80 protein-coding genes, 1 pseudogene and 1 riboswitch (1 of these 82 running past the window's edge) are annotated in these 115,343 nt (G+C 70.5%); of the genes and pseudogenes, 44 read left to right on the forward strand and 37 right to left on the reverse strand.

All coding sequences use genetic code 11. From position 1 onward, the window contains the following. Nucleotides 1-14 precede the first annotated feature (14 nt). Nucleotides 15-761: pseudogene (locus HV824_RS00875) on the reverse strand (polysaccharide lyase); the annotation flags it as partial. Between the two features lie 452 nt (nt 762-1,213). Here HV824_RS00875 and HV824_RS00880 point away from each other — a divergent pair. Continuing rightward, the gene (locus HV824_RS00880) at nt 1,214-3,958 is read left to right on the forward strand and encodes a CHAT domain-containing protein (RefSeq protein ID WP_176422452.1); all 2,745 of its coding nucleotides are present in this window, start codon (nt 1,214-1,216) and stop codon (nt 3,956-3,958) included. A 27-nt stretch (nt 3,959-3,985) separates the two neighbouring features. On the opposite strand, the gene HV824_RS00885 is transcribed toward HV824_RS00880, so the two are convergent. Then, nucleotides 3,986-4,993, reverse strand: coding sequence for a cupin-like domain-containing protein (locus HV824_RS00885; protein WP_176416827.1), 1,008 nt, complete (start codon nt 4,991-4,993; stop codon nt 3,986-3,988). A 459-nt stretch (nt 4,994-5,452) separates the two neighbouring features. Here HV824_RS00885 and HV824_RS00890 point away from each other — a divergent pair, with 459 nt between their 5' ends. The 3 genes from HV824_RS00890 to HV824_RS00900 all read left to right on the forward strand — a co-directional run bounded on the left by HV824_RS00890 (nt 5,453) and on the right by HV824_RS00900 (nt 9,226). Next, nucleotides 5,453-6,013 (forward strand): RNA polymerase sigma factor, encoded by a 561-nt coding sequence (locus tag HV824_RS00890; protein ID WP_176416828.1) that lies wholly within the window; start codon nt 5,453-5,455, stop codon nt 6,011-6,013. Then, on the forward strand, nt 6,010-7,413 hold the full coding sequence (locus tag HV824_RS00895) for a zf-HC2 domain-containing protein (RefSeq protein ID WP_176416829.1): 1,404 nt from the start codon (nt 6,010-6,012) through the stop codon (nt 7,411-7,413). Before HV824_RS00890 ends, HV824_RS00895 begins: the two co-directional genes overlap by 4 nt. Nucleotides 7,414-7,594: 181 nt before the next feature. Continuing rightward, nucleotides 7,595-9,226 (forward strand): acyl-CoA synthetase, encoded by a 1,632-nt coding sequence (locus HV824_RS00900; protein ID WP_176422453.1) that lies wholly within the window; start codon nt 7,595-7,597, stop codon nt 9,224-9,226. An 11-nt stretch (nt 9,227-9,237) separates the two neighbouring features. Here HV824_RS00900 and HV824_RS00905 read toward each other — a convergent pair whose 3' ends face one another. The 4 genes from HV824_RS00905 to HV824_RS00920 form a co-directional block, all read right to left on the reverse strand. Next, nucleotides 9,238-10,407 (reverse strand): acyl-CoA dehydrogenase family protein, encoded by a 1,170-nt coding sequence (locus HV824_RS00905; RefSeq protein WP_176416831.1) that lies wholly within the window; start codon nt 10,405-10,407, stop codon nt 9,238-9,240. 356 nt (nt 10,408-10,763) lie between these two features. Beyond that, nucleotides 10,764-11,105 (reverse strand): DUF1629 domain-containing protein, encoded by a 342-nt coding sequence (locus HV824_RS37070; RefSeq protein ID WP_255207651.1) that lies wholly within the window; start codon nt 11,103-11,105, stop codon nt 10,764-10,766. Nucleotides 11,106-11,205: 100 nt separating this feature from the next. Then, nucleotides 11,206-11,814 carry a DUF1629 domain-containing protein gene (locus HV824_RS00915; protein ID WP_176422454.1) on the reverse strand — a complete coding sequence of 203 codons (609 nt, stop codon included), beginning with the start codon at nt 11,812-11,814 and terminating at the stop codon, nt 11,206-11,208. Nucleotides 11,815-11,836: 22 nt separating this feature from the next. Next, the gene (locus tag HV824_RS00920; RefSeq protein WP_176422455.1) at nt 11,837-12,757 is read right to left on the reverse strand and encodes an AHH domain-containing protein; all 921 of its coding nucleotides are present in this window, start codon (nt 12,755-12,757) and stop codon (nt 11,837-11,839) included. Between the two features lie 144 nt (nt 12,758-12,901). Between HV824_RS00920 and HV824_RS00925 the strand changes: the two genes are divergently transcribed. Further along, complete coding sequence (locus HV824_RS00925) at nt 12,902-13,714, forward strand: Imm49 family immunity protein (RefSeq protein ID WP_176416834.1); 813 nt, start codon at nt 12,902-12,904, stop codon at nt 13,712-13,714. Further along, entirely contained in the window at nt 13,714-14,832 is a 1,119-nt protein-coding gene (locus HV824_RS00930) for a hypothetical protein (RefSeq protein ID WP_176422456.1), read from the forward strand. Before HV824_RS00925 ends, HV824_RS00930 begins: the two co-directional genes overlap by 1 nt. Nucleotides 14,833-14,900: 68 nt before the next feature. On the opposite strand, the gene gndA is transcribed toward HV824_RS00930, so the two are convergent. From gndA to HV824_RS00950, 4 genes are all read right to left on the reverse strand, one after another. Next, nucleotides 14,901-16,325 (reverse strand): NADP-dependent phosphogluconate dehydrogenase, encoded by a 1,425-nt coding sequence (gene gndA / locus HV824_RS00935; RefSeq protein ID WP_176422457.1) that lies wholly within the window; start codon nt 16,323-16,325, stop codon nt 14,901-14,903. A 37-nt stretch (nt 16,326-16,362) separates the two neighbouring features. Continuing rightward, nucleotides 16,363-17,037: a 6-phosphogluconolactonase gene (gene pgl / locus HV824_RS00940; protein WP_368738001.1), complete on the reverse strand. Its 675-nt coding sequence runs from the start codon at nt 17,035-17,037 to the stop codon at nt 16,363-16,365. Next, a complete protein-coding gene (zwf, locus tag HV824_RS00945; RefSeq protein ID WP_176416838.1) occupies nt 17,034-18,578 on the reverse strand; it encodes a glucose-6-phosphate dehydrogenase in 1,545 nt (514 codons plus the stop codon). The genes pgl and zwf overlap by 4 nt, the downstream gene beginning before the upstream one ends. Before the next feature lie 123 nt (nt 18,579-18,701). Then, nucleotides 18,702-19,601, reverse strand: coding sequence for an FkbM family methyltransferase (locus HV824_RS00950; protein WP_176416839.1), 900 nt, complete (start codon nt 19,599-19,601; stop codon nt 18,702-18,704). 186 nt (nt 19,602-19,787) lie between these two features. Between HV824_RS00950 and HV824_RS00955 the strand changes: the two genes are divergently transcribed. Both HV824_RS00955 and HV824_RS00960 read left to right on the forward strand, forming a co-directional pair. Next, nucleotides 19,788-20,513 carry a 1-acyl-sn-glycerol-3-phosphate acyltransferase gene (locus tag HV824_RS00955; protein ID WP_176416931.1) on the forward strand — a complete coding sequence of 242 codons (726 nt, stop codon included), beginning with the start codon at nt 19,788-19,790 and terminating at the stop codon, nt 20,511-20,513. A gap of 97 nt (nt 20,514-20,610) precedes the next feature. Beyond that, nucleotides 20,611-23,346, forward strand: a complete 2,736-nt coding sequence (locus HV824_RS00960) for a PQQ-dependent sugar dehydrogenase (RefSeq protein ID WP_255207652.1) — start codon at nt 20,611-20,613, stop codon at nt 23,344-23,346. A 7-nt stretch (nt 23,347-23,353) separates the two neighbouring features. Here HV824_RS00960 and HV824_RS00965 read toward each other — a convergent pair whose 3' ends face one another. After that, nucleotides 23,354-23,980 carry a hypothetical protein gene (locus HV824_RS00965; protein WP_176416932.1) on the reverse strand — a complete coding sequence of 209 codons (627 nt, stop codon included), beginning with the start codon at nt 23,978-23,980 and terminating at the stop codon, nt 23,354-23,356. Continuing rightward, nucleotides 23,977-24,648, reverse strand: coding sequence for a hypothetical protein (locus tag HV824_RS00970; RefSeq protein WP_255207653.1), 672 nt, complete (start codon nt 24,646-24,648; stop codon nt 23,977-23,979). Before HV824_RS00970 ends, HV824_RS00965 begins: the two co-directional genes overlap by 4 nt. A 235-nt stretch (nt 24,649-24,883) precedes the next feature. Between HV824_RS00970 and HV824_RS00975 the strand changes: the two genes are divergently transcribed. Both HV824_RS00975 and HV824_RS00980 read left to right on the forward strand, forming a co-directional pair. Beyond that, complete coding sequence (locus HV824_RS00975) at nt 24,884-26,128, forward strand: exonuclease SbcCD subunit D C-terminal domain-containing protein (RefSeq protein ID WP_176416934.1); 1,245 nt, start codon at nt 24,884-24,886, stop codon at nt 26,126-26,128. Further along, on the forward strand, nt 26,125-30,033 hold the full coding sequence (locus HV824_RS00980) for an AAA family ATPase (protein WP_176422460.1): 3,909 nt from the start codon (nt 26,125-26,127) through the stop codon (nt 30,031-30,033). Before HV824_RS00975 ends, HV824_RS00980 begins: the two co-directional genes overlap by 4 nt. A 15-nt stretch (nt 30,034-30,048) precedes the next feature. On the opposite strand, the gene HV824_RS00985 is transcribed toward HV824_RS00980, so the two are convergent. Beyond that, nucleotides 30,049-30,975 carry a serine/threonine-protein kinase gene (locus HV824_RS00985; RefSeq protein ID WP_176416936.1) on the reverse strand — a complete coding sequence of 309 codons (927 nt, stop codon included), beginning with the start codon at nt 30,973-30,975 and terminating at the stop codon, nt 30,049-30,051. 2 nt (nt 30,976-30,977) lie between these two features. Further along, nucleotides 30,978-31,805 (reverse strand): TIGR02266 family protein, encoded by an 828-nt coding sequence (locus HV824_RS00990; RefSeq protein WP_176416937.1) that lies wholly within the window; start codon nt 31,803-31,805, stop codon nt 30,978-30,980. A 217-nt stretch (nt 31,806-32,022) separates the two neighbouring features. Here HV824_RS00990 and cglD point away from each other — a divergent pair, with 217 nt between their 5' ends. Then, nucleotides 32,023-35,412 (forward strand): adventurous gliding motility lipoprotein CglD, encoded by a 3,390-nt coding sequence (gene cglD, locus HV824_RS00995; protein WP_176416938.1) that lies wholly within the window; start codon nt 32,023-32,025, stop codon nt 35,410-35,412. A gap of 116 nt (nt 35,413-35,528) precedes the next feature. Here cglD and HV824_RS01000 read toward each other — a convergent pair whose 3' ends face one another. From HV824_RS01000 to thrA, 5 genes are all read right to left on the reverse strand, one after another. Then, nucleotides 35,529-37,304 (reverse strand): M14 family metallopeptidase, encoded by a 1,776-nt coding sequence (locus HV824_RS01000; protein WP_176422461.1) that lies wholly within the window; start codon nt 37,302-37,304, stop codon nt 35,529-35,531. 31 nt (nt 37,305-37,335) lie between these two features. Then, nucleotides 37,336-38,271 (reverse strand): MBL fold metallo-hydrolase, encoded by a 936-nt coding sequence (locus HV824_RS01005; RefSeq protein WP_176416940.1) that lies wholly within the window; start codon nt 38,269-38,271, stop codon nt 37,336-37,338. 108 nt (nt 38,272-38,379) lie between these two features. Continuing rightward, nucleotides 38,380-39,510 (reverse strand): PLP-dependent aspartate aminotransferase family protein, encoded by a 1,131-nt coding sequence (locus HV824_RS01010; RefSeq protein ID WP_176416941.1) that lies wholly within the window; start codon nt 39,508-39,510, stop codon nt 38,380-38,382. Next, nucleotides 39,449-40,549 carry a PLP-dependent transferase gene (locus HV824_RS01015; RefSeq protein WP_176416942.1) on the reverse strand — a complete coding sequence of 367 codons (1,101 nt, stop codon included), beginning with the start codon at nt 40,547-40,549 and terminating at the stop codon, nt 39,449-39,451. Before HV824_RS01015 ends, HV824_RS01010 begins: the two co-directional genes overlap by 62 nt. Nucleotides 40,550-40,562: 13 nt before the next feature. Beyond that, nucleotides 40,563-43,049 (reverse strand): bifunctional aspartate kinase/homoserine dehydrogenase I, encoded by a 2,487-nt coding sequence (gene thrA / locus HV824_RS01020; RefSeq protein ID WP_176416943.1) that lies wholly within the window; start codon nt 43,047-43,049, stop codon nt 40,563-40,565. 310 nt (nt 43,050-43,359) lie between these two features. Further along, a riboswitch (SAM-I-IV-variant riboswitch) is annotated at nt 43,360-43,467 on the reverse strand. 181 nt (nt 43,468-43,648) lie between these two features. Between thrA and HV824_RS01025 the strand changes: the two genes are divergently transcribed. The 4 genes from HV824_RS01025 (at nt 43,649) to HV824_RS01040 (ending at nt 47,463) form a co-directional block, all read left to right on the forward strand. Then, the gene (locus HV824_RS01025) at nt 43,649-44,245 is read left to right on the forward strand and encodes an RNA polymerase sigma factor (protein WP_368670890.1); all 597 of its coding nucleotides are present in this window, start codon (nt 43,649-43,651) and stop codon (nt 44,243-44,245) included. A gap of 167 nt (nt 44,246-44,412) precedes the next feature. Then, nucleotides 44,413-45,336: a GIY-YIG nuclease family protein gene (locus HV824_RS01030; RefSeq protein ID WP_176416945.1), complete on the forward strand. Its 924-nt coding sequence runs from the start codon at nt 44,413-44,415 to the stop codon at nt 45,334-45,336. A gap of 145 nt (nt 45,337-45,481) precedes the next feature. Further along, entirely contained in the window at nt 45,482-46,312 is an 831-nt protein-coding gene (locus tag HV824_RS01035) for an MbnP family copper-binding protein (protein WP_255207654.1), read from the forward strand. Nucleotides 46,313-46,323: 11 nt separating this feature from the next. Beyond that, nucleotides 46,324-47,463, forward strand: a complete 1,140-nt coding sequence (locus HV824_RS01040; protein WP_176416947.1) for a methanobactin export MATE transporter MbnM — start codon at nt 46,324-46,326, stop codon at nt 47,461-47,463. Nucleotides 47,464-47,475: 12 nt separating this feature from the next. Here HV824_RS01040 and HV824_RS01045 read toward each other — a convergent pair whose 3' ends face one another. The 3 genes from HV824_RS01045 to HV824_RS01055 all read right to left on the reverse strand — a co-directional run bounded on the left by HV824_RS01045 (nt 47,476) and on the right by HV824_RS01055 (nt 51,134). Next, nucleotides 47,476-48,552 (reverse strand): cytochrome-c peroxidase, encoded by a 1,077-nt coding sequence (locus HV824_RS01045; protein WP_176416948.1) that lies wholly within the window; start codon nt 48,550-48,552, stop codon nt 47,476-47,478. Continuing rightward, nucleotides 48,549-49,640, reverse strand: a complete 1,092-nt coding sequence (locus tag HV824_RS01050; RefSeq protein WP_255207655.1) for an MbnP family protein — start codon at nt 49,638-49,640, stop codon at nt 48,549-48,551. Before HV824_RS01050 ends, HV824_RS01045 begins: the two co-directional genes overlap by 4 nt. A 99-nt stretch (nt 49,641-49,739) precedes the next feature. Next, complete coding sequence (locus HV824_RS01055) at nt 49,740-51,134, reverse strand: chloride channel protein (RefSeq protein WP_176416949.1); 1,395 nt, start codon at nt 51,132-51,134, stop codon at nt 49,740-49,742. A 130-nt stretch (nt 51,135-51,264) separates the two neighbouring features. On the opposite strand from HV824_RS01055, the gene HV824_RS01060 reads away from it, so the two are divergent. From HV824_RS01060 to HV824_RS01095, 8 genes are all read left to right on the forward strand, one after another. Further along, complete coding sequence (locus HV824_RS01060; RefSeq protein WP_255207656.1) at nt 51,265-53,721, forward strand: heavy metal translocating P-type ATPase; 2,457 nt, start codon at nt 51,265-51,267, stop codon at nt 53,719-53,721. 120 nt (nt 53,722-53,841) lie between these two features. Next, complete coding sequence (locus tag HV824_RS01065) at nt 53,842-54,255, forward strand: four-helix bundle copper-binding protein (RefSeq protein WP_176416951.1); 414 nt, start codon at nt 53,842-53,844, stop codon at nt 54,253-54,255. 88 nt (nt 54,256-54,343) lie between these two features. Continuing rightward, nucleotides 54,344-55,435: an aromatic ring-hydroxylating dioxygenase subunit alpha gene (locus HV824_RS01070; protein ID WP_176416952.1), complete on the forward strand. Its 1,092-nt coding sequence runs from the start codon at nt 54,344-54,346 to the stop codon at nt 55,433-55,435. Nucleotides 55,436-55,587: 152 nt separating this feature from the next. Next, on the forward strand, nt 55,588-56,469 hold the full coding sequence (locus HV824_RS01075; protein ID WP_176416953.1) for a hypothetical protein: 882 nt from the start codon (nt 55,588-55,590) through the stop codon (nt 56,467-56,469). Between the two features lie 358 nt (nt 56,470-56,827). After that, on the forward strand, nt 56,828-57,361 hold the full coding sequence (locus tag HV824_RS01080; RefSeq protein WP_176416954.1) for a hypothetical protein: 534 nt from the start codon (nt 56,828-56,830) through the stop codon (nt 57,359-57,361). 9 nt (nt 57,362-57,370) lie between these two features. After that, on the forward strand, nt 57,371-58,387 hold the full coding sequence (locus tag HV824_RS01085; protein WP_176416955.1) for a hypothetical protein: 1,017 nt from the start codon (nt 57,371-57,373) through the stop codon (nt 58,385-58,387). Between the two features lies 1 nt (nt 58,388). Then, on the forward strand, nt 58,389-59,702 hold the full coding sequence (locus HV824_RS01090; RefSeq protein ID WP_176416956.1) for a Dyp-type peroxidase: 1,314 nt from the start codon (nt 58,389-58,391) through the stop codon (nt 59,700-59,702). Continuing rightward, a complete protein-coding gene (locus HV824_RS01095; RefSeq protein WP_176416957.1) occupies nt 59,699-60,946 on the forward strand; it encodes an NAD(P)/FAD-dependent oxidoreductase in 1,248 nt (415 codons plus the stop codon). The genes HV824_RS01090 and HV824_RS01095 overlap by 4 nt, the downstream gene beginning before the upstream one ends. 34 nt (nt 60,947-60,980) lie before the next feature. On the opposite strand, the gene HV824_RS01100 is transcribed toward HV824_RS01095, so the two are convergent. From HV824_RS01100 to HV824_RS01145, 10 genes are all read right to left on the reverse strand, one after another. Beyond that, nucleotides 60,981-64,130, reverse strand: a complete 3,150-nt coding sequence (locus HV824_RS01100; protein WP_255207657.1) for an efflux RND transporter permease subunit — start codon at nt 64,128-64,130, stop codon at nt 60,981-60,983. Continuing rightward, nucleotides 64,120-65,319 carry an efflux RND transporter periplasmic adaptor subunit gene (locus HV824_RS01105; RefSeq protein ID WP_176416958.1) on the reverse strand — a complete coding sequence of 400 codons (1,200 nt, stop codon included), beginning with the start codon at nt 65,317-65,319 and terminating at the stop codon, nt 64,120-64,122. Before HV824_RS01105 ends, HV824_RS01100 begins: the two co-directional genes overlap by 11 nt. After that, nucleotides 65,316-66,578, reverse strand: coding sequence for a TolC family protein (locus tag HV824_RS01110; protein ID WP_176416959.1), 1,263 nt, complete (start codon nt 66,576-66,578; stop codon nt 65,316-65,318). The genes HV824_RS01105 and HV824_RS01110 overlap by 4 nt, the downstream gene beginning before the upstream one ends. Nucleotides 66,579-66,687: 109 nt before the next feature. After that, the gene (locus tag HV824_RS01115; RefSeq protein WP_176416960.1) at nt 66,688-67,002 is read right to left on the reverse strand and encodes a hypothetical protein; all 315 of its coding nucleotides are present in this window, start codon (nt 67,000-67,002) and stop codon (nt 66,688-66,690) included. Nucleotides 67,003-67,091: 89 nt separating this feature from the next. Next, a complete protein-coding gene (locus tag HV824_RS01120; RefSeq protein WP_176416961.1) occupies nt 67,092-67,931 on the reverse strand; it encodes an N-acetylmuramoyl-L-alanine amidase in 840 nt (279 codons plus the stop codon). Nucleotides 67,932-68,050: 119 nt separating this feature from the next. Then, nucleotides 68,051-71,251: an efflux RND transporter permease subunit gene (locus HV824_RS01125; protein WP_176416962.1), complete on the reverse strand. Its 3,201-nt coding sequence runs from the start codon at nt 71,249-71,251 to the stop codon at nt 68,051-68,053. Further along, nucleotides 71,238-72,971, reverse strand: coding sequence for an efflux RND transporter periplasmic adaptor subunit (locus HV824_RS01130; protein ID WP_176416963.1), 1,734 nt, complete (start codon nt 72,969-72,971; stop codon nt 71,238-71,240). Before HV824_RS01130 ends, HV824_RS01125 begins: the two co-directional genes overlap by 14 nt. After that, a complete protein-coding gene (locus HV824_RS01135) occupies nt 72,968-74,338 on the reverse strand; it encodes a TolC family protein (protein WP_176416964.1) in 1,371 nt (456 codons plus the stop codon). Before HV824_RS01135 ends, HV824_RS01130 begins: the two co-directional genes overlap by 4 nt. A 127-nt stretch (nt 74,339-74,465) precedes the next feature. Then, nucleotides 74,466-74,873, reverse strand: coding sequence for a hypothetical protein (locus tag HV824_RS01140; protein ID WP_176416965.1), 408 nt, complete (start codon nt 74,871-74,873; stop codon nt 74,466-74,468). A 78-nt stretch (nt 74,874-74,951) separates the two neighbouring features. Next, nucleotides 74,952-75,917, reverse strand: a complete 966-nt coding sequence (locus HV824_RS01145; RefSeq protein WP_176416966.1) for a PLP-dependent cysteine synthase family protein — start codon at nt 75,915-75,917, stop codon at nt 74,952-74,954. 175 nt (nt 75,918-76,092) lie between these two features. On the opposite strand from HV824_RS01145, the gene HV824_RS01150 reads away from it, so the two are divergent. From HV824_RS01150 to HV824_RS01160, 3 genes are all read left to right on the forward strand, one after another. Continuing rightward, entirely contained in the window at nt 76,093-77,553 is a 1,461-nt protein-coding gene (locus HV824_RS01150; RefSeq protein ID WP_176416967.1) for an ATP-binding protein, read from the forward strand. Nucleotides 77,554-77,619: 66 nt separating this feature from the next. Further along, nucleotides 77,620-78,219 (forward strand): DUF2378 family protein, encoded by a 600-nt coding sequence (locus tag HV824_RS01155; protein WP_176416968.1) that lies wholly within the window; start codon nt 77,620-77,622, stop codon nt 78,217-78,219. 87 nt (nt 78,220-78,306) lie between these two features. Next, complete coding sequence (locus tag HV824_RS01160) at nt 78,307-79,362, forward strand: ABC transporter ATP-binding protein (protein WP_176416969.1); 1,056 nt, start codon at nt 78,307-78,309, stop codon at nt 79,360-79,362. Between the two features lie 12 nt (nt 79,363-79,374). On the opposite strand, the gene HV824_RS01165 is transcribed toward HV824_RS01160, so the two are convergent. Beyond that, entirely contained in the window at nt 79,375-80,547 is a 1,173-nt protein-coding gene (locus HV824_RS01165; protein WP_176416970.1) for an FAD-dependent monooxygenase, read from the reverse strand. A gap of 389 nt (nt 80,548-80,936) precedes the next feature. Here HV824_RS01165 and HV824_RS01170 point away from each other — a divergent pair, with 389 nt between their 5' ends. Together HV824_RS01170 and HV824_RS01175 are read left to right on the forward strand one after the other, a co-directional pair. Then, nucleotides 80,937-85,277, forward strand: coding sequence for a DEAD/DEAH box helicase (locus HV824_RS01170; RefSeq protein ID WP_176422463.1), 4,341 nt, complete (start codon nt 80,937-80,939; stop codon nt 85,275-85,277). A 71-nt stretch (nt 85,278-85,348) separates the two neighbouring features. Further along, the gene (locus tag HV824_RS01175; protein WP_176422464.1) at nt 85,349-87,913 is read left to right on the forward strand and encodes a S8 family peptidase; all 2,565 of its coding nucleotides are present in this window, start codon (nt 85,349-85,351) and stop codon (nt 87,911-87,913) included. 12 nt (nt 87,914-87,925) lie between these two features. Here the strand turns inward: HV824_RS01175 and HV824_RS37075 are convergent, their stop codons facing one another. Together HV824_RS37075 and HV824_RS01180 are read right to left on the reverse strand one after the other, a co-directional pair. Beyond that, nucleotides 87,926-88,144 carry a double-CXXCG motif protein gene (locus HV824_RS37075; protein WP_368738002.1) on the reverse strand — a complete coding sequence of 73 codons (219 nt, stop codon included), beginning with the start codon at nt 88,142-88,144 and terminating at the stop codon, nt 87,926-87,928. Next, nucleotides 88,104-88,319 (reverse strand): double-CXXCG motif protein, encoded by a 216-nt coding sequence (locus HV824_RS01180; protein WP_306465539.1) that lies wholly within the window; start codon nt 88,317-88,319, stop codon nt 88,104-88,106. The genes HV824_RS37075 and HV824_RS01180 overlap by 41 nt, the downstream gene beginning before the upstream one ends. 143 nt (nt 88,320-88,462) lie before the next feature. On the opposite strand from HV824_RS01180, the gene HV824_RS01185 reads away from it, so the two are divergent. From HV824_RS01185 to HV824_RS01195, 3 genes are all read left to right on the forward strand, one after another. Then, nucleotides 88,463-89,065 (forward strand): biliverdin-producing heme oxygenase, encoded by a 603-nt coding sequence (locus tag HV824_RS01185; protein ID WP_176416975.1) that lies wholly within the window; start codon nt 88,463-88,465, stop codon nt 89,063-89,065. Continuing rightward, the gene (locus HV824_RS01190; RefSeq protein ID WP_176416976.1) at nt 89,046-91,319 is read left to right on the forward strand and encodes an ATP-binding protein; all 2,274 of its coding nucleotides are present in this window, start codon (nt 89,046-89,048) and stop codon (nt 91,317-91,319) included. The genes HV824_RS01185 and HV824_RS01190 overlap by 20 nt, the downstream gene beginning before the upstream one ends. A gap of 118 nt (nt 91,320-91,437) precedes the next feature. Then, the gene (locus tag HV824_RS01195; protein WP_176416977.1) at nt 91,438-92,622 is read left to right on the forward strand and encodes an ATP-binding protein; all 1,185 of its coding nucleotides are present in this window, start codon (nt 91,438-91,440) and stop codon (nt 92,620-92,622) included. 9 nt (nt 92,623-92,631) lie between these two features. On the opposite strand, the gene HV824_RS01200 is transcribed toward HV824_RS01195, so the two are convergent. Further along, nucleotides 92,632-93,195, reverse strand: coding sequence for a DUF420 domain-containing protein (locus HV824_RS01200; protein ID WP_163783281.1), 564 nt, complete (start codon nt 93,193-93,195; stop codon nt 92,632-92,634). Between the two features lie 170 nt (nt 93,196-93,365). Here HV824_RS01200 and HV824_RS01205 point away from each other — a divergent pair, with 170 nt between their 5' ends. The 12 genes from HV824_RS01205 (at nt 93,366) to argE (ending at nt 110,136) form a co-directional block, all read left to right on the forward strand. Further along, nucleotides 93,366-95,390, forward strand: a complete 2,025-nt coding sequence (locus HV824_RS01205; protein WP_176422465.1) for a DUF1585 domain-containing protein — start codon at nt 93,366-93,368, stop codon at nt 95,388-95,390. Further along, nucleotides 95,390-96,049: a hypothetical protein gene (locus HV824_RS01210; protein ID WP_176416980.1), complete on the forward strand. Its 660-nt coding sequence runs from the start codon at nt 95,390-95,392 to the stop codon at nt 96,047-96,049. The genes HV824_RS01205 and HV824_RS01210 overlap by 1 nt, the downstream gene beginning before the upstream one ends. A 17-nt stretch (nt 96,050-96,066) precedes the next feature. After that, nucleotides 96,067-97,497, forward strand: coding sequence for a DUF1501 domain-containing protein (locus HV824_RS01215; protein ID WP_176416981.1), 1,431 nt, complete (start codon nt 96,067-96,069; stop codon nt 97,495-97,497). Nucleotides 97,498-97,511: 14 nt separating this feature from the next. Continuing rightward, nucleotides 97,512-99,041 (forward strand): hypothetical protein, encoded by a 1,530-nt coding sequence (locus HV824_RS01220; protein ID WP_176416982.1) that lies wholly within the window; start codon nt 97,512-97,514, stop codon nt 99,039-99,041. A gap of 32 nt (nt 99,042-99,073) precedes the next feature. After that, complete coding sequence (locus HV824_RS01225; RefSeq protein ID WP_176416983.1) at nt 99,074-102,811, forward strand: FG-GAP-like repeat-containing protein; 3,738 nt, start codon at nt 99,074-99,076, stop codon at nt 102,809-102,811. 76 nt (nt 102,812-102,887) lie between these two features. After that, complete coding sequence (locus HV824_RS01230) at nt 102,888-103,298, forward strand: hypothetical protein (RefSeq protein ID WP_176416984.1); 411 nt, start codon at nt 102,888-102,890, stop codon at nt 103,296-103,298. A gap of 81 nt (nt 103,299-103,379) precedes the next feature. Then, complete coding sequence (locus HV824_RS01235; RefSeq protein WP_176422466.1) at nt 103,380-103,691, forward strand: hypothetical protein; 312 nt, start codon at nt 103,380-103,382, stop codon at nt 103,689-103,691. 121 nt (nt 103,692-103,812) lie between these two features. Continuing rightward, nucleotides 103,813-104,298, forward strand: coding sequence for a ferritin-like domain-containing protein (locus HV824_RS01240; protein ID WP_176416986.1), 486 nt, complete (start codon nt 103,813-103,815; stop codon nt 104,296-104,298). Between the two features lie 78 nt (nt 104,299-104,376). Beyond that, nucleotides 104,377-105,861, forward strand: a complete 1,485-nt coding sequence (locus HV824_RS01245) for a hypothetical protein (protein WP_176416987.1) — start codon at nt 104,377-104,379, stop codon at nt 105,859-105,861. Between the two features lie 67 nt (nt 105,862-105,928). After that, nucleotides 105,929-107,317: a formimidoylglutamate deiminase gene (hutF, locus tag HV824_RS01250; RefSeq protein WP_176422467.1), complete on the forward strand. Its 1,389-nt coding sequence runs from the start codon at nt 105,929-105,931 to the stop codon at nt 107,315-107,317. A gap of 74 nt (nt 107,318-107,391) precedes the next feature. After that, on the forward strand, nt 107,392-108,924 hold the full coding sequence (locus HV824_RS01255; RefSeq protein WP_176422468.1) for a hypothetical protein: 1,533 nt from the start codon (nt 107,392-107,394) through the stop codon (nt 108,922-108,924). Between the two features lie 75 nt (nt 108,925-108,999). Continuing rightward, nucleotides 109,000-110,136, forward strand: a complete 1,137-nt coding sequence (argE, locus tag HV824_RS01260; protein WP_176416990.1) for an acetylornithine deacetylase — start codon at nt 109,000-109,002, stop codon at nt 110,134-110,136. Between the two features lie 105 nt (nt 110,137-110,241). On the opposite strand, the gene mfd is transcribed toward argE, so the two are convergent. Further along, nucleotides 110,242-113,808, reverse strand: coding sequence for a transcription-repair coupling factor (gene mfd / locus HV824_RS01265; RefSeq protein WP_176422469.1), 3,567 nt, complete (start codon nt 113,806-113,808; stop codon nt 110,242-110,244). A gap of 271 nt (nt 113,809-114,079) precedes the next feature. Here mfd and HV824_RS01270 point away from each other — a divergent pair, with 271 nt between their 5' ends. After that, nucleotides 114,080-115,343 carry the 5' portion of a PAS domain-containing sensor histidine kinase gene (locus tag HV824_RS01270; protein WP_176416992.1) on the forward strand. Its footprint extends 176 nt past the window's final position, so the window shows 1,264 of its 1,440 coding nt (coding positions 1-1,264); the start codon lies at nt 114,080-114,082; the stop codon falls past the right edge of the window.

Below are 115,343 nucleotides of genomic sequence, written 5' to 3' on the forward strand. Positions count from 1 at the left end.
GGTCATGCCGCCGCCGGCCCCGGCTCCGGCGCGGGGGCCGGCGCCGGGGCCGGCGGCGGCATGACCTCCTCCAGCGTCGAGGCCATGGTGAAGCCGTCGTGGTACACGCTGGCCTCGGGACGGATGGCGTCGTCGCGGTACAGGCCCAGCTTCAGGTAGTTCATTTCCTTGCCGAACTGCGTCGCGATGGAGGTCTTCGGCACGACGACCTCGTTGTTGTGCCAGAGCTGGACGAAGCCCTTCTTCGCGTCGGACGACCACTTCACCTGCAACACGAAGTCGCTCCAGTCACCGCGCTTGAGCGGGGCCGTCCACAGCACCTTGCCATTCACTCCGCCCACGCGCATGTGCATCTCTTCGCCGCGCACGTAGAACTCCAGCGGCGGTGAGCCGCAGCAGCCCTCCTGGTGCCACTGCGCGAAGACCTGCCACCTGTCATCGAGCGGGTAGTCGGCGGGAAAGAGGGTGCTCCACTTGTAGTACCAGGTGGAGTCCGCCTTCTCCTGGCTGATGTAGAGCAACTCGTTGCGGTTGCCGCTGGCGTTGATGGGGTCATCGCCCTGGCGCACCGTGGCCTTCAGCGCATAGCGGCCCTCACGCACCACATCCGTCACCACCTGGAGACGGTTGTTGGAGACGCTCTGACTGCGCGTCCACTGCGAGGTGTTGCCCGTCTCGAAGTCGCCTTTCCACACCACGTCCGCGGAGGCGAACGAGGGAATCAGAGACACCAGGGCGGCAAGTCGAAGCAGCTGCGTCAAGCGAGGTCCTTTCGTTCCAGGTTGGCGCGGTAGGACACTCAGGCGGACGTGCTGCTTCCCGCTCGTGCCCTCTCGTCAAACCCTCGGGGGGACGTGGGCCCGCCGTCTCATGTGGAGGGTGGCCTGACGGGCGGGCCGCTGGCGTCATCCTGGCTTTTTCCACCTGGGAGGCAGTGATTCCGGAGGGATGCGCGGACGACCTGCACTCAAGGTTTTCAGCGCAAGCCGTCTCCAGGTCAGGCCGCCTGGTTCACGGCCTGACCACCCAGCGGAGCGTGGGCGGGCGGTAGGGGAGGTGGGCTGGAAAAAGCGGGCGAAATGCCGCGGGTGGCGATGCGCCAGGCGGCTGTTTCGGGTTGCCCAGCCTCCGCCGGAAGTCGGTGGGGAACGGTGGATGGTGTACAACGCGGTAGTTGGGCGGCTGCTTGGGGGTTGGCGCCCGAGGGGGCAGTATGTTGAAGCCGGCGTACGACAAAGTCCTGGTCCTGGCGCTGGCCACGCCCGTCTTGGTGTTGACCGTCTTGCTTGCCCGCACGCCCTCCAAGGGGAGCGGGGCACCTGTATCCGCGCAGTTCTGGGCGGAGCGGCGCTCCGCGTCACGCATCGAGGCCCGGCTCACGCACCCCGAAGCGGACCGCTACCGGCCACGCACGTCGGCGGGCGGCTGCCCCGTTGCTCCCGAACCCATTCCGCTGCGCGACCTCGCCCGGTTGGAGGAGGCGGGCGACCTGTCCGGCATCGCCTCCGCGTATGCCCTTCAGGGTGAGTGGAACCAGGCGGCCTCGTTCCTGGAGCGCATGCCCGCCTCTCCGGACCGCGACAGTGATTTGGCCGCGGTGTACCTCGCCCGCGGCTCGCATGAGCAGGCGTTGCGGTTGCTGGACGGCGTGCTGAAGGCGCAGCCGAGGCATGCGCAGGCCATGTGGAACCGCGCGCTGGTGCTCCAGTCGATGGGGCTCACGATGAAGGCGGCGGACACCTTCGAGCAGGTGGCGCTGATGGGGGAGTCGGGCTGGAGCCGCGAGGCGAAGGCCAACGCCCGCGAGCAACGCGACGCCACGATGGAGCGCGCCCGCCGGTGGAAGGAAGCGCGCGAGGCCACGCTGGCGCTGGTGGATGACCCTCAGGCACCTCTTCCGCTGGAGGCGGCCCGAAAGGACCCGGGCATCGTCCGGCAGGCATTCTATGAGGTGGTCCGCGCGGCGCCGTCGAAGGAGCGTGTCCTGGCCCTGCTGCCCCTGGCGCGGGAGCTGGACCGCGGCCACGGCGGCTCCACGCTGACGGACTACGTCCAGCGGGTGAGCCGCCGGAACTTCACGCGCCGCGGCGCACTGTCGCGCGAGTACGCGTCGCTGGTGCGCGGCAAGCTGAGCCAGCCGGACAAGCTGCTGGAGCGGGTGCTGGCCTCGGGAGAGGACGACCTCTTCCTGGGCACGGCCCAGCACACGCGCGCCACGCGCCGCATGTTGACCCAGGTCGTGGAGCGCGCGAAGCGCCAGAACGACCCCTGGTTCAACCTCTACATCGAGCGTGAGGAGGCCATCCGCGAGACGGCCGAGGGCCAGTGGTGGAAGGCCGAGCAGCGCATCTTCAACGCGCTCCAGCGCTGCCGCGAGGACGGCCTGTCCGCGCGCTGCGTGGACCTGGAGCTGCGGCTGGGCATCCTCTACGCCGACCTCCAGCGTCTCACCGAGGGCGAGCAGCACGCCCGCACCGCCTGGGCCTGGGCGCGCCAGCTCCGCGAGTGGGACATGGAGTTCACCGCCCTGGAGGCGCTGGCCGCCATCACCCGCTCGCGCGGGGACTTCGCCAGCTCGCGCGCCTATGTGGAGGAGTGGTCCGCCCGCGGGCGCGGCAACTGCGTCTGGCCCCGGGAGAACCTGGCCCACACGTACTACCTGGACAACAGCATGGACGACGCGCGCCGCGAGGTGGACGCGAACGCCGCCTGCGAGAACGAGCCGCTGAGCCTGCTGTTCGCCGTCAACCTGGCGGAGCTGTCGCGCACCCGGCCGAAGCCCGGGGACGAGGCGCTGCTGCGGCGGGCCCTCACGTGGGCCAACCACAGCAACCCCATGCCCAGCGACGCGGTGTATGCCCGCTACGTGGAGGGCCGCTTCCTGCTGGACTCCGACAGGGCGCGGGGGCAGGCGCTGCTGCGGCAGACCCTCACCGAGGCGGAGGCGCTGCCTCGGGGAGATTCGCTGGCGCGCGAGGCCTGGGCGCTGAGCTATTCGTCGCTCGTCACGGACGCGGGCAAGGCGGGCGAGTACACCCAGGCGCTGGAGCTGATGGCCGCGCAGCTCGGCACGCCCGTGCCTCGGCGCTGCGCCCTGGCGGCGGCGGTGCACGGCGAGCGCACGGTGCTGGTGGCGCGTGGCACGCAAGGCCAGGTGCTGGGCCACTATGAGCCGGACCGACAGGGGCCCTTCAGCCGGGCGGACACCTCGCGGCTGGTGCCGGAGCGGCTGCGCGCGGTGCTGCGTGGCTGCGAGCGCGTGGACGTGCTCGCCTGGCCGCCTGTCTTCGGTCGCACGGACCTGTTGCCGCCGGAGGTGCCCTGGAGCTTCCGGCTCGGCCGCACGGCCCAGCCGCGCACCACGCCCACGGCCCGGCGGCTCGTCGTCTCCAGCGTGGATGCGCCCGCGCTGCTCCAACTGCCGCGGCTGCCGCAGTGGCTGCCCTCGCAGGAGCCGGAGGCGGTGCCGCTGCAGGTGCTGTCCGGTTCGGACGCCACGCCCGCGCGCGTGCTGGCGGACATGCGGGACGCCACCGAAATCGAAATCCACGCCCACGGCATCATGGACCCGGCGCTCTCGGACGCGTCGCTGGTGGTGCTGTCCCCGGAGACGAGCGGCCGCTACGCGCTCACCGCGGACGTGGTGCGCCAGCAGAAGCTCACGGGGGCGCCCATGGTGTTCCTGGCGGCGTGCAGCGCCGGACGCGCGGCGAGCACCACCACCAGCCACGAGCCCTTCAGCCTGCCCGCGGCCTTCATCGACGCGGGCGCGCGGGCGGTGCTGGCCTCCACGGTGGATATCCCGGATGCCGCCGGGCGTTTCTTCGATGGCGTCCGGCGCCGCATCCGTGAAGGCGCCGCGCCGGCGGTGGCCCTGCGGGACGAGCGTCAGCGCTGGTTGGAGCGGGACAGCCGTGCCGGGTGGACCCGGCACGTCATCCTCGTGGAGTCCTATTGAGTGCGGGCGTCCGCGCGGTGCGGCCGTCTACTGCGGAGTCCTCAGGTGCGTGTTGCCTCCCGGGAGCTGGAAATGATGGAACGTGACAGTGGCGCTCACGTCCAGTGCGCGCACCCAGTGCCACCACCCCACGGGCAGGAAGAGCAGCTCGCCCGGCTCCACCACGGCCTCCAGGACGGTGGCCTCGCCGTAGAGCGGGAAGCGCGCCGCGTCCGGGCTCGCCGCGTCCACGGCGCTGAAGGTGCCATGGCGCGGGTAGACGAGGTGACGCTGGAAGGACGGCACCAGCCGCACGTGCTTGCGGCCCATCACCTGGCCCAGCAGCACGTTCATGTTGTCGTGGTGGAGCGGGGTGACGGTGCCCGGTGGGCCCAGCAGCAGCGTCGTCATGTCCGGGCGCAGCTCCGGGTCGATGATGCCGGCGGGCGCGCGGATGTCCTCGCGCAGCCGGGCCAGCCCGTCGCGCTTCCAGTTCTCGTTGCGCGGCACCATGTAGAAGTCGTTCGTCTCTCCGTCCGTCTCCACCCGCTGGACGTAGTCGCGCAGCTTCACCACCTGGCGGTGTTTGTCGGGCTGCGAGGCATGGTCCGGATTGGCGTCGCGCCCGGACATGATTTCGACCTCCACGTCCCCGAAGCGCTCCCGGAAGTCCGCGAGCGACCAGCGGCGCATCGCCGGCCAGTCCTCCATGAAGCCTTGCAGCACCACCGGCCGGTGACCGAAGTAGTAGCGGGTGAAGAACTCCTCCGGGCTCACCCCGCGGCGCTTCTCCAGCGTCACCGCGCCGGACTGGCGGTGCAGCTCCGCGTAGAGGTCCGCCAGCGCCTCCAGCCACTCGTAGCGCCGGCCAATCCGCCGCGCCGCCACCACGTAGGGGTGCGCCTGCGCCGCGGCAATCTCCCGCTGCGCCAGCGAAGCCTCCACGCCCGCATCCACCAGCACCCGCTGCGCGTCCTCCGTGCTCACGCCCAGGGCGAGGTTCTCCGCCAGCCAGGTGTGCCACTCCAATGCCAGGCGCGAATCTTCCCTGCTCATTCAGAACTCCGTGAATTCCATGTCGCGAGTCATCCCGTCAGATGCGCGGGGTTGGCGCGTGTCGTGATAAGGACTGTACGTGTTGCCGTATCACCCCTGTCTAGCTTTCAGACCATCCCCATCGCGAGGTGCGAGCGCTCATGACGCCCGTCGAATCCCTTATGGCCGGTAGCTTGGATTCCGAGTCCGGCGAAGCCCACGTGAAGAACACCTACGTCAACTGCGACACGGCCAGCGTCGCCCCGCGAAAGCGGCTCCCGCTGCCGCCGCCCGCGGTTTCTCCCCTGGCCGGGCCGGAGCATCCGAGCCCCAGTCAGGCCCGCTAAGCGCCAGGCCCGGGCGGGGGTTTTCACCCTCCCGGGCATTTTTCTGCCCGGGTCTTTCTTTTTCTTCTCAAGGATTGGAACGCCGCGCGTTTCTGACTGGGTAACGCGCAGGCGCGCATGTGAGTGGGGCTGAATGTCCAACCTCTTCAACCGGGAGCGGAGGCGCTTTGAAGCGTTCATCCGTCAGCATCGGCCCAGCCTCCTAGGGCTGGCCCGCCGGTTGTGTGCCCGCTCCAGCCTGGAGCCGGAGGACCTCGTCCAGGAGACCTTCGAACGGGCGATGCCGGAGTTCGAGCATCTGAAGGACCGGACGGACTCCGCGGCGGCTGCGTGGCTGTGTACGACGATGACGAACCGCTTCCTGGACTATTGCCGCCGCCAGCGGACGGAGTTCCGGGGGATGCCGCACCTGGCGCTGGTACAGGATTTGGCGATGTCACCAGACGAGACCCAGGAGAACTGGGAGCTGGTGAGCACGGACGCCTTCCAGAAGGCCATCGAGCGGCTGAAGCCTCATCTGCGTGACGCCTACCGCCTTCACGCGGCGGGCAAGCGCTACAACGCCATCGCCGAGCATTTCAATGTTCCCGTGGGCACCGTGGGCAGTTGGCTCACCCTGGCCCGTAGGGATTTGAAGGAACTGCTGCTGCCCCAGGTGGTGGTAGCCCGGGAGCAGGGGGCCACGAGCTCATGATGACGCCATGCACCAATCTGCACCTCTTCGTGGACGGAGAGCTGTCCGCTCCCGACGCGGAGGCCTTCCGCCAGCACCTGGGACGTTGTCCCGAATGCGAGGCGGGGCTGAGGGACTTGCTCCAGTTGGAGCTGCTGGCCTCCCGCGCCCTGGGGGGGAGCGCCAGCGTCGCCGAGCCGCCTCCCGCGAAGGTGACGCCGCTGCGGCCGTGGATGCAGCGGGTGTCCCGCACGGTGGTGCCGGTGGCGCTGGCGGCGGGGCTGGCGGCGGTGGGTGTGTTCCGTCTCCAGGCGCAGCCGGAGGCCCCCGCCGACGTGTGGCTGGCGGGCGCGGACGTGCGGACCTTGGAGGCGCGGCTCAGCCACCCGATGGCGGACCGCTTCCTGCCCTACGAGCCGATGCGCGGCACGTCCGGCGCCGCGAACCCGCTGCCGCTGCGTCCCCTGGCGGAGCTGGAGGAGCAGCGAGACTTCCGGGGCATCGCCGCGGCCTATGCGCTGCGCGGGGACTGGCAGCAGGCGGAGTCCTTCCTGTCGCGGGCACCGGCCTCGGCGGACCGGGACAATGACCGCGCGGTGGTGGCCCTCAGCGGGCAGCGGTGGGAGGAGGCGCTGAACCTGCTCGGCGGCGCGCTGCGCCAGGAGCCGCGGCACGCGCAGGCGCTTTGGAACCGGGGCCTGGCGCTGCGGGGCCTGGGCCTGCTGAAGCAGGCGGAGGCGTCGTTCCGCGACGTCGCGTCGCTGCCGGGCCAGGAGGCGGGCTGGAAGGTGGCCGCGGAGAAGCGCGCGGAGGAGATGCGCGCGCTGCGTGACGCGGAGGCCGCCCGGTGGCGGCGCCAGGTGCGGGAGACGTGGACGCAGCTCACCGAGAAGACGGCGGATGCGTCGTACCTGGTGCACCAGCAGCCCGCGGTGACGCGCGCGGCGCTCTATGAAGTGGTGCGCTCGGCCACCTCGGCGGGCGCGGTGGCTTCGCTGCTGCCGCTCGCCGCGGCGTTGGACCGGCTGGGGGAAGGCACGGTGCTCCAGGACTACGTCCGGGATGTGGCGGCTCATGACTTCCAGGCGCGTGCGCCGCTGGCGGAGGACTATGCGCGGCTGGTGAAAGGGGAGTCCGTCCCCGGTCTGCTGGAGCGGCTGCGCGTCTCCCAGGAGACGGACCTGTACGTCGGCGCGCTGCTCCACACGGGCGAGGCCGCCCGGGACGCGGAGTCGCTCAAGGCCCTGCAGCGCTACGCCCATGGCTCCAGGGACCCGTGGCTCAACCTGCTGGCCGAGCGTGAGCGGGCCCGGAGCGAGGAGGCGTCCGGCCGCGCGGCCAACGCCGAGCACCTGCTGCTGGCCACGCTGCGCACGTGTGGCGCGTACAACACGCTCTTCCCGTGCGCTGAAATCAACTGAGCGCGCGCTTCGGATGAAGTCGCGCGCGAGGCCGGCCTGTGACAGGGCCGGCCGCTTGCGTTTGTGGGCTTCGCGCGGGCGCGTGTCCGGCACCGGGCGAACGCGGGACTCGCGGAGGACGCACCTGGCGCGGCGTGGCAGGCTCTCGCGGTTGGTTTCTTCCGCCCAGGAGTCGGCCGCCATGCCCCTGTCACCCCCTCGGAACATGAAGGACTACGAGGCCACCCGCCGGGACTTTCGGTGGGAGCGGCCCGAGCACTTCAACTTCGCGGCCGACGTCATCGATAGGCACGCCGCCGAGCGCCCGGAGGCGCTGGCCCTGTTGTGGTCCGACGCAGCGGGGCAGGAGCGGCGCTTCACGTGGGAGGACTTGCGGCGGCGCTCGTTGCACGCGGCCCGCTTCCTGGCGGAGCAGGGGCTGCGCCGGGGTGACCGGGTCTTCATCATGATGCCGCGTGTGCCGGAGTGGTGGTTCCTGGTGCTGGGCTGCATTCGCGTGGGCATCGTCTTCATGCCGGGCACGCCCATGCTCACGCCGAAGGACATCCGCTACCGGCTGGAGGTGGCGGAGGCCCAGGCGGTGATTGCGGACATGAGCTGCCTGGAGCGCTTTGACGGCCTGGTGGGGACGGCGGGCAAGGTCCGCACCTGGGTGTCGGTGGGCGAGGGCGCGCCGTCGCCGTGGGCGCGCTACGCGTCCGATGTGGCGGACGCGGGCGCGGCCTTCGAGCCCACGCGCGCGGATGCGCCGCTGCTCATCTACTTCACGTCCGGAACCACGGGCATGCCGAAGATGGTGCTGCACACGCAGGCCAGCTACGGGCAGGGGCATGTGATTACCGGCCGCTTCTGGCTGGACCTGACGCCGGAGGACCGGCACCTGACGCTCAGCGACACCGGCTGGGCCAAGTGCGCGTGGGGCAAGCTCTTCGGGCCGTGGAGTCAGGGCGCGTGCAACGTCGTCTATGACTTCCGTGGCCGCTTCGAGCCCGCGAAGTTGCTGAAGGTGCTGGAGACGCAGCAGGTTACGACGTTCTGCGCGCCGCCCACCGCGTGGCGCGCGCTGGTGCTCCAGGACTTGAAGGCCTTCGACGTGTCCTCGCTGCGCCACACGGTGAGCGCGGGCGAGCCGCTCAATCCGGAGGTCATCGACACATGGAAGGACGCCACCGGGCTGCACATTCACGAGGGCTACGGGCAGACGGAGACGGTGATGATTGTGGGCATGTTCCCCTCGATGACGCCGCGCGTGGGCTCCATGGGCAAGCCGTCCCCGGGCTTCACGGTGAGCGTCATCGACGACCAGGGCCAGGAGGTGGCGGACGGGCAGGAGGGGGACATCGCGGTGCGCGTGGCGCCCGAGCGGCCCGTGGGGTTGTTCCAGGGCTACCTCGGGGACGACGCGGCCAACGCTGCGTGCCGGCGTGGCGACTGGTACGTAACGGGAGACCGGGCCGTGCGCGACGCGGACGGCTACTTCTGGTTCGTGGGGCGCGCGGATGACGTCATCAAGACGTCGGGCTACCGCGTGGGGCCGTTCGAGGTGGAGTCCGCGCTGCTGGAGCACGACGCGGTGGCGGAGTCGGCCGTCATCGGTGTGCCGGACGAGAAGATTGGCCAGCGGGTGAAGGCCTTCGTGGTGCTGGCGCCGGGGCATACGGCATCCCCGGCGCTCGCGCAGGCGTTGCAGGAGCACGTGAAGCGGACGACTGCGCCCTACAAGTACCCGCGCGAAATCGAGTTCGTCACCGAGCTGCCGAAGACGGTGAGCGGGAAGATTCGCCGCGCGGAGCTGCGCGCCACGCGGGCGTAGGTCCGCGCGCTTCAGGCCTCGAAGAGGACGGGGAAGCCCAGGAGGGCGCTGCCTTCCTGGGTGAACCAGCCCTCCGCCACGGCCGCGTGCTGGGTGAGGGTGTGGATGTCGCGGAAGCGGCGCTGGAGCGAGGCGCCGTCGCGCACGGACGTCGCGCCGCCCGCGTGGTAGCAGGCCGTCACCACCTCGGCGGCCGTCTCCACGGCCCAGGTCAGGGTGGAGGACACCTGGGGCGCGAGTCCGAAGGCGCTCACGGGGGACTCCTGGCAGGCCTCCCAGAACACCTCGCCCATGCGGCGGAGCGCGTCGTGCGCGGCGCGGGCGCCTGTCTCGGCGCGGCCCAGGCGGTTGCGGAACACGGGGGAGTCCACCAGCGAGGTGCGCGCGTACAGCCGGCGCTTGCCCGAGCGGGCGAGGGCGAGCAGGTCATCCACCGCGCCCTGGGCGATGCCCACCGCCACCGCGCCGATGTGCATGGCGTAGTGGAGCACCGGCACCACGAAGTTGGCGCCCGGTACGCAGGGCTGGCCGGTGAAGATGTCGAAGGTGCGTTGCAGGGGGACGAAGGCGTCAATGGCGATGTCGTGGCTGCCTGTGCCGCGCAGGCCGAGCACGTCCCAGTGCTCGATGATGCGGACCTCGCTGGCGGGCAGCAGCATGGCGCGCGTCTCGGGCAGGCCCTCGGCGGGGCCCGGGCGGGGCTTGCCGTCCGGGCCGAGCACGACGCAGTTGCCGAACAGCCATTCACTGGTGCGGCAGCCGGTGGCGAAGTTCCAGTGACCGGTGACGCGGTAACCGCCGTCCACTTGCACGGCCTTGCCCTGGGCATTGAAGGCGCCGCCTCCGGTGGCATTGGGCCCCGGGGCGTAGACGGCGTCGAACTCCTCGCGGGGGAGGAGGGCGAAGAGCTGGGGGCTCTCCGAGGCAATCATCATCGTCCAGGCGGTGGAGGCGTCCGAGCGGGCCAGCTCGGAGAGGACGTCGAGGCCCGTGACGAGGTCCAGCTCCAGTCCTCCGTGGCTGCGCGGGACCAGCATCCGGTAGACGCCGAGGTCCTTCAGCGTGGCGATGAGGTCCAGGGGGAGCTGCCGTGCCTGTTCAATCTCCCCGCTGCGAGCGGAGAGGGCAGGGGCCAACTCACGTACCGCATGCAGCAGCTTCGCTCCGGCATCCAGCGTCATGGTCGAGGCTCCGGATAGAGAGCCTCAATGATGCCTGATGTGCGGTGTTTGTGAAAGATGCAGCGCGCCATGACTATTCAGTCATGGGCAGCCATTGTGTCATGCTGGCTGGGGATGTGCGGACTTCGCCGGTACTTGGTCGAGTAGGTCGAGCAGGAAATGGGTTGGGCGCGGGCTCAGCGTGCGCAGCGCTTGGACCATGACTTCGCTCATCAGGTACGAATACGAGTGTTCGCGCATCCGGAAGAGATGGTGCTTGAGCTTGGCTGGGTCGAGGACAGGACTTTGGACGCGGACGATCTTGTCTTTGAATTGATTGATGTCCGATGCGTCCAGGTTGAGGCAGTCCAGGACCCCTATGGGTTGACGATGAAGTGGTTTGTGGAGGCGGGTCTCTTCTTGTGATTGTAGATGGCCAGTGGCAGGTGCTCCACAGGACTTTGGTTGACGCGCTCAAACACCGCTTTGACTCGCTTGCTGACGATGAGCATGCCGCAAGCGTTTTCCACGTAGTCGGAAACCTGGATGCCCTGGTACCGGTCTGTCATGTAGACCCGAGTGGCTGCCGGGTACTCGGCACCCAGCCTTTCGCCGTGACCAACCTTGTACCTGTTGAGCCCGAGTCCTTCAGGGGGTTCATCGATGAAAGAGTACTCGAGCTTCTGTCGGGGCATTGGGAGGATGAGGTAGTAGTTCATCCGGTCTCGATTGGAATTGCGGTTTGCGTGGTTTGAAAGCTTGGGTGTGGAGCCGGTTCTTGTGTTTGTGTAGGACGCGTCGCCGCTTCCGTGAGGCAGGTCAGACGGTTGATGAGGTGGGCCTGGTGTGAGATGGGACCTGCTCAAGTTCTGTAATGAAAAAGTTAGTTGGGAGTGGGTCCAATGTGCGCAGTTCCTGCCGAAGTTGTTCGCTGATGATGTAGGTGTAGGAATCCTCTTGGACCCGAAACAGGTGAGGTGCGTTCTCAAGCTTCTGCGGATCGAGCACGAAGTTGCGGACGTCGACCACTTTGTCGTTGTGGTACACGATGTCCGAGGTCTCCAAATTGAGACAGTCGAATGTGCCGAGTGGGTTGATGATGAAATAGTCAGTTGAGGCCGCACGCTTCTTGTGATTGTAGATGGATAGGGGGAGGTACTCCGTGGGCGCTTTGTTGACACGCTCGATGACCTCTTTGACTCTTTTGCTGATGATGAGCAGGTTGCATGCGTTTTCGATGAGGTCCGATACCTGGATTCCTTTGTGGCGGTCGGTCATGAAGACGCGGGCGTTCGGTGGATAGTCGCTGCCGAGAGGAAGGCCCTTCCCGAGTTTGTATGATTTTATCCCAATCCCTTCAGGTTCGTCGTCGATGAAGCAGAAATTTCTATTTTCGCGAGGCATTAGATGGATGAGGTGGTATTTCATTGGTGGTTGTCTTGTTTTGATGTTAGAATGAGTTCTTCTTGAGGAGTTGAGTCGACTTCTTGTCGAGTGAGGGGCCGGTTCCTCCGGTTCGTCCCCAGGATAGGATTAGCTCAAGGAGTTCGGTGGAGAGGTTTTCCAGACGCGATTTGTCGAGTTCTGTATCTGGAGTTTCGTGTTCGTCTTCTTTGGCTTGGTCGCAAATGTTTTTATAGTCTTTGATGATTTTGTCGAGGCCGGTGTTCATTCGGTCCACCATGTCGTTATAGACAGGGTGGTCCGTGCATGTTGCCGGAAGCGACGACGTATCGTCATCCTTTAGTTGGATATGACGTGGCAGGTTGAGCAGCGCAGCGACCTCGCGGTCCTGCGGAATCAGCAACATGTTTTTCTTGTGGTTGATGCTGTACCTGGCCTTGAGCAGGGCCTTCTGGATCATGTTGCTGACCTTGGCTTCCTGCTTCTGGATGACTGAGTCCAACGTGCCCTTCGGAATCAAGTGGTGGGCGTTGTTCCAGTACGGCCAGGTGTCCTGCGTGAAGTTGTAGCCGGCTGGGATGCGGACCTTGCCCTTGGCGAAGGTCCGGCGCTTGATGGCGCGCGGAGGACCGCCGATGTCCCAGTCTCCCGGCTCCGGAATGTCCAGGTGGGCGCAGTAGCGGTCGGGCGTCATGCCGCCCTTGTTCGCCCGGTAGGCGGAGGTCTGGAGGCGCCGCTCGGGCGGGTGCTCATTGTAGCGGTGCAGTCGTTCCTTGATTTCCCCGTGGCTGTCCGCCTGCTCGTAGGCCTGATATCGGTAATTGCAGGAGACCTTGTTCTTGAAGCCGGAGAAGTCACCCGTATGGCCAGTGAGGCAGGCGCCACCCTCGGTCGTGCTCTTCACGGTGAGGTGGAGGTCGTTGAGTTCCGCGTCCCCGAAATGCCCCGTGTCCTTCTTCTTCGACATGGCCTGGTCCCGAGCTGAAGGGTGCCTGCGCCATCGAGTGTCCCGGACGCATCCGGGAGGGTCAAGGGCCTGCGGCCAAGGCCAGCGACACATGACGGACCCGGACGTAGAATGCGCGTCTGGCCATTCACCCGCGTTGACGACATGAAGCCGAACTTCCTCCCCATCGCCATCAAGAACTCAGGCACCGCGCTTGAGGAGCTGCTTCCGCGCGTCATCGCCGCGCCTCCCGCGCTGCAGAACTACGCGTACATCTGCCTGCTCCATCGGCGCATCGCGACGGGCTCGCTCCTGGCCACCAGCGACCCGGAGCCGTTCTACGCATACCTGTCCAAGAGCGCTCGCGCCTTCCTGCACTTCCTCACGACCGCGCCCGACGCAGAGAAGCTCACCTCGAAGGCCGAGCCCTTCTTCGACGCCGTCGCCTGCCGGGACGATGAGGCCGCGCGGGCCATGGCCCCGCTGTGCCCACGCAAGCCCGACACCACGCGCGAATACGAAGAGGACTTCTTCGCAGTGTGGCTGCCCATGGCGTTCTTCTTTGGAAACGTCCCGCGTGAGGAGCTGCTGCCCGACTTGGAGCTCTTCGCCAGGCTGACCGAGGAGAACCCCGACCCGCATCTCGACGTCTGCTGGGGACTCATCGACAAGGACCAGCAGCGCTTTGACGAAGGGCTCGAAGCCCTCATCGACCAGAAGCGCAAGGCCTACGACAAGGCGCGCCGCGAGGAGACGCAGAACCCCGACGAGGCCGCCACCACCGCGCACGTCTCCACCGAGATCCTGGCCTATATCGAGCTGGCCCAGCGCGCCGGGCTCACCGTGGCGCCGGACCATCCGCTGGCGCCCGACGTCGCGCGGAGGTTCCACCTGCGCAAGCTGCCCGCCCCGGACAGTTGGCGCGTCCCCGAGCCCTTCAGCTCCTTCAGAAAGCCAAGCAAGAAGTCGAAACGCTGATGCCTCCAGCAACGGGAATCGTCATCAGTGGCCTGGGCATGGTGTCCAGCCTGGGATTCGACGTGGTCACCAGCTGCGCCGCGCAGCGCGCCGGCCTGACGTGGCGCCACCCCCTGGCCCAGGTGGTTGCCTATGACGAAGCCGAGCTCGAGGCGCCCGTCACGGGAGCGCCCATCGAGGGCTACACGAATGGCTTCATCCAGTCGGGCACCTGGGTCCGCATGGCCGTCACGGCCCTGGAGGACCTGGTGGACTACGGCCAGTTGCCGGGCCGCGAGGACGCCCGCTTCTGGCAGACGACGGGCGTCGCCTGGGTGCTGCCCCCGCTCCTGTTCGAGCGCTTCTTCTGGCCGGACCCCGAGGTCCCCGCGTTGCTGGAGGCCTACTGCGCGGACCTGCTCGCGCGCCTGACGCAACTGCCGCTCCAGATGATTCCAGGTGGCTTCATCACCGGCGGGCCCCATGGCGTGGCGACGGCGGTGCAGCGGGCCGAAGCGCTCTTCACGCGCAGCAGCATGGAGCGCGTCCTCATCCTGGGCACCGATTCCTGGTTGGACCGCCCCAGCATCAACCTCCTCATCCGCGAGGGGCGGCTCAAGACGTCCGAGCGTCCCGTGGGGCTGTGCCCCAGCGAGTCCGCGGCCTGTGTGCTGGTGGAGCGGGCCCTGAACGCGGGGCAGCGGGGAGCTCGGGCCGAGTCTCGCATCCTGGCCGCCGTGGTTCAGGACGCACCCGACGCGCCTTCGGAGGAGGATGCGCCTGTCCGCTCCCGGAGTCAGTTGGCTCCCGAGTGGGGACGCAAGCTCGCCAGACTGTCCAGCGAACGCTGGAGGCCGCCGGAGTCCGGGAGCCGTTCCGGGGAGACCTCCTGTTGGACCTCAACGGTGAGGAATGGAAGGCGCGCGTCTGGGGCCATGCCCAGCAGCTTCTCCATGAGCAGGTCGACTTCGTGGAGAGCCGGCTCGTGCTCCCCGCCATTGCCTTCGGAGATGTCGGCGCGGCGAGCGGCGTGGCCTCGCTCTGCGTCGCCACGCGCTCCTACGTGCGGGGTTACGCGTCCTCGCACCGGACGCTCATCTGCTCGGTCTCCGATGAGGGAGGCACCGGCGCGCTGCTGACAGAGCGCACCGCCCAGAGGCCGTCCCGAGCGCCGTGACGCGCGCGCCCGGGAAGCACCGGGCCCTGACTACTTGCCCCACTCCGTGTGGACGAAGCCCGCCTCCGGTCGGTCCTTGCGCTGGTACGTGTGCGCACCGAAGGCGTCGCGCTGCGCCTGGGTGAGGTTCTGCGGCAGCTCCGCCGTGCGATAGCTGTCCAGGTACGCCAGCGACGCGCTGAACACCGGCACGGGGATGCCCACGCGCGTGGCCACGCCCACCACCTGCCGCCACGCGGGCGCCATGCGTTCCAGCACCGGCGCGAAGGCGTCGGACACCATCAGGTTGGGCAGCGTCGGCTGCTGCTGGAAGGCCTCGCGCAGCGGCGTGAGCAGCTTCGCGCGGATGATGCAGCCACCCCGCCAGATGCGCGCCAGCTCCGCCAGGTGGATGTTCCACTGATACTCCTGGGAAGCCGCCTGGATGAGCCGCATGCCCTGCGCATACGTCACCACGCGCGCCGCGTAGAGCGCGTCGTGCGTCCACGCCGCCAGCTGCGCCTGTTCCTCCTTGCTGAGCTGCACCGCCGGGCCCTTCAGCTTCGGCGCGGCGGCCACGCGCTCGTCCTTCATGGACGACAGGATGCGCGCGTCCAGCGACGCGGCGATGGACGGAATCGGCACGGCCAGGTCCAGCGCCACCTGCACCGTCCACTTGCCCGTGCCCTTCTGGCCCGCCTTGTCCAGCACCAGGTCCACCAGCGGTCGGCCCGTCTCCGGGTCCTTCTGCCGCAGCACCTTGATGGTGGTCTCCAGCAGGAACGAGCCAGCGATGCCGTGGTCCCACTTGGACAGCAGGTCCGCAAGCGCGTCCGCGTCCAGCCCGAGCCCGCGGCGCAGCACGTCGTACGTCTCCGCGAGCAGCTGCATGTCCGCGTATTCGATGCCGTTGTGCACCATCTTCACGAAGTGCCCGGCCCCGTCCTGCCCCACGTAGGTGACACACGGGCCCAGGTCCGTCTTCGCGGCGATGGCCTCGAACACCGGCCGCACCAGCTCATACGCCGCGGGCGCGCCGCCCGGCATGATGGAGGGGCCATTGCGCGCGCCCTCTTCGCCGCCGGACACGCCGACGCCCAGGAAGTGGATGCCCTTGGACCTGCACTGCTCCTCGCGGCGGCGCGTATCCAGGAACCACGAGTTGCCGGCGTCCATGATGACGTCGCCTTCCGCCATCAACGGCAGCAGGCGCTCCAGCATGGAGTCCACCGCCGCGCCCGCCGTCACCATCAGCAGCACCTTGCGCGGGCGCTCCAGCCGCTGGACGAAGGCCTCCAGCGACTCGGTGCCCCAGACCTCGGGGTGGCCGTGCTTGCGGTGCATCTCGTCGATGCGCTCCGCGTGCCTGTCCCATACGGCCACCCGGAAACCGTGGTCCGCGATGTTGAGGGCGAGGCTCGCCCCCATGACGCCCATTCCCGCCACGCCGAACTGCGCGCCCGCTGCCTCACTCATCGTTGGTTCCTCCTGGAAGGTTCGCGACAGGGAGCCCTCACCGCCCGGCGGCGGAGGGGTCCAACATCCACTCCGAATTCGTCACCCGGGCGGCGGGGAGACTCAGGTCCCCCGCCTGCGCCCGGCGCACCGTGTCTTGCTTGCCCGCCCCCGACACCAGGGTCAGCACGCGCCGAGCGGACCGCAACACCGGCAGCGTCAACGTCATCCGCCAGGGCGGCGGCTTGGGGCCCACCACCGCCAGGACGCGCTGCTCGGTTTCCTCCAGCGCGGGGTGGCCAGGGAAGAGGCTGGCCGTGTGCCCGTCCTCTCCCATGCCCAGCAACACGACATCCAGGACGGGAGGCAGCTTCGCCGCGTAGTCCCTGGCGGCGGCGGCGCGGTCCTCGCGCTCCCCCTCCATGCGGAACACCTGCGACGGTGACAGCCGCAAGGGGCGCAGCAGCGTGTCCTCCACCATCCGGTAGTTGCTGTCCGCGTGGTCGGGCGGCACGAAGCGCTCGTCCACGAAGTAGACGTCCACGCGCTCCCAGGGGAGCACCTGCGCCGCAAGCGCCCGGTACGCGGGCCCCGGCGTGCCGCCACCCGACAGGGCCAGGCTGACGCGACGCTGGGTGGCGAGCGTGTCCTGGAGCGCGCGCGCCATCCACACCGCGGCCTCCCGGGGCAGGGACTCGGTCGGCACGACGTGCGTGCGCGCGCTGGTGGTCACAGGCCCGCCCACCGGCGGCCATCCCGGGCCAGCAGCGCGGCCGCGGCGTCCGGGCCCGCGCTGCCACCAGCGTAGCCGTGCGCCGGTCCGCCTTCTCCGGACTCCAGGGCCTGGAGGATGGGCGTCACGAAGGTCCACGCCTGCTCCACGCTGTCCTGCCGCGCGTAGAGGGTGGCGTTGCCGCGCATGCAGTCCAGCAGCAGGCGCTCGTAGGCCTCGGGCACCGGCCGCTGGAAGGTCTCCTGGTAGTTGAAGTCCATGGTGACGCCCGCGATGTTGACGTCCTCGCCGGGCACCTTGGATTCGAAGGAGAGCGCGATGCCTTCCTGGGGCTGGATGCGCAGCGTGAGCACGTTGGGCTGCAGCCGCTGGCAGGTGGCGCCTTCTCCGGAGAAGAGGCTGATGGGCACTGACTTGAAGTGGATGGACACCTCCGTCAGGCGCCGCTTCAGCTTCTTTCCCGCGCGCAGATAGAAGGGCACGCCCGCCCAGCGCCAGTTGTCGATGTTCATCTTCATGGCGACGTAGGTCGGCGTGCGCGAGCCGGCCTTCACGCCCTTCTCCTGGAGGTAGCCCTCGTACTGACCGGCCACCACCGCGCGGGACACCTCGCGGCCCTCCAGCGGGCGCAGCGCGCGGAAGACCTTGTTCTTCTCGTCGCGGATGTCCTCGGCGCCGAAGGACACCGGCGGCTCCATGGCGCACAGCGCGAGCACCTGGAGCAGGTGGTTCTGCACCATGTCCCGGATGACGCCCGTCTCGTCGTAGAAGCCGCCGCGCCCCTCCACGCCCAGCGTCTCCGCCGCGGTGATTTCCACGTGGTCGATGTGCTGCCGGTTCCACAGCGGCTCGAAGATGGCGTTGGCGAAGCGGAAGACGAGGATGTTCTGCACCGTCTCCTTGCCCAGGTAGTGGTCGATGCGGAAGATCTGCCGCTCGTCCAGCACCGCCGCCAGCTCGCGGTTGAGCGCGCGGGCGCTCTCCAAGTCGTGGCCGAAGGGCTTCTCGATGATGAGCCGCTGCCACGGGCGCGGGTCGGCCTGCTCCTGGCGCTTGAGCAGCCCCGACTCCGACAGGCCGTTGAGGATTTTGGGGAAGGTGGAGGCCGGCGTGGCCAGGTAATAGAACTGGTTGCCCTGGGTGCCGAACTTCTGGGCGACCCGGTCGAGCTCCTCGCGCAGGCGCACGAAGGACTTCGGGTCGTCATAGCCGCCGGAGATGAGCTCCAGGCGCGGGGCGAAGTCCTTCCAGATGGCCTCATCCAGGGGCTGGGTGCGGGCGAACTCCTGCAGGGACGCCTTCACCTGGTCGCGGAAGGCCTCGCTGTCCCCTTCGGAGCGGCTGAAGGCGACGACGGCGAAGCTCTCTGGCAGCAGGTGGTCTCGCGCCAGCTCGAACAGGGCCGGGAAGAGCTTGCGCTGGGCCAGGTCTCCGGTGGCGCCGAACAACACCAGCGCGCACGGGTCGGGCCGCCGGGCGCGAACCAGCGGGTCTCCTTCTCGAGGATGGGTCTCGATGTGCAGGCCCTGATGCGCGTCCATTCGCTGCCTCCCTCCGGGTTGGGTCCGGCGGGCACCTTACGCCTTCCGAGCAGCCACCATGCAAGGGAGAGTGCGGGCAGTGACGCCGGTCCGACGTTGCGGAGCGTGCCTGCTCCGCGCCCTTCAAGGCAGGCAGAGCAGTTGGTAGCGCTGGGTATCGTGCTGCTTCACTTCGCGCAGGTCGACCCGGCACGCCTGTTCAATGTCACCGAAAGGCGACACCCGGCCCCACAGACGGCGCAAGCCGCCCTGCTTCGCCTTGAAGTCGTCGGGGGACACGTAGGCGCGGATGTTCTTGTAGTGCCCCTCCAGCACCTCGCAGACGCGGCGAGGGTCGGCTCGCGCATACTCACCCCGTCCGTGGACCTCGATGTAGAGGATGGGCTTGTCCGGACGTTCGAGCGTGGCCCGCATGCCGGCCAGCACGTCCAGCTCGAAGCCCTCCACGTCGACCTTCACGAAGTCCACGCGTGACAGGCCTTGCTTCTGGACGAAGCCGTCCACGGTGACGACCGGGACGGTGATGCCCTCCGCGCCTTCTTCGGGAACGTGTCCGTTGAGGCCCGTGGCGAAGGTGATGACGCCTTCCCGCGAACCCACCGCCGCCTGGACGGCCTGGCAGTTGTGCAGGTGGTTGCTCCGGAAGTTGGCGTCCAGCTCCGCGTAGTTCTCTGGTTCGGGCTCGAAGCTGAAGAGCTGTCCCAGCGGGCCGATGCGGCTGCGCAGGTACATGGAGAGGTAGCCGATGTTGGCCCCCACGTCGAAGGCCACCATGCCCGGCCGCAGATGGGACGCGATGAGCGGGAGGTCCGACAGGAAGTCGTCGCCCTGCAGGTACAGCAGCATGTGCGTCGTGCTGCGGTGGGCCTGCAATGTCAGGTCGTAGCCGAACAGCCTGCGCTGGACCTCGAGCGGCTGCTGACCGTTCAGCCCCAGCAGCAACCGCGCCGTGCGCAGCTGACTGAAGGGGACGAACGTGTGGGCGAGTCGGGCGGCTCGGAGCGCGGGGTCGATGGGAGGCATGGGGGTGGTCTGTCTTTATGGCAGCGGCGGGTCCATGGGCAAGGAACGGCGGATTGCCCTGGAGGGCAGTCCCCAGGGCCCCTCCAGGCCGGCTGACTGGATGAGAGGGGAGCGGCCGTGGGGAGGCGGGGCTGTCAGGAGAGGGGCGTGGGATGGGCCCGAAGGTGGTATGCCTGGGGCCTCGCCATGAAGTACGCCGTCACGCTCTGGTTCTGGGTCGTCTTCCTGCTCACCGCTCCGGTGCTGTTCACCCTGGGCGCGTTGCTGCTCGTCGTCACGTACCCGTTCGACCGGGACCGGCGGCTCTTGCACGCATTGGTCTGCCGTTGGTGCTACGGCCTGTGGCTGCACGCATCCCCGGGCTGGCGTACGCGAATCGAAGGCCGTGAGCTCATTCCGCCCGGGCCCTGTGTGATGGTGGTCAACCACCAGTCCGCGGCGGACATCCTCGCCGTCATGGGCCTGTTCCATCCCTACAAGTTCGTGGCGAAGGCGTCGCTGTTCTCGCTGCCGCTGGTGGGGTGGATGATGACGCTGCTGGCCTATGTGCCCATCGTCCGCGGCTCGTCCACCGCCATGCACCAGCTCCTGGACCCGTGCCGGCGCTGGCTCCGTCGTGGCATGCCGGTGCTCATCTTCCCGGAGGGGACGTACTCCAAGGGCGGACAGCTGCTGCCCTTCAAGCGGGGCGCCTTCCAGCTCGCGCTGGAGGAGCACGTTCCAGTGGTGCCCGTGGTGGTGGAAGGCACGCCGGGGCTGCTGGACGGAGACGGCCCCTGGATGAGCCCCACCGCCTCCATCCGCGTGCGCGTGCTCCCCGCGCTGCCGCCGGAGTCCTTCGGTCCGGACTCGCAGGAGCTGGCCACGCAGGTGCGCACGTTGTTCGAGCAGACGTTGGCCAAGACGGGCTGAGCGTCTCCGCGCACGCGCTTGTCCACGCTCAAGCCCGCCCCGGCGTAGCGCAACGCGGGCGAGGGAGGGTGTCGCAAGTGCGTTATCCTCAACGGATATGCGCTCTATCTTGATGTTACTCGGGTTGTTGGGGGTGTCTTCGCCCGCCTGGGCCGCGGTGCCCGCCGGCTTCGTGGAGACGCCCTTCACCTCCAGCGCCCTCACGCAGGCCACGGGGATGGCATGGGCGCCGGATGGCTCGGGCCGCCTGTTCATCATCCGCAAGACGGGCGAAGTCCGGGTGGTGTCGCTGAAGGATGGCCAGCCCGAAACACAGCCAGGAAGCAGCACGCTGGTGACGCAGGTGTTCGCGATGGAGCCCTCCGTCCACACCAACAGCGAGTGTGGCCTCATCGGCATCGCGTTCGACCCGAACTACGTGGTCAACCGCTACGTCTATTTCTTCGTCACCGTCTCCGCATCCGAGCAGCAGGTTGTCCGTTACACGGACGCGAACGGGACGGGCACGGCGCGCACCATCGTCGTCAGCCGGCTGCCCACCGCGGGCGCGAACCATGACGGCGGCGCCATTGGCTTCGGGCCGGACGGGAAGCTGTACTGGGCCATTGGTGACCTTGGCAACGGCACGGGCGTGAACGCGGACCTGACGTCGATGGCGTCCAAGGTGAGCCGCGCGAACCTGGATGGGACGCCCGCCAACGACAACCCCTTCAACGACGGCGTGGGGCCCAACAACGAGTACATCTGGGCGCGCGGCTTGCGCAATCCCTTCACCTTCACCTTCCAGCCCACCACGGGCCAGTTGTGGGTGAACAGCGTGGGCACCAGCTACGAGCAGGTCTTTGTCGTCCCCCGCAGAGGCCATGCCGGCTACAGCGACTACCAGAACAATCAGCCCAGCGGAAACGACTTCATCACCCCCGCCGTCAAGTACCGCACCAACGGCACCGATACCCGCAACCTCACCGCGGGCGGCGCCGTGCGCAGCGGCGGGGTGGCCACCTTCACCACCACGGGGAACCATGGCTTCCGCAAGGGGGAGCGGCTCACGCTCAGCGGGGTGGAGGACGCGAGCTTCAACGGTTTGCTGTACGTGGCCAGCGTCACCGATTCCACGACCTTCACCGTGGCGCAGCCGTCGCAGCCGGACGCCGCGAGCGGTGGAGGCACGGCCACGACGCAGCAACTCGGCGGCTCCATCACCGGCGGCGTCTTCTACGACGCGACGCTCTTCGCGGAGGAGTACCAGGACGACTTCTTCTTCGGTGACTACAACTCTGGCCAGGTGACGCGCGTCACCTTGGAAGCGGACAACTCGGTGGCCACCGTGGATGCGTGGGCCACCGGCTTCTCCTCGCAGGTGGACCTGGCGGTGGGCCCGGACGGCGCGCTCTACGCCATTGGCGTGACGGGCGGCACCCTGCGGCGCATCACGCCCGAGACGCCGGGGCAGAAGTTGGTGGTGTCCGGGCTCCAGCCGCGCGTCGAGGAGGGTGGACGCGCGGCCTTCACCGTGCGCCTGGCCGACGCGCCGGCCTCCGAGGTCGCCGTGCAGGTGGCCCGCGCGCTGGGCGGCTCCGAGGACCTGAGCATCATCAGCGGCGCGGCGCTCACGTTCACCGCGTCCAACTGGAGCGTGCCCCAGGTGGTGACGCTCACCGCGGCGGTGGACGAAGACTCGACGCCGGATGTCGCCACCTTCATGGTCATGGCGGACGGGCTTCCGGAGGTGGCGGTGGTGGCCACCACCATCGACAACAACTCGCCGCGCCTGGAGTTGACCGCGGCGCAGGTGACGATTGTCGAGGGCGGCACGGCGACCTTCGGCGTGTCGCTGTCGCAGCGGCCGTCGCGCAACGTCACGGTGAACGTGACGCGCACCCGCGGGGACGAGGACCTCACCGTCCAGTCCGGGGCGACGCTGACCTTCAACACGTCCGACTGGAGCACGCCCAAGGAGGTCACCCTGGCCGCCGCGCAGGACGCGGACAACGAGGACGGCACGGCCCTCATCACCGTGGCCGCGCCTGGACTGGACGCGCGCGAGGTCGAGGCCCGCGAGCAGGACACGGACCCCCTGCCTCCCGTCATCCTCTCCGCGCCGGTGACCACCGCCGTGGTGGGCAATCCGTACCGGTACGAGGTGCGGGTGACGGCGCGGCCCACGCACGCCTATGCGCTGGTGAACCCCGTGGCGGGCATGAGCATTGATGCGCTCACGGGCGTCATCACCTGGGAGCCCACCGAGGTGGGCGCGGTGGAGGTCACCGTGCTCGTGAGCAATGGCGTGGCGCCAGACGCGACGCAGACCTTCACCATCACCGTCAGCCCGGACTCGCCGCCCACCGCCATCCTCACACGCCCCGAGGACGGTGAGCGCGTGTCGGGCGCCACGGCGGAGTTCTATGGAGACTGCGTGGATGACGTGGGCTGCACGCACGCGGAGTTCTACGTGGACGACGTGCTCCGCTACACCGACGTGCAGACCGGAAACCACTTCCACTTCGGCGGCGAGCACAACCGCTGGGACACCACGGACCTGATGCCGGGCTGGCACCGCGTCCGCTTCGTCGTGGTGGACTCGACGGGGCAGCAGGGCTCCGCCGAGGCGACGGTATGCGTGGGGGAGGCCCCCTGTGAGCCGCAGCCGTCGGATGCGGGCACGGACGCCGGAACCGATGCCGGGACGGACGCGGGCACGGACGGAGGCACCCAGCCTCCGCCCCCCAACGAGCCGGGCGGCTGCGGCTGCAACGCGATGCCGCTGGCGCCGTTGGCCTGGGGCTCGCTCGCCTGGCTCGCGCTCCAGCGGCGGCGGTCGCGCCGCTCCTGAGCGCGGCTCAGCCGCGCTTGCGCGCCCGGCCCTGCTCGGCCGCCTCGTGCAGGGCCTCACTCAGCAGAAGCGCTGGAGACACCAGGGCCTCCAGCGCTTCCTCGCTGTCGGGCATGCCGAGCCGCTCTGCCTTGAGCTGCGCGTCCTCGATGGTGAAGCTCGGGAACTGGCGGCGCAGCCTCTGGAATTGATGTCGCACGCGCGGGGCTCGCAGGATGTCGCGGGCTTCGTCGGAGAGGTTCTTCAAGTTGAGCATGGCGTCCACCTCCGCGTCGCCGACCTCCTCGTCCCGTCTGCCAACCGCCTTGAGGAGCTTGTCGCCGAGGCCTTCGGGGCGGATGAGGAGGTCCGGGGGCAGCACCTGGCCGAGCTCCAGCGTCACCACCGTGCAGAGGCGCGTCTTGTCCCCGCTCCGGCGGTACTCCGAGCGGATGCGGAGTTGCCGCCCCAGGTGGAGACCTCCAATCTCCCAGGTCCCGAGGGAGTGGGTGTAGCCCCAGTCGCGAAGGGCCGCGAACTGTCTCCAGGACTGGTCGCGGCGCTGGAGGCTCTTCCAGAAGGCGAGGCCACCCCTCATCACCGCCGCCGCGACGAGGAGATACAGGAGGAACGAGAACCAGGACCCGAGGCTCATGGGGTGGCGCCTTCCTGGCCTTCTCGCTTCGCCCGCTCGACGGTATGGCCGCTCGCGCCCCGGATGGCTTCGGCCAGCTCTCGCACGGGCGTCAGCAGGCCGTACAGCTCAATGGTGGTGCGTGGGACGTGCGGCACCTCCGCCGTCAGGACGCCGTCCTCGATGGTGAAGGTCTCGAAGGTGCGGGCCACGTTCAGCAGGGGCCGCCGCAGGTCCGCGCCGAGGAGGACGGCGCGGGCTTGAGGGGTGACGTTCTTCAAGTCCAACACGGCGTCGAGGCTGGCATCGCCCAGTTCCTCGTCCTTCACGCCGAACAGCTTGAGGACCTTGTCGCCCGCCGTCTCCGGCCGGATGGTCACCTCGCGCGGAAAGCCGTCACCCAGCGCGTGCCGGACAATGGTGACGAAGTGGAACGCCTGGCCTCGGCCCCGGTCCTCGGTCTCCACGCTGAACGGCCGCCCGGCGTGGCTGCCCTTCAGCTCCATGGTCCCCGTGGCGTACATGAACCCCGGCGTCGCCATGAAGTACCAGCCGCGCGAGGCCGCGAAGCCCTGCCAGACGAGGAGCTGCCGCTGCCAGCGCCGCCAGCGGACGTAGCCGACGATGCTCGCCGCCCCCAGGCCGACCCCAATGAAGCTGGCGAAGATGCCGATTTGTAGCCCGGTCATTCCCGCGAGCATCCCCGCTCCGGGCGTATCGGCCAACCCTCTCCGTGCGTGAGGGCCTCCGGACGGGACGTGGCGGGGCGTCCTCTTCCAAACGGCCTGGAGTTACAGGAACTTGCGCGCATGTCAGACGGAGGGAGTAAGGGAGCAGGCGCCCGCCGCTTGGAGCGAGCAGCCCCTCTGTTGGAGGCTGCCCGCCGGCCAGAGCGCCACGGGAAAGAGGGAAGGTGAACGCCTGATGCGCCTGCTGCATACGTCGGACTGGCACCTGGGACACACGCTGTACGACGTCTCGCGGGACGCGGAGCACGCCGCCTTCCTGGACTGGCTGCTGGAGACCCTGGAGGCGCGGGCGGTGGATGCGCTGCTGGTGGCCGGGGACATCTTCGACACGGCGAACCCCAGCGCGGAGGCGCAGGCGGCCTGGTACCAGTTCGTCGCGAAGGCGCGGCGGCGCATGCCTCGGCTGGACGTGGTGGTGATTGGCGGCAACCACGACTCGGCGGCGCGGCTGGACGCGCCGGACCCGCTGTTCGCGGCGCTGGGCGTCCACGTGGTGGGCGGACTGCCGCGAGCCCGGGGCGCCATGGACCAGGAGCGGCTGCTGGTGCCGCTGCACGACGCGAAGGGGCGGGTGGGCGCGTGGGTGGCGGCGGTGCCGTACCTGCGGCCCGCGGACCTGCCGCCCGTTCCTGGGGACCTGGGAGACCGGCTGGTGGAGGGCGTGCGCGCGGTGTACGCGGAGGCGCTGGCCGCGGCGCGGCGCAGGCGTCAGGCGGGACAGGCGCTGGTGGCCATGGGGCACTGCTACATGACGGGCACGGAGCTGTCCGCGTTGAGCGAGCGGAAGATTCTGGGCGGCAACCAGCACGCGCTGCCCGGGGACCTGTTCCCGGAGGACGTGGCCTACGCGGCGCTGGGGCATCTGCACAAGGCCCAGCGAGTGGGCGGGCGCGAAGGGGTGCGCTACAGCGGCTCGCCGTTGCCCCTGTCGCTGTCGGAGGCGGGCTACCGGCATCAGGTGCTGCTGGTGGAGCTGGAAGGCGACGCGCTGGGCCAGGTGGAAGCCCTGCCCGTGCCCCGGACCACGGACATGGTGCGCGTGCCTTCGCGGGACGCGGCGCCTCTGGACGCAGTGCTGACGCAACTGGAGGGCTTGCCGGCGCACGACGCGGACGCGCTGGAGTGGCGGCGGCCCTACCTGGAGGTGTGTGTGTCGTTGCCCCGGCCGGAGCCCGCGCTGCGGCAGAAGGTGGAGAAGGTGCTGGAGGGGAAGGCGGCGCGGCTGGTGAAGCTGACGCCCGCCTATACCGGGACGGGCGGCGCGCTGGCGGAGGTGCAGCCGGGCCTCTCCCTGAAGGAGCGCACGCCCGAGGACGTCTTCCGCGCGCGTTACGCCCGTGACTTCGAGGAGCCACCCGCGCCGGCGCTGCTGGAGGCCTTCCATACGTTGTTGACCGACGTGCAGGAGGAGTCGCCGTGAAGGTGCTCGCGATTCGCGGCGCCAACCTGACGAGCTTCGCGGGGGACTTCGCGCTGGAGCTGGACCAGCCGCCGTTGGACCGGCTGGGCCTGTTCGCGATTACCGGCGCCACGGGCGCGGGCAAGAGCACGCTGCTGGATGCCCTGTGCCTGGCGCTGTTCGACCGCACGCCCCGGCTGGGGGGACGCGGCGGCGCGCCGGTGGGGCGCGCGGACGAGGACGAGGACGCGCGGCTGTCCGCCTACGACGTGCGCGGCATGCTGCGCCGGGGCGCGGGCGAGGGCTACGCGGAGGTGGACTTCCTGGGCAAGGACGGGCGGCGCTACCGGGCGCGCTGGTCCGTGTGGCGCGCGCGCAACCGCGCCGAGGGGCGCTTCCGACCCCAGGAGATGCAGTTGATGGACGTCGTCTCCGGGCAGCTCACGGGCCGCACCAAGGGCGAGGTGCTGGCCGCCATCCAGGAGCGGCTGGGGTTGTCGTTCGACCAGTTCCGCCGCTCGGCGTTGTTGGCGCAGGGCGAGTTCGCGGCCTTCCTCAAGGCGGATGCCAGCGAGCGCGCGGAGCTGCTGGAGCGGATGACGGGCACGGAGGTGTACAGCCGGCTGTCCATGGCCGCGCATGAGAAGAACAAGGCGGAGCAGGAGTCGCTGGCGAAGCGGGCGCAGGGCCTGGCGGCGATTGCCCTGATGCCGGAGGTGGAGCGCGCGGCGGCGGCGGCGGCGCTCGCTGAGGAGTCCCGGGCGCGTCAGTCGGTGGAGGCGCTGCTCGAGGCCGCGCAAGCCGCGGCGGCGTGGCATGTCGCGCGGGCGGGGCTGCGGGAGGCGGAGCACGCGGCGGAGGCGAAGGCGCAGGCGGCCAGGGCGGCCCTGGAGGAGGCGGCGCCGCGCGCGGCCCGGCTGGAGGAGGTCCGCCAGGCGGAGTCCTTCCGGGGGCCCGTGGCGGCGGTCGAGGCCGCGGAGCGCCGGTGGGCGGAGGCGGAGGCGGCGCAGGTGGAGCGGGCGTCGGAGGTGGAGCGGGCGCTGGCGGAGGCCTCGGCGCGGCGGGTGGGGCAACTGGAGGCGGAGACCGCGCGCGCCACGGCGCAGGAGCGGGAGGTGGCGACGCGCCCCGCGCTGGAGGAGGCGGCGCGCCTGGATGCGCGGCTGGAAGGTGTCTCCCATGAGGCGGGTGAGGCGCGGGCGCGAGCGGAGACGTCCCAGGCGGCGCTGGTGGAGGCGAAGGCGGCGCTGGACGCCGTGCTCGCGCGCGAGGCCGAGGCTCGGGACAAGGGAGAGGCCGCGAGGCACTGGCTGACGGAGAAGGCGCACTGGGTCGCGCTCACCAGCGAGTGGCCGCGCTGGCAGCGCGAGCTGGAGCGTTACGAGGTCGCGCAGGGCGAGCAGCGCAAGGCCCGTGAGGAATCCGGACGGCTGCTCGGTGAGGTGGAGGGGCTGCGCGAGACGGTAGGGCTTCGGCGGGGTGAGCGGGATGCCGCGGCCCGCGCGGAGGAGATGGCCCTGGCCGCGGCGACGCACGCCGAGGCGGCCGTGGGGACGGAGACGGGCGCGCGGCGGCGAGCGCAGCGTGAGCGCCTGTTGGCGCGGCAGGAGGCCGTGCGGGGCCTGAAGACCGCTCACGAGGGGCTCGCCGCGGACGAGGCCGAGGCTCGCGAAGCGGGCACGGAGGTGGGGGCGGCGAAGGCGGAGGTCGAGGCCGCGGCGGCGGAAGCGCGCGCGGCGGAGACTCGGCGGATGCAGGGGGAGGCCGCGCTCAAGGAGGCACAGCGCTCGCTGTCGCTGGCGCAGGCGACGCAGGGTTATGCGTCCCACCGCGCATTGCTGAAGGACGGTGAGGCGTGCCCGTTGTGCGGCGCGGAGGAGCACCCCTACGCGCGCGAGGTGTCCGCACTGGATGGGCTGGTCGCGGAAGCGGCTTCGCGTGTGGAGGCGCTGGAGGCGGCGCGGACCGCGGCCACCCAGGCGGAGGTGGTGGCGAGCGCGCGGCGCGCGGCGGCGGAGGCGCGCGCTGGACAGGCGGAGGCGCGCAGGCAGTCCGCGGTGGTCCGCGCCGAGGCGCACGGCGAGGCCTGGCGGAAGGGGTGTGCCTCGTGGCTGGAGTCCACGCGGGAAGAGGGCGCGGAAGTGTCCTCGCGTGCCACCTCTGTGACGGAGACTGAAGGCAGCGCTCGAAGGTCCAGCGCGGCAGGGGTGTCCGGGACTGTGCCACCGTCGGTGCAAGCCGGAGAGGCTGACGCGTCGCCACCGGCCGCGGGTGGCTCGCCCGAGGCGGGAGCGTGGCTCGACGCGGCGCGTGCCGAGGTCGCGGAGCGGTTGGCGGCGCTGAAGGCCGATGAGCAGGCCGCCGAGTCACTGGCCCGCACGGCGCGCGAGGCCCGCGCGGCGCTGGAGACGCAGCGCACCCGGCGCGAGGTGGCGGCGGAGTCGCTGCGCCGGGCGGAGGAGGCCCTGTCGCGCGAGGAGTCGGTGCTCAAGGACGTCCATGCCCGGCTCGAGGCCGCCGAGCAGACGCTGCGGCAGGTGCTCGCGGAGGTGTCACCCGTCTTCACCGCGGACGCGGGCTGGGAGCGGAAGCTGGAGGAGGACCCGGCCACCTTCCGCCGCAAGTGTGGAGAGCGGGTGGTGATGTGGAAGGGGAAGGAGGAGGCCCGCCAGAAGGCGGAGGAGCGCGAGGCCGAGGAGCAACGTCATCGCGCCCGGGCGCAGGGCCTGGTGGAGGTGAGCACCCGCCACGCCGAGGAGCATCAAGCCTTCGCCGCGCGAAAGGCGCAGGAGCGCGGCGAGCTGACCCGCGCACGCGCCGCGCTGCTGCATGGCCGGCCCACCGCGGAGGTCCGCGCCGAGCTGCAGGCACGGCTGGAGGCCACGGAGTCGGCCTTCGAGCACGCCCGTGAGCGCGCCGAGGCCGCGCATCAGGCGGCGCGGGTCGCCACCGCGCGTGCCGAGGATGCCGTGCGCGTCAGGACGGAGGCGCTGGCCCTGCGCGAGTCGGAAGGCGCCGCGCTGACGACGCTGCTCGCCACGCGAGGGACGACGCTGGAGGCCGTGCGGACGCTGCTGGCCTTCGACGCGGCCTGGCGCGAGGCGGAGGCCCGCGCGCTGTCGGCCCTGCGCGAGGCGCTCGCCCAGGCCACCGCGGTGCTGGCGGAGCGGAGCGAGCGTCGCGCGCGGCACGAGGACTCCGGCCCTCCGGCGCTCTCCGAGCAGGACGCGGGCGCCGAAGGTGAGCGGCTGCGCGCGGAGGCCGAGGCCCGTCGTCATGCCGAGGCCACGCTGCACGCGCGCCTGGAGGCCGACGACACGGCGCGGGCGCGGCACGGCGCCGAGGCCGCGGCCCTGGAGGAGGACCGCCGCGCGGCGGAGGTGTGGAAGGTGCTGGGCGACCTCATCGGCTCGCACGACGGCAAGCGCTTCAAGGTCTTCGCGCAGAGCCTCACGCTGGACGCCTTGCTGCTGCACGCCAACGCGCACCTGCGGGAGCTCGCGCGGCGCTACCGGCTGATGCGCGTGCCCGGCCACGACCTGGACCTCCAAATCGTGGACGGGGACATGGGTGACGAGGTCCGCAGCGTGGCCAGCCTGTCCGGCGGTGAGAGCTTCCTGGTGTCGCTGGCGCTCGCGTTGGGGCTGGCGTCCCTGTCGTCGGAGACGACGCAGGTGGAGACGCTCTTCATCGACGAGGGCTTCGGCACGCTGGACCCGGAGACGCTGGAGGTGGCCCTGGCCACGCTGGACGCGCTCCAGGCCACGGGCCGGCAGGTGGGCATCATCTCGCACGTCAGCGGCATGGCGGAGCGCATCGGCGTGCAGGTGCGCGTGGTGAAGCAGGGCGGCGGGCGCAGCCGCCTGGTGGTGGAGGGCGACCCGGGAATGGTGCCTCCTTCCATGGGACAGCAGGAGGTGGCGTAGCGGACCCTCGCGGGCTCAGGTCTCCATCAGCCCGCGCACCACCGCGGCCACGGCCAGGGGCGTGGCCACGCGGTCATCACTCAGCGGCGCCAGGGCCCGGGCGAACTGCTCCGCGGAGCTGAAGCGCTGCGAAGGGACGGGCGCCAGCGCGCGGTCCAGCACCAGCGCCAGCGCGTCGGGGACGCCGGGCACCCGCATGCGCACGGGCGTCACCCGGCCACCGCGGATGGAGGACTCCACCTGCTCCTCCGGGCCGGAAGGGAAGGGCGACTCCAGCGCCAGCAGCTCGTAGAGCAGCACCGCCGTCGCCCACAGGTCCACCGCCACGGACACGTCGCCCGCGAGCAGCTCCGGCGAGCGGTAGTGCTGCTTGCCCAGCCGCCGGACGTCCTGCACCGCGCCCGCGCGGGAGCGCGCCACGCCGAAGTCCGCCAGCTTCACCTCACCCGTGCGGGACAGCAGCACGTTGTGCGGGGACACGTCGCAGTGCACCACGCCCAGGGGGCGCCCCGTGGTGCTGACGGCGTGGTGCGCGTGTGACAGGGCCTCCAGCACCTGCCGGACGATGAGCACGGAGATGTCGATGGGCAGCTCGATGCGGCGGCGGCGGCACCGCGCCAGCACGCGGCCCAGGTCCGGGCCCTCCACCAGCTCCAGCGCCAAGTAGCCACCGTCCGGCAGCTCGCCGTACTCCACGAAGCCGACGATGTACGGGTGGCGCAGGCAGCGGGCGAGCTCGGCTTCATGCAGGAGCTGCTCGTGTGCCTCCGCGTCCCGCACGCGCTCGGGACGCACGCGCTTGAGGGCCACCTGCGCTCCGGCGTGCGGGCCCAGCTGCATCCGCGCGAGAAACACCTCCGCCATGCCGCCGCGTCCCAGCCGGGACAGCAGCCGGAAGCGGCCATGGTCGCGAGGCCAGATTTCCCGCACGTTCTCCATCATGTTCAGCCCACGCCACCCGCGAGGCTCGCCAGGTAGTCGTCCAGCGTCTGGGAGAAGGTGGCGTCGTCGTTGAGGAACGCCAGGCCCACGCCGCCCGTGTACGGGTCGTCCACCACGTGGACCACCACCGCGTCACCCTGCAGGCGCTCGCCGTTGGGCAGCTTCACGTCCACGGTGACGACGCTGTCGGGCAGGGGCCGGTGCGCGGTGCGCACGAAGAGGCCGCCGTTGGAGATGTTGAGGGCGTGCTCACGCACGAAGTCCAACTCGGTTCGGAACTCCATTTCCAGCTTCACGGCGAAGCGGCGACCGCGACGCTGAGGCCCATCCGGCGGGCGGACGAGCACCTGGTGAGGCTGGCTGCTGGGGGAGGGAGCAGGCGCCTCCACGGGCTTCGGGCTCGCCTGAGGCACGGCGGCCGCGGCGCCACCCACCGGGGGGGCCGCGGGCCGCGCGTTGCTGACGGGCAGCGTGGCCAGGTGCTGTTGAAGCACCCGCGCCGCGGCGGAGCGCTCGTCTCCCCGGTAGGTGGTGCCGCCCTCGAAGGCCGCCGCGCGAAAGGCATCTCGCTCCGCCTTGGGCAGACGCCACAGCTCCACGAACGTGCCGCCGCTGCGCTTCGCGTCCTCCGCGAGCCGCTCCACGGCGGAGCGTGGATAGCCTGGAGCCTCCACCTTCAGTTCAATACCCGCTTCCTCCGGGCGCAGGGCCACCACCAGCTGGAGTGACTGCGCGGAGGTGAGCACCTCGCCAATCCCTTCCACCCAGGCCGCCACGCGCTCCGGGGGAGCCGAGCCATTCCACAATGCCGCAAGACCGAAGACGGGCACGGGCGCGACGATAGCCGAGCCCTTCCCACCCGCGAACCTTGTTTGCCGACAGCCTGGGCGCAATCCAGCCACGTCACTGGACTGGGAGCATCCAGACCCCGACTCAGAGTTGCCCCAGGGGGAACAGGTACTCGGAAACTCCGTCGTAGTTCTCTACAATGGAAGTCTGCTTCGACTCACCCCCCACCTGGAGTCGGAGCCATTGGAGTCAAAGACGATGCGCACTCCCCTGATGAAGTTCTTCACCTGCGCGTTGCTGGCAGCGTCGTTGCTGACTGCCTGCGGCGGTGGGAACGACCCTGACCCCAATCCACAACCGAACACCGATGCGGGCCCCGGCGGCAACGAGGACGGCGGTACGGATGGTGGCCCGCTTGAAGAAGACGCGGGCGTGATTCCGGATCCGGACCCCGACCCGGGCGAGGTGCCCACGGACATCGATGACCCGGACAATGCGACGAAGGACTCCGACTGTGATGGCCTGACGGACGCGGAGGAGTTCGCCACCGTCTACCCGGGTGGACTGAAGACGAACCCCGGCCTGCGCGACACGGACGGCGACGGCATCCGCGACGGCGTGGAGGTGGGCCGCACGACGAGCCCCGATTCCAGCTGCAACTTCCCCGGTGACCAGGACACGGCCACGCGCACCTCGCCGGTGCTGGCGGACACGGACGGCGACGGCATCCCGGACGGCCTGGAGGACCTCAACCGCAACGGCCGCAGGGACCCGGGTGAGACGGACCCGAACGCCATCGACTCGGATGGTGACAGCCTGGCGGACGGCGAAGAGGACGCCAACCGCAACGGCGTGGTGAGCCCCGGAGAGACGGACCCGCGCAAGCGCGACACGGACGGTGATGGCCTGGATGACGGCCTGGAGTCGCGCACTGGCACCAACCCGCTCAACCCGGATTCGGACGGCGACACCTGCAGCGACGGTGACGAGGACGTCAACCGCAACGGCATCGTGGACGGCAGCGAGACGGACCCGCGCGTGGCGGACTGCGCCGCGTCGATTCCGGACGCCGACTTCGACGGCATCCCGGACTCGGTGGAGATTGCGACGGGCACGGACCCGAACAACGCGGACACGGATGGCGACGGTCTCCCCGACGGTGTCGAGGACCCGAACCGCAACGGCCGCGTGGACGCCGGTGAGACGGACCCCCGTCACGCGGACACCGACTGCGACGGTCTGCAGGACGGCCCGGGCCGCGATGGCTTCCGCGGCGAGGACACCAACGGCAACGGCCGCGTGGACGCCGGTGAGACGGACCCGACCAACCCCGACACGGATGGCGACGGCCTGCTGGACGGTCTGGAACTGGGTGTGACGACGGCGCAGGCGCCGCGTCAGGACTGCGGCTACGTGGGCGACGCGGACCCGACCACCACCTCGTCCCCGACGAACCCCGACAGCGACGGTGACGGCATCCAGGACGGCGCGGAGGACGCCAACCAGAATGGCCGCGTGGACGAGGGCGAGCTGAACCCGAACGACCCCGCCGACGGCGCTGCCAACACGCCCGCGGGCCAGGCCTGCCGCACGTCCAACCTGCGCACCGTCACCTTCAAGGAGGAGAACGGCGCGGACCTGCGGCTGGCGCTGCCCTCCACCTTCACGGACGCCAACCTGCGCACCATCCGCGATGGCAACAACGCGGTGGGCATCATCGGCTGGGACGCCACCAAGCAGGTGACGCTGATTGCGTACAAGCGCGGCCGCGTGGGCTCGTCGTCCAGTCCCACGAACGACGAGGCGGGCATCCGCTCCGGGTCGTTCAACTCCGCCACGCGCGACTTCCAGCAGACCTTCAACACCTGGGACGGCTACGCCGCGCTGTCGGCGCGTTACGCCCTGTCGGGCGGCGCGGACCTGAAGGCGTTCACCAACACCTTGACCCGCTCACTGGTGCCGGGGAGCACGGGGGAGCTGACGGGCACGGCCGGAATCACGGGGCCGTTCACCATGCAGGCGCAGTACGTGCACCGCTCCGACGACAGCGTGGTGGTGGTGATGGCCATCACCCCGACGTCCCGTTACAACGAGGCGGGCAGCCTCTTCACGACGGCGGACACGGCGGGCGGCTCGGCGCTGGCGCAGTTCGGCGACACGGACGCGGTGCAGTGCGAGAAGTTCACCGTGCGGCAGGCGGTGGTGGACTTCCTCTTCGTGGTGGATGACAGCGGCTCCATGGCCTCGTCGCAGCAGTCGCTGGCCAACGCGGCCTCGGCCGTGGCGGCCAAGCTGGCCAACGCGACACTGGACTATCGGCTGGCGATGGTGAGCACCACCTATACCTATGGCAGCGGTTCGAACTCGGGGGTGCTGCGTGGCTTCACGCAGAACATCAACCAGTTCCGGGCGTGGCTGACGCAGAACAGCACCTGCAGCAGCGGCCAGTGCACCACCGTCACCATCCCCAATGGGACCCAGCCCACCACCTGTTCGTCCAACTCGCAGTGCTGGGTGGGGCAGAGCGGCAACGGCACCGAGCGCCCGCTGGAGGCCGCGCGTGCCGTCATCAACCTGCTGGCCTCGTCCGGTGGCTCGACGGAGACGCGCTTCCGCGCGGGCGCCAAGGTCGTGGTCGTCATCCTGACGGACACGCGGGACCAGTCCTCCGGCTCCGTCGACACGTACGCCCAGTACTTCCTGGGCACGGGCAATGACCCGGGGACGAACCGCAACCCGCTGAACCAGCCCATCGACGTGCACGGCATCCTCTGCCCGCACGAGAACGCCACCAGTGACACCAGCACCTGGTGCCAGAACCAGGAAGACCCCCGGAACCCGCGGCACCTGGACATCATCCAGGCCACCGGCGGCGTGTACGGCAGCATCCGGGACTCGAACGCCATCACCACCACCATCAACGCCATCATCGACAGCGTCATCGCCTCGGTGGGCTACCGGACGCAGAAGCCGCCCATCGGCGCCTCGCTGAAGGTGGCCATGGAAGGGGTGGCGAACGCGTCGCAGTGCCCCACGCCGGGAGACCTGCCGCGCAGCCGCACCCACGGCTTCGACGTGGATGGCATCAGCCGCGCGGTGTCCTTCTACGGCGGGTGCCGCCCGCAGACGCCGGGCACCACCCAGGCGGCGCTGTCCTACCGCTACTGGACGGACCGCACGTCCAACCCGAACGGCATCCCCGCGCCCTGCGCGGCGGACCCGTACCACGACCCGAACGACCCGGACTTCTGTGAAGGCAAGCTGACGTGCAACCGCACCACGGACCAGTGCGAGTGCCCGTCGGACTGCGGCGGCGGCGGTGACCCGGGCCAGGTGTGCAACACGGACCCCGCGGTGTGCGCCTTCACCTGCGCGCCGGACTGCGGCGGCACGTGCGGCACCTACGAGACGTGCAACACGGACACCTGCTCGTGCTCGTGCGCCCAGTCGGCCACCTGCGCGCCGGGCTTCATGTTCGACTCGAACGTGTGCGGCTGCGTGTGTGACACCGGGGCGCTGAACTGTGGTGACCGGTACCAGGCGGACCCCAACACGTGCGCCTGTGCCTGCAAGTCGGACTGCGGCGGCTGCGGCCCGAACGCGACCTGCAACCAGAGCTACTGCGCCTGCGAAGGCATCATCGGCTGATGATGCGCGAGCGCTCCGGCCTTCGTTGAATCAGGAGGCCGGAGTCAGCAGGGCTGAAAGAAAGACGCCCCGGGGCCTGCTGGCTCCGGGGCGTCTTCATTTCACGGCCAGGCCGCCTACGGCGTGGCGGGCCTCGCCACCGCCAGCCCCTGGGGCGCGGCCTGGATGCGCAGCACCGGGTAGACGCGGAGCTGGACGTCGCGGGCCGGGTGGCGCTCATAGAAGAAGCGCAGGCGGGCGCGTGCGTCCTTGGCGAAGGCCGGGTCCTTCAGCTTCGCCTCCCACTCCGCCTTCACCGCGGCGTCCTTCGCGAGCAGCTCCCGCGCGAAGGGCTCCAGCACGTAGTCCTCCACGTACTCCTTCTGCTCGAAGTGGGCGTTGAAGAAGCCCCAGGACACCAGCGAGTCCGGCGCCATGGGCTCCAGCAGGTGCGCCACCAGCTCCACGCCCTCCTGCGCCACCGGCACGTACAGCGTGCCCGCGGGCAGGGCCTGCGTCTGGGGCTCCCACGCCCCCTTCACGTTGAGCGTCTGCCGGTTCTCCACGGACTGGGTGCTCCACTTCGTCTCGGTGGCGCGGAAGCGCTCCACCGCCGCGCTGGCCACGGGCTTGGAGAGGCGCTTCGAGCGCAGGCCGTGCGCGGCCAGCTTCGCCTCCACCCAGGCGGCGTGCGCGGGCGGGACCAGGTAGCCGCCGGCGGGCAGCGAGGCGGTGAGCGCGGGCTGAATCGCCTCGAAGTAGGGCACCTTCCAGACCTGGGGCTTCGTGTCGTCATAGCGAATCCACGTCTGGCCGGACACGTCGGAGGCGCCTCGTTCGTAGGCATAGCCCCGGAAGTCGATGGTCCGCTGCTGCTCGGTGTTCTTCCACGCGAGCACCACCTCGCGCGTCTTGCCGGCCGCGTCCTCCGCGTCCGCCGCCTTCACCGCCGCGCGCAGGGTGGCGCCGTCGCGGGCCACCAGCCGCAGCAGGCTCGCCACGACATTCCGCGTGGCCTTCACGCGCTGCGCATAGGGCTTCCACGAGTGCGTCTCCACCAACACGCCGAAGCGGCGATTCGCGGCCCAGTAGGCGTGGCTGAAGCGCGGCGGCGGCACGCCGTAGGCGAAGCCGGAGCGGGGGTCATCGTCCTCGATGAAGGACGGGTAGAAGGGCACGGGCAGGTGCTGCTGGGACTCCAGCTCGGTGAAGAGCGCCTCGCGCAGCTTCACGCCCAGCGCGCGCAGCGGGGCCGGCCCGGACTTCTGCGGTTCGATGCCCACGGACACGTCATGCTCGAACTTGGCGCCGTTGGTGGCGTGCAGGTCGGCGTAGACGAGCGGGTCCCACGCGTGGAGGTACTTCAGCAGGGCCACCATCTCCGGGGCCTCCGCCTTGGCGTAGTCGCGGTTGAGGTTGAGGTTCTGCGCGGTGGCGCGCCAGCCCATCTCCTCGGGGCCATTTTGATTGGGCCGGTGGTTGGGGCCGAAGCGCTCGTGGCCGTCCACGTTGAGGACGGGGACGAAGACGGCGGTGACGCGCTTGAGGACGCCGGGCTGCTCCTTCCCGGCGAGCAAGTCACGCAGCAGCCAGAAGCCGGCGTCCTTGCCGTCAATCTCACCGGAGTGGATGCCGCCCTGGAAGAAGACGACGGGGCGCTGCTTGCGCGCCGCGGCGGCGGGCGTGAGGGTGCCATCCGCGCTGGCGACGAGCGCGAGCAGCGGCCGGCCCTCCGGCGTGGTGCCGAGCGTGTCGCAGCGGACCTTGCCGGGGAACGCCTTGGGGAAGGCGCGGCAGAGGGACTCCACTTCCGGGTAGCGGCCCGTGCGCTTCCAGCCGCTCTGTTCGGAGACGGTGGTGAGGGACGACGGCGCCTGATGCAGCGTTAGGGCGAGGAGGGTGGGCAGGAGCATGCCCTTCCCACAACATAGCCCCTGGTGGGTTTCAACCGTGGCGCACGGTGAGTGTTCCACCTACCGGCAGCACTTCGACGCGCTCACGCGCCAGGCCCCGCCGGGTCCACTCCGCGTCCAGGCGTCGGGGCGGCTCGTCGAGCGGCTCGTCGGTGAGCTTGAACGTCCCCCAGTGCATGGCCAGGAAGCGCGCGGCGCCCAAATCCTCGAAGGCCTGCACGGCTTCCTCGGGGTTCATGTGCTGGCGGCGCATGAACCAGGCCGGGTCATACGCGCCAATGGGCAGCATGGCCGCGTCGATGCCCGGGTAGCGCTGGCCAATCTCCTTGAAGCCCTCGAAGTAGGCGGTGTCGCCGGAGTGGAAGACGCGGGCGCTGGAGCCTTCGATGACGAAGCCGCCCCAGAGCATCTCGTTGACGTCGTTGAGGCCGCGGCGGCTCCAGTGCTGCGAGGGCACGAAGTGCACCGTGACGGCGCCCACCTGCGTGGAGCGCCACCAGTCCAGCTCCGTGACGTTCAGGCCCGAGCCCCGGAACACCGGCGCATGGCCCAGGCCGGTGACGATGGGCGCCCCCACCTGCTCCAGCGTGGGCAGGTCCAGGTGGTCATAGTGGTTGTGGGAGACGAGGCTGGCGGTGATGGGCGGCAGCTTCTCCACCGGGACGCCTGGCGGGACGTTGCGCCGGATGACGCCGTTGATGGCGTCGCGCAGCACCGGGTCGATGAGCAGGGACAGCCCGTCCAACTGCACGAGCCAGCTCGCATGTCCCAGCCACGTCAGCCGGGCGCCCTCTCCCGGCGCGGGCGGCGTGGCGAGCAGCGCGAGGTCGGGCGCCACGCGGGGGACCTCGGCGCGGGCGGGGGACTTGCGGCGGCGGCCGGCGAGCTTGTCGGCCACGGCCCACTTGAAGACGCTGCTGAACGGCTGCGGCCCGCTGCCATCGAGGTTCTTGAACCGCAAGGCCATGTGCGCACTCCCTCGGCTGGCGGGGCAGGGAGGGCCCCGCGCGCGTGCCCCTGTCATGCTCGGACCGGGCACGGCGCGCAAGGAGCACGTCAGGAATCGCCGGGTGGCCTACGCCGCAGCGCGGCCTGCCTGCGTGAAGGCCCGCCCGAAGTCCTCTTGCAGGTCCTCCAGGTCCTCCAGTCCCACGGAGAAGCGGATGAGCCCGTCGGTGATGCCCCGGCGCTCCCGCTCGGCGGCGGGGACGGCGGCGTGGGAGTGCCGCGCCGGGACGGTGACGATGCTCTCCACCGCGCCCAGCGAAACGCCCAGCAGGGGGAGCTGGAGCGACTCCACGAAGGGCGCCGCCAGCGTGTCCTGGGCCAGCCGGAACGACACCACCGCGCCCGTGCCCGGATAGAAGACCTGCCGCACCTCCGGCCGCGCGGTGAGCCACCTCGCCAGGGCCCCCGCCGTGCGCACCTGCCGCTCCAGGCGGACCTGCAGCGTCTTGATGCCTCGCTGGAGGAGGAAGCAGTCCTGGGGGCCCAGCACCGCGCCCACCGCGTTCTGGAGGAAGCCGAGCTCCCGCGCGAGCGCGGGCGTCTTCACCACCGCGGCCCCGGCGACGACGTCACTGTGGCCGCCCAGGTACTTGGTGGCGGAGTGGATGACGATGTCCGCGCCCTCGGTCAGCGGGCGCGAGAGGGCCGGGGACAGGAACGTGTTGTCCACGATGAGCAGCGCCCCGTGCGCCTGGGCCACCTGTGCCATCGCGGGGATGTCGGTGCGCTTGAGGAAGGGATTGCTCACGCTCTCCACCAGCAGCGCCCGCGTGTTGGGGCGGAGGGCGCCGCGCACGGCGTCCGGGTCGCTGGTGTCCACGAAGGTGGCTTGCAGACCGAAGCGGCTGAAGACGCGGGTGAGCACCCGGTAGGTGCCGCCGTAACAGTCGTCCGTCACCACGACGTGGTCGCCCGCGTTGAAGAGCATCAGCACGCTGGACACGGCGGCCATGCCGGAGCCGAAGGCGAACGCCGCGTGACCTTCATCCAGCGCCGCGAGCACGCCTTCCAGGGCCTTGCGCGTGGGGTTGCCGGAGCGCGCGTAGTCGAACTCGCCGGGCGTCTCCAGGCCCGGCTGGTCGAACATGGACACCTGGTAGATGGGGACGGCGGCGGCGCCCGTGGCGGGGTCCTGCTCATGCCCCGTGTGCAGCAGCCGGGTCGCGAAGCGCGTGGGCCAGGTCGGCGACGATGTCATGGGAGTCCTCGATTCCTACGGAGAGCCGGAGCAGCCGGTCGGAGATGCCCAGCGCCTCCCGGCGCTCGGCGGGGATGTCAGCGTGGGTCTGCGTGGTGGGGTAGGTGATGAGCGTCTCCACGCCGCCGAGCGACTCGGCGAAGAGACACAGCCGCACGGACGCGAGCACCTGGGGCACCAGGGCCGCGTGGGCGACGGTGAAGGACAGCATCCCGCCCACGCCGGGATAGAAGACGCGCTCCACGCCCGGGTGGGCACGCAGCCAAGCGGCCACCTCCCGCGCGTTGGCCTGGTGCCGCTCCATGCGCAGGGCCAGCGTCTTCAGGCCGCGAATCACCAGGTACGCGTCCTGCGGACCCAGAATCGCGCCGATGCCGTTCTGGAGGTACGCGAGCCGCTCGCCCAGCGCCGCGTCCTTGACCACCAGCGCGCCCGCGACGACGTCGTTGTGCCCGGCCAGATACTTCGTCGCGCTGTGCACGACGAGGTCCGCGCCCAGCTCCAGCGGGCGCTGGAGCCACGGCGTGAGGAAGGTGTTGTCGACGATGAGCAGCGCCCCGGCCTTGTGGGCGATGGCCGCCAGCTCTGCGAGGTCGGCGGTGCGCATCATCGGGTTGGTGGGCGTCTCCACGACGATGGCGCGGGTGTTGGGGCGCAGCGCGTCCCGCACGGCGCCAGGCCGCGAGGTGTCCACGAAGGTGCGGGGGACGTGGAGGATGCGGTCCACCAGCCGGTAGGTGCCGCCGTAGAGGTCCTCGGTGAGGAGGACGTGGTCCTCCGGCCCGAAGAGCTGGAGGGCGCAGTGCAGCGCCGCCATGCCGGAGCTGAAGGCCAGGCCCCGGCTGCCGCCCTCCAGTTGCGCCAGCGCGTCCTCCAGCGCGGAGCGGGTGGGGTTGCGCGTGCGCGAGTAGTCGTAGCCGGTGGACTGCCCGAGCGCGGGGTGCTGGAAGGTGGCGGATTGGTAGATGGGGACGGCGACCGCGCCGGTGGTGGGGTCGCGGCGCACGCCGGCGTGGACGAGGGCAGTGGCGAGTTTCATGGCAGGAGCCCTTTCATCGTCCGCGCAGCGTCTGGGAGATTTTGAGGATGTCCGCCAGCACGCCGGACGCGGTGACGGCGCCGCCCGCGCCCGCGCCTCGGACGGTGAGCGGGAAGTCGCTGTGGCGGGTGGTGGTGAAGGAGACGAAGGACTCGGAGCCGCGGAGGTCCGCCGCGGGGTGGCCTGCTTCGACGCCCACGGGGCCCACGCGGATGACAGGGCTGCCCGTGCCCGCCTTTGACGGGTCGATGCGCGCCAGGTAGCGCAGGACGGTGCCGGCGTGACGGCAGCGGGCCACGCGCTCCGCGTAGGCCGCGTCCTTCGTGGCGAGCACCTGGAAGAGCGATTCCACGCTGGCGCACGCATCCGTGGCGACGAAGGGCTCCAGCGCCACGTCCGACAGGGAGAGCGGCAGGCCCAGCTCCCGGGCGAGGATGAGCGCCTTGCGCGCGACGTCCGTGCCGCCCAGGTCCTCGCGAGGGTCCGGCTCCGTGAAGCCGCGCTCCCGGGCGGTGCGGACGGCCCGGGACAGGGGCACGCCGGCCGTCAGCTCGTTGCAGATGAAGCCCAGGCTGCCGGACAGGGACGCGGTGATGAGGCGCACGGTGTCACCGGTGCGCACCAGGTTCGCCAGCGTGTCGATGACGGGCAGGCTGGACGCCACCGTCGTCTCGTAGTGGTACGCGACGTGGTTGCGGCGCGCCGTGTCCACCAGCGCTTCGCGGGCCTCCCACGGCAGCGCCAGGGGCTTCTTGTTGGCCGCCACCACGTGGATGCCGCGCTGGAAGGCCTCCGTGTAGAGCGCCTCCAGTCCGCCCGCGGCGGTGCAGTCGACCAGGATGGGGACGGGCAGGCGCCGGAGCGCGTCCAGCAAGGGGACCCGGGTGGGCGCCTGGGGCGCCTCGCCTTCCAGCCGCGTCTCCACGCCGTCGAGCGCGAGCCCCGCCGCGTCGAAGAGCGCGCGCCGGCTGTCCGCGAGCCCCACGACGCGCAGCGCGATGCCGTGCTTGTCCCGGAGCAGCGCCTGCTGTGCGCGCAGCTGGGCCAGCAGTTGTCCGCCCACCGTGCCCCGGCCGAGGACGAAGAGGCTGACCTGCTGATGGGCCAGGTTGAAGGCCGCGTGGGTGGTGCGCGCGGCGATGGCGGTGTCCGCCGCGTCGACGACGCACGAGAGGGAGCGGGAGCTGGCACCCTGGGCGCTGGCGCGCACGTTGACGCCCACCGCGCCCAGGGCGCTGAAGAAGCGCCCGGCCACGTTGACGCCGTGGCCCATGGTCTCCGCCACCAGCGTCAGCAGCGTCACCGGCTGGCGGACCTCCAGCGGCTCCACCTCGCGGCGTGACAGCTCCTGCGCCAGCTCGGCGGCGAGCACGGACCGCGCGTGCTCCGCGTCTGGACGGGGAACGACGACGGCCAGCGACTGGCCATTGGCGGACTGCGCGGTCATCCACACCGTGACGCGCGCCTCGCGCAGCGCGGCCAGCACGCGCTCGCCCAGTTGGAACTGGTCGGACAGCTTGCGCACCTCGATGCCCAGCAGCGCCAGGTCCTCGCGCGTCGCGATGCAGGCGGGGCGCTGGCCGTCGCGCGAGCCGATGGCGTCGATGAGCGTGCCCGGGTGCTCTGGCTCCATGGTGTTGCGGATGCGCAGCGAGATTCCGGACTCGATGAGCGGAATCATCGTGCGCGGATGCAGCATGCGAGCGCCCACCGCGGCCAGCTCCAGGCCCTCGCCGTGGGTGAGGTGCGCCACGGGGTACGCATCCGTGACCAGGTCCGGGTCGGCGGTGTGCAGGCCGAGCACGTCCGTCCACACCGTGACTTCCGACGCGCCCAGGCCCTGGGCCACCAGCGCGGCGGTGTAGTCGGAGCCGTTGCGGCCCAGCGTGGTGGTGCGTCCATCCGGCGTGGCGGCGATGAAGCCAGGGAGGACGGACACCTCGGGGCCCCACGTCTCCCGCGCGGCCTGGAGCCGCTCCCGCGTCCGGACGAGGTCCACGCGCGCCGCGCCGAAGCGGTCATCCGTCACCAGGAGCTGGCGCGCGTCGCGGAAGGTGGCGGGCGTGCGGTGGGCCGTGAGCAGCTCCGCCAGCAGCGTGGCGGACACCACCTCACCGAACGACAGCACCCGGTCTCTCGTGGGGGCGGAGCACTCTCGCGTGAGGCAGACGCCCTGGAGCAGCTGCCGCAGCGGCGCGAGGAGCCCGTCGACACGCTCCGCCAGCGCGGTGGCCTGTCCGGGCGCCAGCGCCGCGGCGTTGGCCTTCGCCAGGTCGGCGATGCGCGTGGCCACCGCGAGCGCGCCTTCCAGGTCACCCTCGCTGGCGAGGCGGGCCGCGTCCAGCAGCCAGTCGGTGGTGTCCCCCATCGCGGAGACGACCACCGCCAGCGGGCCTTGCCGCGCGTGCTTGCCAATCAGCTCCACCACCTGGTGGAGCCGCGCGGGCGAGCCCACGGACGTGCCACCGAACTTCATCACCTGCAGGGACGTGCTGCTCATTGAAGAACCTCGAAGGGGCCGGCGGGCCTTGATGCGAAAGGGAAGGGCAGACGCGGCGCCCTGTGCCGGACACACGCCGGCCAGACGCGGCGCGCGAGCGCCCACGGAGGGAAGGAAGACGGGGAGGGGAGTCGGAGCCCTGGCGGACTAGCGCGCGCCGCCGGGCCAGCGCATTCGATGCGTGGCGACGACGCGGCAGAACACGGGGCGCGCGGTGGTCAACGGTGCGGGGGCGGAGCAGGTGGATGGAACCACGGAGGTCCTCTCTCACCGAAGCGGGAGGGAGCCCTCCGGCCTCGGACGCTTGGATTGCTCGGGGAGCCCTTGCTCCTCGAACCGCATCGTTTGGACACCTTGGAGGTCCGTCTCCAGGTTGTCGGGCCACCGCGCGAGGCGGAGGCCGCTCTTGATGCTGCGGACGAAATAAGCGTGGACCCCGGTGTCTGTCAATGCCTCGCGTGGTTTCACCTCCGTCACGGCAGCTTCCGCTCACGTCAGGATTTAGTGGGAATGCCCGGTGCCCGGGGCGGAGGCCGGCGTCAACGCGTTGAAAACACGGAGCCGGAATGTGCAGATGATGGGTGGGAAAGGAGCGCGGCGTGACGGAGACCGGAGCACTGAGTGACGAGGTGGCGCGTGCGCTGGTGGACAACCACCGCCAGTTCCTCGCCTTCCTGGAGCGGCGCGTGGGCAGCCGCGCCACCGCGGAGGAGCTCCTCCAGGCGGCCTTCGTGAGGACACTAGAGAAGGGCGGCGCGCTGAAGGAGGGCGAGGGCGCGGTGGCGTGGTTCTACCGGCTGCTGCGCAACGCGCTGGTGGACCACTACCGGCGCCAGGCGGCGGAGGGGCGCGCGCTGGAGCGGGAGGCCCAGGAGGCGGCGGAGGCCACGGTGGACACGGCGCTGAAGCAGGCCATCTGCGCGTGCGTGGGTGAGCTGGTGCCCACGCTCAAGCCGGAGTACGCCGACATCCTGCGGCAGGTGGACCTGGAGGAGCGCGGTGTCCCGGACGTGGCGCGCGCGGCGGGCATCACCGCGAACAACGCGGGCGTGCGGCTCCACCGGGCCCGCCAGGCGCTGAAGAAGCAACTGGAGCGAAGCTGCGGCAGCTGCGCCGCGCACGGGTGTCTGGACTGCTCGTGCAAGCCGTCCCACCGGGCAGGCGGGGCCTCGGTGCCCGGCTCGGCGGACGTCTGAAAGCGCTTGCGCGGGGACGGTTCGCTTCGTTAACTCCCGCCCAGGTGCCGAGGGGCGCCTGCCCGAAAAGACGACGTCACCCTCGCTTCGCTCCGCCGCTCGACAGTTCCAGATGAGTTCCTTCCACGGCCCACGAACGGGTGAGGGCCGACGCCAAGGGACTTTTCATGCGAACCGTCGTCTCCCTCCACGAATGCAAGGTCCGCGCGTCACTCCTGCTCAAGGAGCTGGCCTCGACGGAGGCGTCGCGCGCGGCCCAGGCAGCGGAGCGACTGCGCGTCCTGCCCGGCTTCGCGGGGCTGACCCTGGGCGAGGTGCTCGCGCGGAAGGCATCGGTTCAGCGCAAGCATGCGCTGGCTGTCATCGCGCGTGAGCAGGGGTACGCCACCTGGGTCGAGCTGAAGCAGGTGCGCGAGGTCGACTTCGAGCCCCTGCTCGCCCTCGTGGGCGGCGCCCACCTCAACCGCTGGTTCTCTTCCTATGCGGAGGCCGCCGACTCCCTGCGGATGCAGGGCGGCTTCCTGTTTCCGTTCCGCGAGCAGTTCTTCGTCTGCGAGGCCAGCCTCGTCCAGGCGCTGGGTGCCGACCCCTCGGATGCGGACTGGGCGCGCACGGGCCGCGATTGGATGGCGCCAAGGGACGGGGCCGCGCAGGCCCGGCTCGCCCAGCGGTTCACCCGGCATTCGCCCTCCCACGCTTCAACTTTTCCAGACACGAGGTCTCCCATGTCCGCTGACTCCCGCCGCTCCGAGCTGAAGCGTTCCTATAAGGAAGCACCGCCGCCCATGGGCGTGTACGCCGTGCGCTGCCTCGCCAACGGCAAGGTGCTGGTGGGCGCGAGCGCCAACGTCCAGGGCATGCTCAACCGCATCCGCTTCGAGCTGTCCACGGGCATGGACCGCCTGCCCACACTGCTGGAGGACTGGAGGCGCTACGGGGCGGAGCAGTTCGCCTTCGAGGTGCTCGACGTGCTGAAGCCCTCTGACGAGCCCAGGGTGGCGCCGCAGGAGGAGCTGAAGGTGCTGGAGGCGCTCTGGCTGGACCGGCTCAAGCCCTACGGCGACGCGGGCTACAACGTGCAAGGCGACTGAGGCTGGCCGCCTGCTGCCCTCCATGGGGCAAGTACTTTGGCCTGTGGCAACTTGCCACGTTCTCCACCCGGCGGGATTGCGTTACGCCGAAGACTCCATTCCAAGGGAGTCCGCCATGGTGTCCGCTCATCGTCGTGCCGTCCGTATGCTTCCCTTCGCGCTGCTGGGCGCCGTGGGCTGTGGTGGTGGCGAAGCGGAGTTCGCCATCCCCTTCGAGGCCCGGGTGGGCAGCGAGCCCTTCGCATGTGGCCGCACCTACACCGGGGTGGGGACAACGGGGACGACGTACGAGCCCATGGACCTGCGCGTGTACCTGCACGACGTCCGGCTCGTCACGGACGAGGGGACCGAGGTGCCGCTGGCGCTCGATGAGGACCGGCGGTGGCAGACCCAGGGCACGGCGCTGCTCGACTTCGCGGACAAGTCGGGGCAGTGCACCCAGGGGACGGAGGCGATGAACCTTCGAATCACCGGCACCGCGCCCGAGGGCAACTACACGGGCCTGCGCTTCAAGCTGGGCGTGCCGGAGACGCAGAACCACCTCGACGTGTCCACGGCGCCTTCGCCGCTGAACGACACGAGCCTCTACTGGAGCTGGCGCTCGGGCTACCTCTTCACGCGCATCGAAGGCCGGACGACGGGGCTGCCCGAGGGGCACGTCATGCACCTGGGGAGCACGGACTGTGCACCGCCGCCGGAGGGGCAGACGCACGGCACCGCGGGTTGTACGTTCGGCAACCGTCCGGAGGTGGCGCTGGACTCGTTCAACCTGGCGTCTGGCAAGGTGGTGCTGGACGTGGGGGCGCTCTTCGCTGGCTCGAACCTGGATGAGAACGCGGCGGTGCCCAACACCTCCGTGGGGTGCATGTCGCAGCAGACGGACCCGGACTGCGCGCCCGTGTTCAGCCGGATGGGGCTGACGCACCGGAGCCAGGAGGGGGCACCGGGGCCTCAGGCGTTCATCAAGGCGGAGTAGGAGAGGACGTCATGGCGTGGCGCGTGGGAAGACGAGCAGGGGGGCTGGCGGTGGTGGCCTGGCTGGCGGCGGGCTGTGGCGACAAGGCTGGCGAGGTGGAGACCTACGAGTGGAAGCTGCCCGCGGGATTTCCCACGCCGCGAGTGCCCGCGGACAACCCGATGACGGAGGAGAAGGTGCAGTTGGGGCGGAGGCTCTTCTTCGACGTGCGCCTGTCACGGAACGAGACGCAGTCCTGCGCGTCCTGCCATGACCCGGCGCGCGCCTTCACCGAGCCCCTGGTGACATCGCAGGGCAGCACGGGTGAGACGCACCGCCGCAACTCCCAGGGGCTGGCCAACGTGGCCTATGCCACGAGCCTCACCTGGGCGAACCCCTCGCTCACGACGCTGGAGGCGCAGGCGTTGGTGCCCTTGTTCGGCAAGGAGCCGGTGGAGCTGGGCTTCGGGGACAGGGAAGAGGAGCTGCTCGGCCGGCTGCGCGCGGTCCCGGAGTTGGAGGCGGAGTTCCAGCGCGCGTTTCCGGAGGCCGTGCAGCCCGTGTCCGTGGCCACGCTGACGCGGGCGCTGGCGTCGTTCCAGCGCAGCCTCATCTCCGGCAACTCCGCGTATGACCGCTATGTGTATGGCGATGAAGTGGAGGCCATGACGCGGCAGCAGAAGCGGGGCATGGAGTTGTTCTTCTCGGAGCGGCTGGAGTGTGACCACTGCCACTCCGGCTTCAACTTCCAGGACGCCACGGTGCACGAGGCGACGTTCGAGCCCATCCTGCCCTTTCACAACACGGGCCTCTACAACGAGGACGGTCAGGGAACGTATCCGGCCGAGGACCCGGGCCTCATCGAGCTGACGGGCCGTCCGGAGGACATGGGGCGCTTCCGCGCGCCGTCGCTGCGCAACGTGGCCGTCACCGCGCCGTACATGCATGACGGTAGCCTGGCCACGCTGTCGGACGTGCTGGACCACTACGCCGCGGGCGGGCACGCGCGGCTGGTGAGCGGCGGCGAGGCCAGTCCGCTGCAGAGTGGCTTCGTGCGTGGCTTCACCTTGACGGCGCAGGAGAAGGAAGACGTGCTGGCGTTCCTCGAGTCGCTCACCGACACGGAGTTCCTGACGGACCCGCGGTTCTCGGACCCGGCGACCGTGCCGTGAGTGCCGAGGTGCTCACGGTGGGGGTGCCAGGTCCCTCGTGGTGAGGAACGGTTCGTCTGTCAGGGCGTGGAGGAAGGCGAGGATGGCGTCTTTCTCCGCGTCATCCAGCGACAGCCCAGGAGACGGGCCTTCGCGCTGGAACGCGGCGTCGAGCGTGGTGGAGGCCACCATGCCGCCGCGGTAGTGCTCCAGGACGTCCTCCAGGGTCGCGAGCCGTCCGTCATGCATGTAGGGCGCGGTGACGGCCACGTTGCGAAGGGTGGGCGTCTTGAAGCGCCCCGCGTCCTCGGGGCGCTGCGTGACGCGTCCCCTGCCTCGCGACTCCGCCTCGCCTTCACCAAAGGCAGCATCCGGGTCCAACCCGTTGTTGTGGTAGGCGTTGTCGGTGAAGAGCTCCGTGGCGTGGCACGTCGCGCAGTGCCGTTGGACGAGCGCCAGCCCGTGCTGCTCCTGGGGCCTCAGGTCCGCTCCCGGTTCGCCCCGGCGCCACCTGTCATAGCGGGAGTCCGCGGAGACGAGCGTCCGTTGGAATTGCGCCAGGGCGCGCAGCAGGTTGCTCAGGGTGAGGCTGTCTGGGCCGAAGGCGCGCTCGAAGCGCTCGACAACCTCCGGCTCCGCGGCCAGCCGCGCCATCATGGACGGGAGCTGGTCGTTGCCCATCTCATCTGGGTGCGTGAGCGGCGCCAGCGACAGGGACTCCAGGTTCTTCGCGCCACCATCCCAGAAGAGTCCCTCCATCCACGCCAGGTTGATGAGCGCGGGGGCGTGTCGCACCAAGGGACGCCCGCTGACGCCGCGCCGGGTGAGCGCCGCGTCGTCCGCGAAGGCCCTCACCTGGGCATGGCAGGTGGCGCAGGACACCTGGCCATTGGAGGACAGCCGCGGCGAGTGGAACAACCAACGGCCCAGGGCGATGCCCTCGGGCATGAGCGGGTTGTCCGGGGGAGAGGGGATGACGGTCATCCCCACGGGGAGGTGCCGCGGGAAGGGGCCCTCCTCGACTGGTGGTGGGACCCCCTCTCCACACGCGCCCAGGAGGAGCAGGGCCAGCAACGGCGCGGCCAGGCCCCAAGGCGCGGCGGGGTTCATCGGTCGGAGTTCTCCACCGACACCAGGGAGAACATGCCGGCGAAGTTGTCGGACAGCGTGGCGCTCTCGGCGCTCTGCGTGGCGCCAATGCTGGGCGTGGTGCGCGGGCTGAGCGCCGTGAACAGGGTCTCCACGTTGGCTTGCACGTTCACCGCCAGGTGCTTCTGGGCGTTGACGGTGACGGGCGTGGGGAACGGGAGCTCCACCGTGCGGTAGTTGGCGTTGGTGCCGGTGTCCCAGGTGAAGACGCCCTGCGTGCCCTGGGCCGTCAGGTAGGTGCCGTGCGTCTTGGTGAAGATGTAGCTGGTGAACCACATCCAGCTCACGGAGGCCATGTTCTGGAGGACATGCAGCTCGCCCGAATGACGGCTCAGGTCATCGTTGAAGGAAGGGTCCACGCCGATGCTGAACCGGATTCCGGTGTAGGTGCCCGCGGGGACCGCGCGGGCCTGGACGCGCTCGCGGCGGTTGGCGGGAAGCGTCACGGGGTTCGAGGTGCCTTCCAGCTCCTGCGCGTTGATGACCTCCATGAGGTGGTAGCTGTCGGCCAGCGCCGCCGTGGTGCCGCCCTGCTTGAGCAGCGTCACGTTGGAGAGCCAGTAGCGCACCTGGGAGAAGGTGACGGTGTCTCCGCCCGCGGTGGAGTACGCCTGGTCCAGGGCGAATGGCGTGGTGCCGAAGACGAAGGCCGCGTTCAGCTCCAGGCTGCCTTCCATGGCGGCCAACTGGGCCCGGAGGTCTGCAAGCTCCGCGCGCACCTGGGTGAGCTGTTGATAGACGCCCTCCCAGTCCTGGGATGCCAGCAGCGCCCGGGCCTCGTCGAGCTGCTGGGAGATGTCAGCCAGCTCCGCCTGTGTTTCTTCCGCGTCCTGCTGCTGCTGTGCGAGCTGGGCTTCGAGCCGGGTGACCTCCGCTTCGAGCTCCGTGACTTGCTGCGCGAGTTGTCGGCGTTGGTCCTCCGCGGCCTGGAGTTGCTCAGTGGTGGCGCCGTCATCACCGCAGGCGGGCAGCGCCAGGAGTGCCACGGTGGTCAGGGCCAGCATCCGGCCCAGGCTGGGAAGCGAAGCAATGGAGGCGTGCTTTTTCATGGCACGGCACTGTGCCTGGAGCACGACCGGGCGGAGCTGTGGCGTTTTGTCGCGCGGCATCATGTCGCCGGGGGGCGTGCGCCCCTGGCGTACACCCACTCAAGTCTCCGCGACAGGCTCCGCCACCGCCTCTACGCGGCGCTGCTCGTTGTAGACGGACAGCCGCAGCGTCAGCACATACGTGACGCAGCAGGCGAGGACGGCGGGCGGTCCATACGCGGAGCCGAACACCTCCAGCACCAGCGCGATGGCCGCCAGCGGCACGCCCACCACGGCGACCAGCGCGGAGGCGATGCCCACCACCACGAACACCGTCACGTCCGCGGGCCCCGTGCCCGTCACCGACGCGAGGAGCTGCGCGGTGGCCGCGCCCGACACGCCGCCCAGCACCATGGACGGGATGAGCATGCCCGCCGAGCCACCCGACTGCACCGTGAAGCTGGTCGTGAGCAGCTTTCCACCCACGACGAGCAGCAGGTACCACCACAGCGACAGGGGCCCTGGCGTGCCCGCGAACAGCTGGGCGATGGTGTACTCGCCCATGCCCAGCACGTGCCGGAAGTCCATGCCCACGCCGTAGTAGAGCCCTCCGGACACCAGGACGGTGCACAGCGCGCCCATGGCGCCGCGCAGCACGGGGCTGGCGCGCTCCACCACCTGGCGCGTGTGCTTCATCGACAGGCCGAACAGCAGCGCGATGGGCGCGGACACCGCCACGGCCACCAGCGCGGTGAGTCCGTACTCCGCCAGCGTGTACGTGTGCGCGTGCGGCGGCGCCACGAAGATGGGCTTGAAGCCGAGGAAGCGGTTGTTGAGCGCGTACGCGATGATTCCCGCCAGCAGGCAGTACGCCAGCTTCCGGTAGACGATGCGGTTGCCGTAGACGACCTCCAGCGCGAAGAGCGCGGCGGCGAACGGCGCGTTGAGCAGCGTCCCCACCGCCGCGGTGATGCCCGCGAGCTGACAGGTGCGCAGCGTGTGCTCGGAGCGGGCGCGGGTGAGGCGGGCCACGCCCGCGCCCAGCGACTCGCCCACCAGCACCACCGGACCCTCCAGCCCGCCCGACGCGCCGGTGCCCAACGTCAGCAGTGTGGCCACCGCCTTGCGCAGGGCCAGCCGGATGGCGGGCAGCGAGTAGCGCGGGCGCGGGTCGTCCGCCGGGTCCTCGTAGGTGATGTGGTAGTTGTGGAGCGCGACGTTCACCCCGTCCGAGGCCACGTCGCTCCAGCCGGGCCGCCGGTTGAGCAGGCCGCGCAGCAGCCCGCCCAGCAGCAGCACACCCGCGAGCACCAGCGGCGCCCACCAGAGGCTCCGCCCCGACGCGAAGGCCAGCAGCCTGTCACTGGTGGCGTGGACGCCATACCGCAGCGCCGAGCACACGCCCCAGATGAGCACCGTGCTCAGCACCACCCGGCCCACCGTGCGGAGCACCGTGTCCCAGGAGTCGTGAAGGGCTCGCTGTTCCTCATCCAGGGGTTCGCGACGACCTGCCATGGGCGGGAGGCTACGTTGTTTGAGAGCAAAGTAAATGTCCGTGGCCAGAGGAGCGCTTACCTCTGGAGGGACGCCCTGTAAGAGCCGGCCGGGTGCTTCGTTGGCCTGGGCGAAAGGAGCTTCAAAGCCCATGTCCCAACCCCACACGCCTCCTCCCTCTCCGGCCGGGGAGCCGCCCGCCATCGACCCCGTCTGCGGCATGAAGGTCGACCCGAGCGCCCCGAAGGGCGGCCACCTGGAGCACGCCGGGCTGACCTACGCCTTCTGCAATCCCCGGTGCCGGGAGCGGTTTCGCGCGGACCCGGAGCGCTACCTCTCATCCGCGGAGACCGCGCCGGAACCGCCCCCCTCGCCGGGTGCCATGTACGTCTGCCCCATGGACCCGGAGGTCCGTCAGTCGCATCCCGGCGCCTGCCCCAAGTGCGGCATGGCGCTGGAGCCCGAGTCGCTCCCCGTCCAGGCGTCCCGCGTGGAGTACGTGTGCCCCATGCACCCGGAGGTGGTGAAGGACGGCCCGGGGAGCTGCCCCAAGTGCGGCATGGCGCTGGAGCCGCGCACGGTGCTGGCGGAGGAGCCGCCGGACCCCGAGCTGCAATCCATGCGGCTGCGCTTCCGCGTGGGGCTGGTGCTCACGGTGCCGCTGCTCGTGCTGGCCATGTCGGACATGCTTCCCGGGCAGCCCGTGCAACACGCGGTGTCCGCGGGCGTGCTGGCCTGGGCGCAGCTCGTGCTGGCCACGCCCGTGGTGCTCTGGGTGGGCTGGCCCTTCTTCCAGCGCGGCTGGGCGTCGGTGCGCAACCGGCACCTCAACATGTTCACCCTCATCGCCCTGGGGACGGGCGCGGCGTATCTGTTCAGCGTCTTCGCCACGCTGTTGCCGCGGGCCCTGCCACAGGGGCTGCGCACGGGGCACGGCGGCTCCGCGCCCCTCTACTTCGAGGCCGCCGCCGTCATCGTCACCCTGGTCGCGCTGGGGCAGGTGCTGGAGCTGCGCGCCCGGCACGCGACCTCCGGGGCGCTGCGGGCGCTGCTGAGCCTGGCGCCGCCGGTGGCGCGGCGAATCGAAGCGGGCGGGCACGAGGAGGACGTGCCGCTCGCGAGCGTCCAGCCAGGGGACTCGCTGCGCGTGCGCCCCGGTGAGAAGGTGCCCGTGGACGGCGTGGTGCTCCAGGGCACCAGCGCGGTGGACGAGTCCATGGTGACGGGCGAGTCGCTGCCCGTGGAGAAGGGCCCGGGCGCGCAGGTGACGGGCGGCACGGTGAATGGCACGGGCTCCCTGGTGATGCGCGCCGAGCGCGTGGGCCAGGACACGCTGCTCTCCCGCATCGTCCAGCGGGTGAGCGAGGCGCAGCGCACCCGCGCGCCGATTCAGCGGCTCGCCGACAAGGTGGCGGCCGTCTTCGTGCCAGTGGTCATCGCGGTGGCGGTGGTGACGGCGGGCGTGTGGGCCCTCTGGGGCCCCGAGCCCCGGTTGGCGCACGCGGTGGTCAACGCGGTGGCGGTGCTCATCATCGCCTGCCCCTGCGCGCTGGGGCTGGCCACGCCCATGTCCGTCATGGTGGGCACCGGGCGCGGCGCCCAGGCGGGCGTCCTCATCCGCGACGCGGCGGCGCTGGAGCGGCTGGAGGCGGTGGACACGCTGGTGGTGGACAAGACGGGCACGCTCACCGAGGGCAAGCCGCGCCTCGTGACGGTGGTGCCCGCGCCGGGCTTCGAGGAGGCGCGGCTGCTGCGGCTGGCCGCGAGCCTGGAGCGTGGCAGTGAGCACCCGCTGGCCGCGGCCATCGTCGCGGGCGCGAGGGAGCGCGGCGTGACGCTGGCGCCCGTGGAGGACTTCCGCTCGCTCACGGGCAAGGGCGTCGTGGGCAGGGTGGAGGGCGCCGAGGTGGCCCTGGGCAACGCGGCCCTGACGGACGCGCTCCAGGTGCATGGGGGGGACCTGACCGCCCGCGCAGAGGCGCTGCGGGCCGACGGCCAGACGGTGGTGCTGGTGGCGGTGGAGGGGAAGGCCGCGGGGCTGCTCGGTGTGGAGGACCCGGTGAAGTCCTCCACGCCGGAGGCCCTGGCGTTGCTGCGCGAGGAAGGGCTGCGCGTGGTGATGCTCACGGGCGACAGCCAGACGACGGCGGACGCGGTGGCGCGGCGGCTGGGCATCACCGAGGTCATCGCCGGGGTGCTGCCGGAGGCGAAGGGCGACGCCGTCCGGAAGCTCCAGCAGGAGGGGCGGGTGGTGGCCATGGCGGGGGACGGCGTCAACGACGCGCCCGCGCTGGCGCAGGCGGACGTGGGCATCGCCATGGGCACCGGGACGGACATCGCGATGGAGAGCGCGGCCGTGACGTTGGTGAAGGGGGACCTGCGGGCCATCGCCCGGGCACGCCGCTTGAGCCAGGGCACGCTGCGCAACATCCGGCAGAACCTCTTCTTCGCCTTCGTCTACAACGCCGTGGGTGTGCCGGTGGCGGCGGGCGTGCTGTACCCCGTCTTCGGGCTGCTCCTCAGCCCCATCTTCGCCAGCGCCGCGATGAGCCTCTCGTCGGTGTCCGTCATCGGCAACGCGCTCCGGCTGCGGAAGCTGAAGCTGTAGGCCCCGCTGCGTGGGCGGCCGCCTGTGGGCCGGGCGGCGGCCCGCCAGGGCCCACCGGCGCGGCGCGGGGGTGTCCACCCTTGAACTCGAACGTACCGGACCCTGGGAGAGGTGGACACCATGGCCTCAGCCGAAGTGATGAACGCCGACAGCGACCTGCGCCAGTGCATCGAGGATTGCCTGGCCTGTCACCGCGTCTGCATGGAGACGCTGACGTATTGTCTGGGAAAGGGCGGCAAGCATGCGGAGGCCAGCCACCTGCGCTTGCTGATGGACTGCGCGGAAATCTGCCAGACGAGCGCGAACTTCATGCTGCGGGGCTCGGAGCTGCACAGCCGCACCTGTTTCGCCTGTTCGGAGGTCTGTGGGCGCTGCGAGGAGTCCTGCGCGCGCATGGGCGAGGACGTGGTGATGAAGGCCTGCGCGGATATGTGCAACCAGTGCTCGGAGTCGTGCTGGAGGATGGGCGGCGGTGTCATGCCGCAGACGCCCAACCCGGAGGCCGCCCAGCGCGCCGCCGACCTCCCCGCGTGAGGTGTTCGCCCAGAAGAGTCCAGGCAAGCCGGAACGGCCCTGTCGCGGAGTCCTTCACTCGCCGTCGAGGCCGACTAGAGTGCGCTCCATGAGCTCTCGCGAGGAGGGGCGCACCTCCGGTACGCCCGCTGGACATATCTCCGTCGTCCACCTGCCCAACGCCTGGTTCATCCTCTGCGCTTCGCGTGAGCTGGGAGACAAGCCCCTGGCGCGCACGCTCCAGGGCTCACCCCTGGTGCTCTTCCGGGGCGAGGGCGGCAAGCCCGCGGCCCTGGTGGACCGCTGCCCGCACCGCAACGTGCCGCTGTCGCTGGGCCGGGTGAAGGAAGGCCAGCTCCAGTGCGGCTATCACGGCTGGCGCTTCGACGGCGCGGGGCAGTGCCGCGCCATCCCTGGCTTCCTGGGCGAGCCCGGCGCGCGCGCCCGCTGCGCCACGGCGCACGCCACGCGCGAGCAGGATGGCTTCGTCTGGGTCTACTCCACGCCAGGCGTCGAGCCCACCACGGAGCCCTACCGCTTCCCCCTGCTGGAGGCGCGTGAATACTCCACCGTGCGCCGCGCGCTGCGGGCCCCTGGCTCGCTGCACTCCACGCTGGAGAACACGCTGGACGTGCCCCACACCGCGTACCTCCATGGCGGGCTGTTCCGCACCGAGGAGAAGCGGAACGAAATCGACGTGGTGGTGCGCCGGAGCGCGGACAAGGTGGAGGCGGAATACATCGGCGAGCCGCGTCCCAGCGGGCTCGTGGGCCGGCTGCTCGCGCCGGGGGGCGGGACGGTGCAGCACTTCGACCGCTTCCTGATGCCCTCCATCGCCCAGGTGGAGTACCGCATCGGTGACACCAGCCACATCATGGTGACCTCCGCGATGACGCCCGTGTCGGACTGGGACACGCTGGTGTACGCGGTGGTGACGTTCCGTCTGCCGTTGCCCCGCTGGTTGGTGCGCGCGGCGCTCCCGCTCATCATGCCCGTGGCGCTCCACATCTTCGGGCAGGACGCGCGCATCCTCCGACAGCAGACGGAGACCATCCGCCGCTTCGGAACGGAGGCCTATGCCTCCACCGAAATCGACGTGCTCGGGCCCGGCATCCTCCGCCTGCTGCGCGCCGCCGAGCGTGAGAAGCCCGGCGCCGTGGGGGACGCGGTGCATGAAACACGGCTGAAGATGCGGACCTGAGAGGCATTGCGACGCGGCGTGTCGTGAGACGCGGTGGAGACACCGGGTCTCACGACACCTGGGTCAGCTCCATGTGTTTGAAGGGAGCCATGGGCTGAAACACGCGCACGCTGTTAGCGTGGCGTCCCCTCGCAATCCCCCCGGAGTCCCCCATGCGGTTTCCCGTTCGCGCGGCGCTGGCAGGCGCTGCGCTGCTGTTCGCGCCTCAGGCGCTGGCCACCAACTACTCCCTGTGGATTCACGGGAAGAACTCCGGAGGCACGAAGCCGGGCAACTACGCCGACTTCTCCGCCTGGGGCCCCGCGTCCACGGCGGCCGGGGTGAACAAGAAGGCCGTCAACTGGGATGGGCGGCAGCGGATTGGCGGGCAGAACGCGCGCATCCGGGATGCGCTCGACTGCTACTGCACCGGAAACAACTGGTGCTACATCGCCGTGCACAGCGCGGGGAACCTCCAGATTGGCTACGCGCTGGCGCTGTATGGCGGCTCGGCGCGCTACAAGAAGAACGCGACGCCCAACTCCAGCGGTGTGTGTGGAAACACCGACGGGAAGACGCAGACGGGCTGGAACATCAAGTGGGTGAACGTGGCGTCGGGCGCCGGCGGTGGGAGCGAGCTGGCGGACATGGGGGAGTGGGCGGTGAAGGACCCCATCGTCGGCGACCTCGTGACGACCACCGCGCGCGCCATGTACAACCACAACACCACGCGCGGCATCCGCTTCAACATGTTCGCGGGCGCCAAGGGCAAGGTGTACTCGGGGCTCCTCCCGGGCCAGGACGACGACGCGGTGTCCTACCACTCCACGGGTGGCGTGTCGGGCAGCGCGGGTGGGGCCTACTGCAACACGTCCGACTGGTTCTGCAATGACTTGACGCTGGGCTCCAACGCCTGTGAGGGCGGCCGGGCCAAGTGGACCAACCACTTCGTGAAGTTCCGCGACGACGGCGAGTCCCACGGCCACGGCGCCAACGGGAAGTGGGAGGGCATCGTCGGCAAGGTGCGCGCCGACATGGTCACCAACGCGAAGTAGGCGCAAGCCCGCAGGCCGCCCTGTGTCTGGACAGGGCGGCGGCTCTCCTCCATGCGGATCGCTTCAGAGCTCCGCTGGCGTCTGCGTCCGTGCCGCCTTCCGAGCGGCCGGCGGCTGTGCCCCTACGCGCGAAGGCAGCGAGCGCCAGCCGGGAGAAGTGGGGACGAGCCCTCCCATCATTACACGGTGGCCAGAAGGCTCATGACGCCGGACCAGACATGTCTTCGCGGCCCTGCGTTCCGAGATGACGGGAGAGCGTGTGCTCGTTTGCTGGTGTCTACGTGCTTGCAGGTCCTGCTCCCCACCACAAGCTTGAGGGAGACGAACAGAGGAAGCCTCGCGATGGAGAGCAAGCCCGATGGAGATCAAGCCCCAGGCCATGAGCATTCCCCGGTCGACTGATCACCTCGAAAGGGGGAAGTACGGCCCGATTTTCCCGAAGACCCCCGCATGTTATGGCTTCACGATCATCGCCAACGTCAAGCCGGGACGTGCCGATGTCATTCGCGGCTACGGCCAGCGAATTGCCGAAGCGCTCAAGGCCAACCCCGACCTTCTCGCACCGCTCAAGCTCCACTACCTCCGTTGGGTGCTCTTCGATGACGACACCCGGTTCATGTACCAGGGCATCTTCGATACCGATTTCGACAAATACACCGAGGACGCGGTCGTGCTCTTCACTCAGTCCGGAATCAACACCGCCTTCGAAAACCTCGAGGGTTTTCCCATGGACTGGAAGACCAACACGCCTGCGTTCGTCAGGTTCATCCGCGACCACCAATGCAACAGCTTCCTCGAGTACGGCGAGTACCCGTACTTCACGGGCGATGAGATCAAGAAGGCTTTGAGGGTCAAGGCCGCGCTCGCCGAGATGCTCGAGCAGATGCAGTAGAGGCCTGTCATGAGCGAAACGTCGGGGCGGACGTACAATCAGGACCACGCGCCGAGAAAATACATGAGGGGGCATCGGCGAGTCAGCGTCTACACGTCTTGGAGCTATCCCGGAGAAGCCAATCGAAGCCCTGCCGAAATGGACAATCGGTTCTCGACAATGACCGAGGTTCGCCGAGTCTTCTGGCCCGACTACGAGTCCCGGCAATGGGCAGACCCGCTGAGGTTCCAGCAAGGAGTCGCTGGCTCACTGGAGCTTTTCTTCTGGGCGTGGGTGAAGTTCCAACGGGTCATCGAGGAGGTCACCGGGCACGGGGTCCCCATGTTTCAGCGGGTCGACCAGGCGGGCTTCTCCCTGCCACTCGACGAGAGGGTCCTCTCCGATGCGGACACGCTGCTCGTCTTCGGTCTGGACCACAACGTCACCGGGCAGGAGGCCGCTCCGGAGGAGATAGAAGCGGTCCGCACATTCCTCGAGCGCGAAGGCACCTGTTTGGTGATTGCCCCACACCACGACATCGGGCACTCACCGGACCTGGAGGAGCGCGCCCTGGAATACGCCCATCATGGCGATGCGCTGGTGCCTCGTCAGCAACGCTTCGGCGGTTATACGCGCTCGTTGATGAAGGGGTTGGGAATCCCCGTCGAGAATCGTTGGGGTCTCCGCCCTGCCGTCGTCGAAGGAACGAACCGAAGCGTGCCATTGACGGTGATGGACGACCTGGATACGCGCGGCTGGCTCTCCGGGGTCCAGAACTTCAACTTCCACATGCACCTGCCGCACTATGCGGTCACGACGGAGGACTCCCGTTCGGTTCGCGTCCTGGCGAAACAGCCGATAGACCTGACCAGGCCACATCCATTCACGAACGCTGGAAACTCCGAGTTCAATGCGCTGGTGTGGGCGCCGCCGGGTGACGGCAGGGCCGGCGATGTGCTGGTGGCCGACTCCACCATCTTCAGCACCTTGTTCGGGGTGGACGAGAGCCTCATGCGCTTCTGGAAGAACCTCGCCACGGCCCATTGAGATGCTCGAACTGGACGACATCCAGAGCGGCGTGCTGCGGCCCCGTCCTTCTCCGTACGTCGCGACCTACATCATCCTTCGCATCGACGACCGAAGCGCAGGACGGGAGTTGATGGGGCGGCTCTGCTCGGTGGTGGCCACGGCCGCCCATCCGAGCAGCCCGGCCGCCGATTGCTGGCTCAGCGTCGCGCTCACGTATCACGGGCTCGAGGCGCTGGGCGTACCACAGGACTCTCTGGACAGCTTCGCGTGGGAGTTCCGGCAGGGGCTGGCCGCCCGGGCGAAGGCGTTGGGAGACGACGGCGAGAGCAGCCCTGAACACTGGGAGCCGCCGCTGGGAACGCGCGATGTCCACGTCGTGCTGACGGCTCTTGCGCCGGACCCGGTTCAACTCGAAGCCGCGTTGGAGCGCGCGCGCGAGGCCCTGCGGGAGCTTGGCGGCATCGAGGCGATCTGGCGTCAGGACTGCCACGCACTGAGCACCGGCAAGGAGCCGTTCGGGTTCAGGGACGGCATCAGTCATCCGGCCGTCGAGGGTAGTGGCATCCCAGGAAGCAATCCCCACGAGGCGCCGCTCAAGGCAGGCGAATTCGTCCTCGGCTACCCCGACGAGACGGGCAGTCTATCCCCGATGCCCTGGCCTGACGTCCTGGGGCGCAATGGGACGTACGTCGCCTTCCGCAAGCTTCATCAGCGGGTGGCCGCGTTCAGACAGCATCTGAAGACCACCGCGAGCAGTCAGCAGGACGAGGAGCTCGTGGCTGCGAAGATGATGGGGCGGTGGCGGAGCGGCGCGCCGCTGGCGTTGTGCCCTCACCACGACGCTCCCGACCTGGGCGCCGATTCGTCGCGCAACAACGCCTTCCTCTATTCAGATGACCCGACCGGATACAAGACGCCCCCCGGGTCGCACGTCCGGCGAGCGAACCCCCGCGACGCGTCCGTCGCCGGCGTGGTCAGGCTCCATCGGATGATTCGGCGCGGAACCGCCTACGGGTCCGAACTGCCCGAGGGCATCCTCGAGGACGATGGCGCCGAGCGAGGGTTGATGTTTGCCTTCATCGGTGCGCACCTCGGACGGCAGTTCGAGTTCGTGCAATCGGAGTGGGTCAACGGTGGTGACTTTCTCGGGCTGGGCGATGCGAAGGACCCCCTTGCCGGCGCGAATGATGGCACGGGCGTGTTCTCAATCCCGAAGCGTCCCATCCCCAGGCGTTTGCAAGGCCTTCCGCGATTCGTGGTCACGCGTGGCGGCGAGTACTGCTTCATGCCCGGGCTGCGAGCCCTGCGGTGGCTGGCGGACCTCCGGACATGAGCGGCTCGGAGCGCAGGGACGTCGTGGTCATCGGTGCCGGCCCCGCGGGACTGCTCGCAGCGCTCCGCGCCGGCGACCTGGGCGTCCGAACCGCCCTCGTCACACGTGACGCGTTCGGCGGCATGGCGGCCCACGACGGACCGGTTCCGGTGAGGACGCTGGCGCAGGCGGCACGGTTGCTCCGCGACGCTCGGGAGCTGGGGCGCTATGGCATCGGGGTGTCGGAGCCTGTGCTGGAGTACGCGAAGCTGCTGACGCGCGTGCGCGAGGTGACCGACGACGTTCGTGCGCGAGCTGCCCTGCGCGAACAAATCACCGCGGTGGGGGTCACCGTGCACGAGCACGCCGGCGCGGCGCGCTTCGTGGACCCGCACACCGTCGAGACCCAGCGCGGGCTGTTGCTTCGAGCGGAGAAGTTCATCCTCTGCTCTGGCGGCGTGAGCCGGCGCCTCCCGGTCCCGGGATTCGAGCTCACGGCGACCCACAGCGATGCGTGGAGCCTGACCTCCGTTCCGCCGACGATGGTGGTCGTCGGCGGTGGCGCCACAGGCGTGCAGGTCGCGTCGATCTTCACTGCGTTCGGCACGCGGGTGCAGCTCATCCAGGAGGCAGCGCGCATCCTGCCGAGCTGGACGGCCGACACCTCCGCGCTCAACCTGGCGTCCGCGGGTGTAGAGACCGACTCGCGAGGCTTCGTGCGCGTCGGCGCTCATCTGCGAACCTCCGCGCCGCACATCTTCGCCGCCGGAGACGTGACTGGGCGCTGGATGCTGGTTCCCCACGCGTTACAGGACGGGTTTGTCGCAGGCTCCAACGCAGCGAGAACTCCAATGACGACAGTCTCGGACGAGGTGTGTCCGATCGGCAGCTTCACCAATCCCGAGTACGCGCAGGCGGGCCTCACCGAAGCGAAGGCGCGTCAAACGCACGACGTTGTCGTGGCACTGGTGCGCTTCGACACGACGACGCGGACCATCATCGATGGAAGAACGACCGGGTTCTGCAAACTCGTCGTCGACCGTGCTTCGCGGAAAATCCTCGGTTGCCACGTCGTGGGTGAGCGAGCGGTCGACCTGGTCCAGACCGCGGCGATCGCCATCGCGGCGGGGATGCGAGTGGATGAGTTGGCTCGCGTCCCGCTCTCGTTTCCCACCTATACCGGCGTATTGGGGCGTGTGGCAGCCATCGCTGCCCGCGAGTGCCAGGTCGACGTGGACCGAGTTCGCCTCGCAGAGCTTCTCTGACGTATTTGAAACAGCGCCCCCCCTTCGCGTCGCCTCAGGGCCCCGCTGGCGCCTGCGTCCGAGCCGCCTTCCGCGCCGCCAGCCGCTGCGTCACGCGCGCCTGCCACCCGTGCACGAAGGCATAGAAGGTGGGCAGCACCAGCAGGGTGAACAGCGTGGAGGTGACGAGCCCGCCCACCATGACGACGGCCAAAGGGCGTTCCACCTCCGTGCCGTGCAGTGGCAGCACCAGCAGCGGCAGCAGGCCCAGGATGGCGGTGCCCGCCGTCATCAGCTTGGGGCGGACGCGGCCGATGCTCGCCTCCCGAATGGCCTCCTCGAAGGGCTTGCCGTGCTGCATGAACAGCTTCGTCTGCGCCACCAGCACCAGGCCATTCTGGACGGCAATGCCAAACAGTCCGATGAGGCCCACCAGGCTGGACACGTTCCACGTCTCCCCGGCGATGAGCAGCGCGAGGATGCCTCCGACGAAGGCGTCCGGCAGCGTGGCGATGATGACCAGTGACTCCGCCAGCGAGCCCAGCGCCAGGTACAGTAGGATGAACACCGCGAGCAGGGCCACCGCGATGGCGACCGTCATCGCCTGCGCGGCGCGCTGCTGGCTCTCCACCCGGCCGCCCACGTCCAGGAAGTAGCCGGTGGGCAGCTTCAGTTCCGCCGCCAGCCGCTCGCGCACCTCGGCCGCCGTGCTGCCCAAATCCCGACCCGCGACGCTGGCCTCCACGGCGATGCGCCGGCTGCCCGCCTCGCGGCGGATGCTGCCCGCGCCGAACGTCTCCTCGATGGTGGCCAACTGGCTCAACGGGATGCGCGTGCCGTCATGTCCGTCCACCAGCAGGCCCCGGATGGCGGTGGCGTCTCCCCGGCGGTGGTCCGCCAGCCGCAGCAGCAAGTCATAGCGGCGCTGGCCCTTCCACACCTGGGCGAACTCCTTGCCCACCAATCCCACCTGCACGGCGTGGATGACGTCTCCGGGTGTCAGGCCCACGCGGGCCACCGCGGCGCGATTCACGGTGACGCGGAGCTGGGGCAGGCCGGTCAGCTTCTCCGCCCGCAGGTCCTCCACGCCCTCCACCTTCGCCATGATGGCGTGCGCCCGCTCCGCCAGCCCGGCCAGCGTCTCCAGCTCCGGCCCGAAGATGCGCACGGAGAGGTCCGCCGGGCTGCCGCCGAGCCCTTCATCGATGCGCATGCCCAGCGGCGTGGTGAACAGCGTCGACACTCCTGGGACCTGTCCCACCGCCTCGCGCATCGCGGCCTCCAGGTCCTCCATCGAGCGCCCTCGCTCCGGCTTGAGGACGACGAGCACGTCCGACAGTGTGTGCGGCATCGGGTCCTCGGTGCGCTCGGCGCGGCCCGTGCGGCGCACCACGTCCTCCACCTCCGGGAACTTCAGCAGCGCGTCCTCCACCAGGTGGTTGAGCCGGTCCACCTCCTCCAGCGAGGCCTCCGGCGGCAGCACCGTCTGGAGCAGCAGCGCGCCTTCATCCAGCTTCGGCATGAAGTCGCTGCCCACCACGAAGGCCAGCGACAGCGCGGGCACGGTGATGGCCAGGGCCACCAGCCGCACCAGCCCCGCGTGGCGCATGCACGCCTCCAGCAGGGGCGCGTAGACGTGCTTCACCTTGCGGATGAGCCACACGTCCTCGGGCTGTCCTTCGCGGGGCGCGCGCAGGAAGAGCCCGGACGCCACCGGCACCAGCGTGAGGGCCAGCCCCAGCGACGCCGTCAGGCAGGCCACCACGGCCGCGGCGAGCGGCTGGTACATGCGCCCCTCGATGCCCGTCATGGCGAACAAGGGGATGAACACGGACACGACGATGAGCGTGGCGAAGGCGATGGGCCGGGCCATCTCCATGGACGCCGCCAGCGCCACGTCACGACGGGAGCGCTGGCCCTTCGCTTCCCGCAGGCCGTGGACGATGTTCTCCGTGACGATGATGGCCGCGTCCACCAGCAGGCCCACGGCGATGGCCAGTCCGCCCAGCGTCATCGTGTTGATGCCGATGTTCGCGACCTTCAGCAGCACGCCCGCCAGCGCCAGGGACAGGGGCAGGGTGAGCGTGACGATGAGCGCCGCGCGCCAGTCCCCCAGGAGGAGGAAGAGGACGAGCACCACCAGCACCGCGCCCAGCAGGATGGCTCGGCTGACGCCGCCCAGCGCGGAGTCCACCAGCACTGACTGGTCATACACGATGCGGAGCTGCACTCCGGGCGGCAGGCCCTGTCGCAGCTCCTGGATGGCGACGCGGATGCCCGCTGTCACCCGCTGCGTGTCCGCGCCGAACTGCTTGATGACCCGGCAGCTCACGACCTCGCCCTTCAGCCGGTGGGCGATGCCCCGGCGCACGGCGGGCGCCTCGCGGATGTCGGCCACGTCGCCCAGCAGCACGGGCGTGCTGTCGCGCACGGCGACCACGGTGTCGCGCAGGTCCTCCACCGACTCCGCGCGCCCCACCGCGCGCACCGTCCACTCCATGGGGCCCTGCACCACGAAGCCGCCCGAGGCGTTGAGGTTGGCGCCCTCCAGCGCGTGCTCCACCTGGTTCAGGGTGATGCCACGCGCCACCATCTGGTCCGGGTCGAGCTGCACCTGGAACTGGCGCAGGTAACCGCCCAGTCGCTCCACGCCGGCGACGCCGGGCACGGCGAGCAGCCGGTTCTTCACCTCGAACTCGGCCAAATCCCGCAACGTCATCAGCTCCGCCGCGCCGGGCTCCGCTTCCAGGGTGAACTCGAACACCTCGTTGAGCCGCCCGGTGAGGCTGGAGATCAGCGGCGCGTCCGTGCCAGGTGGAAGCTCGCTCTGCGCCTGGGCCACGCGCTCGACGACGTACTGCCGGCTGCGGAAGTAGTCGGCGTCTGGTTCGAACTCCACCGTGAGCTGGGTGACGCCCAGCTGCGAGGTGGAGCGGATGCGGCGCACCTCGGGCAGGCCCGCGAGCGCCACCTCCATGGGGATGGCCACGGCCGTCTCCAGCTCCTGCGCGCCCATCGCCGGGTTCTGGACGATGACGTTGAAGATGGGCGCGGACAGGTCCGGGAACACGTCCCGCGTCAGCCCCTGGAGCGCCACCGCGCCGAAGGCGGAGAGCGCCAGGGCCAGCAACACGGTGAGGCCGGGCCGCGCGAAGGAGGCCCGCAGGACGCGGTTCATCAGGGAGTCGGGGGCCTCAGTGCGCATGGCCGTCACTCCCTCCGCCGCTCAGCTTCTCCGCCTCCGCCTTGAGCAGGAACGCGCCCTCCACCACCACCTGCTCTCCGGGCTTCAGTCCGGTGAGGACCTCCACGTCGCCGCCCAGCGTGCGGCCCCGGCCCACCTCGCGACGCTCGAAGACGCCGCGCGCCTCCGTGGGCAGGAAGGCCACCCAGCCGCCCTCCAGCCGCTGGAGCGCCGCGGCGGGCACGGCGGTGATGGGCGCGCCCGGGTCTCCCAGGGGGATGTAGGCCGACGCGGACATGCCGGGCCGCAGGTGCCCGTCGGCGTTGTCCAGCTCCAGCCGCACGGGGATGGTGCGTGACGTCGCGTCCACGCGCTGCCCCACGTGGCCCACCTTCGCCATGAACTCCTGGCCCGGGAAGGCCGCGAAGGTGATGCGGGCCTGCGTGCCACGCTGGATGCGCACGGCGTCCCGCTCGAAGGCGTGCACCACCAGCCACAGCGAGGACACATCCCCAATGCAGAAGAGCGGCCGGTTGGGGTCCGCCATCTGCCCCAGCCGCGCGGTGCGCTCGACGACGGTGCCGGACAGGGGCGCGCGCAGGACGAAGCCCGGGGGGACGTTTCCACCCCGCGGCTCCGCTTCACTCACGCCCAGCGCCACCAGCTCCGCGCGCGCGGCGGCGACCGAGGCCTCGGCGGCGGCGGCCTCCGCTTCGGCGGCCTGTACGTCCTTGCGCGCGATGATGCGCTCGTCGGCGAGCGTGCGCTTGCGCTCGGCGGCCTGTCTCGCGGCGGTGGCCTGGGCCTGGGCCGCTTGCAGCGACGCGCGCGCCTTGCCCAGCTCGGGGCTGCGCAGGTCCGCGAGCTTCTCGCCCTGCTTCACCTCCTGGCCGGTGGTGACGAAGACGGCGCTCACGCGGGCGGCGATGGGGGAGGCCACCTCCGCGTAGGCGTCCTCGCTGAAGGTGAGCTCTCCCAGGACGGTGACACTCTCGCCGCCCGGCCGCACACCCACGGGCGCGGTGGTGATGCGCAAGTCCCTCAACATCTCCGACGCGATGCGGACGTGGGGCTCGCCATGGTCGTCATGCTGGTCACCTTCCTGGGCGGCGTGCTCGTCCTGTCCGTGCGCGTGCTCGTCATGCGGCGTCTCGCGCTTGCAGGCGGTGAGCAGGAGGAGGGCGGCCACCGCGGCGTGGAGGGGCTTCATGGAAGGGCTCCGGTCTCCACGGCCAGCTGGACGCGGGCGAGGGCTGCCTGGAGGAGACTGTCGAGATAGGCGGCACGCGCTTCCAGCGTGTCGCGGCGAACGAGGAGGAATTCGACAAGGCCCATCTCTCCGGCTTCGTAGGACCGGCGAGCGAGACCTTCGTTGTCGTTGAGCAGCGGCAGGGCGTCGGCTTCCAGCAGCGTCACGGCCTCCAGCCGCTTGCGGTGCTGCACGCGCGCGGCCTCCACCTGGACTTCCACTTCCGACCGGGCCGCGGCCAGCAGGGACTGGAGCCGGCGCACGCGGGCCTCGCCCGTCACCCGGGCGCTGTCGCCTCGGGCGAAGAGCGGCAGCGGCACGCTCAACGTGCCGAGGTAGGAGACCTCATCAATCTCCCGCTGGTACAGGAACCCCGCGGTGACGTCCGGCCAGGCGCCGGCCCGGCCCATGCGGCGGTCGGCGTCCGCCTGCGCCAGCTCCGCCTCCAGCGCGACGATGTCGGGCCGCGCGGCGACAGTGTCTGTCCTGGCCTCCGTGACAGGCTGGAGCGCGAGCAATCGCAGCTCACCGCGGAGGGCCAGCGGGTGCGTGAGCGGAAGGCCCAACATCGCGCGCAGTTGGTGGAGCTGGACGGCCGCGTCCCCCTCCGCGGTGGCCACCTCCGCGCGCATGCGGGCCAGGGACACGCGCGCCACGTTGACGTCCACCACGGGCACATCACCGGCCTCGAAGCGCCGCTGGGCGGAGCTCGCGGTCTCCCGGGCGGCGGCCTCGGCTTCTCGCGCGAGGCCCAGCCGCTCCCGCGCATGCAGCGCCTGGAGGAAGCGCGCGGCGACGTCGCCCAGCACCCGGCGCTCGGCGTCGCGCTGGTGGGCCGTCTCCAGCTCCAGCCCGGCGCGCGCTGACTCCCGGCGGGCGCCGCGCTTTCCGCCCAGCTCGAAGGACTGGCTGATGCCCACGCTCAAGTCCACCCCTCGTACCGCGGGGTGTCCAGGCGAGCCTGGGTCGGCGCGCGGTCCCGCCTGAAGCTGGAAGGTGGGGTTGTCGTTCAGCAGCGACGCGGCGGCCGTCACGGGGCCCTGGGCCTCGGCGGCGCGGCCCGCGGCATCCAGCAGCGCGGGCGCGCGCTGGCGGGCCAGGGCCAGGGTTTCTTCAAGAGACAGCGCGGCGTCGGCGGAGCCCGGCTGGGCCGCGGCGACACGCGGGAGGAGGAGTGCGGCGGCGAGCCCGAAGGCTGCCACCGCGAGTGGAAGGGGCACGGCGATGACCTCGCGAAAGGGAGGCGTGCGTCAGGTGGAGCGTGCCCCGCGATGACACACGGGCACACCTGTCCTGGCGGACGCGAGCGAACGAGACGGCGGACGCGACCTACGCGAGGGGCGCTATGGGGACGTGGAGGATGTCGCCCACGTCGGCGGACAGCGGTTCGGACTTCTCGTAGGCGACGCGCAAGGGCCGTGACACGAGCAGCACGAAGGGAGGCTGCGGGGCATGCGCGGCCACGGAGCGCACGTGGCCACAGCAGGTGCAGTCGATGCAGTCCGGGGCGCACTGCCCCTGGTCATCATCGTCCGGGCAGCGCTGCGTGCAGACCTCGCCCACCGCGCCAGTGAGGGTGGGCATCAAGCCCCCCAGGCCCGGGGCGAACAGGAACAGGCAGACGAGGAGCCAGATTCGGAGCACGCTGGCGGCCTTCTACCACGTTTCCAAACGCAATGCGTGTGAGGGACTCACACGGAGTGAGTCTCCTCGCCCGCTGGGGAAGGCAACTGTCAGGAGATGCCCTGGCGCAGCCGGTTCCAGTCGAAGTTGGGCGCCGGGTCGTTCTTGCGGCCCTTGGGCACCGCCACGTCGGCGTGACCCACGATGTTCTTCATCGGGATGTTGTGCTGCTGCTTCAGGTAGCCGGTGAGTTGGGTGAGCGACTTGTACTGCGCCTCGGTGAAGGGCGTCTTGCCGCTGCCGTCGTTGACGAGCTCGATGCCAATGGAGCGACTGTTGATGTCCGAGGGCACGCCGTGCAGCTCTCCCTTGCCCGCGTGCCAGGCGCGCTTGTCGTCGCCGACGAGCTGATAAATCTTTCCGTCGCGGTCCACCATGTAGTGCGCGGACACCTTGCTCTGTGGATTGCGCATCCACGCCAGGTCCCCCGCGCCGTTGTTGGTCGCGGTGTGGTGCATGACGATGGTGTCAATCTTCGTCCCGCCGCGCGAGTTCTGGTTCGGCGAGGGCGCGTTGATGACCGCGGGCTTGGTGAACTTGCCGCCTGGCGTGGTGGGCGTGGTGGGGCCGCTGGTGCCCAGCGCCTTCTTCAGCGCCGCGTGCGTGAGGTCGCCGTAGAAGCCGGTGGTGGGCAGCTTGTGGTCCGCCTGGAACTTCTTCACCGCCGCTTCCGTCTGCGGGCCGAAGGTGCCGGGACCGGTGGTCACCTGGGCCTTCGTCATGTAGCCCACCTTCACGAGCGCATCCTGCAGCTGCTTCACCTTGGGCCCGGAGTCGCCCTTGCGCAGGCCCGCGGGCGGCGCGGAGACCGTGGCGGCGGCGGCGGTGCGGGGGGCCTGCGCCTGAGTGGCGCGAAACACAGAGGAGAGCGGGGGCAGGCGAAGGCTCATGAGGGCTTCCGGGGGGAGGGCTGCGTGAATCTGCCCCGATTATCGGCGCCCAATCCCCGGGAGTTGCGTAACTCCCGGGGTGGAACCTGACTGGCTGGATTCAGCCAGATTGCAATTCTTCAGGCTGCTTGGGGGTCGGCGGGCAGGGGTGGCGCACCCGTGCCTTCCTCGGGCTTCTCTTGGGGCAGGTGGCGCCGCTTCCAGAGGGCGAAGAGGGCTGGATACACGGTCAGCTCGAGCAGAAAGGACGTCACGAGTCCGCCCACGAGCGGCGCGGCGATGCGCTTCATCACGTCCGCGCCCGTGCCGGTGCTCCACAGCACGGGGAGCAGGCCAATCATGTCCGTCATCACCGTCATCAGCTTGGGACGGATGCGCCGCGCCGCGCCATCGACGATGGTCTCCGTCAGGTCCGCCATGGAGCGCAGCCGGCCCGCCTGGTCCGCCTTTTTATGGGCCAGGGTGAGGTAGAGCAGCATCACCACGCCCGTCTCCGCGTCGAGCCCGGCCAGGGCGATGAGCCCCACCCACACGGCGATGCTCATGTTGTAGTCGAGCAGGTACAGCAGCCACACCGCGCCAATCAGGCTGAAGGGCACCGCCAGCAGGACGATGCCCGTCTCCACCACGGACTTCGTGCTGAAGTACAAGAGCAGGCACACCAGCAGCAGGGTGACGGGAATCACCACCTTGAGCTTCTCGGTGGCGCGCTCGAAGTACTTGAACTGGCCGCTCCACTCCACGCGCACGCCGGTGGGGGTCTTCACCTCGCGCGCCACCGCGGCCTTCGCGTCCTTCACGTAGTCCGCGATGGGCCGCCCCGTGTCCACGAAGACATAGGTGACGAGCTTGCCGCCCTCGCTGCGAATCATGGGCGGGCCCTGCACGAAGCGCACGTCCGCCACCTGGGCCAGCGGGACCTGCGCGCCGCCCGGCGTGGGGACCAGCACCTCCTTCAGCAGCTCGGGGCTGTCGCGGTACTCACGCGCGTAGCGCACGTTGATGGGGTAGCGCTCGCGGCCCTCCACCGTCTGGGAGACGTTCTCCCCGCCGATGGCGCCCAGCACCACCTCGTTGATGTCCTTCACGCCCAGGCCCAGGCGCGCGGCCGCTTCCCGCTTCACCTCGATGTCCACGTAGAAGCCGCCCGTGGCGCGGTCCGCGAACGCGCTGCGCGTGCCGGGCACCTGGGCCACCGCCTTCTCAATCGCCACCGCCGTCTGCTCCAGCGTGCCCAGGTCATCCCCGAACACCTGGATGCCCAGCGGACTGCGGATGCCGGTGGCCAGCATCTCCGTGCGCGTCTGGATGGGCATCCAGAAGATGTTGGGCATGCCGGGGTACTGGAGCGTCTCGTCCATCTCCGCCAGCAGGGCCTCCCAGGTGAGGCCCTTGCGCCACTCGGACTTCGGCTTGAGCACCACCGTCGTCTCGAACATGGACAACGGCGCCGGGTCCGTGGCTGTCTCCGCGCGGCCCGCCTTGCCGAAGACGCTGACCACCTCTGGAAGGCGCTTCAGCTGCGCGTCCATGGACTGGAGGATGCGCGTGGCCTCGGTGATGGACATGCCCGGCGGCGAGGTGGGCATGTAGAGGATGGCGCCCTCGTTGAGCGGCGGCATGAACTCATGGCCCAGCCGCATGAAGGCCGGCACCGTCAGCGCCATGGCCACCACGGACAGCGCCACCACGGCCTTCGCGTGCCGCACCACGAAGCGCACCACCGGCGTGTAGAGGGCCACCAGCCAGCGGTTGAGGGGATTCTCCTCCTCCCGGCGGATGCGCCCGCGGATGAGGAGCACCGCCAGCGCGGGCGTCAGCGTCACCGCCAGCACTGCGGCGAAGCCCATGGAGTACGTCTTCGTGTACGCCAGCGGCTTGAAGAGCCGACCCTCGGTGGCCTCCAGCGTGAAGACGGGGAGGAAGGCGACGGTGAGCACCAGCAGCGTGCCGAAGATGGAGGGGCCCACCTCCTGCATCGCGGAGATGATGACCTCACGCCGCTCGCCGGGGCGGCCTTCCGCCTCCCACGTCTCCAGCTTCTTGTGGATGTTCTCCACGATGATGATGGAGGCATCCACCATGGCGCCAATGGCGACGATGATGCCGCCCAGGCTCATGATGTTGGCGGTGAGCCCCTGGTAGTACATGGGGATGAAGGCGAGCAGCACCGCCACCGGCAGCGTGAGGAGGGTGACCAGCGCGCTGCGCGCATGCATCAGGAAGAGGAAGATGATGAGGCTGACCACCAGCATCTCCTCCACCAGCGCCCGGCTGAGCGTGGCGATGGACTCTTCGATGAGCCCCGAGCGGTCATAGGTGACGACCAGCTCCACGCCCTCCGGCAGGCCCGCGCGCACCTCTTCCAGGCGCTCCTTCACCGCCTCGATGACGGTGAGCGCGTTCTCCCCGTAGCGCATGACGACGATGCCGCCGGCCACCTCGCCCTTTCCGTCCAGCTCCGCCACGCCCCGGCGGATGTCCGGCCCCAGGCTCACCGTGGCCACGTTGCGCACCAGCACCGGCGTGCCGTCCTCGCTCACCTTCAGCGGGATGGTCTCGATGTCCTGCGTGGAGCGGATGTAGCCGCGCCCGCGGATGATGTGCTCGTGACCGGCGATCTCCATCACCCGGCCGCCCACGTCTTCGTTGGACTCGCGGACGGCGCGCGTCACCTCGCCCAGCGTCACGCCGTAGGCGCGCAGCTGGTTGGGGTCCACCTGCACCTGGTACTGCTTCACGATGCCGCCCACGCTGGCGACCTCCGCCACGCCCGGCACGCTGGACAGCGCGTAGCGCACGTTCCAGTCCTGGAGGCTGCGCAGGTCGGCCAGGGAGTGCTTGCCGCGCTCGTCCACGAGCGCGTACTCGAACACCCAGCCCACGCCGGTGGCATCCGGTCCCAGCGTGGGCGTCACGCCCGCGGGCAGGCGTCCGCGCGCCGTCTCCATGTATTCGAGCACGCGGCTGCGCGCCCAGTACATGTCCGTGCCGTCCTCGAAGATGACGTAGACGAAGGACATGCCGAACATGGACTGGCCACGCACGGCCTTCACCTTCGGCGCGGACAGCAGGGATGAGGAGATGGGGTAGGTGATCTGGTCCTCGACCAGGTCGGGGCCGCGCCCCATCCATTCCGTGAAGACGATGACCTGCGTGTCGGACAGGTCGGGGATGGCGTCCAGCCGGGTGCCGCGAACCGCGTGGACGGCCCACGCCGCCAGGGCGCCCACCAGAAGCAGGGTGAGGAACGGGTTGCGGGCGCACGCGCCGATGAGTCGGCCGATGAAGCCCTGTTCGCCGTGCTCAGTGGGCTGCATGGCTTCCTCCGAATGAGTCCGTGGCGGAGCGGATGCGGCTCTCCGCCGCGATGAGGAAGTTGCCGCTGGTGACGACGACGTCGCCGGGCGACAGGCCCTCCAGCACCTCGTAGGTGCCCTGTCCCTTGATGCCGAGCTTCACCTCCTGGGGCCGCAGCCGTCCCTCGCCCAGGTCCACGAACACCAGCCGGCGCGGGCCGGTGTAGATGACGGCCGAGTCGGGAATCTGGAGGCGCGCGCCGCCCTGCAGGACGAAGCGGACGTCCGCGTACATGTCCGGCTTCAGCTCCAGCTCCGGGTTGGGCAGCTCGATGCGGATGCGCCCCGTGCGCGTGGCGCCTCGCAGGGACGGGTACACGTAGCCGACGCGGCCCGCGTACTTCTTCCCAGGCAGGTAGGGCAGGGTGACCTCCACCGGCTGGCCCGGCTTCACGCGCGCCAGGTCCTGCTCGTACACGTCCGCCTCCACCCACACCTTCGCCAGCGGGGCGATGCGGAACAGGCGCTCGCCGGCCTTCACCGCCGCGCCCTCCACCACGTTCTTCTCCAGCACGTAGCCGCTGGCGGGCGCCAGGAAGGGCATGTTCTCCACCGGCTTGCCTCGCTGGGCCACGCGCTCGATTTGCGCCGCGGACAGGCCCCACAGCGCCAGCCGCTTGCGCGCCGCGCCCACGAGGGACGCGTTGGCCGCGCTCTGGCTCTGACGCGCCAGCAGGTACTCCTGCTGCGCGGCGTAGAGCTCCGGGCTGTAGAGCGTGAAGAGGACGTCGCCCTTCTTCACCGGCTCGCCCGTGGCGTTGACGCGCAGCTCGTGGATGTAGCCGTCCAGCTTGAGGGTGACGTCCACCAGCGCCTTCTCGTCGAAGGTGACGCGGCCCAGCGCGCGCAGGGACAGGTCCATGGGGGCCTCCGCCACCGGCGCCGTCTTCACGCCGATGCGCTGCCGCCGCAGGTCGTCCACCTGGATGATGCCGCTCTCCAAATCGGCGCGGCTGACGGGCGTCAGGTCCATGCCGCAGATGGGGCACGCGCCCGGCCCGTGCTGCTTCACGGACGGGTGCATGGGGCAGGTGTAGTGCGCGATGTCACCTTCGCCGTGCGCACCAGTGGGCGCGGACGCGCGCCACTCGCTGGTGGTGCCACACGCCAGCATGCGCCGGCCCATGTACGGGTTCTCCAGCTGGGGCTCGCGCTGGAGCCACTGGTTCACCCCGTCCACCATGGGGCATTCGAAGACGTGCCAGCCTTCCTGGAGCCGCGGGTCGGCGGACGCCAGGGCGATGAGCGCCTCACTCACGCGCGCGAAGTGCTGGCGCGCCGCCTCGGCGTCCTCCGCCGCGCCCAGATGAGAGGCGGCCTCCGCGCCCTGCTGGAACCAGGCTGTCAGTGGCGTGCCGTCACCCTGCGCGGCCTCGGCGGCCTGCTGGAGCGCTGTCTGTAGCTCCCCGGCCCTGGCCGCGAGCCCCTCCATGGCGTCTTGCGCGAGCAGGGCCCGTGCGGCTTCGTAGGACTCGAAGGCCGCGCGTGTGTACTCCAAGGCGGCGTCGGGCAGGGGCGTGCCCGCGCCACCGTGAGCCTCATGCGTGGCGGGCGCGGTGCCGGTGTGGGACGTGGCGCCGGAGAACCAGCCCACGAGGGGCCTCCAGGCCACGATGACGAGCGCTGCGAGCGCCAACATTCCCAGCCAGGGGGCGATGCGGCGGCGGTTCGGGGGGCTCATCGCGTCTCTCCGTTCCGGGGCAATCCCGGGGTGTGGCCCATGGCCCTGTCCAACTCCGCCCGGCGGCGCTGCACGTCCGCCAGGGCCATCTGTTCACGCAGCTCCACGCGGCGCAGGCCGCGCTCCGCCTCGATGAGGACCTGGAAGCTGTTCTTGCCGCTCTCGAAGCCCGCGCGGGCGGCGGCCACCTGGTCCTTCGCCGCGGGGACGAGCCGCTCCTGGAAGAGCGCCACCACGCGCCGCGTCTCCTCGGCACGCGAGCGCGCCTGCTCCACCTCGACGCGGATGTCGGAGATGAGCTGCTCCTCCTCCCGGCGCAGGCGCTTCAGGCCGGACTCGGCCTCCCGCACCGCGGCCTTCCGCTTGCCGAAGTCGAGCGGGATGTTGATGGTGACGCCCGCCATGAACTGGTGGGGTGTGTCCATCCACATGGAGTTGTACTCACCCATCACCATGACATCCGGGTAGTAGTCGCGCTTCGCGAGCCGGACGGCGGCCTCGCCTCCACCGAGCCGGGCCCGGAGGCCCTCCAGCTCCGGCCGCAGGCGCAGCGCTTCGTCTTGCAGCCGTTCGGCGGGCATGGACTCCGCGGCCTGCGCGGGCAGGGCCTCTGGCAGCGGCGGCAGCGGCGCCTGGGGCGCGCGGTGGAGCAGGCCGTTGAGCTGAGCGCGCAGCCGCTCGCGCTCGGCTTCGAACATCACCTGTTCGCGCAGCACCTCGCTCAGCTCCACCTCCGCCTGGAGCGGGTCCTGCTGCGAGGCGCGGCCGGTGACGTACTGGGCCTCCGCGCTCTTCTTGAGCTGCCCGAGCAGCCGCAGGTGCTCCTCGGTGACGGCGAGCGAGCGCTCCACGACGAACAAGTCATCGAAGAGCGTGGACGCCATGAGGGCCAGGCGCAGGCGCAGGGCCTCGCGGTCCTCGCGCATCGCCTGCGCTTGCGCCAGGGCCATCTCTCCCCGCAGGCCGCGCTTGCCGGGGAAGGGGAGCTGTTGGCTCAGCTCCACGGACTGCCCGAAGCGCGCGCTGCCGGTGATGCTCAGCGGCGCGACGCCGTAGGACAGCATCGGGTCTTCGAGCGCCGTCTCACGCGGGTAGCGTTCGAGGCTGGCGCGCCAGGCCTCACGCGCCGCCTCCAGCGAGGGGTTGCGCGCGAGCACCTGCCGCACCAGCTCCGCGCGCTCCAGCACGCTCACGCGCGTGAAGGGCGCTGGTGCCTGGGCCTCGGGTGCCTGCCGGGCAACGGCTTCGAGTTGGGATTGATACCGCTGCTCATTGGCTCCGGCCGCGCCGGGGCCCAGCCACACGGCGGCGCCGGTGGCGAGCACGGCCCGCGTGGCGGACCGCCTCCAGGTTCCATGGGACGACATGACTTCCTGCTCCAGATGACGGGATACGAGCCTGTCGCCGGGAGAAGGACGTCACCGGCGGCGGGCGGAATCCGGCCGGTGGACACACGTCCACCCGCCAGGCCTCAGCGCATGCGGGCCGGACGTCTCAAATGAGGTAGGAGCAGTGCCGCAGGTACAGCGGTGGCGCGGTGGCGCGGTGCACGCCCCGGATGCGCACCCACGAGGTGGGCAGGGACTCGGGCGCCGGTGGCACCACCGCGACGGCCTGGGGAAGCACCGCCAGCGGCGTCAGCGTCCACGAAGGTCCGGAGCTCGAGGTGACGGGCTCCGGCGACGGGAGCCGCACGGAGAGCTCGCCGCAGCAGTCGTGGTGGTCGGCGTGGACGCCCGCTTCAGGGGCGGCCGGCGCGGCCTTCCCCCGCTTCGCCTGGTGGCAGGCGCACGTCAGGTCCAGCTTCACCGCGCCCTGGCAGAGATGGAACAGTCCCTCGGCCGCCCCCGCGATGGGAGGCAGCCCCAGGACCACCAGCAATGTCAGGACTCGGAGGAGCATGACCGTGGGCTTGTCAGCCAGATAGCGCGGCGGGACGGAGCGTGCAACTCCGCGCGCGTCACGCCATTCCCTTTCAGCTCATGCCGCGCCGCGTGCTGGCGCGGGCTTGGGCTGGATGAGCTCGGTGGAGAAGTAGCGCTCCATGCGGTCAGGGAACACCGTCACCACCTGCGCGCCCGGACCCAGTCGCGTCGCGGCCTCCACCGCGGCCACGTAGTTGAGGCCGGACGACGGCCCCACCGGGAAGCCGCGGCGGATGAGCGCCCTGGCGGTGCTCATGGCCACATCGTCCGACACGTCGATTTCCACGCGGCCCGGCATGTCCGCCTCGCGGTACAGCCGGGACATGCCATCCACCACGCCCGGCACGCGGGGGCTGAAGCTGCAACATTCGATGTCGCAGCCCAGCCCGGCGATGGGGCGCGCCACGAAGGCCGTCACCGGACAGCCTGCCTCCGCGAAGGCCTGGTACAGGCCCACCACGGTGCCGCCCGTGCCCACGCCGCTGACCACGCCGTGCACCAGCCCGCCGGGGATTTGCGACAGAATCTCCTGGCCCGTCCACACCCGGTGGGCCTCGGCGTTGTCCGGGTTCTCGAACTGGCGGGGCGCGAAGGCCTTGCGCTCACGCGCCAGCTCGTCCGCCTTCACGATGGCGCCATGCACGCCGGCGTCGCGCGGCACCAGCACCACGTCACCGCCGTAGGCGCGGATGGTGAGGATGCGCTCCCCGGTGACGCCCTCCGGCATCACCGCGGTGAAGCGCAGGCCCATCTGGGCGCAGGCCAGCGCCAGGGCGATGCTCGTGGAGCCGCTGGACGCCTCGATGACCTCGCCGCCGGGGGCCAGCTCTCCCTGGCGCCAGGCCTTCTCCAACATGTAGCGCGCGATGCGGTCCTTGGTGGAGCCGCTGGGGTTGAGGAACTCCAGCTTGCACCAGATGGTGGGGCCCTCCTCGTGGAGACGCACGGGGACGAGCGGAGTGGGACCCACGGCCTGGAGGAAGCGGCCGTCCGCGGGAAGAGGGCGACAGGGAGGGCGCATGGGGCCTTCCCTATCGCGAAACGGCTCGTTCGGCACCGGCCATGAACTTTTTGCTGGGGTCCTGGACAATCAGTCGCTCGTCTGCCCGCACTGCCAGCGCCCCTGTGGGCGTCCGTAACATCTGGCGTTCAGGCGGAGGCGCGGCTACGAAAGAGCCTGGCTCGCACCCCCCCGTATGCCTCCCACTTCCGCGCTCATCCTCAACGTCAACGACGACGCGGCCAGCCGCTATGTCACCTCTCGCGTGCTGGGGCTCGCGGGCTTCCGCGTCGTGGACGCCGCTTCCGGGATGGAGGCGCTCGCGCTGGCGAACGAGGAGACGGACCTCGTCATCCTGGACGTGCGGCTGCCGGACATCAGCGGCCTGGAGGTGTGCCGGAAGCTGAAGGAGAAGCCTCGCACACAGGGCGTCCTGGTGCTCCACCTGTCCGCACAGGCCGTGGGGCCGGGGGACCGGGCGCAGGGCTTGGAGCGCGGCGCGGACGGCTATCTGGTGGCGCCGGTGGATCCGGAGGAGCTGGTGGCCCAGGTCCACGCGCTGCTCCGGCTGCGCCAGGCCGAGCGCGAGGTGAAGGTGCTGTCCCGCGAGGTGGCGCACCAGCGCCAGCTCCTGGAGTTGGCCATCTCCTGTGCGGCGGACCCCATCGCGCTCTATGACGAGACTGGGCGCGTCCTGTCGGCCAACCAGTCCCTGTACGCAGCGCGGGGCAGCCACGCCGTGCATGCACCGGGGAGGTCGCTGGATGAGATGCAGGCCGCGGACTCGGCGCTGACGCCGTACCTCGAACAGGTGCGGATGGCCTTGCGCACGGGGCAGGTGCAGCGGGGCACCATCGCCTTGGAGTCGGACCGGGGCCCGCGGCATTTCGACTATGTGCTGTCGCCCGCGCTGGGGGCCAGCGGCGAGGTGCTGGCGGTGATGTCCTCCCTACGGGACGTCACGGAGTCGCGCAGCGCGGAAGAGTTCCGCGAGCAGTTCATCGGCATGCTGGGGCATGACCTGCGCAACCCGCTCAACGCGTTGTCCATGTCCGCGCAGCAGCTGCGGCGCAAGGGCGCGTTGGACGAGCGCCAGGGCATGCTCACCGAGCGCATCCTCACCAGCGCCGAGCGCATGGACCGGATGATTCGCCAGCTGCTGGACTTCGCGCGCTCGCGGCTGGGCGGCGGCATTCCGGTGGTGCGCTCGTCATGCGACGTGTTCGAGGTGGTGCGCCGCACCGTGGACGAGCTGCGCGCCAGCCATCCCGGCCGGGTGGTGCGGCTCGAGTCCAAGGGTGATGGCCTGGGGAAGTGGGACTCCGACCGCCTGGAGCAGGCCGTGGGCAACCTGGTGGCCAACGCGCTGAAGTACAGCCCCGCGGAGAGCGCCGTGTGGGTGGGCGCCGAGGGCTCCGAGCGCGAAGTGGTGCTGCGCATCCACAACCGCGGCACGCCCATCCCCACCGAGGACCTGCCCCACGTCTTCGGTGCCTGGCGCCGGGGCCGGCGCACCGCCAGTGACGTGGGCGCGCCGGGGGGCCTGGGGCTGGGCCTCTACATCACCCGGCAGATTGTCCGAGCGCATGACGGGGACGCGCACGTGGCCTCCAGTGCGACGGAAGGCACGACCTTCCTCATCCGGTTGCCGCGATGATGACCAGCTGACGTTTGGCGCACCTCACGACTCCCGGTTCGGAGTTGCCGCTACCACCTTCCGTGCATGGCGTCAGAGAAGCTCATTTTCGCTCAGTCCGTGGAAGCCCTCTTCGTACGAGCGCTCGGGCCGTACCTCACCCGTGAAGGGCGGCAGCGCCTGAAGGCGGTGGGGCTCGACCTGTCGGAGCCGCTGCGCCCCCAGTACACCTTGGAGCAGTGGCGAGCCTTCCTGCGCGTGGCGGGGCAGGATGTCTTCCCGGCCCTGCCTCCGCACGAGGCCAGCTTCGCGTTGGGCGCGCGCTTCCTCCAGGGCTTCCGCCAGACGTCGGTGGGCCGGGCCAGCCTGTCGCTCGTCACCCAGTTGGGGCCGCGGCGCACGCTGGAGCGGGTGCCGTACAACATCCGCGCCGGCAACAACTTCAACGAGGTCCGCGTGGAGGAGTCCACGCAGGACAGCGCCACGCTGTGGATGAAGGACGTCACGGCGGACACGCCGGACTTCGCGGCGGGCTTCCTGGCGGAGACGCTGCGGTCGGCGGGCGCGGGGCAGGTGGACGTGAGGCCCATCGCCTTCGACGGCACGGCGGCCACCTTCCGCGTCACCTGGTCGAAGGCCGCCAGCCGGGCGCCCGTGGCTGGCGCCGGTCCCCGCAGCGTCCACTGAGGCGGGTGCGCTGGCGCTGGCCCCCTTCCGTGAGCTGTCGCACGATGCCGACCGGACGCGCTCCCTGTCCGGAAGGAAAGTCTCAGCATGGCCCGGTTGCTCGTCGAGGACGTCCACGTCCGGCTCGGCACGAATGACATCCTGAAGGGCATCACCGCCGACTTCCGGGATGGCGAGGTGGTGGCGCTGCTGGGCCGCTCCGGCAGTGGCAAGTCCACGCTGCTGCGCTCCGTCGCTGGCCTGGAGACGCCGGTGCGCGGGCGCATCCACATCGGCGAGCGCACGGTGTTCGACGCGGCGGCGAAGGTGAACCTGCCGCCAGAGCGGCGGGACCTGGGGCTGGTGTTCCAGTCCTACGCGCTGTGGCCGCACATGACGGTGTTCGACAACGTGGCCTACGGCCTGCGGCTGCGCAGGCAGTCCCGCGAGCAGGTGGACCGGGCCGTACGCGAGGTGCTCCAGGGCGTGGGCCTGGAGGGCCATGGCGACCGCTTCCCCAGCCAGCTCTCCGGCGGGCAGCAGCAGCGCGTGGCGCTGGCGCGGGCGCTCGTCTACGGGCCGCCGCTGGTGCTCCTGGACGAGCCGCTGTCCAACCTGGACGCGAAGCTGCGGGAGGAGGCGCGCGTGTGGATTCGCGCGCTCATCAAGCGGCTGGGGCTCACCGCGCTCTTCGTCACCCATGACCAGGTGGAGGCCATGGCCATCGCCGACCGCATCATGCTCCTGGACGGTGGGCGGGTGGTGCAGGACGGGACGCCCGAGCAGCTCTACACGGAGCCCCGGAGCCTCTTCGCCGCCGACTTCATGGGCGTGAACAACACGCTGTCAGGCCGCGTGGTGGAGCGGCGCGGCGGCGAGGCGCGGCTTCAGGTGGGCGGCCGGTCGCTGTGGGGGCAGCAGCGAGGAGCCGGCCCTGGTGACGACGCGGCCACGGGCGTCATCCGCGTGGAGGCGCTCCAGTTGGCCTCCGGGCCCGGCGAGAACCGGCTCCCCGCCGCGCTGGCGAGCTCCCTCTACGTGGGCGGGCGCTGGGAGCACCAGTTCCAGTTCGAAGGGCAGGCGCTGCGCGCCAGCACGCGCGAGTCACTGGCGCCCGGTGCGTACACGCTCGCGTTCCCGAAAGAGCGCCTCTGGATTTTCTGAGCGCGCGGTGCCTCATGGCGCGAGCCCGGTGAACGCCGGGGCGGGGCGCTGCCCCGCGACGGGCGTCATGGCGGGGAAGGCTTCGTGCCGGTTCTTCCAGAAGGGCGCGCCGGGCCACCGCTGCTCCTCGCGGTAGGTGTGGCTTCGCCGCCGCAGATGCTCCTCGAAGCGCAGATGGAGCGTTTCCTCGTAGGCGCGGAGCGCATCCTCGTCGCCGCGCAGGGCGCGCTCCAGGGACTGGGCGGCGAGGAGCGCGGAGTCCAGCGCGCTGGCGATGCCCTGGGCGGACAAGGGGTCATGGGTGCAGGCCGCGTCGCCTACCGCGAGCCAGCGCTCACCGTGCATCCGGTCGAGCTCGCCGACGAGCACGGGCGCGGCGACGAGGGGCTCTCCGGCGAAGTCGCAGACGGCCAGTCTGGCCTGGGTGACGGGGGCCTGTTCGAGCAAGGCCACCCACGGTTCCGGTGTCGCCCACCGCAGTCCGTGCAAGGAGTCTCCATCACCCATCAGGGTGACGGCGACACAGTCCGCGGGCAGCCGCGCGGAGTGCCACCAGCCTTCCGGACACGCTTCCACCAGGGCATCGGTGGGAAACGGCTCTCCTGGCCGGAGCTGGAACGCGCCATGAACGGTGAAGCAGCGGTCGCGAATGCGGCGCCGCGCGCCCTGGGACATGGCGAAGGTGGCCTTCCATCCGGTCGCGTCCACGACGAAGCGCGCTCGCAGCGTGAGCGCGCCTGTCTTGCGTTGGGAGAGGTGCAGCCGATAGCCCTCCTTCGCGATGGACTCGACGTCCAGCAGGGTCGTCAGGCGAAGGACGCGGACGCCTTGCCGGGCCGCCTCCAGGCTGAGCCGTTCGTCGAAGCGGGCCCGGTCCAGGTGCCAGGCGGAGCCCCAGGGCGACATCCGCGTGTCCTGGACGCTGGGCTCCGCGCGGCTCCAGCACGAGGACGTCCCTCGCGAGGCCAGGTGCCCATCCCGCAGGAAGCTGCTCCAGACACCGAGCCGGGACAGGGGGATGCGGATGTCGGGTGACAAGGTCTCTCCCGAGCGGTGTGTCTCGTAGCCGGTGCGCTCGAGCAGCACGACGGACAGGAAGGGCGCCAGGTCTCGCAAGGCCACGGCCATGGCCGCGCCCGCTGGACCGCCTCCGATGATGGCGACGTCGCAGGAAGATTCGCTCATGGCGCGTCCATCCGCGCGGCGACGCGCGTCCCGTCGCGACAGGGGTCAGGGCGCCTGGTTTCGATGGGGGCCCGGAGAATCTCGTGGGTTGGGCTCATGTTTTCGCTCCTCATGTTCCGAGGTGCGATGTGCAAGGCACATTCCTCCTGGCGCCGCTGCGCGGCGGCCCCGCCCGCGTGTGCCTCGCGCCCCGGAGGGCCGCTGGTGGCCTGGTGGATGACGCGTCACGCAGCGCCCGTGACGCGTCAGCGTCATGCCCGCACGCAAGGGCAGCGCCCCGACGGGCGTCCGCCGGGTGCATGGCACACCCGCAGTGGGGGCCTACTCACGAAGTCTGGTCGCGTTGACGTCGGGCTGTACCTGTGTTCAGGCTGGCCCTGGAGGTAGCCATGGCCCCGCAAATCAGCCTCGACTTCGCCACCGAGTGCGCGGCGCACCCGGCGCTGGCGCCCTTCCATCCGGTGGTTCGCCGCTGGTTCGCCGAGCAGCTGGGCGAGCCCAGCCGTCCCCAGGTGGAGGGCTGGCCGCTCATCCAGGCAGGCCAGGACGTGCTCATCGCCGCGCCCACGGGCAGCGGCAAGACGCTGACGGCGTTCCTCGCCGCGCTGGATTCGCTGTTCCGGCTGGCGCTGGAGGGCACGCTGCCGGACTGCACGCAGGTGCTCTACGTGTCGCCGCTCAAGGCGCTGGGCAACGACGTGCAGAAGAACCTGCTCCAGCCGCTGGAGGAGCTGCTCGCCCGGGCCCGCGCGGAGGGCTTCCAGCCCCATGAGCTGCGCGTCCAGGTGCGCAGCGGAGACACGCCGGCGTCCGAGCGCGCGCAGATGGTGCGCCGTCCGCCGCACATCCTCATCACCACGCCAGAGTCCTTCTACCTCTACCTCACGGCGGAGAAGGCCCGCGCCACGCTGCGCGCGGTGCGCACCGTCATCGTGGACGAAATCCACGCCCTGGCGCGCGACAAGCGGGGCAGCCACTTCGCCCTGTCGCTGGAGCGGCTCAAGGCGCTCACGGATGTGCGGCCCCAGCTCATCGGCCTGTCGGCGACGCAGAAGCCGCTGGACGCCATCGCCGGGTTCCTCACCGGCGCCGCCCACCGGGACTGCAAGCGGGTGGAGGTGGGCCACCTGCGCCCGTGGGATTTGACGCTGGAGATTCCGGACGCGGAGCTGTCGTCGCTGGCCAGCCACGAGATGTGGGGGCAGGTCTATGACCGGCTGGTGGCGCTGACGGGGACGCATCGGACGACGCTCGTCTTCGTCAACACGCGGAAGATGGCGGAGCGCGTGGCGCACGACCTGGGTGAGCGCCTGGGCGAGGGCACCGTGGCGGCGCACCACGGCAGCATGTCGCGCGAAATCCGGCTGGCCGCGGAGGAGAAGCTGAAGTCCGGGCAGCTGCGGGCCATGGTGGCCACCGCGTCGCTGGAGCTGGGCATCGACGTGGGCAACGTGGACCTGGTGGTGCAGCTGGGCAGCACGCGCGCCATCTCCGTGCTGCTCCAGCGCGTGGGCCGCGCGGGCCACCACAAGGCGGCCATCTCCAAGGGCATCCTCTTCGCGATGACGCGCGACGAGCTGATGGAGTGCACCGCGCTCCTCAACGCCGTGCGCGAAGGTGATTTGGACGCGGTGCGGATTCCGGAGAAGCCGCTGGACGTGCTGGCGCAGCAGATTGTCGCCGCGTGTGCCTGTGAGGAGTGGGACGAACGCGCGCTCTTCAGCCTCTTCCAGCGCGCGTATCCGTACCGGAACCTCACCTGGGAGGAGTACCAGGGCGTGCTGGAGTTGCTGTCCGAAGGCGTTGCGGCGCGCCGGGGCCGCGCGGGCATCCACCTCCACAGAGACAGGGTGAACCAGCGCCTCAAGGGTCGGCGCGGCGTGCGCATCACCGCGCTCACCAATGGCGGCGCCATCCCGGACACCTTCACCTTCAACGTCACCGCGGAGCCGGAGGGCAAGGTGGTGGGCACGCTGGACGAGGACTTCGCGGTGGAGTCGTCGCCCGGGGACATCTTCCTCCTGGGCAGCACCGCGTGGCGCATCCAGCGCGTGTCGGGCAGCACGGTGCAGGTGGAGGACGCGCGCGGCGCGCCGCCCAACGTGCCCTTCTGGCGCGGCGAGGCGCCGGGCCGCACGGACGAGCTGTCGCTCCAGGTGGGCCGCCTGCGCGAGGCGCTCACGTCCCGCGAGGACGCGCCGGCGTTCCTCCAGAAGGAGCTGCGCATGCCGCCGCCCGCGGTGGACGCGCTGATGGGCTACCTGCGTACGGGGCAGAAGATGCTCGACGCGGTGCCCAGCCACACCACGGTGGTGGCCGAGCGCTTCTTCGACGAGGCGGGCGGCATGCAGCTCATCATCCACGCGCCCTTCGGCAGCCGCATCAACCGCGCGTGGGGCCTGGCGCTGCGCAAGCGCTTCTGCCGCTCGTTCGACTTCGAGCTCCAGGCGGCGGCGACGGAGGACGGAATCCTCCTGTCGCTGGGCGAGCAGCACTCCTTCCCGCTGGCGGAGATTTTCGACTTCCTCCACCCGGACCATGTGGAGGAGGTGCTGGTGCAGGCGGTGCTCCAGGCGCCGATTTTCGGCACCCGCTTCCGGTGGGTGGCCACGCGGTCGCTCGCGCTGCACCGGATGATGGGGGGCAAGCGCGTGGCGCCCAACCTCCAGCGCGCCCGCAGTGAGGACCTGCTGGCGTCGGTGTTCCCGGAGCAGGTGGGCTGCCAGGACAACCACGGCGGCGGCGACCTGGAGCTGCCGGACCATCCGCTGGTGAAGCAGACCATGGATGACTGCCTGCGCGAGGCCATGGACGTGGACGGCCTGCGCGAGGTGCTGCGCGGCATGCGGGATGGCCGCATCCGCCTGCTGGCGCGCGACGTGCCGGAGCCCAGCCTCTTCGCGCACGCGATGATTCACAGCCAGCCCTACACCTTCCTGGATGACGCGCCCGCCGAGGAGCGCCGCGTGCGCAACGTGGCCCTGCGCCGCGCCATGCCCGCCGAGGACGTGACGGCCTTCGGCGCGCTGGACGCGACGGCGATTGCCACGGTGGTGGCGGACGCCGCCCCGCCCATGCGCGACGAGGACGAACTGCACGACGCGCTGTTGCAGTTGATTCTGCTGCCCGCCGAGGAGGTGCCGCGCGGCATGGCGACGCCTCTGTTCGAGCAGGGCCGGGTGGCGTGGATGGACCTGCCCGCGGGCCGCTTCCTGGTGTCGGCGGAGCGGGGCAGCGCGCTGCGGGTGCTCTTCCCGGACGCGCCCATGCAGCCGCCGCTGCCGGTGCTGGCGCATGACCGGCCCGTGGAGCGGGACGCCGCCGTGCTCCAGGTGGTGCGCGGACGCATGGAGATGCTGGGGCCCACGACGGTGGCGGAGTTGGCCCGGCTCGTCGTGCTGGACGAGGACTCCGTCAACGCGGCCATGCATCAGTTGGAGGCCCAGGGCAACGTGCTGCGCGGCCGCTTCCGCCCGCTGGAAGTCCCGCTGACGGATGGGGCCAGCGCGCCGCTGGAGTGGTGCGACCGGCGCCTGCTCCAGCGCATCCACCGGCTGACGGTGGGACGGCTGCGCAAGGAAATCGAGCCGCTGAGCGCGCAGGACTTCATGCGCTTCCTCTTCCGCTGGCACCACCTGGAGGAGCTGGACGCGCTGCGCGGCTCCACGGGGCTGCTCAAGGCGGTGCGGCTGCTGCAGGGCTATGAGGCGCCAGCGTCCGCGTGGGAGCGCTTCTTGCTGCCCGCGCGCATGCGCGGCTACACGCCGGACCTGCTGGAGCGGGCCTGCTACGCGGGTGAGGTGGCCTGGGGGCGGCTGACGACGAAGGAAGCGAAGCCCACGCCAGGGCCACGCCGGGGCGCGCCGGTGGTGCCGCCGGAGCCCGCGCCCCCGCGCTCGCGGGCGTCGCCCACGCGCAACGCGTCGTTGACCTTCACCTTGCGCGAGGACCTGGAGTGGATGCTCACCGCCGCGCGGCCTCACGCGGTGCTGGCGGATGGGGACGTGTGGACGCCGCCGGACTTGAGCGCGCCCGCCAGGGACGTGGTCGCGGTGCTGGAGCGGCGCGGGGCCTGCTTCTTCCAGGACCTGGTGTCGCGCGCGCGCAGGCTGCCCGCCGAAATCGAGGACGCGCTGTGGGAGCTGGTGGCGCGCGGGCTGGTGACGGCGGACGCGGTGCAGAACCTGCGCGTGCTCCAGAGTCCGGCGCACCGCAAGCGGCAGAAGCTGCTCCAGCGCGGTGGCCCGGGCCGCTGGAGCCTGCTGGCGCCCGCGGAGCCGAAGTCGCAGGACGAGGTGCTGGACTCGCTGGCGCGCCTCTTCCTCCAGCGCTACGGCATCGTCTGGCGCGACCTGGTGATGCGCGAGGCGCTGGCGCCCACGTGGCGCGAGCTGCTCTTCGTGTACCGCCGCATGGAGGCGCGCGGCGAGGTGCGCGGCGGCCGCTTCGTGTCGGGCTCCGTGGGCGAGCAGTTCGCGCTGCCGGAGGCGGTGGACATGGCGCGCTCGGTGCGCCGTCAGCCACCGTCCGGTGTGCGGGTGCAGTTGTCCGGGGTGGACCCGCTCAACCTCACGGGCGTGGTGACGCCCGGGCCGCGAGTGCCGGCGATGCCGGGCAACGTGGTGACGTACGTGGACGGCGTGCCGCGAGATGTCGGCGCACTGGACGATGCGGCCGACGGCAACGTTGGCGAGGACACGGAAGACAGCAGCGAGGCCATGGCGAGCTGAGCGGCGCGGCCCCGTCGGGCAGTGGATGTTAGGCTGTCGCCTCTTTCGTGTTCTTCCGAGGGGTCGCCTGAATGCGTCGCCTGCTGCTGCTGGGACTGTTGCTGCTCTCCGCCACCTCCTGCTCTGGAGACGATGAAGACCCGGGGGAGCCGCCATCCCAGACCGGGCGCATCCAGGGGGCGCTGACGCCCTTCCGGGGCAGCGAACGGTCCGCTGGCGACAGTGCCTCCCAGACGGTGCGCTCGCCGTTTCGCGCGGGTGCGCTGGAGACGCTGAAGGGGACGCTGCGGGAAATGCACGCGGGGCGGGCGCGCGAGCCGCGGGGGGCGCCGAAGGCCGTGCCGGGGCTCCCCATTGTCCCGTCGCAGCCGGGCGCCGCGCCGCTCGAGCGGGCCTCGCACGAGGACCCCACGATTCCCGGGGACGTCATCCTCCGCTTCGAGGAAGCGGGCCTGTCGACGGAGCGCGTGCTGGCGGCGGTGCGGCGCTCGGGCTTCCGCGCGGTGCACAAGGGCTACGCCAGTGAATACGTGCACCTGGTGGGCTACGAGCCGCTGGATGGCAAGGCGGTGACGGCCGCGAAGACGCAGGAGTGGGCGGCGCAGCTCGCCCGGGTGCCGGGCGTGACGTACGCGGTGCGAAACGCGCGGATGCGGGCGTCGGCGGCGCCCAATGACCGGGGCTACAGCCTTCAGTGGCACTACCCCACGCTCAACCTGCCGGCCGCATGGGACCAGGTGCCGGACGCGTCCAACGTGGTGGTGGCCGTCCTGGACAGCGGCATCGTCGCGCACCCGGACCTGACGAACGTGTTGCCGGGTTACGACATGATTTCGGACCCGGAGAACGCGGGTGACGGCGACGGCCGGGACAGCAACCCGCGGGACGAAGGCGGGGACACGCCCAACGGTGGTTCTTCGTGGCACGGCTCGCATGTGGCGGGCACCATCGGCGCGGACACGAACAACGAGGTGGGCGTCGCGGGCGTGGCCTGGAACGCGAAGCTGCTTCCGGTGCGGGTGCTGGGGAAGAAGGGCGGCACCAGCTTCGACATCGCGGCGGCCATCACCTGGGCCACGGGCGGCAGCGTGCCGGGCGTGCCGCCCAATCCCAACCCCGCGAAGGTGGTGAACATGAGCCTGGGTGGCAGCGCGCCGCCGCAGGCGCTGTACCAGGACGCCATCGACGCGGCCTTGGGGCGCGGGGCCATCATCGTCGTCGCCGCGGGCAACGAGGACGTGGATGCGCGCAACAGCACGCCGTGCAACCAGCAGAACGTCATCTGCGTGGGCTCCACCAGCCTGGCGGGGCAGCGCAGCAGCTTCTCCAACTTCGGCGTGGACGTGGACGTGGTGGCGTCCGGTGGGGAGATGCGCGAGGACCTGAACGGCGACGGCTATCCGGACGGCGTGCTGTCCACGGTGTTGGATGAGAACGGGCAGCCGGCCTACATCTTCTCGCAGGGCACCAGCATGGCGGCGCCTCACGTCGCGGGCGTGGTGGCGTTGATGGCGGCGGCGCGGCCGGACCTGACGGCCGCGGTGGCGGAGAGCACGCTGAAGGCCACCGCCACGCCGCTCACCAACTCGCAGTGCCCGGAGGGCTGCGGCGCGGGGCTCGTCAATGCGCGCGCGGCGCTGGCCCGCATCGCCAACGTGGACCCCGGCACGCTGGACCCCCAGCTCAACGTGACGACGTCCACGCTGTTCTTCCGGGGCAGCGGTACGCAGCAGCTCACCCTCAACAACGTGGGAGGAAACCGGGGCGGCGATTTGACGGTGTCGGCCAGCGTCAGCGGGCCCAATGCCTCGGCGGTGACGTTCCCGCAGGGGGACTCGGTGCGGGTGCCCGCCTTCGGCTCGGCCTCGCTGAGCGTGGCGGTGGATGCCTCCGGGCTGGCGGGCGCGGACACCGTGGTGACGCTGAGCCTGGTGGGCTCGGGGGCGGCGGGCTCTGCGACGGTGGCGGTGAAGATTGGCGTCGCGGGGGCTGCCAACGACCTGGACGCCCTCATCGCGTTCGTGTGGCAGGACGCGCGAGGGAAGTGGCAGGCCTCGGAGGACGCCATCGCCGTCGCGCGCGCGTCGGGGGGCTACGCGTACAGCATCTCCCTGGCGCCGCGGACGTACTACGCGCTGGCCACCATCGACGACGACCAGGATGGCAACTTCTTCGAGGACGGTGAGCGCACCGGCTACTGGCGCAACGTGGACTCCTTCGAGCCGCTGGAGGTGGAGGCGGGCGACCGCATCGAGAATGTGAGCTTCGACCTGCTTCCCCTTGCGCCCATCGATGATGACCCGGCGCTGGTGGTGGGCAGTGCGTGCGGCTCCAACGTGGACTGTCCCGGGGGCGTGTGCGTGACGGACTATCCGGGCGGGTACTGCTCCCTGGATTGCACCCGCTCCGCGTGTCCAGCGGGCTCGCGGTGCTACATCGTGGACTCCACCTCGGGCCTCAAGGCCTGTCTGGCGACCTGCACGCTGCAGGTGGGGACGGGGCAGGGGGATTGCCGCTCCGGGTACGTCTGCTACCGCGACGGCACGGGTTCGGGGGCCTGTCAGCCCAACTGCCGCACCTCCGGCCTGACGTGTGGGGTGGGACGGACGTGTCTGGCCAACGGCTTCTGCGGCTGAGGGTTGGGCCCATCAGCGGCACTCCCGCTCCCGGAACACCACGCCGTCCGACTTCAGTCGCGCCGCCGCGTCGACGAAGCGTTTCGTGGCGAGGATGACTGTCCATGCGTCTTCCATGCGGAAGAGGTCCATGTCCGCGGGCAGGGAGGATGCCTGGAGGATGATGGGCTGGGGCAGGTCGAACGGCTCGTTACCGCAGGTCAGGCAGGCTGAAAAGGTCGACGCAGGGATAGGCGAGGGCGGGGGAGCCGCCTCCCGCGCGGCATGTCGGGCAGGGCTGTACGCCCGGTAGCCCCCAGCGGTGAATGGCGTCAATGCTGCCCGTGTAACCAGCGGCCGTATCTTCCTCGACTTCAAATACCTTCACGAGCATTCCTGGAGATGAACCCGTGGATGTCCACGCCATTCCTGGACACTGGCCGTGACGTCTGGAGGCCGCTCGGGCGCCCGTGTCCAGGACGCCCGAGGGGTAGGGCGGTGGACACTTGTCCACCACTCCCGGTTCCCATGGGGCAGCGACGGCGGCATCGTGCAGGCACCTTGTCCTTGATGCAGCGACTGAAGAGTGAGACGCGCCCGCACCACGAGCGCACCGAGGCGCAGGTGCGGTTGATGGACGCGGACCTGACGCCCTCGGCGTACCGCCGCCACCTGGAAGCGCTTCACGGCTTCTACGTTCCGCTGGAGGCCCGGCTCGCCGGGCTGGGGCTGGAGGCGATTGCCGGCCTGTCCATCCACGCGCGCTGGAAGGTGCCCCTGTTGAAGGAGGACCTCCGCGCGCTCGGCCATGACGACGCCTCGCTCGAACGGCTGCCTCGCTGCGGGGAGTTGCCCTCACTGACAGGCGTGCCCGAAGCCCTGGGCTGTCTCTACGTCCTGGAGGGCTCCACGCTGGGCGGCCAGCTCATCCTCCGGCACCTGCGCCGCCACTTCGACGGCGTGCCGTCCCTGGGCGACTTCTCCTTCTTCCGCGCGTACGGAGACGACGTCGGGCCCCGGTGGCGTGCCTTCGGTGACGCCGTCAACCAGGCCTCCGTCTCCGCCGCGGGAGACGCCTTCGACGCCCGCGTGGTGAAGGGCGCTCAGGACACGTTTGACGCCTTCGCTGCCTGGCTGCGGCGGGAACAGGCACATGCCTCCGTCTCCGCCTGACCTTGACCTGGGCCAGTGCGACCGGGAGCCCATCCACCTGCTGGGAGGCATCCAGCCTCACGGCGTGCTGGTGGCCTTCCCTGCGGCGTCATCCCGAATCGAGGTGGTGAGCGCCAACACGGAGGCCCTGCTGGGCGCGGCGCCCTCCGCGCTGCGAGGGCAGCCCATCACCAGCGTCCTGGACGCGGAGACGTTGCGGCGCGTGCGGGCGGGCTCTGTCGCCGGGCCCGTGGTGGTGGAGGCCGGAGGGCGTGCCTGCTCCGCGCTGCTGCATGTCAGCGGCGGCTTGTCGGTGCTGGAGCTGGAGCCCCTCACGGCGGAGGGCGCCCTCGCCGACGAGGCCGCGCTGTCCGCCATCCACGCGCTGGTGTCGCCGCTGGGGCAGGGGCGGGGGACGTCCTCGCTGCTCCAGGCCGCGGCGGACGGCGTGCGGTCGCTCAGCGGCTTCGACCGCGTCATGGTGTACCGCTTCCATGCGGACTGGCACGGCGAGGTGGTGGCGGAGAGCCGGGCCGCGAGCATGGACAGCTTCATGGGGATGCACTTCCCGGCCAGTGACATCCCCGTGCAGGCGCGGGCGCTCTACCGCCGCAATCCGCTGCGCCTCATCGCGGACGTCCAGGCGAAGCCCGTGGGCCTGGTGCCGCCGACGTTGCCGGACACGGGCCAGCCGCTGGACCTGTCCGGCGCCGCGCTTCGCAGCGTGTCCGAGGTCCACCTCGAATATCTGCGCAACATGGGGGTGGGCGCTTCCTTCTCAGTGTCGCTGCTGAAGGACGGCGAGCTGTGGGGCCTCATGGCCTGCCACCATTCGTCACCGCGTCACGTCTCCGCCGCGCGGAGGCAGGCCTGTGAGGTGCTGTCGCGGCTGCTGGCGCTTCAGCTCGCCACGGAGGAGCGCGGCGCGGACGCGGCCTCGCGCGCGCATCGTGCGGCGCTCCTGGGCCAGCTCGTCGAGGGCTTGGGGGATGGCGCGTCGCTGCCCGTCGCGCTCGAAGCCCGCGGGGCGCAGTTGATGGCGCTCACCGGCGCCACCGGCGCGGCGCTCCTGCTGGGCGAGCGGCTTGACCCGGAGCAGGTCGAGGCGCCGTTGCTCGTGGGCCAGACGCCCACCCCGGAGGAAGTCCAAGCGCTGGCCACGCGGCTGGCGGGCCTGCCCGCCGCGAGCGGGACCCTGCATACCGAGCGGCTGGGCACCTGGCACCCACCCCTGGCCGGACGCGCGGACGTGGCGGCGGGTGTGCTGGCCGTCCGCCTGGACCCTCAAGCGCCTCGCTTCGTCCTCTGGTTCCGGCCGGAGGTGGCGCGCACCGTCACCTGGGCTGGCAACCCGCACAAGCCCGTCCAGCCCGAGCCCGGTCGAACGCGCCTGCATCCCCGGGCCTCATTCGATGCGTGGCGCGAGGAGGTGCGAGGCGCCAGCACACCCTGGACGCAGGCGGATGTGGACGCAGCGGAGTCCTTCCGGGGCGCCCTGGTGGGCGTGGTGCTGCGCCATGCCGCGGAACTGGCCCGGCTGTCGCGCGCGCTGGCTCGCTCCAACGAGGAGCTGGAGTCCTTCAGCGGCACGGTGGGGCACGACCTGCGCGAGCCGCTGCGCGGCATCCAGCAGTACACGTCCTTCTTCCTGGAGGACCACGGCGCGTCGCTCACGGGAGAGGGCCGCGACCAGCTCCAGTCCGTGGTGTGGCTCGCCCGCCGGGCGCAGTCGCTGTTGGAAGACCTCTTCGAGTACAGCCGGCTGGGCCGAATCGAGCTGGCCTGGCGCGACGTGGACATGCATGCGCTGGTGGAGGAGGCCGTGGCCGTGGTGGCCCCCCGGCTCCAGGAAAGGAAGGCCGAGGTGCGCCTGCCTCGCCGCCTGCCCCGCGTCGCCTGTGATGCCGTCCGCATCCGCCAGGTCTGGGAGAACCTGCTGGCCAACGCCGCCAAGTACCAGGCCGCGCCTCCACACTGGGTGGAGCTGGGCTACCACGGGCCCGGCGAGGCGCGTCCGCCAGCGGCGGCACAGCATGACGCGCCCTACGTTTTCTTTGTGAAAGACCCGGGCATCGGTATCGCCTCACGGTTCCACGAGGCCATCTTCGACATGTTCCGCCGGCTGCACTCCGTTCAGGCGTACGGCGGAGGCACGGGCGCGGGGCTGGCCATCGCGCGGCGGCTGGTGAGGTTGCACGGCGGCGAGCTCTGGGTCGACTCCTCGCCGGGACAAGGCGCCACCTTCTACTTCACGTTAGGAAGAGGTCCGGCATGACAGCGCTCCGCTCACTCCTCCTGGTGGAAGACAGCGATGCGGACGAGCGTGCGTCCAGGCCCGCGCGGCTCCCGCACATGCCGGAGCCGGCGGGGGCGCGGCTCGGGGCGGCGGCGACATGACCCCCGTCTTGCGCGCCCTGCTGGTGGACGACAACCCCGCGGACTGCTTCGCCGTGCGGCGTGCCCTGGAGCGCGACGACGAGCAGACATGGGTGCTGGAGGCCGTGTCGTCGGCGGAAGACGCCCTGGAGCGCATCGCCGCCGAGCCGCTGCTGGACGTGGCGCTCCTGGACTTCCACCTCCCCGGCATGACGGGGCTGGACCTGCTGCGCGAGCTGCACGTCCGTGGCGGCGGCCCGCTGCCCGCGATGGTGATGCTCACCGGCAGTGGCAACGAGCGTGTCGCGGTGGAGGCGATAAAGGCGGGGGCGCAGGACTACCTGGTCAAGGATGCGTACAGCGCGGAGCGGCTGCGCCGCAGTCTTCGGGCCGCGGTGGACACGGTGCGCATGGTGCGCGAGCTGGAGGAGCGCAGGGCGCAGGCCGCGCGCGCGGAGCGGGCCGCGTGCGAGGCGCTGGCCGTGCGCGACGAACTGGCCGCCCTGGCCACGCATGACCTCAAGGGGCCGCTGCAAATCGTGGCCCTCAACGCCCAGCTGCTGCAGCGCCAGCTTTTGAAGAGCGAGCTGGGGGCCGCGCAGGCGTCACGGTTGGAGCACATCATCCGCGCCACGCAGCGCATGGGTGAGCTCATCGACGACTTCCTGGGCGCCACGCGCACTGACGAGCAGCCCTTGGACCGGGCGCCCATGGACTTGCTGGCGCTGGTGCGTTCCAAGGTGCATGCCATGGAGGCCTCCGGCCGGAACCACTTCGTGCTGCATGCGAAGGGCACGGACTTCACCGGCCAATGGGACCCCCGCGCCTTGGAGCGCGTGCTGGAGAACCTGCTGGGCAACGCGGTGAAGTACAGCGCCGCGGACACCACCGTCGCGGTGACGCTGTCGGTGGAGGCGGACGGCTTGGAGGAGCGCGTGCTGCTTCAGGTGACGGACGAGGGCATGGGCATTCCCGCCGAGGACCTGCCCTTCGTCTTCGAGCGCTTCCGGCGCGGTCGCAACGTGGCGCCGGGCGTCACGGGCAGCGGGGTGGGGCTGGCCAGCGCGCGCCGCATGGTGCAGATGCACGGCGGCACCATCCATGTGGAGAGCCAGGAGGGCCGCGGCGCCACCTTCATCGTGACGCTTCCGCGCGGCGCGGCGCGGCTGGCGAGCGTCCAGACGGCTTCGTCGACGCCCTGATTCAGCGCGTTACAGGACGGCGGGCGCGCTGCCACGCAGCATGAAGTACACGACGACGCCCGTCACCGACACGTAGACCCAGATGGGCGCCAGCCACCGCGTCACCTTGCGGTGCCGGGTGAAGTCCTTGCGCCACGTGAAGTAGAAGGCCACCAGCGCCATGGGCACCACGGGCATGGACAGCAGCACGTGGCTGGCCAGGATGCACAGATACAGCCCGCGCCAGTCCCCCACATAACGCGTGTCGCCATGCACGAAGTGGTAGGACAGGTAGCAGACCAGGAAGAGCGCGGACGCGGTGAAGGCCGACACCATCAGGTACTGGTGGACCTGCCGCGCGCCCCGTTTGATCGCCACCCACCCGCCGATGAGCAGCGCCGCGGCCGTGGCGTTGAGGCCCGCGTTCACCGCCGGGAGGAAGCGCAGGTTCACCCCGTCCACCGGGCCGCCGCCGCGCACCAGCAGAATCCAGCCGATGAACGCCAACGCCAGCGCGGACACCACGGCGGTGAAGATGAAGAAGGCCCGGTCACTCACACGGGGCGGCAGCGCGGCTTGGGCGGCGTTCGACATGGGGCCCTATGTCTCGCGCGGCGGGCTTCGTTGCAACCCTTGCTAACTGGCTGACACCATTGGGGACTGCATGTGGGATGAAGTGTTTCATAAGGCGTTGCTGGATCTTGAAACGGTAATTCCTGCATACTGAGAATGGTCCCCCCCGACCCCCCCTTCCGGAGGTCCCCGTGCTCCGTGTGCGTTACCTTGCCTGCCTGGCTGGTGCCGCCTTGCTGCTGGCCCTGCCAGCCTCCGCTCAAGAGGAGGCTGTCTGTTCACCAGTCGTCGCGAAGGTGCCCCTGGAACGGCACCTCCGGCAGCTGTCGCTGGACCTGCTCGGCCGTCCTCCCACCTATGAGGAGTACCAGGCGGCCCAGGCCAAGGGCTCCATCGACGTGGAAGACATCCGCGCGATGATGACGAAGGACGAGTTCAACGCGCGCATCCGCCATTATCACCGCGCGTTGCTGCGCTCGAATCTCTCCGGGAGCCTCAACAACAACCAGAACTCGCGGATGACGGGTAACGGCATCACCACCGCATATGGCGTGGCCGGCAATCCCGCCACGATGCTGCGCGGCGCGAATGGCGCGACGTGTGACTCCGACATCGCGCAGGACGAGTGCCTCACGGCGGCGCAGCCGGACGCGCACGCGGCGCCGCTCACCGCGCAGCCCCGGACGAAGTGCCACGACGATGAGGGCGTGCCGCTGGCCGTCAGCTACGACTACGACACGAACTACTTCGCGTGTACGCCGCTGGCGCCGACCACGCCGGATGGTACGGCGAAGTGCTCGGACCTGCTGAGCACCAGCCACCCGCAGCACAAGTACCTCTTCTTCTGTGATCAGCGCGGCTCGGGCAGCAGCGCCGGGGCCTTCATCTGCACGCCGGACCCGAGGAAGACCACGACCCTGGCGCTGACGGTGGAGGAGATGGATGGCACGAGGATCAAGGCGTTCAAGCACCCGAACCCGGACTCCAGGCCGGCGCTGACCGAGCTGAAGCGCTGCACGCTGGATTTGGAGCTGCGCAACGGCCTCAAGGGCAACTACGGGGTGCAGCGCGGCTGCGTGCTGCGCGAGGGCTTCGTGAACAAGCCCGCGCCCTACTGGGCCACCGACAAGACGCCGGAGAGCGTCAAGGTGTGCGCCATCAACGCGCAGGAGCGCACCCACAACCCCTGGAACATGGCGTCCTGTGAGACGGCCCGCTTCTCCTCCGACCGCAGCTGCGGCTGCGGCGTGGGCATGCGCCGCTGCGAGGTGCCCGCCATCGCCGCGCAGGACATCAAGGACGTGCACGGCCTGCGCGTGGCCGCCTTCAACGAGGAGCCCCTGCGCATCGCCGAGTCGGTGGTGCAGCGCGACGAGCCCTACTTCAACATCCTCACCACGCGCCGCTCGTTCGTGAACGGCACCCTGTCCGAGTACTTCCGGAGCCAGCAGGGCGTGGGCGTCTTCAACGTGACGACGCCGGCCGCGCCGGGCGCCGTGCCGGCGGTGGCCTTCAACGACACGGAGGCGTGGACGGAGTACACGCGTGACGAGGGGCACGCGGGCGTGCTCACCACGCCGTCCTACCTCTACCGCTTCCCCACGCACCGCGCGCGGGTGAACCACTTCTACGAGGCCTTCCTCTGCAAGACGTTCGCGCCGCCGACGGGGGCGTCATCCCCCGCGCCGGAGGACGCGTGCAACCGCGAGAACAACCTGGCGGTGCGCTGCGGCTGCAACTACTGCCACGCCACCATCGAGCCCACGGGCGCGCACTGGGGCCGCTACGCGGAGCGCTCCGCGCAGTTCCTGGCGCCCGACCAGTTCCCTCGCTACGACCCGAAGTGCCGCGACTGCGCCCTCAACGGCGACACCAACTGCGGCGGTGAGTGCAGCCAGTACATCATGCAGGCGTACGACGGTGACGGCGCCAGCAGCCTGGGCATGCTCAAGACGTACCTGTACCGCACGGCGGACGAGGAGCAGAACATCGAGGCCGGCCCCGCGCTGCTGGTGCAGAAGATGCTCCAGTCCGGGGATTTGGAGCGCTGCACGGTGCGGCGCGTGTGGACGGAGTTCCTCGGCCGCCCGATGACGGCGGAGGAGCAGCGCATGTACCTGGTGCCCTTCGCGCAGGACTTCGCGCGCAACGGCCACCGCCTCAAGGCGCTCATCGAGCGCGTGGTGACGTCCGACGCCTACCGGAGGATTGACTGATGCGCCGCCTCGTCTTGACCGCCGCGCTGCTCGCGCTGGCCACCGGTTGCACGAAGGATGACACGCAGTCCGCGGACGGCATCATCGAGCCCATCCCCAACCCGCATCAGCCCGGCGACTTCACGCCGCTGCCGGACCCGGAGGCCCAGGACGGCAGCGTGGGCCGCGCGCCGCGCCGCCTCACCGTGGCCCAACTGGACGCCGCCATCATCGAAGCGGTGGGGCAGCGCTGGAGCGAGCTGGACTCGCGCGCCACGTCCATGGGGCGCGCGGACTACGCCCTGGTGGTGAGCGAGAACACCGAGCCCAACCTGGTGTTCGCCAAGTTCCTGGAGGACGGCGCGCGCAAGGTGTGCCTGAACCAGGCGTCCGCGGAGCTGCGCATGACGGACGCGTCGGCGCGCACCATGGGGCGGCTGCTGCCTGAGAAGTGGGATGATTTGACGAAGCTGACCGACGCGGAGGTGCGCGCGCAGCTCGTCTACATGTCCACCCGCTTCTGGGGCGCGCCGCTGGCGGGCGAAGAGCTCACGAAGTGGACGTCCTTCTTCACCCAGGCCGCGGCCCGGGTGCAGACCCTGGCCTCTTCCAAGCGCCATGAGACGTTGGCCGTGGTGTGTATCGCCATGCTGACGGACCCGCGCTTCATCACCTACTGACGCTCGGAGTGACTGCGATGAAGAAGAACCGCCACGACGAGAATTGCGCCCAGGGCTGCGCCCACGGGCGCCGCACCTTCCTCAAGGCCACCGCCGGCTTCATGGGCTCCACCTTGCTGGGGGGGCTGCCCTTCCGCGCCTTCGCCCAGGCGGCGGAGCTGGCGCCAGCGGACCGCTGCTTCGTCTTCGTCTACTTCAACGGGGGCTGGGACCAGCTGCTGGCCTTCGACCCGCGGGACCCGACCGAGTTCACCGCGGACCGGGCCTCGGAGACGAAAATCCTCCCGGGCTATGACCAGATCAACGACTCCCGCTTCGAGTCCCGGCCGCTCATCCCCGCCGAGCTGCCGGGCGTGGGCCGGTCGAACATCGACTTCGGGCCCGCGGTGGGCAACGAGCTGGCCAGGCACTACGACTTGATGACCGTGGTGCGCGGCATCAACATGAACACGCTGGGCCACGAGGTGGGCTACCGCTACTTCCTCACCGGGAAGATGCCCATCGGCAGCGCGGCGCGTGGCTCCTCCACGGCGACTGAAATCGTGGGGCAGATGAAGCCGCGCGTGCCCATCGCCTCCATCTCCTACAACGTGGAGTCGTACAACGACCGGTACGGCGGCTATGCCAACGCGCTGCGCGTCAGCCGCCGGGACGACCTGCTCCTGACGCTGAAGGGCAGCACGGACACGCTGGACAGCGAAATCGAGCAGCAGCTGCTCGACTTCCGCGGCCAGCCCGTCAACTGCGAGCAGGCGGCCTATGGCGCGCGTGGGGTGGGCACCACCTATGCCAACAGCCAGGAGCAGATGCGGCTCATCCAGTCCCAGGGCCTGGACAAGTCGTTCGACTTCCTCGCCGCGGCCAATCAGCCGCATGGCCCGGAGATGGCGGCCATCCGCGGGCGCTACCAGTTGAGCAACATCAACGACGTGAATGGCGAGCGCGGCCGCGCCGCCACGGTGGCCACCGCGCTGAAGAAGGGCATTGCCCAGTGCGTCACCATCAACCTCACGGGCGGCCTGGACACCCACTTCGGCAGCCAGCTCACGCACGCCAACAACCAGCGGCGCGGCTTCGACGCCCTGGCCATGCTGGTGAAGGACCTGCGTGAGAGCGACCATCCCGCGGGTGGCACCTTCATGGACCACACCACCATCATGGTGTTCTCCGAGTTCTCCCGCACGCCGCTCATCAACAGCGCAGGTGGCCGTGACCACCACCTGAGCAACTCCGCGCTGCTGATGGGAGCCGGCATCAAGCACAACTTCGTGTTCGGCCGCAGCGGGGACATTGGCATGGCGCCGGGCACCTTCGATTTGCGCAACGGCGCGTCGGACCCGAACGGCGAGAACATCCTCCCCGAGCACGTCATCGCCACGGTGCTGGCGTCCGCGGGGCTGGACTACAGCATCACTCGCGTCGAACCGCTGCGCCCCATCCTCGCCTGAGCCGTCCACTTCGCATGCGCATCCATCCGCGGGCCTCCGCCTCCGCCGTCCTCTCGCTGCTCTCGCTCGCGGTCCTCGGGGCATGCGGGGAGGACCGTTCGCTTCCGCTCGACAAGCCCGAGCCGGCGCCCTTCCAGCCGGTCCAGGTCCCAGCCATCACGGCCCTGGCGCCCGTCCCTGGCTTCGCGGACCAGGCGGGCGGGGGGGTCTTCGCCACCGCCTCGCGCGAGCTCGTCCGGCTGCGGCTGGACGGCACGTATGGGGCGCTGGAGCCGCACCCGGGCAATGAGGTGGCGGCGGGCGGCACCCTCGGCGTCTTCCGGCTGGGGCCCCACAGCGCCCTGGTGGAGACGCAGAACGGGCTCTTCATGGCGGAGTCGGGGTGGCTCATCGCGCCGCCCTGGCGGGACGCGCTGGGGCAGGGCGTCATCGCCACCGCGCAGTCCGCGGACGGCGCGGTGTGGCTGGCGCACACGCGCGGCCTGTTCCGCCTGCAGGAGGGCACGCTGGCGGAGCTGAAGGTGGACGGCGCGTCGGTGAAGGCCATCACCTCGCTGGCGGCGGCGCCCTCACCGGAGAACCTGCCCGGCGTGTGGTTCCTGCATGAAGGCGGGCTGAGCGTCGCGGTGGCGCTCAGCACCACGAACTACCGGGTGCACACGACGAGCGCGCCCCTGGCGGAGGGCGAGTCGCTGCAGGCGCTGGCGGGCATCGGGCCCGCGGTGGGCACCGCCGGTGAGCTGTGGGCGCTCACCAGCCAGGCCCTGCTGCGCCGGGGCAAGGACGGCTGGCGCCGCGTGGAGCTGCCGCGGCAGCCGCGGCAGCTCATCGCCTCGGGCCGCTTCCTGTGGGCGAAGACGGACGGCGCGCTGCTCCAGTTCGACGCGGACGCGAACGTCTGGCGCGCGGCCACGGACGCCGGCGCCGGGGACTTCCAGTTCCTCGCCGCGGACGAGAGCGGCAGCGTGTGGGTGCAGCAGGGCGGAGTGGCCGCCGCGCTGAGCCCCGTGCTGGTGCCGCGCCTCCGGGGGCTCTACCAGGGCATGCAGTTGGTGAATGATGGCCTGGTGGTGCGCGCGGTGATGCCGCCGGGCGGTGTGCCCCAGAGCGTCGTCTACACGCTGGGCAACTCGGAGATTCCCACGGAGGGGCCGGACTACAGCCTGGGAGGCCTGGAGGCCGACGGGACGCACCGCGCCTACTCCTTCGCGTCGCTGGAGGCCGGCCGCTACGTCCTGTCGGTGGTGGCGCGCTACGCGGATGGTTCGGAGGCGCGGCGCGCGGTGCCGTTCGACTACGCGCCCCTGGCCTCGGGGCCGCTGAGCTGGGACAAGGACATCCGCCCCATCCACGAGGCGCGGTGCCGCAACTGTCACAACAGCGCCAGCGCGGCGCGCTCGCTCGACAGCTATGAGCTGTGGCGGGCCAACGCGCCCATCATCACCAACGCCGTGAGAGACCAGCGGATGCCCGCCGACGGTCCCATGGACCCCGAGCTCATCTCCCGCATCCAGCGCTGGGCCGCCTCTGGCGCCAGGCCCTGAAGCAACGCGCAGTCTCCCCCGAGGTACCTGACATGACCCGACTGACCCGCGCGGCCCCCCTCCTCGCGCTCCTCGCCGCGGCCTGCTCGGATGAGCCTGCGCCCGCCCGCGTGGCGGACCCTCACCAGGCGGACCTGTGCACGGGCCTGAGCGCGCTGACGCTCACCGCGCAGCCCGCGCGCGTGCGGGTGTCGAGCCCCGTGGCCCTGGTGGCCACCGGCGGCAGCGGCCATTACACGTACCTGCTGGAGCCGGGGGGCTCCTCGGGTGAGCTGGTGGGCAGCCGCTTCCTGGCGGGGCGCACGCCGGGCGCGGACACGCTGGTGGTGGAGGACGCGCGCTGTCCGGGCGTGAGCGCCACCACGCAGGTCAACGTGACGGCGGCGTTCAATGTCGCGCCCGTGCGCGCGGAGCTGCGGCCGGGCACCTCCTTCCAGGTGGCGGTGGACGGCGTGCTGGGCTCGGCCATGTACCTGCTGTCGGCCGACGGCTCCGGCGCCACGTTGTCGCCGGGTGGCCTCTACACGGCCGGCACGCGTGAGGGACTGGACGTCATCACCGTGCGCGACACCCAGTCGGGTGACGAGGTGGTGCTCCAGTACGAGGTCCGCACCGACGCCCGGCTGACCGGCGCGCCGGCTTTCCTCGCCGTGCCTTCGGGTTCGTCCGTGCCGCTGGCCACGCGCGGTGGCAGCGACCGGGTGAACTGGACGAAGGAGTCCGGTCCCGGGACGCTGGCGGGCGGCCGGCTGACCTTCGAGCCCGGCGCCACGGGGGTGGCGGTGCTCAACGCGGCGGACCCCTTCACCGGGGACACGGCGCGGGTGTCGGTGCGCGTGCTGGACGAGCTGACGCGGCCGGGACTGCCGCACGGTCGCCTGTCCGACGTGGCCACCCTGGTGACGGCGGACTTCGACGGCGACGGTCACCTGGACCTGGCGGTGGGGCAGCGCGAGAGCGACCTGAACCAGCCCTCGGGCGGCGCCGTGTTCATCTTCAAGGGCGGCAGCGGCGGCCTGCCGGCGGAGCCCACGTGGGTGCTCACCGGCGCCACGGAGACGGCGCAGTTCGGTGACGCGCTGGCCGCGGGCGACCTGGATGGGGACGGGCGCGCGGAGCTGCTGGTGTCCTCGCCGGGCGCGGACGTGGCCGTCACCAACGCTGGCGCGGTGTACCTCTACACCTTCCGAAGTGGGGCGCCGGCGCCGCTGCGCCAGCAGCTCACCGGCCTGCTCCGCAACGCGGCGTTCGGCTCGGGCATGGCCGTCGCGGACTTCGAGGGCGACGGCGACCTGGACGTGGTGGTGGGCTCGCCGCTGGGCGACCTGGCGCCCACCAACGCCATCCGCAATCGCGGCACGGTGGACGTCTATGCGTCGACGCGGGGCTCGCCGGTGCCGGACCTCCCGACGGTGCGGCTGGGCGGCTGGGATTTGACGCAGGACGGCGCCCTGGTGTCGCGCAGCAACACCGAGCTGGGCCGCGCGCTGGTGACGGGCGACCTCAACGGGGACGGCCTGGTGGACCTGGCGGCGCTGAGCCGGGTGTCCCGGTACAACGCGTCCGGGGCGGTGTCGGGCGCGCAGATGGCCATCTCCGTCTTCCTCGCGCGCGCGGAGGGCGCGCGCTTCCGGGCCTCGCCGGATGTGTACGTGCTGCCGGCCAACACGGCGGACAGCAACGAGGGCACGTGGCGGCTGGGCGTCATCCCCGCTGAAGGCACGCGGCCCCCGCTGCTGCTGGCGGTGGCGGACCGGGCGGACTCGCCGGACCTGCGCTCGAGCGGGGGCCTGCAGTCCGGCAATGATTCGGGCGGCGCGCTGCTGTTCGATTTGACGGGCTACTCCGCCACGGGTGAGCCCGCCAACCGGCCGCCCCAGGTGAAGCGCGAGGACGCCTTCGCCCGCATCTACGGCGAGGCCAGCGGCATCAACGCGGGCCGGAGCTGGGCGGTGATGGACGTGGACGGTGAGCCGGGCCTGGAGCTGCTCCTGGGCGCGCCCTATTCATCCGCGCCTTCGGGCGTGGGCAGCGGCACGCTGCGCTGGAGTGGCAAGATTCTCGTCCATTCCCTGGCCACGCTCACGCAGGGCAGCGTCCTCAACCGGCCGCTGACGGTCATCAACGGGACGGCGGCGTCGGACACGCTGGGCTCGGGCCTGGCGACCTGGGGCCCCGCGGCGAACCCGTCGCTGGTGGCCTTCGCGGGCCGGTCCTCGTCGGAGCAGGGCGCCTTCACCGGCAGCGTGGAGCTGTACCACCGTCAGGGCGCATCGGTCGCCGAGTGGACACGCACCAGCGTCCGGGTGCCGGCGAAGCCGAGCGTGGAGCGCTTCGGTGAGGCGGTGGCGATTGCGCAGGGGCCACAGGGCCGCCCGCTGGTGCTCACGGGCGCGCCGGGCTGGTCCGGCCCTGGCACCAGCAATGACGGCAACGCCCTGGCCATTGGCCGGGCCTACGTGCACGACGTGATGGCGCCCGCGCAGGCCACCGTGGTGGAGGAGGGCCGGCCCTCGCCGCACCACGCGGGCCGCAACGTGGGCGTGGACGTGGCCTTCTCCGACTTCAACGGCGACGGGCGCCCGGACCTGGTGGTGGGCGCGTCCAACTTCTACGTGCCGGGCACGGGCTCCACGACCTCCAACAACGAGCTCAACAACACGTACACGTCGGTGCCCGCCGCGTGTGTCACCAGCGGCACCCAGTCGGCGGGCGGCGCCCTGGTCTCGTTGGGGCAGGCGGACGGGAGCTTCAAGCCGGCGTACCGGCTGTTCGCGACGTATCAAATCCAGGACTGCACGCCGGAGACTGACGCCAGGTGCCGGCGCACCGGCCAGGGGCGCGGCGTGGTGGGCGGGTTCGACTTGAACGGCGATGGCCGCGAGGACGTGGGGCTGCTGCGCAACGACGGCATGGAGGTGTTCCTGGGCCGCGCGCCCGAGGACGCGTCGCTGGCGAAGCTGAGCATGGTGTGTGAGTCCGTCTACACGATGCCTTCCATGGACATCCAAACGTCCGTGCCGACGTCGCTGGGCGACCTCAACGGCGACGGCTGTGACGAACTGGCCTGGCGCTACGCGGAAGGTTCCCGGTCGGGCGTGGCCATCCTGCCAGGCTTCGACGCGAGCGGTTCGCGCTGCGGCGGGCGCAGCACGGCCACCGTGTGGCGCATCGCCGGTGACAGCGAGGTGCAGCTCACCAACATGGGCCTGGGCCTGAGCATGACGCGAGCGGGCCGGTTCCTGGGGGACACGCGCGACTTCGTGGCCATCAGCGCCACCAGCGTGCCCTTCAACGGCGTGACGCAGCCGGTGGTGCTGCTCTTCGACAAGACGGTGCTGGTGAACAGGCTGCAGGCGCTCCAGTCCGCGGGCTCGCCGCTGGTGGTGGGCGCGCTGGGCGACGGGCTCAACCCCGTTGTCCTGGTCCACCGCCACCGCGCGGTGAACTTCGGCGCGCGGCTGGTGGGCGGCACGGACCTCACGGGCGACAACATCCCCGACCTGCTGGTGAGCGCGCCGGGGGCCTCCGAGGCCTCTGACGGCGGCGGCGCGGTGTTTCTCTATGCTGGCGGGGTTGGCCAGCAGGGCGCGCTTTCACCGTTCCTCATGGTGGTGGGAGATGGCTCGGAGCGGTCGGCGCTGGGGCAGGCCCTGTCGATGATGCCGGGCAGTGGCAGCTCGCCGCCCATGCTCGTCATCGGCGCGCCGCGCAGCTACCGGACGGGGACGCAGAACGGCACGGCCTTCGTGTTGCCGCTCGGCTTCTGACGGTCCGCACAGGGAGGCTGTTGGGTCCACGCCGAGGCTGGGGGTATCCTGGCGCCTGTCTCAGCGTGGGAGGCCCATGAGCCTGAAGCGGGAGTGGCGTCACGGCGAGCAGCATGCGTCGTTCGAAGCGCCGGACATCCTCTGGGCGCGCTTCCGGGGCGCCATCACCCAGGAGACGTCGGTCTGGTCGTGTGGCGTGTACCGGGAGCTGGCGGACGCGCAGCGCTTCTACCTGGCCGCGGACATCACCGGCTCGCACCTCAGTCCGGAGTCACGCCGCTACCTGGTGGACCACGCGAAGGCGGGCTGGTTCCTGGGCGTCGTCTACATCGGCGCGGCGATAGAGCAGAAGGCCACCACCAAGAGCCTCATGGTGGGGGCCATGCTGAGCGGCGGGACGCGGCTCGACACGGCCTACGTGGACTCGCCCGAGGAGGCGCGGGCCTGGATTGCGCGACACCGCGAGGCGGCGGCGCGGACGGGCTGAGCGCGGTGGGCGGTCCGCTGGGGTGACGGGCGTGCTGCACACGACGGGGCGCATGCACATCGTCTGGGGCCAGGAGGGTGCATGGGGGCCGAAGCCCTGGGGTGGTTCAGTTCCTTCGTCCTGCTGTTGACCATTGGCGTCCAGGTCCACAAGCAGTGGAAGTCAGGCTCGAGCGAGGGTGTGTCCAAGTGGCTCTTCGTGGGGCAGATGACGGCCTCCACGGGGTTCACCCTCTACAGTTGGAAGGTCGGCAACTGGGTCTTCGTGGTGACGAACGCGCTGATGCTCTTGAGCGCGATGCTGGGGGGCGTGATTGTCCTCAAGCACCGCCGGGCCGCGCGCCGGAAGCACGCGTCGCAAGCGCGCGCGCCCGCTGGCGCCGCGCAGGCTTGAAGACCTGGGCCCTGGCTGTCCGCCTGCCCCAGGGGCGGGCGGGCAGCGCGTCCAGGAGGTGGGTTGGTTTGCGGGAACAGCCTTCTCACATTGCCCGAGCCCCTTAGCGCAGGAGTTCGACATGGCCGACAAATCGGAAGTGGCCCGGCTGCGCAGCCTGGCTCAGCTCGACGCGGATGCCGTGGGTGCCTACGACGCGGCCCTGGCCCGGATTCCGGAGCCGTTGGTCCGTGAGCGGCTCAACGGCTTCCGCATCGACCACGTCCGGCACGTGCAGGATTTGAACGCCCTCATCCACGAGGCGGGCGGGACGCCGCTGGAGCTGCGCCTGGACCTCAAGGGAACGGCGATGGTGGGCCTGACGGCGGTGTCCAGCATGATGGGCACCGAGGCCGCGCTGGTGGCCATGCTCGGCAACGAGGAGTTCTCCAACCGCGCCTACGACGTGGCCCTGCGCTTCGACTGGCGCCCCGAGGTCCGGACGCTGATCGAAAAGCACCGGGAGGACGAGCGGCGCCACGTGATGTGGATTCGCGCGGCTGTCCGGACGCGCCCCTGGGAGCGGGCACGCGCCGCCGCCGAGGAAGGCTCCGAAGCTCCCGCCTGAGCCTCCCTGCCGGGCCGATATGCCGGGGCCTGGTCCTCGTTTACGCTCCCGCTGGGGCTTGACGAGGAGACGGGAAAAATGCGCTCGGTGTTCTACGCGGCGGTTGTGTTGGCGGGCCTGTTGACGGGCTGTGCCCATCAGTCCGGCACCTATAGCGACCTCTTCATCCCGGACGGGGAAGCCATCTACGAACGGCCTGTGGAGGAGATGTGGCCGGAGGTTCGCAAGTACTTCACGGAGGCCAGGCTGCCCTTCCGCGAGGACCGGGGCAGCATGGTGCTGGAGACGGACTGGCGCCAGGAGTTCGGCGGCTCGAAGGTGTCCGGCTTCTTCCACCGCTACATGGTGATGGGCAAGCGCGAGTCCCCCACCCAGAGCAAGCTGTGGATCATCCGCATCACCAAGAGCCGCAACAAGGCGCTGGCCCCGCCGGGCCGTGAGCTGGACTGGGGCATGTCCCGGGCCATCGGCGGCAACGCGGGCGATGCCGCGGTTCCGGGGCTCTCCGCTGAAGACTTCGAGGAGTACCTGGACGCGCCGGTGGGGGAGAACTCCTTCTTCGCGGAGTCGGGGCAGGGCTCGCGGGACCTCGTCATGGAGTGGCGGGTGTTCCGCGCCATCTCCCCCACGCTGATGAAGGAGGAGAATGCGCCCAAGCCGGTGAAGGTGGCGATGGCGCCCAACGCGCAGGGGGGCGCGGCGGCCACGGACTTCGAATGCGGCCTGCCGATTCTGGGCCTGGGCAAGCAGGTGAGGCCGGGCGCGGTGCTGCTGCTGGGGGAGCTGCACGGCACGCAGGAGGTGCCGCGCTTCATCGCGCAGGCGTCCTGCCAGACGGCGGTGGCTGGCACGCCAGTGACGGTGGGGCTGGAGCTGCCGCTGGAGAGTCAGACGCGGGTGGACGCCTTCCTGGAGAGCGCGGGGACGGAGGATGACTGGCTGAAGCTGATGGAGGCGCCGTTCTGGCGCAGCCCGTACCCGGATGGCCGCAGCAGCGAGGCGGTGGCGAACATGCTGGAGCAGCTGCGCCAGCTGCGCTCGCGTGGGCTGGACGTGGACATCTTCGTCTTCGACCACCCGAAGTCCCAGGGGCAGGCGCGCGAGGACGCGATGGCGGCCACGGTCCGGCACCAGGTGGAGTCGGGCCCGGGACGCTTCCACGTCATCCTGTCGGGCAACATCCACTCGCGCACGGCGAAGGGCCTGCCGTGGGACAAGTCCTTCAGACCCATGGGGCTGCTCTTGAAGGACGAACTCGACAGCGTGGTGGCGCTGGACATGGCGTACAACAGCGGGTCGGCGTGGATTTGCGCGGTGGACAGCAAGGGCGTGAAGGACCGGCTGGACTGCGGCATCCGCGAGGCGAAGGGCCGTGACAACGGCGACCGCTTCTTCCTGCACACCTGGGGCGGAACGAACGATGACGGCTACCACGGCGTCTTCTACGTGGGGCCGGTGAGCGCGTCCGCGCCCGCGGTGCACAAGGGGCTGGGACGGCCGGGCGCGGGCGACAACTCCGGTGCTCCGACGGAAGACCGGACTCCGACGCTCGCGTCACACTGACGTCTGGCATTCCACGGGGCGCGCGGCGGCTGCTGCGCGCCACGTGGCGCTGGCGTAAGTTGCCGGCGTGAGCGACATCACCGTCTATCAGCCGGAGCTCCTCTACACGGGCGGCCGGTTCCTCGAAGGGCGCGGCCTCGCGGTGAGTGCCGACGGCCGCGTCCTGGCCCCGGACTCCGTGCCCGTGGGCGCGCGCACCGTCGCGCTGCCGGGAAGGGCCTTGCTGCCGGGGCTCGTCAACGGACACTCCCACGCGTTCCAGCGGCTCATCCGCGGGCGCACGGAGTACGTGGCCTCGGGCCGGGAGGCGGACGACTTCTGGAGCTGGCGCGAGGCGATGTACCGCGCCGCCGAGTCGCTGAGCCCCGAGGACCTCTACGTCGCGTCGCGACAGGCCTTCGTGGAGATGGCGCTCGCGGGCATCACCACCGTGGGGGAGTTCCACTACGTCCACTATCAAGCCGATGGGACGCCGTATGCGGACCGCAACGCGCTGGCGCACGCGGTGATTCGCGCCGCGCGGGACGTGGGGCTGCGCATCTGCCTGCTGCGCGTGGGGTACGCCCGGGCGGGCTTCGGCGTGGCGGCGAATCCACGGCAGCGCCGCTTCATCGACCCGGACGTGGAGACGTTCCTCGGCTCGGTCGAGGCGCTTGCCCGCGAGGTGCGCTCCGACGCGGCGGTCAGCGTGGGGCTCGCGCCGCACAGCGTGCGCGCCGTGACGCGGGAGTGGCTGGCGGCGCTCGCGGGCTCGTCCGTGCGGCGCCTGCCCGTCCACATACACGTGGCGGAGCAGCCAAAGGAAATCGAGGCCTGTCTGGCGGAGCATGGCCGCAGGCCCGTGGAGTTGCTGGCGGACCTGGGCCTGCTGGGGCCCGGCTTCACGGCGGTGCACGGCGTCCACCTGACGGACGAAGAGGTGTCGCTGCTGGGGCGGGCTGAGGCCACGGTGTGCGCGTGTCCCTCCACGGAGCGGAACCTGGGAGACGGCATCGTGCCCGCGGATGCGCTGGTGAAGGCGGGCGCGCGCATCAGCCTGGGCTCGGACAGTCAGGCCACGGTGGACCTGCTGGACGAGGCTCGGCAGTTGGAAGGGCACCTGCGGCTGACGCGGCTGCGGCGCGCCGTGCTGGACCCGGGCGGCGGCGCCATGGATGGACTGGCGGCGCGGCTGCTGGGCATGGCCACCGTGGACGGTGCGCGGAGCCTGGGGCTCGCCACCGGCGTGCTGGAGGAGGGCGCGCCCGCGGACTTCTTCACAGTGGACCTGCACCATCCGTCGCTCGTGGGCGCCCTGCCGGCATCGCTGCTGCCCGCGGTCGTATTGGGCGCGGAGAAGGCGGCGGTGCGCGACGTGGTGGTGGGCGGACGCGAGGTCGTCCGTGAAGGCCGGCATGCGCTCGCGGAGGAGAGCGGCCGCGCGTTCCAGGTGTTGTCTCGCGCGCTGTACGCCTGAGCGGCAGTTCTCCGCCGATATGGCACTGAGGTGCGGCGCGTTCACCCTCCCGGAGTTCATTCCCGGAGGGGCCGATGCGCGCGAAGTGGTTCGCGGTGGTGACGTTGATGTGCTTCCAGGTGGGCTGCGCGACCCGGCAGGGGAGCACCTACAGTGACTTGTTCATCCCAGATGGCGAGGCCATCTACGAGCGGCCCCTGGAAGAGGTCTGGCCGGAGGTGCGGCGGTTCTTCACGGAGAACAATCTGCCCTTCAAGGAGGACAAGGGGAGCCGGGTGCTGGAGACGGACTGGCGCCAGGAGTTCGGCGGTTCGAGGATTTCGAGCTTCTGGCACCGGTACATGGTGCTGGGAAAGCGCGAGACGCCGACAAAGAGCAAGCTGTGGGTCATCCGCATCACCAAGAGCTCCAGCACCGCGCTGAGCCCTCCGGGCCGTGAGATTGATTGGGGCCCCAGCCGTGTCGTGGGGGGGCAGATGGGCAATGGGGATCGCGCCGGAGACGTCAACGCGGGCTCAGGTGCTGTCTCCTCCGACCCCATGCTCAGCGTGGAGGATTGGGAGGACCGCATGGACGCGCCCCAGGGAGAGAACTCCTTCTTCGCGGGCTCGGGGCAGGGGTCGCGAGACCTCGTCATGGAGTGGCGGGTGTTCCGCTCCATCTCCCCCAAGCTGATGAAGGAGGAGAACGCGCCCCAGCCGGTGAAGGTGGCGCAGGCGCCCAACACCACGGGCGCCGCGGACGCGATGGCCTTCGAGTGTGGCCTGCCGATTCTGGGGCTGGGCAAGCAGGTGAAGCCGGGCGGGGCGCTGCTGCTGGGGGAGATGCATGGCACGCAGGAGGTGCCGCGCTTCGTCGCGCAGGCGTCGTGCCAGGCGGCGGTGGCCGGCATGCCGGTGACGGTGGGGCTGGAGCTGCCGCTGGAGAGCCAGACGCGCGTGGAGGCGTTCCTGGAGAGCGCGGGGGCGGAGGATGACTGGCTGAAGCTGATGGACGCGCCCTTCTGGCGCAGCCCGTACCCGGATGGCCGCAGCAGCGAGGCGATGGCGAACATGCTGGAGCAGCTACGCCAACTCCGCGCGCGCGGTCTGGACGTGGACGCCTTCGTCTTCGACCACCCGACGATGCAGGGACAGGCGAGGGAGGATGCGATGGCGGCGACGGTCCGGCACCACGTGGAGTCGGGCTCCAAGCGCTTCCACATCGTCCTGTCCGGCAACATCCACACGCGCACGAAGCAGGGGCTGCCCTGGGACAAGTCCTTCAGACCCATGGGACTGCTCTTGAAGGACGCGCTCGACAGCGTGGTGGCGCTGGACATGGCCTACGCCAGCGGCTCGGCGTGGATTTGCGCGGTGGACAGCAAGGGCGCGAAGGACCGGCTGGATTGCGGCGTGCGTGACGCGAAGGGGCGGGACAACGGCGACCGCTTCTTCGTGCACACGTGGGGCGGAACGAACGATGACGGCTACCACGGCGTCTTCTACGTGGGTGCGGTGAACGCGGCGGCGCCCGCGGTGCACAAGGGCCTGGGACGGCCTGGGGCTGGGGATAACTCGGCGTTTCCGCTGGAGGAGGCCGCGCCTCAGGTGGCGTCCGTTCGCTGAGCGGACACGCGGGGAGGGAAGGGCCTTCCGGGGGCTGGCGTGCCGTGGCATGACCGTCCCCTGGAGGTCTTACCCATGAGTGACACGCTGCCCGCGCTGCGGGCCACCCTGGCGGAGTTGGTGGCGATGGACACCACGTCCTTCCGTCCCAACGTTCCGCTCATCGACTACGCGCAGGCGCGCCTGGAGGCCGCGGGCTTCAGCGCGGAGCGCCAGAAGTTCCTGGACGACGCGGGTGTGGAGAAGGTGAACCTCGTCGCGGTGAAGGGCGGCTCCGGCCGCGCCGCGCTGGCCCTGGTGGGGCACTCCGACTGCGTGCCGTACGACGCCGCCTGGACGGACGCGCTGCGGTTGACGGAGAAGGACGGACGGCTCTACGGGCGCGGCGCGTGTGACACCAAGGGCTTCATCGCCTGCGCGCTGCACGCGGCGCTGAACGCCGAGCAGCTGAAGGCCCCGCTGATGGTGGTCCTCACCGCGGACGAGGAAGTCGGCCTGACGGGCGCGAAGAAGCTGGTGGAGGCGGGGCTGGGCCGCGCGCGTCACGCGATTGTCGGCGAGCCCACGCGCCTCATCCCGGTGCGCGCCAACAAGGGCTACTGCCTGGCGGAGGTGGAGGTGCGGGGGAAGGAAGGGCACAGCGCGTATCCGGACTCGGGCGCGTCGGCCATCTTCCGCGCGGGCCGCTTCCTCCAGCGCCTGGAGCACCTGGCGCTGACGGTGCTGCGCGAGGACGTCGATGAAGGCTTCCAGCCACCCTTCACCACCGTCAACGTGGGCGTCATCCAGGGTGGAAAGGCCAAGAACGTCATCCCCGGCGCCTGCCGCTTCGTCGTGGAGTGGCGGCCCATTCCCGGGCAGCCGCCGGAGCGCGTGTCGCAGCTGCTGGAGACCATCCGCCAGGAGCTGGTGCGGGATGAGCCCGCCTTCGAGGCCGAGATTCGCGTGGTGCGCACGGACCGGGGCGTGAATACGCGGGCGGACGCGGAGGTGGTGCGCTTCCTCGCGGAGGTCAGCGGCAACGCGCCGGAGACGGTGTCCTTCGGGACGGAGGCGCCGCAGATGACGGAGCTGGGCGCGGAGGCGGTGGTGTTCGGCCCCGGCGATATCCGCGTGGCGCACCAGACGGGCGAATACGTGCCCGTGGAAGACCTGGTGCGCTGCGAGGCCGTCCTGGCGCGCGCCGTGGCCCACTTCTGCGGCGGGCGCTGAGGCCGCGAGCGCAGGCGCCACGGTGCGCGGCGCCTGTGCGGCTTGCCCGCCGCGGCGGTGATGCCGCGGCGGGTGACGGCCTGGGCCACGAGGATTTCGGCAGGCCTATGCCTGCGGCAGCGCGCAGTGGCCCAAATCCCTCAGCACCTTCTTGGCCTCGGTGATGAGGTCGTGGCCACTGGCGCCCTGCGGCGCGCGGGCGATGAGCTTCATGTCCGGCGTGAGGCGGTAGACGCCCTTGGAGCGCTGCACCAGCCCCGCCACCTTGGGGCCATCCAGCAGCGCGTCCGCGCCCAGCGTCACCACCAGCCGGGTGGTGCCCACCTCCAGCCCGCGCAGGCGCAAATCACGCATGTCGATTTTCAGCAGCGTCAGCTCGGACAGGTGGTCCACCTCGTCCGGGGCCTCGCCGTACCGGTCCACCAGCTCCGCGCGCAGGTCCGTGACTTCGTCCGGGTGGCTGGCCTGGCTGAAGCGCTTGTAGAAGACGAGCCGCTGGTGGACGTCGCTGACGTAGTCGTCCGGGATGAGCGCCGGCATGGGCAGCGTGACGTCCGGCTCGATTTGCACCTTGGGCGGCTGGCCCTGCATCTCCGCGACGGCCTCCTCCAGCAACTGCGCGTACATGTCGAAGCCAATCTCGGCGATGGCGCCCGACTGCTTGTCGCCCAGCAGGTTGCCCGCGCCGCGAATCTCCAAATCGTGGCTGGCGATGGAGAAGCCCGCGCCCAGCTCGGTGAAGTTCTGGAGCACCTCCAGGCGCCGCTGCGCGTCCTTCGTCACCGCGCGCCGCGACGGCACCAGCAGGTACGCATACGCGCGCTCCTTGGAGCGGCCCACGCGGCCCCGGAGCTGGTAGAGCTGCGCCAGGCCGAACTGGTCCGCCCGGTTCACAATCATCGTGTTGGCGCTGGAGATGTCGATGCCGCTCTCGATGATGCTGGTGCACAGCAGCACCTGGTACTTCTTCTCCGTGAAGGCGAGCATCACCTTCTCCAGCTGCCCCTCGCCCATCTGCCCGTGCGCCACGCCGATGCTGATTTGGGGGACCAGCGCGCGCAGCTGCGTCTCGATGGAGGGCAGCGACTCCACGCGGTTGTGGACGAAGAACACCTGTCCGCCGCGCGCCACCTCGCGCTCAATCGCCTCCTTCACCACCGTGTCCTCGTGCTTCATCACGAAGGTGCGGATGGCCCGGCGGTCCTGCGGCGGCGTGGCGATGATGCTCATGTCACGCACGCCCGACATGCTCATGTGCAGCGTGCGGGGGATGGGCGTGGCCGTCAGCGTCAGCACGTCAATCTGGGAGCGCCACTTCTTCAGCGACTCCTTCTGCTTCACGCCGAAGCGCTGCTCCTCGTCGACAATCATCAGGCCCAGCTCCTTGAAGGCCACCTCGCCGCCCAGCAGCTTGTGCGTGCCGATGAGGATGTCGACCTTGCCCTCCTTGGCGCGCTTGAGGACCTCCCGCACCTCCGGCGCCTTCTTCATCCCGGAGATGACCTCCACCGTGACGGGGTAGTCCGCGAAGCGCTTCTTGAAGGACAGGTAGTGCTGCTGCGCCAGCACGGTGGTGGGCACCAGCACCGCCACCTGCTTGCGGTCCAGCGCGGCCTTGAAGGCCGCCCGCATGGCCACCTCCGTCTTGCCGTAGCCCACGTCGCCGCAGACGAGCCGGTCCATGGGCTCCGGCTTCTGCATGTCCGTCAGCACGTCTTCAATCGCCTTGGCCTGGTCTGGCGTCTCCTCGAACTCGAAGTCCGCTTCGAACTGGGCGAAGTACCGGTCCGGCGCGCTGAAGGCATGGCCGGGGTGCGCCTTGCGCGCGGCGGCAATCTGGAGGAGCTCCGCCGCCATCTTGAGCAGCTGCTCCTTGACGCGCTTCTTCGTCTTCTCCCAGTTCGTGGTGCCCAGCTTGTCCAGCTGCACCTGCGTGGGGTCGCCGCCGGAGAACTTCTGGATGAGCCGCATGCGGCCCACCGGCAGGTAGATTTTGTCCCGGCCCGCGTACTCCAGGACGAGGAAGTCCCCGGGCACGCCGTTGACCTCCATCTTCGTCAGGCCCGCATAGCGGCCAATGCCGAAGTCGGTATGGACGATGAGGTCGCCTTCCTTCAGGTCCCCGAAGCCGGAGCCGAACGCGTCCAGCTTCTTGCTGCGCCGGGGACGCCGGCGCGCGCGCACGCCGAAAATCTCCTCGTCCGCCAGCACCGCGAGCCCGCCCGGCCCATCCACGAAGCCGTGGCTCACCTCGCCCGTGAAGAGGTGCGCGCGGATGGACGGCTCGTACAGCGCCACCGCGTCCTCCAGCGGCTCCGTGTGGACCTTCACCACCACGTTGCGGTCCATCAGCAGCCGCTTCAGCCGGTCCGCCTGGCTCAGCGTGCCGCACGCCACCACGCAGGCCACGCGCAGCTCGCGCCAGCGCTCCAGCCGCTCCACCAGCGGGGACAGCGCGCCCTCTTCGCCGTGGTGCGCCAGGATGGCCTCGCGCAGGTCCTGGGTGCCGCCGAAGCTGAAGTGCACCGGCGGGCGCTCCGTCTGCGCCAGCGACAGGCCACCGCCCTCCAGCACGCGGAAGGGCTGCATCCGCTGATTCACGTCCTCACGGGAGAGGAAGTGCTCCAGGGGCGGGCAGATGAGCTCCTGCCGGGCCTCGGCCGCGCTATGCGAGCGCTCCAGCTCCTCCCACAGCGTGTCCGCCGCGCGCTCCTGGCCCAGCGGGTCGTCCAGGTAGAGGACGGGCGCCTCGGGGCTCCAGTCGCGCAGGAAGTCGAACACCGTGGACAGCCCGCCCTCGAAGAAGCCGGGCAGCAGGCCCTCCATGCCGAAGCCGGGCAGGCCCTCGCGCAGGGCGTCCAGTTGCTCGCGCAGCTTGATGGTGGGCAGGTTGATGCGGTCGGCCACCGCGCGGGCGGCGGACTCGGCGCGCGGGCGCGTCTCGTCGGTGAGCAGCACCTCGCGCGCGGGGACCAGGTCCACTTCCTTCAGCGCGTCCACCGTGCGCTGGGACTGCGGGTCGAAGGCGCGGATGGACTCGATGGTGTCGCCGAAGAACTCCAGGCGGACGGGCTTGTCGTAGAGGGGGCTGAAGACATCCAGCAGGTCGCCGCGCACGCTGAACGTGCCCACGTCCTCCACCAAGAGGCTGTTCTGGTAGCCCATGTGCACCAGCCGGCGCGCCAGCGAGTCACGGTCGAAGTCCTGACCCACGGCCACCCGCGCGGCCAGCGCGCGCATCACCGACAGCGGCAGCACCCTGCGGTGCAGCGCGCGCACCGACAGCACCAGCGCGGGGAAGCGCGTGCCCTGGCCCAGGTGGAAGAGGGCGCCCAGCCGCTCCGTGACGGCCGCCGCGTCGGGAGACACCTCGTCGTAGGGCAGCACCTCGTCCGCGGGCAGCCGCAGCACGCGCGGCGCCAGCAGGCTGCCCTGGCCGCCCAGGAAGAAGGACAGGTCGGCCGCGAGCGCGTCGGCGGCTTCCTCGTCCACCGCCACGCAGACGAGCGGCGCTTTCAGCGCGCCATGCAGGCGGGCGAGCACATGCCCGCGCGCGGCCCCCTTGAGCCCCTGCGTCCGGACGCGCTGTCCCGCCCGAAGTCCGTCAACCACCTGGGCGAAGGGGTCACCCGCCGCGCCGCCGTCCTGCGTCTGTTTGAAGGGAGTGTCCATGAGTGGACCCTGAGGGCCGCAGGGTAATTAGAAGTCTCACCCTGTCAGGTCAACGATGGAGCGCCGCAGGTGTCGAGCGAAACAGGAGAAATCGGAAGCTCTGGTTAGCTCGGGCACTGTTCAGCCACCCCGGGGACCGGTTGGCCCCGCCCCCAGCTGCGGGGTTAGGGTGGCTCACAACGGCAGCATCGGGGGCCACGCCGACATGTCATCTGGCCGTGGAATCAACAGGTGCCTGGGCACCGAAGGGGACGAACCTCTTTCCGAGGCGGTGGCCGTCTTGCGGAGCGTGCGCTCCGAGGTCGGCGGCATCGTCGACTTCGAGTGTGTCTCCGCCAACGTGCAGGCGGAGCGCTGGCTCGGCGGGGAAGAGGGCCGCCTGGTGCACCACCGGCTGCTGGAAGAGGCGCCGTGGGCGTGGGACAGCGGCCTCTTCAGTGCATGTGTCCGCGCGGTGACACGCCGCGCGCCAGAAGTCGCGCGGGTGTCCCGGCAGTCGCCCATGGGCACCGTGTGGCTCCAGGCGCGCGTGTCACCGTGTGACGACGGCGTGGTGCTCTTCCTGGAGGACCTCACCGAGCGCATGGCCGCGGAAGAAGCCCTGCGGCGCGACCATGACCTCCTGCACGCCGTCATCCAGAGCGCCACCGACGCCATCTACGTGAAGGACGTGTCGGGCCGCTACATCCTCATCAATCCCGCCACCGCGAGCGCCTTCCACCGGGCCCCGCGAGAAATCCTTGGCCGCACGGACGCGGAGTTGCTGGGCGCCGAGCGGGCCGCGCCGACGCTGGCGCACGACCGTGAGGTGATGAACTCCGGACAGACGGCCACGTACGAAGGGGCGGAGGGCGGCCCGGGGACGGACCGCATCTGGCACACGACGAAGGGCGTGCTTCGCCGCGGTGATGGCACCGTGTACGGCCTGTTCGCCATCTGCCGGGACGTCACCGCGCGGCGCCGCCAGGAGCTGGAGCGCGAGGAGGAGGCGCGCTTCCAGGAGCGCTTCATTGGCGTGTTGGGCCATGATTTGGGCAACCCGCTGGCCGCGGTGCGGCTGTCCTCCGCGGCCCTCCTGGCCCGGGACACGCTGCCCCCGGAGATCCGGCGCGTGGTGGCCCGCATCGACGGCAGCGCCGAGCGGATGGCGCGGCTGGTGAAACAGTTGCTCGACTTCACGCGCGCCCGCATGGCCGGCGGCATCCCGCTGCGTCCCCACGAGGTGTCCATGGAGGACGTGTGCCGGCGCATCATCTCCGAGCTGGAGCCCGCGCATCCGGAGTGCGGTGTCTGCCTGGAGGTGGACGGCGAATCACGCGGCGTCTGGGACGAGGAGCGCCTGGGGCAGGTGCTGTCGAACCTGCTGGGCAACGCGCTTCAACACAGTCCGGAGGGGAGCCCGGTGCGGGTGCGGCTGGCGGCGAAGGACCCGTTCTTCCAGCGCGTGGAGGTCCACAACGGGGGGCCGCCCATCCCCGAGTCGTTGCGCCCGCGGCTCTTCTCGCCGTTCCACGGGGTGCCCCTCGAACCGGGGC

It is taken from the genome of Myxococcus sp. AM009 (genome assembly GCF_013372605.1).
Taxonomy (GTDB): Bacteria; Myxococcota; Myxococcia; order Myxococcales; family Myxococcaceae; genus Myxococcus; species Myxococcus vastator.

Excerpts from the sequence above, each read along its gene's own strand:
- HV824_RS00880 (WP_176422452.1), top strand. The coding sequence starts at position 1,214 with ATGTTGAAGCCGGCGTACGACAAAGTCCTGGTCCTGGCGCTGGCCACG.
- HV824_RS00885 (WP_176416827.1), bottom strand. The coding sequence starts at position 4,993 with ATGAGCAGGGAAGATTCGCGCCTGGCATTGGAGTGGCACACCTGGCTG.
- HV824_RS00890 (WP_176416828.1), top strand. The coding sequence starts at position 5,453 with ATGTCCAACCTCTTCAACCGGGAGCGGAGGCGCTTTGAAGCGTTCATC.
- HV824_RS00895 (WP_176416829.1), top strand. The coding sequence starts at position 6,010 with ATGATGACGCCATGCACCAATCTGCACCTCTTCGTGGACGGAGAGCTG.
- HV824_RS00900 (WP_176422453.1), top strand. The coding sequence starts at position 7,595 with ATGCCCCTGTCACCCCCTCGGAACATGAAGGACTACGAGGCCACCCGC.
- HV824_RS00905 (WP_176416831.1), bottom strand. The coding sequence starts at position 10,407 with ATGACGCTGGATGCCGGAGCGAAGCTGCTGCATGCGGTACGTGAGTTG.
- HV824_RS37070 (WP_255207651.1), bottom strand. The coding sequence starts at position 11,105 with ATGAACTACTACCTCATCCTCCCAATGCCCCGACAGAAGCTCGAGTAC.
- HV824_RS00915 (WP_176422454.1), bottom strand. The coding sequence starts at position 11,814 with ATGAAATACCACCTCATCCATCTAATGCCTCGCGAAAATAGAAATTTC.
- HV824_RS00920 (WP_176422455.1), bottom strand. The coding sequence starts at position 12,757 with ATGTCGAAGAAGAAGGACACGGGGCATTTCGGGGACGCGGAACTCAAC.
- HV824_RS00925 (WP_176416834.1), top strand. The coding sequence starts at position 12,902 with ATGAAGCCGAACTTCCTCCCCATCGCCATCAAGAACTCAGGCACCGCG.
- HV824_RS00930 (WP_176422456.1), top strand. The coding sequence starts at position 13,714 with ATGCCTCCAGCAACGGGAATCGTCATCAGTGGCCTGGGCATGGTGTCC.
- gndA (WP_176422457.1), bottom strand. The coding sequence starts at position 16,325 with ATGAGTGAGGCAGCGGGCGCGCAGTTCGGCGTGGCGGGAATGGGCGTC.
- zwf (WP_176416838.1), bottom strand. The coding sequence starts at position 18,578 with ATGGACGCGCATCAGGGCCTGCACATCGAGACCCATCCTCGAGAAGGA.
- HV824_RS00950 (WP_176416839.1), bottom strand. The coding sequence starts at position 19,601 with ATGCCTCCCATCGACCCCGCGCTCCGAGCCGCCCGACTCGCCCACACG.
- HV824_RS00955 (WP_176416931.1), top strand. The coding sequence starts at position 19,788 with ATGAAGTACGCCGTCACGCTCTGGTTCTGGGTCGTCTTCCTGCTCACC.
- HV824_RS00960 (WP_255207652.1), top strand. The coding sequence starts at position 20,611 with ATGCGCTCTATCTTGATGTTACTCGGGTTGTTGGGGGTGTCTTCGCCC.
- HV824_RS00965 (WP_176416932.1), bottom strand. The coding sequence starts at position 23,980 with ATGAGCCTCGGGTCCTGGTTCTCGTTCCTCCTGTATCTCCTCGTCGCG.
- HV824_RS00970 (WP_255207653.1), bottom strand. The coding sequence starts at position 24,648 with ATGACCGGGCTACAAATCGGCATCTTCGCCAGCTTCATTGGGGTCGGC.
- HV824_RS00975 (WP_176416934.1), top strand. The coding sequence starts at position 24,884 with ATGCGCCTGCTGCATACGTCGGACTGGCACCTGGGACACACGCTGTAC.
- HV824_RS00985 (WP_176416936.1), bottom strand. The coding sequence starts at position 30,975 with ATGATGGAGAACGTGCGGGAAATCTGGCCTCGCGACCATGGCCGCTTC.
- cglD (WP_176416938.1), top strand. The coding sequence starts at position 32,023 with ATGCGCACTCCCCTGATGAAGTTCTTCACCTGCGCGTTGCTGGCAGCG.
- HV824_RS01000 (WP_176422461.1), bottom strand. The coding sequence starts at position 37,304 with ATGCTCCTGCCCACCCTCCTCGCCCTAACGCTGCATCAGGCGCCGTCG.
- HV824_RS01005 (WP_176416940.1), bottom strand. The coding sequence starts at position 38,271 with ATGGCCTTGCGGTTCAAGAACCTCGATGGCAGCGGGCCGCAGCCGTTC.
- HV824_RS01010 (WP_176416941.1), bottom strand. The coding sequence starts at position 39,510 with ATGACATCGTCGCCGACCTGGCCCACGCGCTTCGCGACCCGGCTGCTG.
- HV824_RS01015 (WP_176416942.1), bottom strand. The coding sequence starts at position 40,549 with ATGAAACTCGCCACTGCCCTCGTCCACGCCGGCGTGCGCCGCGACCCC.
- thrA (WP_176416943.1), bottom strand. The coding sequence starts at position 43,049 with ATGAGCAGCACGTCCCTGCAGGTGATGAAGTTCGGTGGCACGTCCGTG.
- HV824_RS01030 (WP_176416945.1), top strand. The coding sequence starts at position 44,413 with ATGCGAACCGTCGTCTCCCTCCACGAATGCAAGGTCCGCGCGTCACTC.
- HV824_RS01035 (WP_255207654.1), top strand. The coding sequence starts at position 45,482 with ATGCTTCCCTTCGCGCTGCTGGGCGCCGTGGGCTGTGGTGGTGGCGAA.
- HV824_RS01040 (WP_176416947.1), top strand. The coding sequence starts at position 46,324 with ATGGCGTGGCGCGTGGGAAGACGAGCAGGGGGGCTGGCGGTGGTGGCC.
- HV824_RS01045 (WP_176416948.1), bottom strand. The coding sequence starts at position 48,552 with ATGAACCCCGCCGCGCCTTGGGGCCTGGCCGCGCCGTTGCTGGCCCTG.
- HV824_RS01050 (WP_255207655.1), bottom strand. The coding sequence starts at position 49,640 with ATGAAAAAGCACGCCTCCATTGCTTCGCTTCCCAGCCTGGGCCGGATG.
- HV824_RS01055 (WP_176416949.1), bottom strand. The coding sequence starts at position 51,134 with ATGGCAGGTCGTCGCGAACCCCTGGATGAGGAACAGCGAGCCCTTCAC.
- HV824_RS01060 (WP_255207656.1), top strand. The coding sequence starts at position 51,265 with ATGTCCCAACCCCACACGCCTCCTCCCTCTCCGGCCGGGGAGCCGCCC.
- HV824_RS01065 (WP_176416951.1), top strand. The coding sequence starts at position 53,842 with ATGGCCTCAGCCGAAGTGATGAACGCCGACAGCGACCTGCGCCAGTGC.
- HV824_RS01070 (WP_176416952.1), top strand. The coding sequence starts at position 54,344 with ATGAGCTCTCGCGAGGAGGGGCGCACCTCCGGTACGCCCGCTGGACAT.
- HV824_RS01075 (WP_176416953.1), top strand. The coding sequence starts at position 55,588 with ATGCGGTTTCCCGTTCGCGCGGCGCTGGCAGGCGCTGCGCTGCTGTTC.
- HV824_RS01080 (WP_176416954.1), top strand. The coding sequence starts at position 56,828 with ATGGAGATCAAGCCCCAGGCCATGAGCATTCCCCGGTCGACTGATCAC.
- HV824_RS01085 (WP_176416955.1), top strand. The coding sequence starts at position 57,371 with ATGAGCGAAACGTCGGGGCGGACGTACAATCAGGACCACGCGCCGAGA.
- HV824_RS01090 (WP_176416956.1), top strand. The coding sequence starts at position 58,389 with ATGCTCGAACTGGACGACATCCAGAGCGGCGTGCTGCGGCCCCGTCCT.
- HV824_RS01095 (WP_176416957.1), top strand. The coding sequence starts at position 59,699 with ATGAGCGGCTCGGAGCGCAGGGACGTCGTGGTCATCGGTGCCGGCCCC.
- HV824_RS01100 (WP_255207657.1), bottom strand. The coding sequence starts at position 64,130 with ATGCGCACTGAGGCCCCCGACTCCCTGATGAACCGCGTCCTGCGGGCC.
- HV824_RS01105 (WP_176416958.1), bottom strand. The coding sequence starts at position 65,319 with ATGAAGCCCCTCCACGCCGCGGTGGCCGCCCTCCTCCTGCTCACCGCC.
- HV824_RS01120 (WP_176416961.1), bottom strand. The coding sequence starts at position 67,931 with ATGAGCCTTCGCCTGCCCCCGCTCTCCTCTGTGTTTCGCGCCACTCAG.
- HV824_RS01125 (WP_176416962.1), bottom strand. The coding sequence starts at position 71,251 with ATGCAGCCCACTGAGCACGGCGAACAGGGCTTCATCGGCCGACTCATC.
- HV824_RS01130 (WP_176416963.1), bottom strand. The coding sequence starts at position 72,971 with ATGAGCCCCCCGAACCGCCGCCGCATCGCCCCCTGGCTGGGAATGTTG.
- HV824_RS01135 (WP_176416964.1), bottom strand. The coding sequence starts at position 74,338 with ATGTCGTCCCATGGAACCTGGAGGCGGTCCGCCACGCGGGCCGTGCTC.
- HV824_RS01140 (WP_176416965.1), bottom strand. The coding sequence starts at position 74,873 with ATGCTCCTCCGAGTCCTGACATTGCTGGTGGTCCTGGGGCTGCCTCCC.
- HV824_RS01145 (WP_176416966.1), bottom strand. The coding sequence starts at position 75,917 with ATGCGCCCTCCCTGTCGCCCTCTTCCCGCGGACGGCCGCTTCCTCCAG.
- HV824_RS01150 (WP_176416967.1), top strand. The coding sequence starts at position 76,093 with ATGCCTCCCACTTCCGCGCTCATCCTCAACGTCAACGACGACGCGGCC.
- HV824_RS01155 (WP_176416968.1), top strand. The coding sequence starts at position 77,620 with ATGGCGTCAGAGAAGCTCATTTTCGCTCAGTCCGTGGAAGCCCTCTTC.
- HV824_RS01160 (WP_176416969.1), top strand. The coding sequence starts at position 78,307 with ATGGCCCGGTTGCTCGTCGAGGACGTCCACGTCCGGCTCGGCACGAAT.
- HV824_RS01165 (WP_176416970.1), bottom strand. The coding sequence starts at position 80,547 with ATGAGCGAATCTTCCTGCGACGTCGCCATCATCGGAGGCGGTCCAGCG.
- HV824_RS01170 (WP_176422463.1), top strand. The coding sequence starts at position 80,937 with ATGGCCCCGCAAATCAGCCTCGACTTCGCCACCGAGTGCGCGGCGCAC.
- HV824_RS01175 (WP_176422464.1), top strand. The coding sequence starts at position 85,349 with ATGCGTCGCCTGCTGCTGCTGGGACTGTTGCTGCTCTCCGCCACCTCC.
- HV824_RS01180 (WP_306465539.1), bottom strand. The coding sequence starts at position 88,319 with ATGGCGTGGACATCCACGGGTTCATCTCCAGGAATGCTCGTGAAGGTA.
- HV824_RS01185 (WP_176416975.1), top strand. The coding sequence starts at position 88,463 with ATGCAGCGACTGAAGAGTGAGACGCGCCCGCACCACGAGCGCACCGAG.
- HV824_RS01190 (WP_176416976.1), top strand. The coding sequence starts at position 89,046 with ATGCCTCCGTCTCCGCCTGACCTTGACCTGGGCCAGTGCGACCGGGAG.
- HV824_RS01195 (WP_176416977.1), top strand. The coding sequence starts at position 91,438 with ATGACCCCCGTCTTGCGCGCCCTGCTGGTGGACGACAACCCCGCGGAC.
- HV824_RS01200 (WP_163783281.1), bottom strand. The coding sequence starts at position 93,195 with ATGTCGAACGCCGCCCAAGCCGCGCTGCCGCCCCGTGTGAGTGACCGG.
- HV824_RS01210 (WP_176416980.1), top strand. The coding sequence starts at position 95,390 with ATGCGCCGCCTCGTCTTGACCGCCGCGCTGCTCGCGCTGGCCACCGGT.
- HV824_RS01215 (WP_176416981.1), top strand. The coding sequence starts at position 96,067 with ATGAAGAAGAACCGCCACGACGAGAATTGCGCCCAGGGCTGCGCCCAC.
- HV824_RS01220 (WP_176416982.1), top strand. The coding sequence starts at position 97,512 with ATGCGCATCCATCCGCGGGCCTCCGCCTCCGCCGTCCTCTCGCTGCTC.
- HV824_RS01225 (WP_176416983.1), top strand. The coding sequence starts at position 99,074 with ATGACCCGACTGACCCGCGCGGCCCCCCTCCTCGCGCTCCTCGCCGCG.
- HV824_RS01230 (WP_176416984.1), top strand. The coding sequence starts at position 102,888 with ATGAGCCTGAAGCGGGAGTGGCGTCACGGCGAGCAGCATGCGTCGTTC.
- HV824_RS01235 (WP_176422466.1), top strand. The coding sequence starts at position 103,380 with ATGGGGGCCGAAGCCCTGGGGTGGTTCAGTTCCTTCGTCCTGCTGTTG.
- HV824_RS01240 (WP_176416986.1), top strand. The coding sequence starts at position 103,813 with ATGGCCGACAAATCGGAAGTGGCCCGGCTGCGCAGCCTGGCTCAGCTC.
- HV824_RS01245 (WP_176416987.1), top strand. The coding sequence starts at position 104,377 with ATGCGCTCGGTGTTCTACGCGGCGGTTGTGTTGGCGGGCCTGTTGACG.
- HV824_RS01255 (WP_176422468.1), top strand. The coding sequence starts at position 107,392 with ATGCGCGCGAAGTGGTTCGCGGTGGTGACGTTGATGTGCTTCCAGGTG.
- argE (WP_176416990.1), top strand. The coding sequence starts at position 109,000 with ATGAGTGACACGCTGCCCGCGCTGCGGGCCACCCTGGCGGAGTTGGTG.
- mfd (WP_176422469.1), bottom strand. The coding sequence starts at position 113,808 with ATGGACACTCCCTTCAAACAGACGCAGGACGGCGGCGCGGCGGGTGAC.